Source organism: Micromonospora sp. NPDC047467 (assembly GCF_040643095.1).
Classification (GTDB): domain Bacteria; phylum Actinomycetota; class Actinomycetes; order Mycobacteriales; family Micromonosporaceae; genus Micromonospora.
Genome location: NZ_JBEYTO010000011.1, coordinates 55673 through 167985 on the forward strand (window position 1 = coordinate 55673; position 112313 = coordinate 167985).

Annotated in this window: 112 protein-coding genes and 1 pseudogene (2 of these 113 running past the window's edge); 68 read left to right on the forward strand and 45 right to left on the reverse strand. The window is 71.6% G+C overall.

The window, feature by feature from the left end:
• Nucleotides 1-528, forward strand: the 3' portion of a protein-coding gene (locus ABZ780_RS26635; RefSeq protein ID WP_357002933.1) for an NAD(P)H-quinone oxidoreductase. The gene continues 447 nt to the left of window position 1, outside the view; 528 of the gene's 975 nt are visible here — the last part of the coding sequence; the start codon falls outside the window, past its left edge; it ends in the stop codon at nucleotides 526-528.
• 21 nt (nucleotides 529-549) lie between these two features.
• Here ABZ780_RS26635 and soxR read toward each other — a convergent pair whose 3' ends face one another.
• On the reverse strand, nucleotides 550-1005 hold the full coding sequence (gene soxR, locus ABZ780_RS26640; RefSeq protein ID WP_357487853.1) for a redox-sensitive transcriptional activator SoxR: 456 nt from the start codon (nucleotides 1003-1005) through the stop codon (nucleotides 550-552).
• Nucleotides 1006-1053: 48 nt separating this feature from the next.
• Between soxR and ABZ780_RS26645 the strand changes: the two genes are divergently transcribed.
• Together ABZ780_RS26645 and ABZ780_RS26650 are read left to right on the forward strand one after the other, a co-directional pair.
• Nucleotides 1054-1749, forward strand: a complete 696-nt coding sequence (locus ABZ780_RS26645; RefSeq protein WP_357487854.1) for a transketolase — start codon at nucleotides 1054-1056, stop codon at nucleotides 1747-1749.
• A gap of 5 nt (nucleotides 1750-1754) precedes the next feature.
• Nucleotides 1755-2648 (forward strand): transketolase, encoded by an 894-nt coding sequence (locus ABZ780_RS26650; protein ID WP_357487855.1) that lies wholly within the window; start codon nucleotides 1755-1757, stop codon nucleotides 2646-2648.
• On the opposite strand, the gene ABZ780_RS26655 is transcribed toward ABZ780_RS26650, so the two are convergent.
• Nucleotides 2634-3341 (reverse strand): glycosyltransferase family 2 protein, encoded by a 708-nt coding sequence (locus ABZ780_RS26655; protein ID WP_357487856.1) that lies wholly within the window; start codon nucleotides 3339-3341, stop codon nucleotides 2634-2636. The genes ABZ780_RS26650 and ABZ780_RS26655 overlap by 15 nt on opposite strands.
• A 124-nt stretch (nucleotides 3342-3465) precedes the next feature.
• Between ABZ780_RS26655 and ABZ780_RS26660 the strand changes: the two genes are divergently transcribed.
• Both ABZ780_RS26660 and ABZ780_RS26665 read left to right on the forward strand, forming a co-directional pair.
• Complete coding sequence (locus tag ABZ780_RS26660; RefSeq protein ID WP_357487857.1) at nucleotides 3466-5790, forward strand: glycosyltransferase family 39 protein; 2325 nt, start codon at nucleotides 3466-3468, stop codon at nucleotides 5788-5790.
• A gap of 425 nt (nucleotides 5791-6215) precedes the next feature.
• On the forward strand, nucleotides 6216-7826 hold the full coding sequence (locus ABZ780_RS26665; protein WP_357487858.1) for a ricin-type beta-trefoil lectin domain protein: 1611 nt from the start codon (nucleotides 6216-6218) through the stop codon (nucleotides 7824-7826).
• Nucleotides 7827-7865: 39 nt separating this feature from the next.
• On the opposite strand, the gene ABZ780_RS26670 is transcribed toward ABZ780_RS26665, so the two are convergent.
• The 6 genes from ABZ780_RS26670 to ABZ780_RS26695 form a co-directional block, all read right to left on the reverse strand.
• Nucleotides 7866-8453 (reverse strand): hypothetical protein, encoded by a 588-nt coding sequence (locus ABZ780_RS26670; RefSeq protein WP_357487859.1) that lies wholly within the window; start codon nucleotides 8451-8453, stop codon nucleotides 7866-7868.
• A 55-nt stretch (nucleotides 8454-8508) separates the two neighbouring features.
• Entirely contained in the window at nucleotides 8509-9990 is a 1482-nt protein-coding gene (locus ABZ780_RS26675; RefSeq protein WP_357487860.1) for an ATP-binding protein, read from the reverse strand.
• Nucleotides 9983-10675 carry a response regulator transcription factor gene (locus ABZ780_RS26680; protein WP_357487861.1) on the reverse strand — a complete coding sequence of 231 codons (693 nt, stop codon included), beginning with the start codon at nucleotides 10673-10675 and terminating at the stop codon, nucleotides 9983-9985. The genes ABZ780_RS26675 and ABZ780_RS26680 overlap by 8 nt, the downstream gene beginning before the upstream one ends.
• 85 nt (nucleotides 10676-10760) lie before the next feature.
• Nucleotides 10761-11273 (reverse strand): hypothetical protein, encoded by a 513-nt coding sequence (locus ABZ780_RS26685; protein ID WP_357004767.1) that lies wholly within the window; start codon nucleotides 11271-11273, stop codon nucleotides 10761-10763.
• 111 nt (nucleotides 11274-11384) lie between these two features.
• The gene (locus tag ABZ780_RS26690; RefSeq protein WP_357487862.1) at nucleotides 11385-12398 is read right to left on the reverse strand and encodes an aminoglycoside phosphotransferase family protein; all 1014 of its coding nucleotides are present in this window, start codon (nucleotides 12396-12398) and stop codon (nucleotides 11385-11387) included.
• A gap of 99 nt (nucleotides 12399-12497) precedes the next feature.
• Nucleotides 12498-13670, reverse strand: coding sequence for an acetyl-CoA C-acyltransferase (locus ABZ780_RS26695; protein WP_357487863.1), 1173 nt, complete (start codon nucleotides 13668-13670; stop codon nucleotides 12498-12500).
• 79 nt (nucleotides 13671-13749) lie between these two features.
• On the opposite strand from ABZ780_RS26695, the gene ABZ780_RS26700 reads away from it, so the two are divergent.
• Complete coding sequence (locus ABZ780_RS26700) at nucleotides 13750-14184, forward strand: PH domain-containing protein (RefSeq protein WP_357487864.1); 435 nt, start codon at nucleotides 13750-13752, stop codon at nucleotides 14182-14184.
• A 7-nt stretch (nucleotides 14185-14191) separates the two neighbouring features.
• Here ABZ780_RS26700 and ABZ780_RS26705 read toward each other — a convergent pair whose 3' ends face one another.
• Both ABZ780_RS26705 and ABZ780_RS26710 read right to left on the reverse strand, forming a co-directional pair.
• The gene (locus ABZ780_RS26705; protein WP_357002959.1) at nucleotides 14192-15103 is read right to left on the reverse strand and encodes a rhomboid family intramembrane serine protease; all 912 of its coding nucleotides are present in this window, start codon (nucleotides 15101-15103) and stop codon (nucleotides 14192-14194) included.
• A gap of 100 nt (nucleotides 15104-15203) precedes the next feature.
• Nucleotides 15204-15734 carry a peptidylprolyl isomerase gene (locus tag ABZ780_RS26710; RefSeq protein ID WP_357002961.1) on the reverse strand — a complete coding sequence of 177 codons (531 nt, stop codon included), beginning with the start codon at nucleotides 15732-15734 and terminating at the stop codon, nucleotides 15204-15206.
• 84 nt (nucleotides 15735-15818) lie between these two features.
• On the opposite strand from ABZ780_RS26710, the gene ABZ780_RS26715 reads away from it, so the two are divergent.
• Entirely contained in the window at nucleotides 15819-16586 is a 768-nt protein-coding gene (locus tag ABZ780_RS26715; protein WP_357002963.1) for a hypothetical protein, read from the forward strand.
• Nucleotides 16587-16667: 81 nt separating this feature from the next.
• On the opposite strand, the gene corA is transcribed toward ABZ780_RS26715, so the two are convergent.
• From corA to ABZ780_RS26735, 4 genes are all read right to left on the reverse strand, one after another.
• Complete coding sequence (gene corA / locus ABZ780_RS26720) at nucleotides 16668-17816, reverse strand: magnesium/cobalt transporter CorA (RefSeq protein ID WP_357487865.1); 1149 nt, start codon at nucleotides 17814-17816, stop codon at nucleotides 16668-16670.
• A 315-nt stretch (nucleotides 17817-18131) separates the two neighbouring features.
• The gene (locus ABZ780_RS26725) at nucleotides 18132-19226 is read right to left on the reverse strand and encodes a PLP-dependent aminotransferase family protein (RefSeq protein ID WP_357002968.1); all 1095 of its coding nucleotides are present in this window, start codon (nucleotides 19224-19226) and stop codon (nucleotides 18132-18134) included.
• A 106-nt stretch (nucleotides 19227-19332) separates the two neighbouring features.
• Nucleotides 19333-19791 (reverse strand): ester cyclase, encoded by a 459-nt coding sequence (locus ABZ780_RS26730; protein ID WP_357487866.1) that lies wholly within the window; start codon nucleotides 19789-19791, stop codon nucleotides 19333-19335.
• Between the two features lie 91 nt (nucleotides 19792-19882).
• Nucleotides 19883-20275, reverse strand: coding sequence for a CBS domain-containing protein (locus tag ABZ780_RS26735; RefSeq protein ID WP_357002972.1), 393 nt, complete (start codon nucleotides 20273-20275; stop codon nucleotides 19883-19885).
• A 116-nt stretch (nucleotides 20276-20391) separates the two neighbouring features.
• On the opposite strand from ABZ780_RS26735, the gene ABZ780_RS26740 reads away from it, so the two are divergent.
• The 5 genes from ABZ780_RS26740 (at nucleotide 20392) to ABZ780_RS26760 (ending at nucleotide 24168) form a co-directional block, all read left to right on the forward strand.
• Entirely contained in the window at nucleotides 20392-20841 is a 450-nt protein-coding gene (locus ABZ780_RS26740) for an NUDIX domain-containing protein (protein WP_357487867.1), read from the forward strand.
• The gene (locus tag ABZ780_RS26745) at nucleotides 20838-21605 is read left to right on the forward strand and encodes a hypothetical protein (protein WP_357002976.1); all 768 of its coding nucleotides are present in this window, start codon (nucleotides 20838-20840) and stop codon (nucleotides 21603-21605) included. Before ABZ780_RS26740 ends, ABZ780_RS26745 begins: the two co-directional genes overlap by 4 nt.
• Before the next feature lie 79 nt (nucleotides 21606-21684).
• Nucleotides 21685-22416, forward strand: coding sequence for a phosphocholine cytidylyltransferase family protein (locus tag ABZ780_RS26750; protein WP_357487868.1), 732 nt, complete (start codon nucleotides 21685-21687; stop codon nucleotides 22414-22416).
• Nucleotides 22404-23471, forward strand: a complete 1068-nt coding sequence (locus tag ABZ780_RS26755) for an iron-containing alcohol dehydrogenase family protein (protein WP_357002980.1) — start codon at nucleotides 22404-22406, stop codon at nucleotides 23469-23471. Before ABZ780_RS26750 ends, ABZ780_RS26755 begins: the two co-directional genes overlap by 13 nt.
• Entirely contained in the window at nucleotides 23446-24168 is a 723-nt protein-coding gene (locus ABZ780_RS26760; protein ID WP_357487869.1) for a CDP-alcohol phosphatidyltransferase family protein, read from the forward strand. The genes ABZ780_RS26755 and ABZ780_RS26760 overlap by 26 nt, the downstream gene beginning before the upstream one ends.
• A gap of 101 nt (nucleotides 24169-24269) precedes the next feature.
• Here the strand turns inward: ABZ780_RS26760 and ABZ780_RS26765 are convergent, their stop codons facing one another.
• On the reverse strand, nucleotides 24270-25538 hold the full coding sequence (locus ABZ780_RS26765; RefSeq protein ID WP_357487870.1) for a glycosyltransferase family 4 protein: 1269 nt from the start codon (nucleotides 25536-25538) through the stop codon (nucleotides 24270-24272).
• Between the two features lie 24 nt (nucleotides 25539-25562).
• Here ABZ780_RS26765 and ABZ780_RS26770 point away from each other — a divergent pair, with 24 nt between their 5' ends.
• The 5 genes from ABZ780_RS26770 to ABZ780_RS26790 all read left to right on the forward strand — a co-directional run bounded on the left by ABZ780_RS26770 (nucleotide 25563) and on the right by ABZ780_RS26790 (nucleotide 31009).
• On the forward strand, nucleotides 25563-26423 hold the full coding sequence (locus tag ABZ780_RS26770) for a DNA-formamidopyrimidine glycosylase family protein (protein ID WP_357487871.1): 861 nt from the start codon (nucleotides 25563-25565) through the stop codon (nucleotides 26421-26423).
• 264 nt (nucleotides 26424-26687) lie between these two features.
• Complete coding sequence (locus tag ABZ780_RS26775) at nucleotides 26688-28259, forward strand: sugar transferase (protein WP_357487872.1); 1572 nt, start codon at nucleotides 26688-26690, stop codon at nucleotides 28257-28259.
• A 39-nt stretch (nucleotides 28260-28298) separates the two neighbouring features.
• Nucleotides 28299-29525: a histidine kinase gene (locus ABZ780_RS26780; protein ID WP_357002990.1), complete on the forward strand. Its 1227-nt coding sequence runs from the start codon at nucleotides 28299-28301 to the stop codon at nucleotides 29523-29525.
• Nucleotides 29522-30280, forward strand: a complete 759-nt coding sequence (locus tag ABZ780_RS26785; protein ID WP_357002992.1) for a LytTR family DNA-binding domain-containing protein — start codon at nucleotides 29522-29524, stop codon at nucleotides 30278-30280. The genes ABZ780_RS26780 and ABZ780_RS26785 overlap by 4 nt, the downstream gene beginning before the upstream one ends.
• Nucleotides 30281-30346: 66 nt before the next feature.
• The gene (locus tag ABZ780_RS26790) at nucleotides 30347-31009 is read left to right on the forward strand and encodes a DUF5701 family protein (RefSeq protein ID WP_357487873.1); all 663 of its coding nucleotides are present in this window, start codon (nucleotides 30347-30349) and stop codon (nucleotides 31007-31009) included.
• Between the two features lie 17 nt (nucleotides 31010-31026).
• On the opposite strand, the gene ABZ780_RS26795 is transcribed toward ABZ780_RS26790, so the two are convergent.
• Nucleotides 31027-31578 carry a Uma2 family endonuclease gene (locus ABZ780_RS26795; protein WP_357487874.1) on the reverse strand — a complete coding sequence of 184 codons (552 nt, stop codon included), beginning with the start codon at nucleotides 31576-31578 and terminating at the stop codon, nucleotides 31027-31029.
• Nucleotides 31579-31761: 183 nt separating this feature from the next.
• Here ABZ780_RS26795 and ABZ780_RS26800 point away from each other — a divergent pair, with 183 nt between their 5' ends.
• From ABZ780_RS26800 to ABZ780_RS26830, 7 genes are all read left to right on the forward strand, one after another.
• On the forward strand, nucleotides 31762-32439 hold the full coding sequence (locus tag ABZ780_RS26800; protein ID WP_357002998.1) for a response regulator transcription factor: 678 nt from the start codon (nucleotides 31762-31764) through the stop codon (nucleotides 32437-32439).
• A complete protein-coding gene (locus ABZ780_RS26805) occupies nucleotides 32439-33509 on the forward strand; it encodes a HAMP domain-containing sensor histidine kinase (protein ID WP_357487875.1) in 1071 nt (356 codons plus the stop codon). Before ABZ780_RS26800 ends, ABZ780_RS26805 begins: the two co-directional genes overlap by 1 nt.
• The gene (locus tag ABZ780_RS26810) at nucleotides 33506-35434 is read left to right on the forward strand and encodes a DUF4153 domain-containing protein (protein WP_357487876.1); all 1929 of its coding nucleotides are present in this window, start codon (nucleotides 33506-33508) and stop codon (nucleotides 35432-35434) included. Before ABZ780_RS26805 ends, ABZ780_RS26810 begins: the two co-directional genes overlap by 4 nt.
• 44 nt (nucleotides 35435-35478) lie before the next feature.
• Nucleotides 35479-35892, forward strand: coding sequence for a hypothetical protein (locus ABZ780_RS26815; protein WP_357487877.1), 414 nt, complete (start codon nucleotides 35479-35481; stop codon nucleotides 35890-35892).
• Complete coding sequence (locus ABZ780_RS26820) at nucleotides 35893-37533, forward strand: cation acetate symporter (protein WP_357003006.1); 1641 nt, start codon at nucleotides 35893-35895, stop codon at nucleotides 37531-37533.
• A 168-nt stretch (nucleotides 37534-37701) separates the two neighbouring features.
• Nucleotides 37702-38466: an ABC transporter ATP-binding protein gene (locus tag ABZ780_RS26825; protein WP_357003008.1), complete on the forward strand. Its 765-nt coding sequence runs from the start codon at nucleotides 37702-37704 to the stop codon at nucleotides 38464-38466.
• Nucleotides 38451-40154 carry an ABC transporter permease gene (locus ABZ780_RS26830; protein WP_357487878.1) on the forward strand — a complete coding sequence of 568 codons (1704 nt, stop codon included), beginning with the start codon at nucleotides 38451-38453 and terminating at the stop codon, nucleotides 40152-40154. The genes ABZ780_RS26825 and ABZ780_RS26830 overlap by 16 nt, the downstream gene beginning before the upstream one ends.
• Here ABZ780_RS26830 and ABZ780_RS26835 read toward each other — a convergent pair.
• From ABZ780_RS26835 to ABZ780_RS26845, 3 genes are all read right to left on the reverse strand, one after another.
• Nucleotides 40151-40357 carry a DUF397 domain-containing protein gene (locus ABZ780_RS26835; RefSeq protein WP_357487879.1) on the reverse strand — a complete coding sequence of 69 codons (207 nt, stop codon included), beginning with the start codon at nucleotides 40355-40357 and terminating at the stop codon, nucleotides 40151-40153. The genes ABZ780_RS26830 and ABZ780_RS26835 overlap by 4 nt on opposite strands.
• A 176-nt stretch (nucleotides 40358-40533) precedes the next feature.
• On the reverse strand, nucleotides 40534-40734 hold the full coding sequence (locus tag ABZ780_RS26840; RefSeq protein ID WP_357003014.1) for a DUF397 domain-containing protein: 201 nt from the start codon (nucleotides 40732-40734) through the stop codon (nucleotides 40534-40536).
• Nucleotides 40731-41516 carry a helix-turn-helix transcriptional regulator gene (locus ABZ780_RS26845; protein ID WP_357487880.1) on the reverse strand — a complete coding sequence of 262 codons (786 nt, stop codon included), beginning with the start codon at nucleotides 41514-41516 and terminating at the stop codon, nucleotides 40731-40733. The genes ABZ780_RS26840 and ABZ780_RS26845 overlap by 4 nt, the downstream gene beginning before the upstream one ends.
• 474 nt (nucleotides 41517-41990) lie before the next feature.
• On the opposite strand from ABZ780_RS26845, the gene ABZ780_RS26850 reads away from it, so the two are divergent.
• From ABZ780_RS26850 to ABZ780_RS26905, 12 genes are all read left to right on the forward strand, one after another.
• On the forward strand, nucleotides 41991-42743 hold the full coding sequence (locus ABZ780_RS26850) for a flavin reductase family protein (RefSeq protein ID WP_357487914.1): 753 nt from the start codon (nucleotides 41991-41993) through the stop codon (nucleotides 42741-42743).
• A 174-nt stretch (nucleotides 42744-42917) separates the two neighbouring features.
• Nucleotides 42918-43283, forward strand: coding sequence for a DUF485 domain-containing protein (locus ABZ780_RS26855; protein WP_357487881.1), 366 nt, complete (start codon nucleotides 42918-42920; stop codon nucleotides 43281-43283).
• Complete coding sequence (locus ABZ780_RS26860) at nucleotides 43261-44952, forward strand: cation acetate symporter (RefSeq protein ID WP_355587280.1); 1692 nt, start codon at nucleotides 43261-43263, stop codon at nucleotides 44950-44952. The genes ABZ780_RS26855 and ABZ780_RS26860 overlap by 23 nt, the downstream gene beginning before the upstream one ends.
• Nucleotides 44953-45032: 80 nt before the next feature.
• Nucleotides 45033-46010 (forward strand): NAD-dependent epimerase/dehydratase family protein, encoded by a 978-nt coding sequence (locus ABZ780_RS26865; RefSeq protein WP_357487882.1) that lies wholly within the window; start codon nucleotides 45033-45035, stop codon nucleotides 46008-46010.
• A gap of 76 nt (nucleotides 46011-46086) precedes the next feature.
• On the forward strand, nucleotides 46087-47310 hold the full coding sequence (locus tag ABZ780_RS26870) for an LCP family protein (protein WP_357487883.1): 1224 nt from the start codon (nucleotides 46087-46089) through the stop codon (nucleotides 47308-47310).
• A gap of 342 nt (nucleotides 47311-47652) precedes the next feature.
• A complete protein-coding gene (locus tag ABZ780_RS26875) occupies nucleotides 47653-48684 on the forward strand; it encodes an LCP family protein (RefSeq protein WP_357004774.1) in 1032 nt (343 codons plus the stop codon).
• A gap of 179 nt (nucleotides 48685-48863) precedes the next feature.
• Entirely contained in the window at nucleotides 48864-49826 is a 963-nt protein-coding gene (locus ABZ780_RS26880; protein WP_357487884.1) for an LCP family protein, read from the forward strand.
• Between the two features lie 58 nt (nucleotides 49827-49884).
• Nucleotides 49885-50220 carry a rhodanese-like domain-containing protein gene (locus tag ABZ780_RS26885; RefSeq protein WP_053652311.1) on the forward strand — a complete coding sequence of 112 codons (336 nt, stop codon included), beginning with the start codon at nucleotides 49885-49887 and terminating at the stop codon, nucleotides 50218-50220.
• A gap of 10 nt (nucleotides 50221-50230) precedes the next feature.
• Nucleotides 50231-51019, forward strand: coding sequence for a glycerophosphodiester phosphodiesterase family protein (locus ABZ780_RS26890; RefSeq protein ID WP_357003022.1), 789 nt, complete (start codon nucleotides 50231-50233; stop codon nucleotides 51017-51019).
• A gap of 52 nt (nucleotides 51020-51071) precedes the next feature.
• Entirely contained in the window at nucleotides 51072-52526 is a 1455-nt protein-coding gene (locus tag ABZ780_RS26895) for an ATP-binding protein (RefSeq protein ID WP_357487885.1), read from the forward strand.
• A gap of 55 nt (nucleotides 52527-52581) precedes the next feature.
• Complete coding sequence (locus tag ABZ780_RS26900; RefSeq protein WP_357487915.1) at nucleotides 52582-52998, forward strand: ATP-binding protein; 417 nt, start codon at nucleotides 52582-52584, stop codon at nucleotides 52996-52998.
• 60 nt (nucleotides 52999-53058) lie between these two features.
• Nucleotides 53059-53946 (forward strand): DUF5926 family protein, encoded by an 888-nt coding sequence (locus ABZ780_RS26905; RefSeq protein WP_357487886.1) that lies wholly within the window; start codon nucleotides 53059-53061, stop codon nucleotides 53944-53946.
• Between the two features lie 15 nt (nucleotides 53947-53961).
• Here the strand turns inward: ABZ780_RS26905 and ABZ780_RS26910 are convergent, their stop codons facing one another.
• On the reverse strand, nucleotides 53962-55191 hold the full coding sequence (locus tag ABZ780_RS26910) for an arginine deiminase (protein ID WP_357003028.1): 1230 nt from the start codon (nucleotides 55189-55191) through the stop codon (nucleotides 53962-53964).
• 163 nt (nucleotides 55192-55354) lie between these two features.
• Here ABZ780_RS26910 and ABZ780_RS26915 point away from each other — a divergent pair, with 163 nt between their 5' ends.
• From ABZ780_RS26915 to pheA, 5 genes are all read left to right on the forward strand, one after another.
• Nucleotides 55355-56095, forward strand: a complete 741-nt coding sequence (locus tag ABZ780_RS26915) for a hypothetical protein (RefSeq protein WP_357003030.1) — start codon at nucleotides 55355-55357, stop codon at nucleotides 56093-56095.
• A 166-nt stretch (nucleotides 56096-56261) separates the two neighbouring features.
• A complete protein-coding gene (locus tag ABZ780_RS26920; RefSeq protein ID WP_357003032.1) occupies nucleotides 56262-56720 on the forward strand; it encodes a hypothetical protein in 459 nt (152 codons plus the stop codon).
• 75 nt (nucleotides 56721-56795) lie between these two features.
• Nucleotides 56796-57185 carry an ACT domain-containing protein gene (locus tag ABZ780_RS26925; protein WP_357003034.1) on the forward strand — a complete coding sequence of 130 codons (390 nt, stop codon included), beginning with the start codon at nucleotides 56796-56798 and terminating at the stop codon, nucleotides 57183-57185.
• 131 nt (nucleotides 57186-57316) lie between these two features.
• Nucleotides 57317-57868, forward strand: coding sequence for a hypothetical protein (locus ABZ780_RS26930; RefSeq protein ID WP_357487916.1), 552 nt, complete (start codon nucleotides 57317-57319; stop codon nucleotides 57866-57868).
• Between the two features lie 10 nt (nucleotides 57869-57878).
• A complete protein-coding gene (pheA, locus tag ABZ780_RS26935; protein ID WP_357487887.1) occupies nucleotides 57879-58835 on the forward strand; it encodes a prephenate dehydratase in 957 nt (318 codons plus the stop codon).
• Nucleotides 58836-58881: 46 nt separating this feature from the next.
• On the opposite strand, the gene ABZ780_RS26940 is transcribed toward pheA, so the two are convergent.
• From ABZ780_RS26940 to ABZ780_RS26950, 3 genes are all read right to left on the reverse strand, one after another.
• A complete protein-coding gene (locus tag ABZ780_RS26940) occupies nucleotides 58882-59601 on the reverse strand; it encodes an AIM24 family protein (protein ID WP_357003038.1) in 720 nt (239 codons plus the stop codon).
• A gap of 108 nt (nucleotides 59602-59709) precedes the next feature.
• On the reverse strand, nucleotides 59710-60057 hold the full coding sequence (locus ABZ780_RS26945) for a metallopeptidase family protein (RefSeq protein WP_357003040.1): 348 nt from the start codon (nucleotides 60055-60057) through the stop codon (nucleotides 59710-59712).
• A gap of 150 nt (nucleotides 60058-60207) precedes the next feature.
• On the reverse strand, nucleotides 60208-60639 hold the full coding sequence (locus tag ABZ780_RS26950) for an OsmC family protein (protein ID WP_357487888.1): 432 nt from the start codon (nucleotides 60637-60639) through the stop codon (nucleotides 60208-60210).
• 173 nt (nucleotides 60640-60812) lie between these two features.
• Here ABZ780_RS26950 and ABZ780_RS26955 point away from each other — a divergent pair, with 173 nt between their 5' ends.
• The 3 genes from ABZ780_RS26955 to ABZ780_RS26965 all read left to right on the forward strand — a co-directional run bounded on the left by ABZ780_RS26955 (nucleotide 60813) and on the right by ABZ780_RS26965 (nucleotide 63472).
• Nucleotides 60813-61559 (forward strand): hypothetical protein, encoded by a 747-nt coding sequence (locus tag ABZ780_RS26955; RefSeq protein ID WP_357003044.1) that lies wholly within the window; start codon nucleotides 60813-60815, stop codon nucleotides 61557-61559.
• Nucleotides 61560-61838: 279 nt separating this feature from the next.
• Nucleotides 61839-62660 (forward strand): HAD family hydrolase, encoded by an 822-nt coding sequence (locus tag ABZ780_RS26960; protein WP_357003046.1) that lies wholly within the window; start codon nucleotides 61839-61841, stop codon nucleotides 62658-62660.
• The gene (locus ABZ780_RS26965) at nucleotides 62660-63472 is read left to right on the forward strand and encodes an HAD family hydrolase (protein ID WP_357003048.1); all 813 of its coding nucleotides are present in this window, start codon (nucleotides 62660-62662) and stop codon (nucleotides 63470-63472) included. Before ABZ780_RS26960 ends, ABZ780_RS26965 begins: the two co-directional genes overlap by 1 nt.
• Before the next feature lie 7 nt (nucleotides 63473-63479).
• Here ABZ780_RS26965 and ABZ780_RS26970 read toward each other — a convergent pair whose 3' ends face one another.
• Nucleotides 63480-64073, reverse strand: coding sequence for a bacterial proteasome activator family protein (locus ABZ780_RS26970; protein ID WP_357487889.1), 594 nt, complete (start codon nucleotides 64071-64073; stop codon nucleotides 63480-63482).
• Between the two features lie 92 nt (nucleotides 64074-64165).
• Between ABZ780_RS26970 and ABZ780_RS26975 the strand changes: the two genes are divergently transcribed.
• Both ABZ780_RS26975 and ABZ780_RS26980 read left to right on the forward strand, forming a co-directional pair.
• Entirely contained in the window at nucleotides 64166-64963 is a 798-nt protein-coding gene (locus ABZ780_RS26975) for an alpha/beta hydrolase (protein ID WP_357487890.1), read from the forward strand.
• Between the two features lie 81 nt (nucleotides 64964-65044).
• The gene (locus ABZ780_RS26980; RefSeq protein WP_357003054.1) at nucleotides 65045-66232 is read left to right on the forward strand and encodes an ABC transporter substrate-binding protein; all 1188 of its coding nucleotides are present in this window, start codon (nucleotides 65045-65047) and stop codon (nucleotides 66230-66232) included.
• Between the two features lie 76 nt (nucleotides 66233-66308).
• Here ABZ780_RS26980 and ddaH read toward each other — a convergent pair whose 3' ends face one another.
• Entirely contained in the window at nucleotides 66309-67142 is an 834-nt protein-coding gene (ddaH, locus tag ABZ780_RS26985) for a dimethylargininase (protein WP_357003056.1), read from the reverse strand.
• Between the two features lie 59 nt (nucleotides 67143-67201).
• Between ddaH and ABZ780_RS26990 the strand changes: the two genes are divergently transcribed.
• Together ABZ780_RS26990 and ABZ780_RS26995 are read left to right on the forward strand one after the other, a co-directional pair.
• The gene (locus ABZ780_RS26990) at nucleotides 67202-67660 is read left to right on the forward strand and encodes an Lrp/AsnC family transcriptional regulator (RefSeq protein ID WP_074315467.1); all 459 of its coding nucleotides are present in this window, start codon (nucleotides 67202-67204) and stop codon (nucleotides 67658-67660) included.
• 76 nt (nucleotides 67661-67736) lie between these two features.
• Nucleotides 67737-68693, forward strand: a complete 957-nt coding sequence (locus ABZ780_RS26995; RefSeq protein ID WP_357003058.1) for a zinc-binding dehydrogenase — start codon at nucleotides 67737-67739, stop codon at nucleotides 68691-68693.
• 6 nt (nucleotides 68694-68699) lie between these two features.
• On the opposite strand, the gene ABZ780_RS27000 is transcribed toward ABZ780_RS26995, so the two are convergent.
• The 3 genes from ABZ780_RS27000 to ABZ780_RS27010 all read right to left on the reverse strand — a co-directional run bounded on the left by ABZ780_RS27000 (nucleotide 68700) and on the right by ABZ780_RS27010 (nucleotide 70815).
• The gene (locus ABZ780_RS27000; RefSeq protein WP_357003060.1) at nucleotides 68700-69761 is read right to left on the reverse strand and encodes a hypothetical protein; all 1062 of its coding nucleotides are present in this window, start codon (nucleotides 69759-69761) and stop codon (nucleotides 68700-68702) included.
• 140 nt (nucleotides 69762-69901) lie between these two features.
• Nucleotides 69902-70186 (reverse strand): DUF6457 domain-containing protein, encoded by a 285-nt coding sequence (locus tag ABZ780_RS27005; protein WP_357003062.1) that lies wholly within the window; start codon nucleotides 70184-70186, stop codon nucleotides 69902-69904.
• The gene (locus ABZ780_RS27010) at nucleotides 70183-70815 is read right to left on the reverse strand and encodes an NTP transferase domain-containing protein (RefSeq protein ID WP_357003064.1); all 633 of its coding nucleotides are present in this window, start codon (nucleotides 70813-70815) and stop codon (nucleotides 70183-70185) included. Before ABZ780_RS27010 ends, ABZ780_RS27005 begins: the two co-directional genes overlap by 4 nt.
• Nucleotides 70816-70917: 102 nt before the next feature.
• On the opposite strand from ABZ780_RS27010, the gene fdhD reads away from it, so the two are divergent.
• Entirely contained in the window at nucleotides 70918-71772 is an 855-nt protein-coding gene (gene fdhD / locus ABZ780_RS27015) for a formate dehydrogenase accessory sulfurtransferase FdhD (protein WP_357003066.1), read from the forward strand.
• Here fdhD and ABZ780_RS27020 read toward each other — a convergent pair.
• Both ABZ780_RS27020 and ABZ780_RS27025 read right to left on the reverse strand, forming a co-directional pair.
• A complete protein-coding gene (locus ABZ780_RS27020; protein ID WP_357003068.1) occupies nucleotides 71762-72475 on the reverse strand; it encodes a GAP family protein in 714 nt (237 codons plus the stop codon). The two genes, fdhD and ABZ780_RS27020, sit on opposite strands and share 11 nt — an antisense overlap.
• A gap of 194 nt (nucleotides 72476-72669) precedes the next feature.
• Nucleotides 72670-72846, reverse strand: a complete 177-nt coding sequence (locus tag ABZ780_RS27025; RefSeq protein WP_357003070.1) for a hypothetical protein — start codon at nucleotides 72844-72846, stop codon at nucleotides 72670-72672.
• 71 nt (nucleotides 72847-72917) lie between these two features.
• Between ABZ780_RS27025 and ABZ780_RS27030 the strand changes: the two genes are divergently transcribed.
• A complete protein-coding gene (locus tag ABZ780_RS27030; RefSeq protein ID WP_357003072.1) occupies nucleotides 72918-73121 on the forward strand; it encodes a DUF397 domain-containing protein in 204 nt (67 codons plus the stop codon).
• A gap of 35 nt (nucleotides 73122-73156) precedes the next feature.
• Here the strand turns inward: ABZ780_RS27030 and ABZ780_RS27035 are convergent, their stop codons facing one another.
• Entirely contained in the window at nucleotides 73157-74203 is a 1047-nt protein-coding gene (locus tag ABZ780_RS27035) for a DUF4192 domain-containing protein (RefSeq protein WP_357003074.1), read from the reverse strand.
• 163 nt (nucleotides 74204-74366) lie between these two features.
• On the opposite strand from ABZ780_RS27035, the gene ABZ780_RS27040 reads away from it, so the two are divergent.
• The 5 genes from ABZ780_RS27040 to ABZ780_RS27060 all read left to right on the forward strand — a co-directional run bounded on the left by ABZ780_RS27040 (nucleotide 74367) and on the right by ABZ780_RS27060 (nucleotide 81062).
• Nucleotides 74367-75281 carry a fructosamine kinase family protein gene (locus ABZ780_RS27040; RefSeq protein WP_357004781.1) on the forward strand — a complete coding sequence of 305 codons (915 nt, stop codon included), beginning with the start codon at nucleotides 74367-74369 and terminating at the stop codon, nucleotides 75279-75281.
• Nucleotides 75278-76291, forward strand: a complete 1014-nt coding sequence (gene moaA / locus ABZ780_RS27045) for a GTP 3',8-cyclase MoaA (protein ID WP_357003076.1) — start codon at nucleotides 75278-75280, stop codon at nucleotides 76289-76291. The genes ABZ780_RS27040 and moaA overlap by 4 nt, the downstream gene beginning before the upstream one ends.
• Before the next feature lie 3 nt (nucleotides 76292-76294).
• A complete protein-coding gene (locus ABZ780_RS27050) occupies nucleotides 76295-76549 on the forward strand; it encodes a MoaD/ThiS family protein (protein WP_357003078.1) in 255 nt (84 codons plus the stop codon).
• Nucleotides 76550-76561: 12 nt separating this feature from the next.
• Nucleotides 76562-77806 (forward strand): metallophosphoesterase, encoded by a 1245-nt coding sequence (locus ABZ780_RS27055; RefSeq protein ID WP_357003080.1) that lies wholly within the window; start codon nucleotides 76562-76564, stop codon nucleotides 77804-77806.
• Between the two features lie 61 nt (nucleotides 77807-77867).
• Nucleotides 77868-81062, forward strand: a complete 3195-nt coding sequence (locus ABZ780_RS27060; RefSeq protein ID WP_357003082.1) for a UvrD-helicase domain-containing protein — start codon at nucleotides 77868-77870, stop codon at nucleotides 81060-81062.
• A gap of 8 nt (nucleotides 81063-81070) precedes the next feature.
• Here the strand turns inward: ABZ780_RS27060 and ABZ780_RS27065 are convergent, their stop codons facing one another.
• Nucleotides 81071-81709, reverse strand: a complete 639-nt coding sequence (locus ABZ780_RS27065; RefSeq protein ID WP_357003084.1) for a prepilin peptidase — start codon at nucleotides 81707-81709, stop codon at nucleotides 81071-81073.
• A gap of 10 nt (nucleotides 81710-81719) precedes the next feature.
• Nucleotides 81720-82661: an EamA family transporter gene (locus tag ABZ780_RS27070; protein ID WP_357003086.1), complete on the reverse strand. Its 942-nt coding sequence runs from the start codon at nucleotides 82659-82661 to the stop codon at nucleotides 81720-81722.
• Between the two features lie 533 nt (nucleotides 82662-83194).
• Here ABZ780_RS27070 and ABZ780_RS27075 point away from each other — a divergent pair.
• The 3 genes and pseudogenes from ABZ780_RS27075 to ABZ780_RS27085 all read left to right on the forward strand — a co-directional run.
• A pseudogene (locus tag ABZ780_RS27075) lies at nucleotides 83195-83650 on the forward strand (flagellar basal body protein FliL); the annotation flags it as partial.
• A 206-nt stretch (nucleotides 83651-83856) separates the two neighbouring features.
• Nucleotides 83857-84279: a hypothetical protein gene (locus ABZ780_RS27080; RefSeq protein WP_357487917.1), complete on the forward strand. Its 423-nt coding sequence runs from the start codon at nucleotides 83857-83859 to the stop codon at nucleotides 84277-84279.
• A gap of 135 nt (nucleotides 84280-84414) precedes the next feature.
• Nucleotides 84415-85656 (forward strand): ATP-binding protein, encoded by a 1242-nt coding sequence (locus ABZ780_RS27085; protein WP_357003088.1) that lies wholly within the window; start codon nucleotides 84415-84417, stop codon nucleotides 85654-85656.
• A gap of 49 nt (nucleotides 85657-85705) precedes the next feature.
• On the opposite strand, the gene ABZ780_RS27090 is transcribed toward ABZ780_RS27085, so the two are convergent.
• Nucleotides 85706-86254, reverse strand: coding sequence for an N-acetyltransferase (locus ABZ780_RS27090; RefSeq protein WP_357487891.1), 549 nt, complete (start codon nucleotides 86252-86254; stop codon nucleotides 85706-85708).
• A 135-nt stretch (nucleotides 86255-86389) separates the two neighbouring features.
• Here ABZ780_RS27090 and ABZ780_RS27095 point away from each other — a divergent pair, with 135 nt between their 5' ends.
• Entirely contained in the window at nucleotides 86390-86938 is a 549-nt protein-coding gene (locus ABZ780_RS27095; protein ID WP_357003092.1) for a DoxX family protein, read from the forward strand.
• 215 nt (nucleotides 86939-87153) lie between these two features.
• Nucleotides 87154-88599 carry a glycosyltransferase 87 family protein gene (locus ABZ780_RS27100; RefSeq protein WP_357487892.1) on the forward strand — a complete coding sequence of 482 codons (1446 nt, stop codon included), beginning with the start codon at nucleotides 87154-87156 and terminating at the stop codon, nucleotides 88597-88599.
• Between the two features lie 4 nt (nucleotides 88600-88603).
• Here the strand turns inward: ABZ780_RS27100 and ABZ780_RS27105 are convergent, their stop codons facing one another.
• The 5 genes from ABZ780_RS27105 to ABZ780_RS27125 form a co-directional block, all read right to left on the reverse strand.
• Nucleotides 88604-89032 (reverse strand): molybdenum cofactor biosynthesis protein MoaE, encoded by a 429-nt coding sequence (locus ABZ780_RS27105; protein WP_357003096.1) that lies wholly within the window; start codon nucleotides 89030-89032, stop codon nucleotides 88604-88606.
• Nucleotides 89029-90285, reverse strand: coding sequence for a molybdopterin molybdotransferase MoeA (locus ABZ780_RS27110; RefSeq protein ID WP_357487893.1), 1257 nt, complete (start codon nucleotides 90283-90285; stop codon nucleotides 89029-89031). Before ABZ780_RS27110 ends, ABZ780_RS27105 begins: the two co-directional genes overlap by 4 nt.
• A gap of 33 nt (nucleotides 90286-90318) precedes the next feature.
• Nucleotides 90319-90789, reverse strand: a complete 471-nt coding sequence (locus ABZ780_RS27115; protein ID WP_357487894.1) for a MogA/MoaB family molybdenum cofactor biosynthesis protein — start codon at nucleotides 90787-90789, stop codon at nucleotides 90319-90321.
• Nucleotides 90786-91277 (reverse strand): cyclic pyranopterin monophosphate synthase MoaC, encoded by a 492-nt coding sequence (moaC, locus tag ABZ780_RS27120; protein ID WP_357003102.1) that lies wholly within the window; start codon nucleotides 91275-91277, stop codon nucleotides 90786-90788. Before moaC ends, ABZ780_RS27115 begins: the two co-directional genes overlap by 4 nt.
• Before the next feature lie 263 nt (nucleotides 91278-91540).
• Complete coding sequence (locus ABZ780_RS27125; RefSeq protein ID WP_357003104.1) at nucleotides 91541-94540, reverse strand: BTAD domain-containing putative transcriptional regulator; 3000 nt, start codon at nucleotides 94538-94540, stop codon at nucleotides 91541-91543.
• A gap of 619 nt (nucleotides 94541-95159) precedes the next feature.
• Here ABZ780_RS27125 and ABZ780_RS27130 point away from each other — a divergent pair.
• The 5 genes from ABZ780_RS27130 (at nucleotide 95160) to ABZ780_RS27150 (ending at nucleotide 100645) form a co-directional block, all read left to right on the forward strand.
• Nucleotides 95160-97688: a bifunctional diguanylate cyclase/phosphodiesterase gene (locus ABZ780_RS27130; protein ID WP_357003106.1), complete on the forward strand. Its 2529-nt coding sequence runs from the start codon at nucleotides 95160-95162 to the stop codon at nucleotides 97686-97688.
• A 92-nt stretch (nucleotides 97689-97780) separates the two neighbouring features.
• On the forward strand, nucleotides 97781-99115 hold the full coding sequence (locus ABZ780_RS27135) for a glycosyltransferase family 87 protein (protein WP_357003108.1): 1335 nt from the start codon (nucleotides 97781-97783) through the stop codon (nucleotides 99113-99115).
• A 41-nt stretch (nucleotides 99116-99156) separates the two neighbouring features.
• Nucleotides 99157-99789: a phosphoribosyltransferase family protein gene (locus ABZ780_RS27140; RefSeq protein ID WP_357003109.1), complete on the forward strand. Its 633-nt coding sequence runs from the start codon at nucleotides 99157-99159 to the stop codon at nucleotides 99787-99789.
• A 19-nt stretch (nucleotides 99790-99808) separates the two neighbouring features.
• A complete protein-coding gene (locus ABZ780_RS27145) occupies nucleotides 99809-100216 on the forward strand; it encodes a zf-TFIIB domain-containing protein (RefSeq protein ID WP_357487895.1) in 408 nt (135 codons plus the stop codon).
• A gap of 282 nt (nucleotides 100217-100498) precedes the next feature.
• Nucleotides 100499-100645 carry a hypothetical protein gene (locus ABZ780_RS27150; RefSeq protein WP_357003113.1) on the forward strand — a complete coding sequence of 49 codons (147 nt, stop codon included), beginning with the start codon at nucleotides 100499-100501 and terminating at the stop codon, nucleotides 100643-100645.
• Nucleotides 100646-100669: 24 nt separating this feature from the next.
• Here ABZ780_RS27150 and dnaB read toward each other — a convergent pair whose 3' ends face one another.
• A complete protein-coding gene (dnaB, locus tag ABZ780_RS27155) occupies nucleotides 100670-103507 on the reverse strand; it encodes a replicative DNA helicase (RefSeq protein WP_357003114.1) in 2838 nt (945 codons plus the stop codon).
• Between the two features lie 383 nt (nucleotides 103508-103890).
• Here dnaB and ABZ780_RS27160 point away from each other — a divergent pair, with 383 nt between their 5' ends.
• Entirely contained in the window at nucleotides 103891-105420 is a 1530-nt protein-coding gene (locus ABZ780_RS27160) for a hypothetical protein (protein ID WP_357003116.1), read from the forward strand.
• Nucleotides 105421-105502: 82 nt separating this feature from the next.
• Here the strand turns inward: ABZ780_RS27160 and rplI are convergent, their stop codons facing one another.
• The 4 genes from rplI to rpsF all read right to left on the reverse strand — a co-directional run bounded on the left by rplI (nucleotide 105503) and on the right by rpsF (nucleotide 107163).
• The gene (gene rplI, locus ABZ780_RS27165; protein WP_357003118.1) at nucleotides 105503-105949 is read right to left on the reverse strand and encodes a 50S ribosomal protein L9; all 447 of its coding nucleotides are present in this window, start codon (nucleotides 105947-105949) and stop codon (nucleotides 105503-105505) included.
• Nucleotides 105950-105963: 14 nt separating this feature from the next.
• Nucleotides 105964-106245 (reverse strand): 30S ribosomal protein S18, encoded by a 282-nt coding sequence (rpsR, locus tag ABZ780_RS27170; protein WP_051723758.1) that lies wholly within the window; start codon nucleotides 106243-106245, stop codon nucleotides 105964-105966.
• Nucleotides 106245-106790 carry a single-stranded DNA-binding protein gene (locus tag ABZ780_RS27175; RefSeq protein ID WP_357003120.1) on the reverse strand — a complete coding sequence of 182 codons (546 nt, stop codon included), beginning with the start codon at nucleotides 106788-106790 and terminating at the stop codon, nucleotides 106245-106247. Before ABZ780_RS27175 ends, rpsR begins: the two co-directional genes overlap by 1 nt.
• Nucleotides 106791-106872: 82 nt before the next feature.
• Nucleotides 106873-107163 carry a 30S ribosomal protein S6 gene (rpsF, locus tag ABZ780_RS27180; protein ID WP_036391391.1) on the reverse strand — a complete coding sequence of 97 codons (291 nt, stop codon included), beginning with the start codon at nucleotides 107161-107163 and terminating at the stop codon, nucleotides 106873-106875.
• 638 nt (nucleotides 107164-107801) lie between these two features.
• On the opposite strand from rpsF, the gene ABZ780_RS27185 reads away from it, so the two are divergent.
• Both ABZ780_RS27185 and ABZ780_RS27190 read left to right on the forward strand, forming a co-directional pair.
• A complete protein-coding gene (locus ABZ780_RS27185) occupies nucleotides 107802-108593 on the forward strand; it encodes a deoxyribonuclease IV (RefSeq protein WP_357003122.1) in 792 nt (263 codons plus the stop codon).
• A complete protein-coding gene (locus ABZ780_RS27190; RefSeq protein WP_357487896.1) occupies nucleotides 108590-110785 on the forward strand; it encodes a hypothetical protein in 2196 nt (731 codons plus the stop codon). Before ABZ780_RS27185 ends, ABZ780_RS27190 begins: the two co-directional genes overlap by 4 nt.
• Nucleotides 110786-110807: 22 nt before the next feature.
• Here the strand turns inward: ABZ780_RS27190 and ABZ780_RS27195 are convergent, their stop codons facing one another.
• Nucleotides 110808-112313: the 3' portion of a glycosyltransferase 87 family protein gene (locus tag ABZ780_RS27195; RefSeq protein WP_357003127.1), read on the reverse strand. It continues 15 nt past the right edge of the window; only the last 1506 of its 1521 coding nucleotides appear in the window; its start codon lies off the right edge, out of view; it ends in the stop codon at nucleotides 110808-110810.

Sequence of the window (112313 nt, forward strand, 5' to 3'; positions counted from 1 at the left end):
GGGATCGGCACGTTCGCGATCCAGTTCGGGGCGGCTCTCGGTGCCACCGTCGTGACCACGGCGCGGGCGGCCAAGCATCCTCGGCTGCGTGAGCTGGGCGCGGCACACACGATCGACTATCGGGAGCAGGACTTCGCCGAGGAGGTCCGGCGGGTCACTGACGGCCGAGGCGCCGACGTCATCCTCGACATCATGGGCGCGTCCTACCTGGGGCGGAACGTCTCCGCGTTGGCCACCGGCGGCCGTCTGGTGGTGATCGGGATGCAGGGTGGGCGGAAGGCCGAGTTGGATCTCGGCGCGCTGCTGACGAAACGGGCGAGTGTCGCCGCGACGTCGCTGCGCTCCCGCCCGCTCGCGGAGAAGGCGGAGATCGTCCAGGGCGTACGCGACGAGGTGTGGCCGTTGATCGAGGCGGGCCGGATCCGGCCGGTGGTGGACCGACGGCTGCCGATGGCCCAGGCGGCGCAGGCGCACCAGCTCGTCGAGTCGAACGAGCACTTCGGCAAGGTGGTGCTCACGCTCGGGTGATACGGGCGAGGTGCCGACCGGTCAGGCGGGCGATTCCGCCGGTCGGGCCAGCATCAGACGGGCACCCGGTCCTTCGCCGGCCAGTGCGTCGCCGGGGTTGCTGAGCGTGCAGTGTTGCAGGGACAGGCAGCCGCAGCCGATGCAGCCGTCCAGGTCGTCGCGGAGCTTGGTGAGCAGCCGGATCCTCTCGTCCAACCGACCCCGCCAACTCGCGGACAGCCGCGCCCAGTCCTGCGGGCTGGGCGTACGGGCTTCGGGGAGGGAGTCGAGCGCCGCGCGGATCTCGTCCAGCGACACGCCGACCTGCTGGGAGATCCGGATGAAGGCCACCCGCCGCAGCTCGGAGCGGGCGTACCGGCGCTGGTTGCCGCCGGTACGGTCAGCACGGATCAGCCCGAGTCGCTCGTAGTAGCGCAGCGCCGACGGCGCCACGCCGGAGCGGACGGACAGGTCGCCGATCGTCAGAAGATCCTGCATCACCAAGGCCCTTGAGTTGAAGTGCACTTCAACTCACAGAGTAGTGACATGGCCACCACATTGACCACCGACACCGGCCCCCGGCTCCCTGGGCTGATCCGACGACTGACCGGCGACGAGAAGCACGCGCCAAGCGCGCACTCCACCATCGACGTGCTCCAGGTGCTCTACGACCGGGTGTTGCGGGTCACCCCCGACACCGTCGACGACCCAGAGCGGGACCGGTTCCTGCTCTCCAAGGGGCACGGACCGGCCGCCTACTACGCGGTCCTCGCCGCGCACGGCTTCATTCCGGGCACCTGGCTCGACGACCTGGCCGGGCCGGACAGCCGGCTCGGCCACCACCCGGACCGGCTGCTGGTGCCCGGGGTCGAGATCGGCTCCGGCTCGCTCGGCCACGGGCTCGGGCTGGCCGTCGGCACCGCCCTCGGCCTGCGGGCGCAGGGGCTGATCAAACCCCGGGTGTACGTGCTGCTCGGCGACGCCGAACTCGACGAGGGCTCCAACCACGAGGCCATCGCGTACGCGGGAGCAACCGGCCTGGAGAGCCTCACCGCGGTCGTGGTCGACAACTCGTCGACCACGCACGGCTGGGCGGGTGGCATCGCCAGTCGGTTCACCGTCAACGGCTGGACGGCCGACACCGTCGACGGCCGGGACCACACCGCCCTGCACACGGCACTGACCGGGCACCGGCCACAACGGCCGCACCTGGTGGTCGCCCGCATCGAGAGCAAGGGCTGATCGCCATGCGTACCGCCTTCATCGACACCACCGCCGCGCTGCTCGACGAGGATCCGCGTACCGCGCTCGTGCTGGCCGACATCTCTGCCAGCCAGTTCGCGCCGGCCGGTCACCGGCACCCGGATCGGGTGCTCAACGTCGGCATCCGCGAACAACTGATGATCGGTGTGGCCGGTGGGCTCGCCCTGACCGGGCTCCGTCCGATCGTGCACTCGTACGCGACGTTCCTGGTGGACCGGACGTACGAGCAGATCAAGTTGGACCTGGACCACCAGGGCGTGGGCGCGGTCCTGGTGAGCATCGGCGCCTCGTACGACGGGTCACGGGAGGGCCGGACCCACCAGTCGCCGGCCGACGTGGCGCTCTTCGACACGCTGGGCGACGGTTGGACGGTTCGGGTGCCCGGGCACCCCGACGAGGTCACGCCGCTGCTGCGTGCCGCCGCTGCCACCGACGACCCGGTCTACCTGCGGCTCAGCGAACAGCGCAACACGCACGGGTACCCGGACGCCGACCGCCTCCGGGTGCTGCGGCAGGGCGGGGCGAACGCGCCGCTCGTGGTTGCCGTCGGGCCGATGCTCGATCCCACGGTGGCGGCGACCGAGGGGATGGACGTGACTGTCGCGTACACCCACACACCTCGACCGTTCGACACGGCCGGGCTGCGGGCGTTCGCCGGGACCGACGTGGTGCTTGTCGAGCCGTACCTGGCGGGAACGTCGAGCGCGGTCGTCAGCCACGCCCTGGCGGACGTGCCGCATCGGCTGCTGGCGCTCGGGGTGGGTCAGACCGATCTGCGACGGTACGGCGACCCGGCCGACCACGCTCGGTGGCACGGCCTGGACGCCGACGGTCTGCGGCGCTCGATCAGCGCGTTCCTGGGGTCAGCGCGCGGCTGAGGGGATGGGACGGCGGCGTGCGCGCTCGCGACCGAGGATCCAGATCGCCTCGACGCCGTCCTTCCAGGTGATCTTCTTGCCCTCTTCACGACCGCGCGCCCGGTAGCTGATCGGCACCTCGTACGGCCGAATGCGTCGGCGCAGCAGCTTGCCGGTCACCTCGGCCTCCATGCCGAAGCCACGCGAGCGCACCTCGAGCGACCGGTAGAGCGCCACCGGCATCAGCTTGAAGCAGGTCTCCAGGTCGCCGATGTACGAGTTGAACAGGACGTTCGCCGCCATCGTGACGCCCTTGTTGCCCATCACGTACCAGAAGCTGTAGGCGCTGTGGCTGCCAAAGGTGCGATTGCCGTAGACCACCGTGGCCCGCCCGTCGAGCACCGGGTCGAGCAGCTTGGGGATGTCCTGCGGGTCGTACTCCAGGTCGGCATCGAGGATGACCATGTAGTCGCCCTCGGCGGTGTCCACCGCGGTCTTGATGGCCGCGCCCTTACCGGCGTTGCGCTGGTGGGTGATGACCCGCAGGCGTGCGTCGTCGGCGCGACCGAGGACCTCACCGGTGCCGTCCCGGCTGCCGTCGTCGACCACGACCAGCTCGATCTCGCAGGGGTAATCCACCGCCAATGCCTGCTTGAGGGCATCCGCGATGCGTTCTTCCTCGTTGTAGACCGGCATGAGGATCGACAGCTTCACGGGAATCTCCACGGTGGCGACAACACGTCGGGCATAGCCTAGCGTGGCTGGTCAGTCGAACGCTGGCCGCTACCGTCGGGCAGCCGGCGTGGCGGGCTCAGACAGATGGTGTTTACTTCCCGCCATGTCGGCTGCCGGCCCCCTGCTCGCGGCGTTACCCGCCGCCTCGGTGCTCCTGCTCACCGTCGCGACGAGGCCGCGCGGGACTGACGCGCTGGCACCGCTGCGACTCGCCGTGGTGCGAGCCGCGCTGCTCACCGGGGCGTACGCGGTGCTCGTCGTCGAGCTGCTCGGAGCACTGCACGCGCTGACCCGACCGGCGTTCGTCGCCGCCTGGCTGCTCTTCCTGCTGGCCTCCGCGACGGCCGCAACGCTGCGGTGGCGCCGCGCTTCCGTGCAGCCGGCCGCCGTCACACCCCGGCCGGTGCCGGTCGGCGCGGCGCTGACCGGCGGAACCGGCACCGCGGGGCCCGTCGCGGTCACCGACCGCGACGTCGCGCCGGTCCAGATCGATCGAGTACGCGTCAGCCCGCTCGCCAGGGCTGCCGAAGCCTGGCGTACGGCAGGTCGGGGAGAGCGGCTGCTCGCCGGCACCGTCGGTGGCCTGGTGCTGCTGGAGTTGCTTGTCGCGCTGCTCGCCGAGCCGAACAACTTCGACTCGCAGACGTACCACCTGCCCAAGGTGGAACGGTGGGTGGCCCAGGGCGACCTCGACTTCTGGCCGACCGCCATCCACCGGCAGGTGACCATCCCGCCGGGCGCGGAGTACCTGCTGCTGCACCTGCGCCTGCTGACCGGCGGGGACGCGCTACACAACCTGGTGCAGTGGGCCGCCGGGATCGTCTGCCTGGTGGCGGTCGCCCGGATCACCGCACAGCTCGGCGGCAGCCGGCGGGCTCAACTGATCACCGCATTCGTGCTGGCCAGCACCCCCATGGTCGTACTCCAGGCGACGAGCACGCAGACCGACCTGGTCTGCGCCGCGTGGGTGGCGTGCGCGGCGACCCTGGTGCTGGACGGGCTGCGCCGACGGACCGGCTGGGGCACCCTGCTGGGGCTGGGGGCGGCCACCGGGCTGACGGCGGTGACGAAGACCAGCGGCCTGATCGCGGTGGGGCCACTGCTGGTGCTCTGGGGCCTGGCCCAGCTCCGGCTGGCCCTGACCCGTGGGGCACCGGCTGGTGAAGCGCCGGCCGGTGGGGCGCCGGTCAGCGCGGTGCCGGCCGACGTGACGCCGGCTGGTGGGTCGACCGGCCGCTCGATGCCGGGCGGGGTGGGGCTGGCGAGCGGGGTGGGGCCGCGCCGGCCGGTGGGGTCGGTGGCCCGCACCGTCGGCGGTTCGGTGCTGATCCTGCTGGTCGCGGCCGTGGTGGTCGGCCCGTTCATGGCCCGGGTGACGGCCGAGTTCGGGCATCCGCTGGGCCCACCACGGCTGCGCGAGTCGATCCCGATGGAACGGCACGATCCGCCGTCGATCCTGGTCAACGCGCTACGGATCGGGCACACCGCGCTCGACACGCCACTGGCACCGCTGCGGCGTGCCGCAGCGGAGGCGATCATCAACGGCGCGGAGGCGATCGGGGTCGACCCGCAGGACCGGGCGATCACCTTCGGCCGGGAGATCTTTCCGGAGCCCGCCTGGTATCCGGACGAGGACCGGGTGGCCTTCCCGATCGCCGGAGTGCTGGCGCTGATCGGCGCGGTGGTCGCGCTCACCAGGCCGCGTCGGATCGATTCGGGGCAGACGGGGCCGCTGCGCGCGTACGCCGTGGTGGTGCTGATCGCCGTGCTGCTGCACACCTCGATGATCAAGTGGCAGCCGTGGGGCAACCGACTGATCCTCTACGCGCTGGTCCTCGCCGTACCGCTGGCCGGGCTCTGGCTGGACGCGCTCTTCCGTCGCCACGCCCACACGGCCGGCACGCCAGCCGAGACGGCGGCCGGTGCGCCCGCGGCGGCCCGGGCCGGGATGACCGGCGCTGGGCAGCGATCGGTGGCCACGATGGCGGCGGTCACCGTGCTGGCCACCTCGGCGCTGGCCGGGGTGCTCGCGCTGTCGTACGGCTTCCCGCGCCGGCTCGTCGGCGCCGGTTCGGTCTTCACCACCTCGGACTGGGAAACCCGGTTCCTGCGCCGCCCACAGTGGGCCGACGAGTTCCGCTGGGCGGCGGACGCGGTCCGCGACAGCGGTGCCCGCCGGATCGGGCTGGTGGAGCAGAACGACAACTGGGAGTACCCGTGGTGGCTGCTGCTGCGGCACTCCGACGGGCGTTCGCCGGAGTTGGTGTCGCTTCAGTCGGTCCTGCCGGAACGGCCGCCGGCCGACCCCGCCTCGGTGGACGCGATCGTCTGCACCGGCAGCCAGCCGGCCTGCGCCAAGCTGGTTCCGGCTGGCTGGCGGCTGGAGTTCCGCGGTTACGTCGGCTACGCGCTGCCACCCGGCCGCTGACCGCAGCGGACAACCTGCCGGGCGCGCCGTGACAGGCCGGGCGCGGCCCGACGTGACGGGCGCGCCGTGACGTGCCCGGCGCGACCTGACGTGACGGGCGCGCCCTGACGTGGCCCGGCGCGGCGTGCGACCTGACGTGCCGGGCGCGGCCTGACGGGCGCCCTTGGCCCGGGGCTGCCGGCTGATCAACACGACATCGGCGATGTTGGGGTGTCCCGCAGCCGGGATACCCCGATATCGGCGATCTGAAGTCGATCACCGCCAAGCCGCACATCCCACCCCACGCCGTGCGCCCGGATCGTCCGATCCGGGCGGTTCGGCAACCCGCGCGCAAGAACCCGAGGCGCATTCACATCCATTGGTCATCGCGTTACCGTCTGGTAACTCAATCGACGTCCCGCGATTGAGCCGAAAGGAGTGCGTCGATGCCTGACACCCCCGCCAGGCCCGAACGCGCGACTCGACGACGAGCCCTCACCGTCGCCGTTGCCGTCGCCGCTCTCGTCCTGCCGATGCTCGCCGGACCGGCCTCCCCAGCCACCGCCGCCCCGACCGCCACCGCCGACCGACCCGCCGTCCAACCTCTTCCCGCCAACCTGGAGGCCATCCGGGCCGCCGAAGCCACCGCCCTCTACGGCACCCCGGCGATCCGCCCGATCGAGCAACGCCGCACCGCGCTGATCACCATGGGTGACAGTCAGATCTCCGGTGAGGGGGTCGGCAACTACGTCCCCGGCACCCACCAGAACGGCAACTGGTGCGACCGCTCGTACGACCAGGCGGTTTTCCGCACCGGCATCCAGTCGGACACGCGATACAACCTGGCGTGCTCCGGCGCGACCCCGTGGAACCTGATCGCGGGCGGGCCGACCCAGCACAACGAGCTGAACCAGGGCGACTACCTGGGCATCAAGGCGCGCAACACGCACGTCAAGCTGATCTGGGTGGTGGTCGGCGCGAACGGCGACGGCACCATCCAGTTCGGGCCGGTCGCCACCGACTGCGCCGTACGCCGGGTCTTCTTCCAGGGCAACTGCTACCCCACCTACACCGACCAGTGGACGATCCGGACCGACGGCAGCCGGCGCGCGGTGGAGGCGGCGCTCATCGACATCCGGGCGACGATGACCGGAGCCGGCTACCTGCGCTCGGACTACGAGTTGGTGCTGATGTCGTACCCCGGCCCGGCCAGCCCGGACGTGGAGGACAACCCGAACTTCCCCGGCTGGTACTCCGGCGGCTGTCTGCTCTACCTCGCCGACGCGGCGTTCGCCCGGAATAAGGCGGTGCCGCTGTTCGAGTCGGCACTGCGGTCGGCCGCCGCCAACACCGGCACCCGGTACCTCGACGCGAGCCGGCTGTTCCACGGCCACGAGGTGTGCACCGACAACACCTCGGTCCGTGGCCTCTTCATCGAGGTGGGGATCTGGAACGAGAACGCCGCCCGGCAGTCGTTCCACCCCAACGCTCGTGGGCACGGCATGTTCGCCCAGTGCATCACGCAGTTCTGGAACTCCGGGAAGAACCAGGCCACCTGTGTCGACCCGGCCAGCACCGGCAGCGGCGTGCTCTACCCCGGCCTGTTCCAGTTCAAGCAGTTGCGCAACCTGGCCACCAACACCTGCGTCGACGGTAAGGGCTACGACTCCCGCAACGGCACCGCCCAGCAGTCGTACGGCTGCCACGGCGGGCGCAACCAGGGCTTCTGGTACGACGCGACCCGGCGTTCGCTGCACTCGGAGCTGTCCCACGACCGTTGCCTCGACGTCGCGGGTGGATCGATGACGTCCGGCACCGCTGTCAACATCTACGACTGCAACGGCACCCCGGCCCAGCAGTTCGCCTTCGTCGGCAACCAGCTCAAGCCGGCCAGCGCCAGCAACCTCTGCGTGGCGTTCGACAACGCGGGCACTCCCCGACTGCGGTTGGCTGCCTGCTCCACCAGCACCCGGCAGCAGTGGTCGTCCGAGGCCCGGACCGCCGCCAACCCGGTCGGCTACGGTCACGGCGACTTCATCGGCTCCCGCGTCTACTGACGAACGAGGGGGCCCTGGCGTCGACCAGGGCCCCCTCGCTCACTTGGCGCGGGGGATGAGGATGAGTCGGGCGACGCCCTTGTCGCCGTCCTTCACTCCTGCGACGCCGAGCTTCGCGCCGACCTTGACCTCGCTGGGTTGCACGGTGGCGCGCCGCTCGACGATCCGCAGGTCGTCGCCGAAGCTCCAGGTCATCGTGAAGCCGTCGGTGGACTTGACGGTCATCGAGTCGCCGTCGATCGCGGTGACCTCGCCGCGCTGCACGGCCACGGTCCGCGTACCGCCGTCCTTGGTCTGCACGGCCACCTCGCCGTGCAGGGTGTTCTTCCGCAGCAGCACCCGGGCCTGGCGACGCTTGCGCCACTCCTCGCCGCGCTTCTCCCGCGCCTTCTCCGAAGCGGTGGGAGACGGGGTGGCCGGCGCGGCGACGGTCTGCACGTCCAGGTCGTTGGCGTCGAAGCCCATCGCAGCCAGCGCCTGCCCGTCCACGCCCATCGTGGCAGAGACTTCGACGGCGGCCTCCCGGGCGGGTTGACCGGCCACCTCCGCCGCACCGCAGCCGCTGACACCGAGCGCGACCGCCGCGAGCAGTGCCGTGGCGCCAGTGGCGATTCCCCAACGTGACATGGCTTCCCTCTCGTCCGTGGAGCCCTCAGCATTTCCCCGGACGACGAGCGGAGCGTCAGGCCGATGTTCGGGCCAGGTAAGGATCTGCGGGCAACCGGACCGTGAAGGCCGCTCCGCCCTCCGGTGCATGCCCCGCAGCGATGTCCCCACCGAGCCGACGGACCAGCCCGGCCGCCAGCGCCAGCCCCAGACCACTGCCCACCTTGCGCACCCCCCGGTAGCGCTCGTGCAACGCCCCCCGCTCGAACGCCACCGTCAGGTCGTCGTCGGTCAGGCCCGGCCCGCCGTCGCGGACCTCCAGCACGCCGCCGGCGGCCGGGTCCGCGCCAGCCGGCCGGACCGCGAGCACCACCGACGCCCCCGGGGGTACGACCCGCAGCGCGTTCTCCAACAGCCCGTCCACCACCTGCCGGATCCGGCCCGGATCGGTGTACGCCGGTACCGGCCGGCCGGGGCTCTCCACCCGGAACGACACTCCCACCGCCGTGCACCGGCCCGACCAGGTCGGCTCGGCGTCGGCGGCGAGCCGGGTCAGGTCCACCGGCGCCGGTTCGAGGGGAAAGTCGGCGGCTTCCAGCCGGGCCAGTGCCAGCAGGTCGCCGATCAGCCGGTCGAGGTGCTGCGATTCGGCCAGCATCGTGCGGCCTGCTGCGGCGGTGCCGTCCGCCTCGATCACCCCGTCGGCCAGCGCCTCGGCGTACCCCCGGATCGCGGTCAGCGGGGTCCGCAGCTCGTGCGAGACGGAGAGCAGGAACTCCCGCTGCCGCCCCTCGCTGGTGGTCAGCGCGGCGGCCAGCCCGTTCAACGCCTCCGCCAGGTCGGCGACCTCGTCCGGCGGCTCGACCGGCACCCGGACGGCGCGGTCCCCGGCGCGCAGCCGGGCCGCTGCGGTCGCGGCGACGCGGATCGGCCGGGCCAGGCGGCGTGCCAGCAGCAGCCCGGCCACCACGCCGGCGGCCAGCCCGGCCAGCAGCGGCAGCCAGAGGCTGAGCAGCACCTGCCGCCACAGCCCCTTCGACGAGGCGCGGGAGAGCACCACCCCGTTGCCGCCGGGCAGGGCCCGGCCCTCGACGAGGGCACGGTGGCCGTCGACCGGGCGGCGGGCCGACACGTTGCGGCCCTGCCCGATCCGCTGCACCACGCGGGGCGGCAGGCCCGGTCGGTCGACGGTCCCGCGCCGGACCAGGTACGCGTCGATGCCCTGGTTGCGCAGTTGCTGGATGAGTCGCTCCTCGTCGGCGGTGCGGCCCCGGTCCAGCCGCGTCCGCAGCACCTCGGCGGCGAGTCGGGCCTGCGCGGCGAGCGCCTCCTGGTCGCGTCGCTCCGCGCCCCGGATCGCCAGCGGCACCGCGACGATGGCGGTGACCAGCACCGACACCAGTGCCACCGCGCAGGTGACGAGCACCGCCCGGGCGGTAAGCGTTTCGCCGAACCGGCTGCGCCGGGGTGCGGCCGGCGGGGGGACGGCGACCAGCGGCAGTGCCACGGCCGGCGCTTCGGAGCGCGCGGGCTGGCGCGGGACGGGACGGTCAGGCATCGACGGCGTACCCCACGCCCCGGTGGGTGCGGATGACGCTGGCCGGGCCGAGCTTCGCACGCACCTGGGCGACGTGCACGTCGACGGTGCGGGTGCCGGCGTGCGCGGCGTAGCCCCAGACCCCGGCCAGCAGTTCCTCCCGGCTGAAAACCCGCCCGGGTCGGGCCATGAGGTGAGCCAGCAGGTCGAACTCGGTGGAGGTGAGCTGCACCGGGGCGCCTGCGGCGATGACCGTCCGGCGGGCCGGGTCGAGCGTCACCGGGCCGACGACGCGTGGGCGCTCCGCGCCGTCGGGACCACCGGCGGCGCGGCGCAGCACGGCGCGCACCCGGGCGACCAACTCACGCGGGCTGAACGGCTTGGTGACGTAGTCGTCGGCGCCCAACTCCAGGCCGACGATCCGGTCCACCTCGTCGTCGCGGGCGGTGAGGAAGATGACCGGCGTCCAGTCGCCGGCCTCGCGCAGCCGGCGGCAGATCTCGGTGCCGGGCAGGCCGGGCAGTGCGATGTCCAGGACGCAGGCCACCGGTCGCAGCCGGCGCGCGGCGCTCAGGCCGGCCTCGCCGTCGCGTTCCAGCTGCACGCCGAACCCGTCGCGGGTGAGGTAGAGCCGCACCAGGTCGGCGATGGCCGGCTCGTCCTCGACCACGAGGACGAGCCCGCGGTGCGGCGGGTCGACGGTCACCGGCCCATGATTGCCGACCTGGCGGCCTCCGCGCGATCGACGCGTGTTCGGGTTCGGTAAAGGCGACGGGCCGGCCGGTCTGGCGTCAGCGCGCCACGGCGGGGCGGAACACGCTGGGCCGTACGGCCGCTGGCGCGTCGCCGATGGTGGCGACGATCCGCTCGCGGGGCGTCCGCAGTCGGGTCCGGAACGCGTGGTTGAGCAGGGCGTCCAGCTGCCACACCTGCTTCGGGTGGTTGGTGCGGATCAGGAACCGCTCGCGGATCCCGTCGATCGCGGTGGCGGCCAGCTCGACCGAGTGCAGCCGCGGGTCCGGGCTCCAGGTGACGTTGCTCAGCTCGCGCAACTCGGTGTTGAGGTGCAGGCGCAGCCGGTGCAGCAGCCGGGTCTGCTGGGTCACCACCAGCCGGCGGTGGGTGAGCAGCAGCAGGTAGTCGCCGGTGACCGGACGGTCGGGTCGGCTGCAACGGGTGACCAGGATGGTGGCGTCACCGGAGCCGACGCAGCGCCGGAAGACCGGCATGTGCCGGCTCACGGTCTGCACGGCCAGGCCAGCCTCGGCGGCGGCCGGAAGGAACGTTCGGGAGAAGACGTCCATGACCTGCCCAACGACGTCCCCAGCGGGGTGACGTGGGTCACGCCGAATTTTTGGAAGTTCCACGCAGCCTGTCGCACTGCCTGTCCGACATCGGACTGGGACGGATCCCGGTCAGGATTCGGGCTGCAACGGGGTGGCGGCGAACAGCTCCTCCAGCCAGCCGGGAACCGCGTCGACGTACTCGGCGCGGGTCGGATCGGTGGTGTCCAGGGCCCTCCGCCAGGAGAGCGATCGGCTCACCGCGCCCAGGTTCATCGCCAGGTCGGCGGCCTCGACGAGCGTCCGGCGGTCGTACCGGTCGGTCCACGCCTCCAGGTAACCGTCGCGCAGCCGGACCAGCCGGGCGTCGTCGGCCGCCAGCTTGGTGGCGTGCCGGATCGAGCGCAGCGTCACCAGCAGCGTGCCGAACGGGTGCGCCACCGAGGCGTCGCCCCAGTCGAAGTACCGGTAGCCGGCCGGGCCGGCGAAGACGTTGCCGTCGTGCAGGTCGTCGTGCTGGACGGTGGCCGGAATCCCGAGGTCGGCGAGCCGGCGACAACGCTCGGCGTACGCCGGCAGTTCCGCCCGCAGCCGCTCGTACATCTCGGGGGCGAGACCATCCTCGGTGCCGATCCGCAGCGACTCGCGGTCGTCGAGCAGGTCGGCGAGCAGCCCGGCCAGCACCTCGGGGCGGTGATCCGGCACACCGAGGCTGACCAGCTCGTCGACGCGCGGCGCGGTGGCGAGTTGGAGTGCGGCGTAACCGGGCAGCGCCCGCTCCCAGTGCGCCAGGTCCGGGTCGCGGCCCAGCACGTCACGCAGCGACTCCCCGCCGTCGGGCAGCAGCGACCAGCCCAGCGCGGGGTCCACGGCGATTGGTGTCAGCACCCGGTCGGGGGTCAGCTTCGCCAGCGTCGCGATCAGGACGGCCTCGTGCACCGTGCCCGGGTTGTTGGCCTTGAACCAGACCGGCCCGCCGTCGGTGGGCACCCGCCAGACCAGCGACCATGGGCGTACCCGGGGCTCCACCGCACCGGTCACCCGCCGGCCGACGTCGGCGAGCTGCGTGTCGACCCAGGTGCGGGCCCGCGTCTGCCACTGCTCGCTGGACCAGTCCGGAGCACGCTCATCGGCGATCGTCGTCACGGTGAGCACCTTAGGCGGCGTGCCCCACGCGGGCGAGGCTATTTCCCGGCGGCGGCGGGTCGGCCGCGAGCAGCCGTCAACCGCTGCGAGGGGCCGGAGTCAGACCAGCTCGACGATGGTGGCGTTGGCCATGCCGCCACCCTCGCACATGGTCTGGAGGCCGTAGCGGATCCCGTTGTCCCGCATGTGCTGGAGCATCGTGGTCATGATCCGGGCACCGGAGCCGCCGAGCGGGTGACCGAGGGCGATGGCGCCGCCGCGCGGGTTGAGCCGCTCCGGGTCGGCCTCGGTCTCCGCCAGCCACGCCAGCGGCACCGGGGCGAACGCCTCGTTCACCTCGTACACCCCGATCTCCTCGATGCCCAGCCCCGCGCGGCGCAGCGCCTTCGCGGTGGCCGGGATGGGCGCCGTGAGCATGGTGACCGGGTCGTCGGCGGCGACCACGGCGGTGTGGATGCGGGCCAGTGGGCGCAGGCCGTGGCGGCTGGCCCACTCGGAGGTGGTCACGGCGAGCGCGGCGGCACCGTCGGAGATCTGGGACGCGGAGCCGGCGGTCACCACGCCGTCGGCGCGGAACGGGGTGGCCAGCTCGCCGAGCTTCTCCAGCGAGGTCTCCCGGCGGATGCCCTCGTCGGCGGCGAACTTGCCGCCGTCGGCCAGCGACACCGGCGTCAGCTCCGGGTCGAACGCCCCGGCGTCCTGCGCGGCGGCGGCCTTCTCGTGGCTGGCCAGCGCGAACTCGTCGAGCTGGGTACGCGAGAGGCGCCACCGCCGGGCGATCAGCTCGGCCCCGACGCCCTGGTTGAACGGCAGCGGCTCGTCGTCGGCGAAGCCCTCCACGCCCCGGTAGCGGGCACGGAGCTGCTCGCTGAACGGCAGGGCGCCCCCCACACTGGAACCCATCGGCACGCGGGTCATCGACTCCACCCCGCCGGCGACCACCAGGTCGGCCTGGCCGGAGAGGACGGTCGCGGCGGCGAAGTGCAACGCCTGCTGGCTGGAGCCGCACTGCCGGTCCAGCGTGGTGCCGGGCACCGACTCGGGCCAGCCGGCGGCGAGCACGGCGTTGCGGGCGATGTTCCACGACTGCTCGCCGACCTGGGACACGCAACCCCAGAAGACGTCGTCGACCTGCGCCGGGTCGAGCCCGGTGCGCTGGGCGAGGGCGCGCAGCACGTGCGCCGAGAGATCGACCGGGTGGACGCCGGCGAGGCTGCCCTTGCGCCGCCCGACCGGGGTGCGTACCGCGCCGACGATGACCGCGTCACTCATGTTTACTCCCCGGTAACCTGACTGTCCCGATCCTACGTCGTCGGTGGACCGGCCGTCCGCCCCCGGGCATGCTGGGCGGATGGATGAGATCTCCCCGGCCCGGCAGTGGCGGGTGCCCGCGAAGCTGCCGGCGGCCAAGATCGTCGGCGCGGTGGCGCTTGTCGTGCTCGGGCTACTCTTCGCCGACGGTGACCCGGTGAGGCTGGTCCTGGCCTGCCTGGCCGCGGCCGGCGTGGCCGGCTGGGCGGCCCGCGACCTGATCGCGCCGGTCCGGTTGGCGGTGGACCCGGCAGGGCTCACCGTCATCCACGGGTTCGCCGGCCGCCGACTGCTGCCCTGGTCTGCGATCGAGGCGATCACCGTGGACCGTCGACCACGGTTGGGGCTGACCACCGAGATCCTGGAAATCGACGCGGGCAGTTCGCTGCACCTGTTTGGCCGCTACGACCTGGACACCACCCCGGAGGAGGTCGCCGACGTGCTGCGCGCCGCCCGCCCGGGCGTGACCGGGTAGCGCCCGGTCAGCCCAACAGTTGCGCGGTACGGAACAGGGCCAGGGCAAGCAGGATCAGCAGGATGATCGCGCCGCCGCCGACCTGCACCAGGGTGCGCCGGCCACGGGGCGCGTACGCGAGCACCAACGCCATCGCCGCACCGACCGCCAGGCCGCCCAGGTGCCCGGGGATCGAGATGCCCGGCACGGTCAATGTGAACACCAGGTTGATCACCAGGATGGGGATCACCTGGGAGATGTCCCGGCCCATCTTGCGCTCGATGATGATCAGCGCGGCGAAGAGGCCGAAGACGGCGGTGGACGCGCCGGCCGTGGCCGAGTTCTGTGCGCTGAACAGGTAGGCGGCCACGTTGCCGCCGAGGCCCGCGATCAGGTAGAGCGCGGCGAAACGCGCCCGCCCGAGGTTGGCCTCCAGCGAACGGCCGAGCACCCACAGCGCCCACATGTTGAGCAGCAGATGGATCACGCCGTAGTGCAGGAACATCGCGGTGACCAGGCGGTACCACTGACCGTCGGCGATGCCGCCGAGCGTGCCGTCGGGGAAGACCGCCAACCCGAGCACCGAACCCCAGTTGGTCAGCGGCGTGCTGCCGCCCATCAGACCGCCGAAGCCCGAACCGCCCACCGCCGCGTCGCCACCCCGGTCGGAGGCGATGGAGAGCAGCATGAACAGCACGTTCAGCGCGATGATCGCCTTGGTGACGTAGCCGTGCCGGCCGGCCGTACCACCACCGAAGGCGGTACGCGCCGGCCGGACACTGCGGCGTCCCTCGTTGACGCACTCCGGGCACTGGTGCCCGACGGACGCCTCCCGCATGCAGTCCGGGCAGATCGGCCGGTCGCAGCGGGTGCACCGGACATAGGTCTCCCGACCGGGGTGCCGATAGCAGACCGGGGTGGTCGGCGGGGACTCGCTCACCGGGCCGACCCTCCGTCCGTCACCGCGTGGTCCACCGGCACCGGCCGGTGCGGTGCTCCGGAGCGCTCAATCATGCGAGCAAAGGTACCTCGCGGGATCGTCAGGCAGCGGACCGCTCGATCTCGACCCGCTCGATGACGACGTCCTGCAACGGACGGTCGCTCGGGCCGGTCGGGGTGCTCGCGATCGAGTCGACGACCTTCACCGACGCCTCGTCGGCGACCTGCCCGAAGATGGTGTGCCGGTTGTTGAGGTGCGGCGTCGGGGACACCGTGATGAAGAACTGCGAACCGTTGGTGCCCGGTCCGGCGTTCGCCATCGCCAGCAGGTACGGCCGGTCGAAGCGCAGCTCCGGGTGGAACTCGTCGGCGAACTTGTAGCCCGGCCCGCCCCGGCCGGTGCCGGTCGGGTCGCCCATCTGAACCATGAATCCGCTGATCACCCGGTGCGAGATGGTGCCGTCGTAGTACGGACCACTGCCCGGCTGGCCGGTGCGCGGGTCGGTGTACTCCCGGTTGCCCTCGGCCAGGTCGATGAAGTTGCGGACCGTCTTCGGCGCGTGGTTCGGGAAGAGCTCCAGCCGGATCGGGCCAGCGTTGGTGTGCAAGGTGGCGTAGACAGCCTCGGCCACGGGTACTCCTCACTTGTTGGTCAGTTCCATGCGGATCCTCCCATGTGCCCGATCTGGCATCGCGGAGGCATCCGAAGGTGGAGGATGACGAAGGAACAACTCCCAGGAGGTGGGACCGTGTTTGGAATCGGGCGGCGTAAGTCCCAGGGTCAGCTGGCCAAGGCAGAGCTGAACCAGAGCATCAGCCACCTGATGCAAGCAGCCAACCACGCCGCTAAGGGCGCCGGCTCGACCGTCGGCCCGCGGGTGCAGGTTGCCCGCGGCTACGTCGGGCCGACCGCGGCGAAGGTGCGCGACCGCGCGTCGACCGGCTGGGGGACGACACTCACCACGCTGGCACCGCTGGCCGCGGCGGCCCGTGACGGCGCCGCGCAGGCAGGGCCGCTGACCAGGAAGGCCAGGTCGAAGAGCATGCGGATCACTGGCAGGAAGAAGCAGCCGCGTCGTCGCGGCTCGATGATGACCGGCCTTCTGGCAGCGGGTGCCATCGCGGGCCTAGCCGGCGCGATCGCCCTGCGTCGTCGCCGGGAGCAGCAGGAATGGGCCGAGTACGACCCGACCCGCACCCTGGAGCCGATGCGCGACGAGGTCGACTCGTTCGAGGTGCGTACCCCGTCGGCGACGAAGGGGAACGACGGGTCCGCCATGGCCGGGATGACCGGCGCGGGCAGCTCGGCGGTGGCCGGTGGTGACAGCGCCAGCACCACCACCCCGGCCAAGCCGACCAGCGTCCGCCCGACCGACAAGGTTCCGGCGGTCGCCGAGGGCGCCGAGGACGTCTCCGGACGCCCGGCCGACGACCTCACCAAGGCGCTGAGCAAGAACACGGCCCGCACCAACGGCCGCCGCTGACCCCAGCGGAAGCGCACCGAGCGCCGGCGACGCGGGTTCCCCCGCGCGCCGGCGCGCAGCTCTTCGGCGCCGGCGACGTGGTCAGAGCCAGCCGTTGCGGCGGAACCAGCGGTACAGGGCCAGGGAGACTCCGAGCATGAGGGCCAGGACGACGGGATAGCCGTACGTCATCTTCAACTCGGGCATGTTCTCGAAGTTCATGCCGTAGATGCCGGCGACGCCGGTCCAGAACGCGGCGATGGCGGCCCACGCGGCGATCTTGCGCATGTCGTTGTTCTGGTCGACGGTGACCTGGGCCAGCCGCGCCTGGAGGATGGAGTTCAGCAGGTCGTCGTAGGAGTTCACCTGCTCGACGGTGCGGCTCAGGTGGTCCTGCACGTCCCGGAAGTACCGCCGGATCTCCTTGGGCACGTCCCGGTTGACCTGGGAGGTCAGCGTCATCAGTGGCCGCTGCAACGGAATCACCGCCCGCTTGAACTCCACCAACTCCCGCTTCATCTGGTAGATCCGCTGGATCCGCCCGTGGCTGTTGCGATCGAAGACCTCGGCCTCCAACATGTCGAGGTCGTCCTCGAGCTGCTCGGCCACCTCCAGATAGAGGTCGACGACCCGGTCGGTCACGCCGTACGCCACCGCCCACGGGCCCTGCAGCAGCAACTCCTGCTTGGTTTCCAGGTCGGCGCGGACCGGGGAGAGCCGGCAGGCGTCACCGTGCCGGACGCTGATCAGGAAGTTCGGGCCGATGAAGAGCATCACCTGGCCGGTCTCGACGACCTCGGAGTTCTCGGTCAGCTCGGCGTGCTCGCAGTACCGGGCCGTACGCAGCACCAGGAAGGTGACGTCGTTGAAGCGCTCCAGCTTGGGCCGCTGCGCTGCCTTCACCGCGTCCTCGACGGCAAGCTCGTGCAGACCGTAGGTCTCCGCGATGGCGGTCATCTCGGTCAACTCCGGCTGGTGCAGCCCGAGCCAGACGAAACCGTGCACCTCACGGCGGGCCGCCTCCAGCGCGTCCGCGTACGTCCAGTCGCCGGGCTGCCGCTTGCCGTCGATGTAGAGAGCGCAGTCGACGACACCACTGCGCCCGGTGCCGGTGGGGGCCGGCGTCGGCGGCGAACCGTCGGCGTTGAGCATCCGGGTCACCGCCCGGACCGGGGACGGCCACGCCCGGGGTCGCAGCACCCGGCCGGTGCTCGACGGCACCGTCCGGCCCCGCTCTGCCCGATCCGTCATCGCGACACCTCCCCGCGCTCGGCTGCGGCTTGCAGGCTACGCCGATGGTCGCCACCGGCAGGTGTGACGGCGGTCGCGGAGGCGGCGCCGGGCGGGCCGGGTCGAGTCGGGGGTGAGAGGACGACACGGCCCACCCGGCGCCCTTGGGGGCGGGGGTTGTGCTGCGCGCGTGACCCGGACGGCACGGGGTGGCCACGATCGCCGTGACCCCCGCGACACCGCACGGGTGACGCTCGCAGCATTGTGAGCCGCCGGCCGCCCGGGCGGGAGCCCGGGACAGCCAGCATCATCGTTTTGTCGGGAACCCGACAGATATCAGCTCCGGATGGCCTCGACGGCGGCCGCGAGCCGACGGACACCCTCGTCGATCCGGTCGGCGGTCACCGCCGAGAAGGCCAGCCGCAGGGCGTGCTGCCCACCGTCCAGCACGAAGTCGCTGCCCTTGACCACGGCGACCCCGCGCTCGGCGGCCGCCGGAGCGAGCTGGTCCACCAGCACGTCCTCCGGGAACTCCACCCAGAGGAAGTAGCCACCGTCGGGCTCCACGAACCGGGCCTGCGGCAGGTGCCGGCGCAGCGACTCGGCCAGCACCTGGGCCCGCTCACCCAACGCCGCGCGGACGGTGTCGATCGAGCGGTCGATGTCACCGGAGACGCAGAACTGGTGCACGATCGCCTGGGACACCATGCCGGGCGAGATGTAGAGGCTCGTCGCGTTCTTGGCGATGTCGGCGATCAGGTCCGCCGAGCCGACCAGGTAACCGACCCGGACACCCGGGCAGACCGTCTTCGTGAAGCTCGACGCGTGCACCACCACGTTGCGGGTGTCCAGCGACAGCATCGACGGCAGCGCCTCGCCACGGAACCGGATGTCCGCGTACGGGTCGTCCTCGAAGATGATGAACTCGTACTCGGCGGCCAGGTCGAGCAGCTCGCGGCGCTTCTCCAGGGACAGCGTCACACCGGCCGGGTTCTGGTAGTTCGGGATGATGTGCGCGAGCCGGGGACGCACCCCGGACTCCAGCAGCTTGCGCAGCTCGGCGGTGTCCACGCCGTCCGGCTGGACCGGGACGCCGTACACCTCACTGCCCATCCGCTGGAGGTTGAGCAACGTGCGGTCGTACGTCGGGCGCTCCACCACCACTGCGTCGCCGGGACTGACCAGGTGGTCGAAGAGGAACGCGTCGGCCTGCAGCGACCCATTGGTGACCAGCACCTGGTTGGCTTCGACCCCGTGCTTGTCGGCGATCCACTTCCGCAGCGGAAGGTAGCCGACGGAGGTGCCGTACGCCGTGATCCCCGCAGGGTCGGCGTCGAAGGCGCGTACGGCGGCGGCCTTGAGCCCCTCGACATCGACGATGTCCAGCGAGGGCGCCCCACGGGCAAAGGAGATCAGCTGCTCGGCGGTCATGGACATTGAGCGTACGGGCGGCGGCGGGGAGCGCGCGGACGGCACGGCGATGTCCGCATCCTGAGCCACCGGGACGGGTGACCCGACTCCACCGGTCGCCGTCAGATCAGACCGGAAGTGCGAGCGAGTCGTGCTGCGCCGACCGGGAAAGCCCCTCAAGCTGCACGCCGAGGGCGTCGAGCAGGTGGCTCCAGTCGAAGTAGGAGCGCCACGCGACGATCCGACCCCGGCGGACCCGAACCACGTCGGCCACCTCCCAGCTCACCGACCGACCGGTGGGCGCGACGGTGCCGTACGGCGAGTGCAGCGTGCCGGTGTGGGTGCCGGTCAGGCGCAACTCCACGGCCGCGCCCCCGCCGGTGCGTACCGAGCCCTGCGGGTCGACCCGCAGGTCCGGAAAGGCACCCGTCCAGGTACGCAGCAACGCGGGCAGTTCGATCGGGCGGACCGTGACACCCGGCATGGCGTAGAACGCCTCCGGGGCGTAGAGATCCGGCAGCCGGGCCACGTCCCGACTCAGGAGCATGGCGTACTGCTGCTCGACCAGCCGCTCCGCGTCGCGCATCGGGCCCTCCCCCACGGGCGACGGCATCTCCGCGCCCGCACGGAATCCTTACCCGTCGATTCCGCCGGGCACACCCGCATCCGAGGACCGGTCAGGTCGTGGCGACCGCCGAACTCTCCGCCCAGACCCGCATGATGTCCCGCACGGAGATCACGCCGGCCACCTCCCGGCCGTCGAGCACCACGAGGTGCCGGAACCCGCCCCGGGCCATCGCGGCGGCCGCCTCGGCCACCGTCCACTCCGGCCCGGCATAGACGACGTCCCAGGTCAGGTGGGCGCCAGTGCGTTCCACGTCGGGGTCGAGGCCGGCGCCGATGGCCTTCAACACGTCGCGTTCGGTCATGATCCCGACCCCCTCGGACTCCGGGTCGATCACGACGGCCGACCCGACACCGCGGGCCGACATCATCCGGGCCGCCTGGCGGAGCGTGTGCTCCGGACCGACGACGAGGACCTGGCTGGACATCGCTTCCCGTACCTGCATCACGCATCACCCCTTTGGGACGGTGGCATCCGGTAGGGACATGGTGGTCGGTAGATGTTTCCTGGACAAGACCTACGGCATCGCCGACACACAGGGCCGCTCGCTACTGTCGAACGGTGTCCACCGAGCCCCTGCGCTGCGCCGGCGCGCTGATCGTCGACCACGACGGCCGCATCTTCTTTCAGCGCCGGTCGCCGCACCGACGCCTCTTTCCCAATTGTTGGGACATCGTCGGCGGGCACCTGGAGCCCGGCGAGGAAATCGACGAGGCGCTCGGTCGGGAGATCACCGAGGAGACCGGCTGGGTCCTGTCGCACGTCCTCGGTCAGGTAGGTGAGTATCAGTACGTCGGCGACGACGGCCTGGCCCGGATCGAACACGACTTCCTGGTCCGGGTCGACGGCGACCTCGCCCGTCCGACGCTGGAGGCCGGCAAGCACACCGAGTACCGCTGGCTGGCCGAGCACGACGTGACCGTGCTGGACGAGAACCGCGACGTCAACGACGGGCTGATCCGGCGGATCGCGGAGGAGGGCTTCGCCGTCCTGCGGTCGATCGGTCTGTGAACACCGTCGAACTGGCGCCGCACCGGACCGCCGGGCTGGTCGCACCGGCCGTGGACCGCGCGTACCGCGCCGGCATGCTGGCCGGTCACGACGGCGGCGGCGCGGAGCTGAGCCAGCGGTACGGCGGGCCGGCCGCCACCGGCTTCCTGATCGAGCTGCGCACCCGGCTGGCCGCACCCGGCGGCACCGTCGACGAGGCAGGGCTCGCGGCGATCACCCGGTACCTCGATCCGGTGGTCAGCCGTCGGGCGGTGGACAAACAGGTCGCCTACGGCATGATCCACCGCCGCCCCGACGGTGGGCTCTGCGCCACCGAGCGCGGAGCCGCCTTCCTGGCCGAGCTGTACCAGGTGCACGCGGAGGTCACCGAGGAGTTGTGGGCCGGGCACGACGAGCGGGTGGCGCGGCTGGTGGCGTCGCTCGGCCGGGTGTTGGCGTGCGCCCTGGTGCTGGCCGACGAGGCGGTCGCCCCGGACGGCTCGGCGTTCACCGCGATGGCACCGCCGTACGAACCGGACGGCACCCCGTCGGGCGTGCTGCTGCTCAACCGGCTCGGCACGCTGCGCTACCACCGGGCCGACGCGCACGCCGCCGCCTGGACCGCCGCCGGGCACACCGCGACGAGCGTCGCCGCCCTGGCACCCGGCCCGGAACGGCTCGCCATCGAGCTGGAGACCGACCGACGGGCGGCCGACCCGTACGCCGTGCTCACCGCCGAGGAGCGGCTGACCATGCTCGCCGACCTGGCCGCGTTGCCCGGCTGAGCCGGTTGGCCGGAGTCACCAGGCCGCCCAGGGCTATCCTCCACCGGTGACGGGGAGCAGCACGAGGGAGGATCTCGCGATGATCGGTTTGGTGCTCGCGGCCGGAGCAGGACGCCGGCTGCGCCCGTACACCGACACTCTGCCCAAGGCGTTGGTGCCGGTGGACGGCGAGACCACAATCCTGGACATCGCGCTGGGCAACCTCGCCGAGGTCGGGCTCACCGACATCGTGATCGTGGTCGGCTACGCGGCGGACGCGGTCGTCTCCCGCCAGGCCGAGCTGGAGAAGAAGTACGGGGTCACGCTCACCCTGGTGCACAACGACAAGGCCGAGGAGTGGAACAACGCCTACTCGCTCTGGCTGGCCCGGGAGTACTTCGCCCGCGGGGTGCTGCTGGTCAACGGCGACACCGTGCACCCGGTGAGCATCGAGAAGACCCTGCTCGCCGAGCGCGGCCCGGGCATCCTGCTCGCGGTGGACACCCTCAAGGCGCTGGCCGAGGAGGAGATGAAGACCACCTTCGACGCCGCCGGCCAGCTCACCCGCATCACCAAGATCATGGATCCGGGCGAGGCGTACGGGGAGTACATCGGCGCGACGCTGATCGAGCCGCAGGTCGCCGACGCGCTCGCCGACGCCCTGGAGGCGACCTGGCGGCGCGACCCGAACCTCTACTACGAGGACGGCTACCAGGAGTTCGCCGACCGGGGCGGCGAGGTGCGGGCGGCCCCCATCGGTGACGTCCCCTGGGTGGAGGTCGACAACCACGCCGACCTGGCCCGCGCGCGGGAGATCGCGTGCCGCTACTAGCGCGGAGCGTCCTCACCCCGCTGCACATCGACGTGCGGCGCGGCGCGGTGGCGGACCTGGCCGCGATCCTGGCCGACGGGCGGATCTCCGCCGGCGGGGACGTGGCCGTGGTGGTCGGGCCGGGCCAGGGCGCCCAGATCGCGGAGCTGATCCGTCCGTCACTACGGACGGCCGACGTGTTCACCGTCGCCGGTGCGACTCTCGACGCCGCAGACGATCTCGGCGGCAAGCTCCGCGCCCGGTCGTACGACGCGGTGGTCGGGATCGGCGGGGGCAAGACCATAGACGTGGCCAAGTACGCCGCCACCCGCCGAGGGCTCCCGATGGTCTCGGTGGCGACCAGCCTCGCCAACGACGGGATCGCCTCCCCGGTGGCCAGCCTCATCACCGACGGGATCAAGGGCTCCTACGGGGTGCACATCCCGATCGCGGTGATCGTCGACCTGGACTTCGTGGAGAGCGGCCCGGACCGGGTCAACCGGGCCGGCATCGGCGACGTCATCAGCAACATCAGCGCGTTGGCCGACTGGGAGCTGTCCCGGCAGGTACGCGGTGAGCCGGTCGACGGGCTGGCCGCGTCGCTGGCCCGGGCGGGTGCCGAAGCGGTGCTCAACCACCCGGGCGACATGACCGACGACGCGTTCGTCACCGTGCTGGCCGAGGCGTTGATCTCCAGCGGCCTGGCCATGGCGGTCTGCGGCACCAGTCGCCCGTCCAGCGGCGGTTGCCACGAGATCATGCACGCCATCGACGCGCTCTTCCCCGGCACCGCCTCACACGGCGAACTGGCCGGCCTCGGCGCGCTGTTCTGCACCTGGCTGCGCGGCGACCTGCCGCGTTTCGCCCAGATGACGGCCTGCCTGACCCGCCACAACCTGCCGGTGACGCCCGACCAGGTGGCACTGACCACCGACCAGTTCGTGGAGGCGGTGCAGTTCGCGCCGCGCACCCGACCCGACCGGTACACCATCCTCGAACACCTGGCGCTGTCGCCTACCGAGACGCGGGAGCGGCTGGCAGACTACGCCGGTGCAATCCGCGACCAGCTTGGCTGACCCCCGTCCCACCGTCGCCGACTTCCACCGGGTGAACCGGGGCGGCGGCCTGTTCAGCGAGTCGATCAGCCAGTGGCTGGGGGCCGTCTTCGCGCTGGTCGCCCAGCGGCTCGGGCTGCGCCCGACGGCGCTGACCCTCGCCAACCTGGTGCTCGGACTGGCCACCTCGATCACCGTGGTGGCGCTCGCCGGCCCGGTCGCCGCCGGTGACGTACCGGCCTGGGTGGTCGGCCTGCTCGCCCTGATCGGCTGGCAGGTGGCGTACTCCCTGGACTGCGCGGACGGCCAACTGGCCCGGGTGACGGGCCAGGGCAGCGCGGCCGGCGCCCGCATCGACATCCTCTGCGACGTAGCCGCGCAGATCGCCCTGGTGGCCGCGCTCGCCGCAGTGGCGGTGGCGCAGGAGCCATCCACTCCGACCTGGCTGGTGGCGACCTTCGCGGGCACCTGGATGGTCAACCTGGTGACGTCGGTGATGCAGTCCGGCCCGAACGCGGCCAGCATGGTCACCTCGACCTCGCTGCCGGTCCGGCTGGTGAAGCTGGTGCGCGACTACGGCGCGGTGATCTTCGTGGCCGCCCTGGTGCTGGCCGTGGCCCCCGCGCTGGTCCTCTGGGTGATGGTGGCGTTCACGGTGGTCAACGGCGGTTTCCTGCTCGCCAGCATCGCCTTCTCCGCCCGCGCCTCCCTGCGCTGACCCCCACCCCACCTCGCCGATCTTGCAGTTTCGGTCGTTGATATGGGCCTGATGCACTCTTTGTCGGGTCAGGAAGTGCAAGATCGCGGGTGCAAGGGTGGTCAGGTGCGGTGCGCGGTGCGGGCCATGCCCACGTAGATGTCGATGAGCTGCTTGGTGACCACGTCGGGGTGGAAGGTCCGCTCGTAGCGGGCGCGGGCGGCCGGGGCCAGCCCGGCAGCGCCGGCCCGGGCCACCGGGAGCGCGGCGGCCAGCGCGGCCGGCTCCGGGGCCACCACCCAGCCGGCCTCGCCGACGCCGATTCCGGCCGGCATCGGCGACCCGCCGCCTCCGGCGACGGCGGAGGCGACCTCGGCCGGCCCGGTGCCGGCGGGCTCGTGCGGGGCGTCCGCTCCGACGAGGTACGGGATGCCGCCCAACGCGGTGCCGAGCACCGGCCGGCCACTGGCCAGCGCCTCGATGATCACGGTCGGCAGCACGTCGTGCCACATCGACGCGGCGATCACCACCGCGCTCGCCTCGACCGCGGCCCGTACCCCGGCCCGGTCGAGCTGGCCGAGGTAGACCACGTCGGGTCGCTCCGCGGCGGCGGCCTCCACCAGCGGGCGCAGCTCGCCGTCGCCGGCCACCCGCAGCGTGCCCAGCGCGCCCACCGGGTGCCGCCGCCAGGCGTCCAGCAGCAGGTCCACGCCCTTCTCAGGCGAGAGCCGGGCCATGTAGAGGAATCCGTCACCCAGCGGCGCGGGCCGGCCCGGGTCGGGCACGGCGTTCGGCTTCACCACGATCCGATCGTCCGGAATGCCGTACTCGCGTAGGTGGTCGGCGATCGCGGTGGTGAGCGCGACGTACCGGTCCACCGACCGCCAGGTGCCCCGGTGCACGGCCAGGGTCGTCGCCATCAGGGCGCTCTGCGCCGCCGAGTCGCGATAGCAGCGGTGCTTGATCGCCGGTACGCCCAGCGCCCGGCCCTTGCAGTCCTGGCAGATCACCCCATCGCGGAAGTAGATCCCCGAGGAGCAGACCTGGCGGTAGTTGTGCACCGTCTGCACCACCGGCACGCCGTGCCGGTGCGCGGTCCGCACCACCCACGGCGAGATCAGGGGGTACGGGTTGTGCAGGTGCAGCGCGTCCGGCCGGTGTTCGGTGAGCAGCCGGCTCAGGTCCTGCTGGGCGCGCGGTGCCCAGATCGGCGAGATCGGCAGCAGCGCCTTGGCCGCCTTCGACATCGACGGGATCTCGTCCGAACTGCGGATGAACGGCAGCACCTCGACGCCTGCGGCGCTGAGCTGAGCGATCTCCGAGTCCACGATCGTGTTCTCGCCGGAGGGCTGAGCTTCCCGGTACCGGTTGTGCGCCACCACGATTCTCACGAGAAAGAAGGCTACCGTTGGGTCGTGCCCGAACTACCGGAGGTTGAGGCGCTCGCGGGTTACCTGCGACAGCGCGCGGTGGGGCGGCGTGTCGACCGGCTGGAGATCGCCGCGATCAGCGCCCTCAAGACGTACGACCCGGCACCGTCCGCGGTCGCCGGCCGGGCGGTCGTCGACGCCCGCCGGCACGGCAAGTTCCTCGACGTGTTCATCGAGGGTGACCTGCATCTCGTGGTCCACCTGGCCCGGGCCGGCTGGCTGCACTACCGGGAGGCGTTCCCGTCCACGACCCCGCTGCGCCCTGGCAAGGGTCCGATCGCGGTGCGGGTCCGCCTCGACGACGGCTCCGGCTTCGACCTGACCGAGGCCGGCACCCAGAAGAAGCTGGCCGCGTACCTGGTCACCGACCCGACGGCGGTGCCCGGCGTGGCCAAGCTCGGCCCGGACGCGCTCGCCGCCGACCTGCCCACCTTCACCGAGCGGCTGCGCAGCCGGCGCGGGCAGGTCAAGGGGGTGCTGACCGACCAGTCGGTGCTCTCCGGGGTGGGCAACGCGTACTCCGACGAGATCCTGCACGCCGCGAAGCTGTCCCCGTTCGCGATCACCGACCGGCTCACCGACGACCAGCTCGCCGGCCTGCACGCGGCGACCCGGCAGGTGCTCGGCGACGCCGTCGAGCGGTCCCTCGGTCAGCGCGCCGCGGAATTGAAGGGTGAGAAGCGCGCGGGGTTGAAGGTGCACGCCCGCGTCGGGCTGCCCTGCCCGGTGTGCGGGGACACCGTGCGGGAGGTGTCGTTCGCCGACTCAAGCCTCCAGTACTGCCCGACCTGCCAGACGGGCGGCAAGCCGCTCGCTGACCGACGGTTGTCCCGCCTCGTACGGTGAGTAATTCAACTCGGCGACTACAGAGCGGAATCGGCCCGACTGAGCCGAAGCTCCGGTCCACCGTTCTCGCCACACGCGTATCCATCGGTATAGTGGCCCGGTCCCCGGCTTCTGAAATGGTGCGGAGCCGGCCAGATCCCACCGACACCATCGGTCGCCAATCTCTTTCGGGGCGGCGACCGGTCGGAGCCCGCGTGGGAGACTGGGACGGTGGGCGACCCGGGCCCTCACGGCGAGTGAGCGGCACGTGTCATGCGGGAGGACATGGGTGAGGTGACGACTAGCCTCCAGCGCCCGGTAACCAACGAAGGCCGGAGCAGACTCGTGCGGCACGTCGACAGCTTCGAGATCCAGCCGCCGACGCCGCCGTCACACAACGGCGTCCCTCGGTCGGCGTGGACCAGGGCGCGACGTCGCGTCTCCCGTTGGCACCGCCCCTACATCGCGATCCTGCTGGTGCTCGACTTCGGCGCGGCGGCGTTCGCCAGCTGGATCGCTATCCAGCTCTTCGACCAGGCCGCCTCCGGCTTCTCCGGCACCCACCAGGACCCCACCTGGTTCCACACCATCTCCTATCTGCTGCTCCCGCTCGGCTGGGTGGTCATCCTCTGGAGCAACCGGGCCTACGACCGGCGCTATCTGGGGCTCGGGCCGGACGAGTTCAAGCGGGTGATCCGGGCCGCCGTCACGGTCGCGGCAAGCGTCTCCTTCCTCGCCTTCGCCACCAAGACCGCGCTGTCCCGGTGGACGGTGGGCACGGCCCTGCTCGGGGCGCTGCTGCTGATCCTGTGGGGCCGCTTCGTGGCCCGCTGGGCGCTGCACTACATCCGGCGGCGGGCCGGTCAGGCCGCGCACCGGATGGTGCTGGTCGGCACCCTGCCGGAGTGCCTGGAGGTGTATGCGGCGGTCACCCGCAGCCCGGCCGCCGGGCTGGTGCCGGTCGCCATCCACATCACCGACGGGTACGCGGCGGCGCGGGGGATGCCGACCCCGGTGCCGGTGCACGCCGGACGCGACGTCCTGGCCCTGGTCCGGGAGGTCGGTGGGGACACCATCGCGGTCTGCGGGTCGGCCAGCGCCGAGCCGGGCGAACTGCGCCGGCTGGCCTGGCAGTTGGAGGGCTCCGGCGTCGACCTGGTGGTCGCCCCGCAGCTCACTGACATCGCCGGCCCCCGGGTGCACATCCGGCCGATCGAGGGCCTGCCGCTGCTGCACGTCGAGGAGCCGACCCTGTCCGGGCCGGCGCTGCTGGCCAAGAACCTGATGGACCGGGTCGCCGCCGGCCTCGGCCTGCTGCTGCTGATCCCGCTCTTCGTCACCATCGCCGTGGCGATCCGGATCTCCGACCCCGGGCCGGTCTTCTTCCGCCAGCCCCGGGTGGGGCACGAGGGGCGCACGTTCCGGGTGTGGAAGTTCCGGACCATGTACGTCGACGCCGAGGACCGGCTGGCCAGCCTGACCGACCAGAACGAGACCGACGGCATGCTGTTCAAGATGAAGGAGGATCCCCGGGTCTTCCCGGTGGGTCGCTTCCTGCGGGCCTCCTCGCTGGACGAGCTGCCGCAGTTGATCAACGTGCTCTGGGGTGAGATGTCGCTGGTCGGGCCGCGCCCGCTGCCCGCCGACGACGGCGACTTCCTGGGCGACGTGCGGCGCCGGCTGCTGGTCCGTCCGGGCATGACCGGCCTGTGGCAGGTCTCCGGCCGCTCCGACCTGTCCTGGGACGAGGCCGTCCGACTGGACCTCTACTACGTCGACAACTGGTCGCTGGCGTACGACCTGAGCATCCTCTGGCGCACCGTCGGGGTGGTGCTCGCCCGAAAGGGCGCGTACTAGGGGCTTGGCGCGCCGGGCCGCAGGGGCAAGGATCGCTGCGTGGGTGGCAACTTCTCCGCCGTCGTCGGCGTCGTCTCACTGGTCACCGCGCTGACCGCAGCCCTGCTGGCAGTGTTGCGGCTGCGCGCCCGGCGCGGCATCGCCACGGCCACCCAGCGGGCCACCTACGAGGTGCTGCACACCGCCGGGCTGGCCGCCGAGCCGCTGCGGGCGGGGCTGAGCGCGGCGGGTGCGGCGAAGGCCGTACGCCATCTGCGTGCCCTGGTGGGCGCGGCCGGTCTGGCCCTCACCGACGCCGAGCAGGTGCTCGCCCTCGACGGGCGCGGCACGCACCACGGCGAGCAACTGCTCGCGGCGGCCCAGCGGTCGGTGGCCAGCGGGCGCTCAACGGTGCTCGGGCAGTCCGACCTACGCTGCGACCGGGTCGACTGCCCGATCCGGGGGGCGGTGGTGGCGCCGCTGCACGGGCCGGACGGGCGGGTGGTCGGTGCGTTGCTGGCGATCGCCGACAGCCCACCGGCGCCCGGGCTGGTGCAGGCCACCCTGGAGACCGCACACTGGGCCGGCAACCAACTCGCCCTGGCCGAGCTGGACTCGTCGCGGGAGCGGCTGGCACGGGCCGAGATCCGCGCCCTGCGGGCACAGATCAGCCCACACTTCATCTACAACGCGCTGACCGCGATCGGCTCGTTCGTCCGCACCGACCCGGAGCGGGCGCGGGAGCTGATCCTGGAGTTCGCGGAGTTCACCCGGTACTCGTTCCGGGCACACGGGGAGTTCACCACGCTGGCCGAGGAGCTGCGGTCGATCGACCGGTACCTGACCATCGAGCGGGCCCGGTTCGGCGACCGGTTGCAGGTGCGGCTGCAGATCGCCCCGGAGGTGCTGCCGGTGACGCTGCCGTTCCTCTGCCTGCAGCCGTTGGTGGAGAACGCGGTGCGCCACGGGTTGTCCCGAAAGCCGGGCACGGGCATGGTGAGCATCGAGGCCCGGGACGCGGGCGCCGAGTGCCACATCACCGTGGAGGACGACGGGGTGGGAATGGATCCGACCGCGCTGACCGACGGCATCGCCGAGCTGGCCCGTGCCACCGGCGACCCCGGGGACGACCCGGGCCAGCACGTCGGCCTCTCCAACGTCGACGAGCGGCTGCGATCGGTCTTCGGGGACCGCTTCGGTCTGGTCGTCGAGACCGGGCTGGGCTCGGGCACGAAGGTGAGCATGCGGGTGCCGAAGTTCCACCCGGGCGTACGGGCCGGCTCGTGAGCACTGGGTTCCTGCGGGTCCTGGCGGTGGATGACGAGCCGCCCGCCCTCGACGAGTTGGCGTACCACCTGCGGGCCGACCCCCGAGTGGCACGGCTGCACACCGCCGGGGACGCCACCGAGGCGCTGCGGCTGCTCCGCGACGGCGACGTGGACGTGGTCTTCCTGGACATCCGGATGCCCGGTCTGGACGGCATGGAGCTGGCCCGGGTGCTGCGCCGGTTCGCCCGACCACCGGCGATCGTCTTCGTCACCGCGTACGACGACGGCGCGGTGGACGCGTTCGACCTGGGTGCCACCGACTACGTCCGCAAGCCGGTGCGCGCCGAGCGGCTGGCCGAGTCGCTGCGTCGGGTGATCGGCTCGCGGGTGGTGCCGTCGCATCCGGCGGCGCTGGCCCGGGCCGAGGAGGACCCGACGATCCCCATCGAGTTGGCCGGCACCACCCGCATGCTGCCCCGGTCGGCGGTGCGCTGGGTGGAGGCGCAGGGGGACTACGCCCGGCTGCACACCGCGGAGGGGTCGCACTTGGTGCGCGTCTCACTGGCCACGCTCGCCGAGCGGTGGGCCGATGCCGGCTTCGTACGCGTCCACCGGTCGTACCTGGTGCAGTTGAAGTTGATCGCCGAGCTGCGCCTGGTCAACTCCGGTTACGTGGTGGTGGTCGACTCCACCGAGTTGCCGGTGAGCCGGCGGCACACCCGGGAGCTGAAGGACAAGCTGGTCAGGGCGGCCAAGCAGGATTGGAGCCGCTGAGGCGGGAATGACACCGACCATCCCGTACGTTGTACGCTAAGCCGTACGACTTCCGGGAGGACCGCCGTGACCGAAACTCCGTTCGATGCCGAAGCCGATTTCGACCGCCAGCTCGACCGGCTCGTGCAACTGGGCTATCCCAGCCTGGCCGGGCTGACCGAGACCGCCTTCCGTGACATGGTCGCGCCGCTGCGAGCGCAGGCCGTCGAGGGTGCCCACGGCCTGCCCGCGCCCACCGACGCCCGGGTGCCGTTCCTGCTGGTCGTCACCCGGGACCTGGTCCCGGTGGAGGCCCGCCTCGGGCTCACCACCCTGGCCGGCAAGCGCAAGCCCGGCTTCCTCGACCGGCACTACGCCGAGGACGACCTGCCGCGCTTCGACCCGATCAAGGAGCTTGAGGTGCCGGCCGGGCCGGCGTACCTGCTCTTCGACATCGACCGGGGCGAGGAGTTCCGCAACCTCGCGCCGGCTGCGGCGATGGAGGGGATCACCGCACAGGGCCGACTGCCCCTCACCATCGACGAGGGCCTCGCGTTCATCACCCTGCACCCGGTCGCGCTGGCCAGCAACAGGTGCTTCTCGCTGGTCGGCTCCCGATGCGGCGACAAGCGGGTGCCGGCGCTCTGGATCAGCCAGGGCGCACCGAAGCTGGGCTGGTGCTGGTACGGCAACCCGCACACCTGGCTCGGCTCCGCCTCGGCCCGCCCCGAGCGCATCGGCTTGGGCTGACCGGTGGTTGAGGCTGGTCAGAAGATGTCGGCCAGCGGCAGCGCGAGGGGAAACGGCTGCTCGGTGCGGTAGACCTCGCCGGCCGGGACGAGTGCCTCTTCACGGTAGCCGCCCGCGCCGTTCACCAGCACGGTCAGCGTCTGCTTGCGCGGCTCCACCAGCCAGTAGCGGGGAATGCCGGCGGCAGCGTACTCATGGCGTTTGAGCACCAGGTCACGGCCGGCATTGTTCGGCGAGATCACCTCGACGACGAGGAGCACGTCGGCCGGGTCGAGCGCGGCACCGCCGCTGGCCATCGCGCTCTCCGTGGCGACGAAGAGATCCGGCACGAAGTACGAGGATCGCCGGGCGCTGACTCCGATGTCCTGACCGACGAGCACGCCGGCGGGAGCCTGCCGATCGAGGACCCGGCGGAGGCGGTTGGCAACCGCGCCGTGGAAGACGTCCGCATGGGGGGACACGAGCAGGCTCCCGTCGAAGATCTCGTAGACCTGGTCGTCCTCGGGAAGATCCTGGAGGTCATTCAACGTCCAGGCACCGCCCCGGCCGGGCCGCGCAGGGTTGGTCACCGTCACACCTCCCTTCTATCGCCCCACCCTGACAGCTCTATCGGCCGTCCACAACGAAGCTCGGTTGTTCACCGAGGCTGGTCGGCATGCCCGTGAAGTTATCCACAGGCATGGCCAGTTCTCCACAGGTTGTTCACAACGCCACCCACCGATCTCCACGGCGGCTCCCTACAGTCAGAGCCCATGAAGGAACGCCGCGTCCTGGTGGTCGAGGACGAACGCACCATCGCCGAATCGGTCGCCGCCCGACTCCGCGCCGAGGGTTTCCTGGTGGAGATCGCCACGGACGGCCCCAGCGCCGTCGAGCGGTTCCGCGCCGGGCAGCCCGACCTCGTCGTCCTCGACGTGATGCTGCCCGGCTTCGACGGCCTGGAGGTGTGCCGGCGGATCCAGGCCGACCGGCCGGTGCCGGTGCTGATGCTCACCGCCCGCGACGACGAGACGGACCTGCTGGTGGGGCTCGCGGTCGGCGCGGACGACTACCTCACCAAGCCGTTCTCGATGCGCGAACTGGCCGCCCGGGTGCACGTGCTGCTGCGTCGGGTGGAGCGGGCCGCCGTCCCCGCGCCGCCCGCTATCCGCCTCGGCGACATCGAGATCAACGAGGCCGAGCGGCGGGTTCGCCGGTCGGGCGCGGACGTACACCTCACGCCGACCGAGTTCGACCTGCTGGTGCATCTCGCCGGTCGACCGCGCACGGTCCTTCCCCGGGAACGGCTGCTCGCCGACGTGTGGGGATGGGGCGACGGCAGCGGCACCCGCACGGTGGACAGCCACGTCAAGGCGCTACGCCGGAAGCTGGGCGCCGACCTGATCCGGACCGTCCACGGCGTCGGGTACGCCCTGGAGGTGCCCGCGTGATGGGGCGGCTGGCGGACTGGCTGAATCGCGTGCTGCCCCGCCCGCTCGACCCGATCCGCTCGATCAAGATGAAGCTCGGCGTCCTGCTGGTCGCCTCGTGGGCCGTGGCCATCGGCTACTTCTGGTACGGCATCGGTTGGCTCCCACCGGGCACGTCGATCACGGTCATCTGCATCGCGCTTGTCACCTCGCAGGTGCTCGCCCACGGGATGACCTCGCCACTGCGGGAGATGACGGCCGCCGCCGGGGCGATGGCCCGGGGCGACTACACCCGGCGGGTACGCGCCACTTCTCGGGACGAGGTCGGTGAGCTGGCCCAGGCGTTCAACAAGATGGCCGAGGACCTGGACGCCGCGGACCAGCGCCGCCGCGAGCTGATCGCGAACGTCTCCCACGAGCTGCGTACGCCGATCACCGCGTTGCAGGGCGTCCTGGAGAACATGGTGGACGGGGTGGCCGAGCCCGAACCGGCGGCGCTGCGCTCGGCGCTGTCCCAGACCCAGCGGCTCGGGCACCTCGTCGCCGACCTGCTCGACCTGTCCCGCCTCGACGCCGGGGTGGTGCCACTGCGCCGGGTCCGCATCGACGTGGGGGACTTCCTCGACGAGGCGGTGGAGCACGCCACGGCGAGCGCGGCCGGCGCGGGGCTGGACGTGCACTTCCGGCTCCACGAGCCGGCGGTGCCACTGACCGTGCACGCCGACCCGTGGCGACTGCACCAGGTGTTCGCGAACCTGCTGGACAACGCGGCGCGGCACAGCCCACCCGGCGGCACCGTCCGGGTCAGCGCCGACGAGCACGCCGGCCAACTCCGCTTCGAGGTGAGCGACGAGGGGCAGGGCATCCCGCCGTCGGAGCGTTCCCGGGTGTTCGAGCGGTTCACCCGTGGCGACCGGGCGGCAGGCGGTGGGACCGGGCTGGGCCTGGCCATCGCCCGGTGGGTCGTCGAACTCCACGGCGGCCAGATCCGCGTCCTCGACCCGGTCGGAGCCGCCAAGGGTTCCCAGCCCGGCTGCCATATCCAGGTCACCATCCCGATCAACGGGCCGCAGCGAGAAGAGGCCGCATGACCAGCCCCGGCAGCACGTCCGTTCCGACCAGCGGCCCGGCCCGGCCGCAGCCCTCGCCACCCGGCGGTGCCGCCCAACCCGGGTTCGGTCCCGGCCCGGCGAGCCCGCCGGCGGCCGGCCAGCCCCGGGGATGGCCCGCCCCGCCCGTCACGCCACGGCAGCCTTCGCTGATCGAACAGCGCTGGCCGGGGCCGTCCCGGGCACCCCACCCACTGCTGCTGACCGTGCTGGCTGCGGCGGCCATTCTCGGCGCCTCGGCGCTGACGGTGGTCCGTCCCGGCCTCGGGTGGCTGGTGGCCGCATTGGCGGCCACCGCCGCGCTCGTCGTCGCCGGGGCCATCCGGCCACACACGTCATCTCCGGCGGCGGGCCACACCGAGCAGACCCCGCCCGCCGACACACCCGGCACCCAGCCGGTGCCGCCCGCTGTCGCACCCGCTGCGGTCCGCCCAGCGTCGGCCGCCGCTCGACCCGAACCGGACCCCGCCACACCGACCCCGCCGGCAGCCAAACCGACCCCGACCACGCCGACCCCGACCACGACCACGCCGACCCCGGCCACGCCGACGACGGCCACGACCAAACCGACCCCGGCCACGCCGACCCCGACCACGCCGGCGGCAGCGACCGCCCGTCCCGATGCCACGGGGGCACCGGGGCGGGCGGCGCAGGCCGCCTGGGCCGCCGCGACGGTCGCGCTGGTCGCCGTGGGCACGGTCCGGGCCGCCGGCTGGCTCTTCGTGCTCTGCCTGCTCGCCGCCGCGGTGACCGCGACGCTCGCGGTGACCGGCGGACGGAGCCCGTTGGGGATGCTGATGGCCGCGACGCTGCCGCCGGCCGCGACGGTCCGGGCGCTCCCCTGGGCGGTACGCGGGCTGAGCCGCACCGGCCCGGTCGGCCCGGGGATCGGGCGGATCGTGACCAGCCTCGCGATCTCGGCCGGTCTCCTGACCCTGTTCGGCGTGCTCTTCGCCTCCGCCGACGCGGTCTTCGCCGACCTGGTGACGGGCCTGCTGCCCGACATCTCGCCCGGTGGTGTGCTCGGCTGGCTGGTGCGGCTGGGGCTGATCGGCATGGGCCTGCTCGGCGGCGCGTACCTGGTCAGCCGCCCGCCCGACCTGGACGGTCTGCGAGCAACTCCGGGCCGGCCGGCGCACCGGCTGGAATGGATCCTGCCGCTGGTGCTGCTCGACGCCCTGTTCGCCGCGTTCGTGCTGGTGCAGATGACGGTGTTCTTCGGCGGCGCGGGGCACGTGCTGCGCACGGCGGGGCTCACCTACGCCGAGTACGCCCGTGGCGGGTTCTGGCAACTGCTCGCCGTCACCGCGCTCACCCTGCTGGTGATCGCGGTCGCCGCCCGCCGGGCACCGAAGGCGACCCGAGCCGACCGGCTGCTGGTCCGCGCGCTCCTCGGCGCGCTCACCGCGCTCAGCCTGGTCGTCGTCGCCTCGGCGCTCTACCGGATGCAGGTCTACTCCGACGCGTACGGTGCCACCCGGCTGAGGCTCTTCGTGGCCTCCGTCGAGCTGTGGCTCGGGCTGCTCTTCGTGCTGGTCGGCGTGGCCGTGGCTCGGCTGCGGGCGGACTGGCTGCCCCGGCTGGTGATCGGCACGGCGGTGCTGGCGCTGCTCGGGTTGGCCCTGATCAACCCGGATCGGCTGATCGCCGAACGGAACGTCGACCGTTACCTGGAGACCGGCCGCCTGGACGTCAGTTACCTCTCCGGGCTCTCCGCCGACGCCGTACCGGCTCTGGACCGGCTGCCTGAGCCGATGCGGACGTGTGCGCTGGGGGAGATCGCCGCCGAACTGCCCCGGGACGGCATCTGGGCGACGAACCTCGGCCGGGAGGAGGCCCGGCGGATACTCGGCCCGATGCCGGTCGCCGGCAGCCTGACGGACTGTCCCGGTCTGCGGCGCTGGTGATCGGGAACGCTTGACAATCGCGCCGGGCGGGCAAGACTGCCGGGGTGGCCAAGCAACTCCCCGACGTGGGGTCGGGCGGTGCGGTACCGCCGCCCCAGCGTGCCCGGATCGTGCTCGCCGAGATCACCCGGCGGGACAGCCACGCCGAGCGGACCCGCGCCGAGTTGGCCCAGCAGACCCGGGTCGGTGAGGCGCTGGTCCGCGGCCTGGTCCGGGCCCAGCTCGCACTGGCGCTGCGGCTCTCGCTGGTGGTCGCCATCGGGTTGGGTGGGCTGCCGTGGCTGTTCGCCATCGCGCCGTCGCTCGGCCGGACCACCGTCGGGGGCGTCAACCTGCCCTGGCTGCTGCTCGGCGTGGCCTCCTTCCCGTTCCTGATCGCGGTGGGCTGGGCGTACGTGCGGCTGGCCGAGCGCAACGAGCAGGACTTCACCGACCTGGTGCAGCGGCCGGAGCGCTGAGTGGGCAACGACTACGTGGTTCCGGCCATCGTCGCGGTCACCCTGGTCACCCTCGGGATCGGTTTCTACGGGCTGCGGCTGGGCCGCACCACCTCCGACTTCCTGGTCGCGTCCCGGGTGATCAGCCCGACCTGGAACGCCGCGGCGATCGGCGGGGAGTACCTGTCGGCGGCGAGCTTCCTCGGCGTCGCCGGTCTGGTCCTCAAATACGGCGTCGACGTCCTCTGGTACCCGGTCGGGTTCGCCGCCGGTTACCTGGCCCTGCTGCTCTTCGTGGCCGCGCCGCTGCGCCGCTCGGGCGCGTTCACCCTGCCGGACTTCTGCGAGCTGCGGCTCGGGTCGCGCCGGTTGCGCATCCTGGCCACGGCATTCGTGATCTTCATCGGCTGGCTCTACCTGGTGCCGCAGCTTCAGGGCGCCGGCCTCACCCTGTCCACGTTGGCCGGCGCCCCGTACCCGGTCGGCGCCCTGCTGGTGGCCGCCGTGGTCACCGCCAACGTGGCGCTCGGCGGGATGCGTGCCATCACCTTCGTGCAGGCGTTCCAGTACTGGCTCAAGTTGACCGCTCTCGCCGTACCCGTGATCTTTCTGGCGTTGCAGTGGCAGGCCGATGGCCGCCCGGCGGTGACGCCGCCCGACGGGCCGACGTTCCGGACCGCGACCACCGTCGTGGTCGAGCACCGCGCGACCCTCACCCTGCCCGATGGCGACATCCGGGAGGTACGCCCCGGCGATGAGCTGTCCTTCGCCGCCGGTGACCCAGTGCCGCAGGTGTCCGGGGTGGCCATCGACGCCGGGGACTGGCTGCTGCCCAGCGCCGCGGGCGACGACGACCGGGGCCTGTTCGCCACGTACTCGCTGATCCTGGCCACGTTCCTGGGCACCATGGGCCTTCCGCACGTGCTGGTGCGCTTCTACACCAACCCCGACGGCGCTGCGGCCCGCCGGACGACGCTGGTGGTGCTGGCCCTGGTCGGTGTCTTCTACCTGCTGCCCACCCTGTACGGGGTGCTGGGGCGGATCTACACCCCACAGCTGCTCATCAGCGGGCAGACCGACGCGGTGGTGGTGCTGCTGCCCGGCGCGGTCCTCGGCGACGGGCTGGCCGGACGGCTGCTCGCCGCGCTGGTCGCGGCGGGCGCGTTCGCGGCCTTCCTCTCCACCTCGTCCGGGCTGCTGACCAGCGTCGCCGGGGTGATCTCGACGGACGTGCTCGGTCGGGGTTCGGTGCGTAACTTCCGACTCGCCACCGTGATCGCCGGTGTCGTGCCGGCGGTGCTGGCACTGAACCTGTCCGGCCTGGACGTGTCCCAGGTGGTCGGGTTGGCCTTCGCGGTCGCCGCGTCGAGCTTCTGTCCGCTGCTGGTGCTGGGCATCTGGTGGCGAGGGCTGACCGATCTGGGGGCCGCCGCCGGGGTGCTGGTCGGCGGCGGCGCGGCGATCGGCGCGGTGCTGGTCACCGTGCTCGGCCCCCCGTTGGATGGCTGGCCAGCCACGCTCATCGCACAGCCGGCCGCCTGGACGGTGCCGCTGGCCTTCACCGTGATGATCGCGGTGTCGATGGCGACCCGTCGGCGGGCACCGCTCGACGTCGCCGCCACGATGCTCCGCCTGCACACCCCCGAAGCCCTCCGCCTGTGAGGTGGACGGCCACCATGTCGGCGATATGGGGGTAACCGGGCGTCGGGATGGCACCACATCGCCGACCTGGAGTGGATCAAGCATCGGAGGAACTCCGTCTCGGGGATGACGACCGGTCCGCCCGCCGCCGGACGACGGAACTGGCGGTCGGCGGATAACGTCGGGCCCATGACTGGTGAGCACCCCGCGCTCGCGCTGCGTGGCCTGGCCAAGCGGTTCGACGGCACCATCGCGGTGGCCGGCGTCGACCTGGACGTCCCCGCCGGCTCCTTCTACGGCCTGCTCGGGCCGAACGGCGCCGGCAAGACGACCACCCTGTCGATGGCGGTCGGTCTGCTGCGACCGGACGCCGGCTCGGCGTGGGTGCTCGGTCACGACGTGTGGCGGGATCCGGTGACCGCCAAGGCGCTGCTCGGCGTGATGCCCGACGGGGTACGCCTGTTCGACCGGCTGACCGGTGCGGAACTGCTGGCGTACAACGGGTTGTTGCGGGGGATGGACCCGGCGGTGATCGATCAGCGTGCGGCGGAGTTGCTGGACGTGCTGGCGCTCGGCGACGCCGGGCGGACGCTGGTGGTGGACTACTCGGCGGGCATGAAGAAGAAGATCGGCCTGGCCTGCGCGCTGCTGCACGGCCCTCGGGTGCTGGTGCTGGACGAGCCGTTCGAGGCGGTCGACCCGGTCTCGGCCGCGCTGATCCGCGACATCCTCACCCGGTACGCGGCCGGCGGCGGCACGGTGGTCTTCTCCAGTCACGTGATGGAGGTCGTCGAGCGGTTGTGCTCGCACGTGGCGATCCTCGCCCAGGGCGTGATCAAGCGGGTCGGCACGCTCGCGGAGGTACGCGGCGAGCGCTCGCTGGAGCAGGTCTTCGTCGAGGTGGTCGGCGGGCGCACCGCTACCGGTGACGAGTTGTCATGGCTGTCCCGGTGAGCATCGACACCGCGCCCGCCGGTCCGGTGCGGTCCGTCGGCGCACGGCACTTCGTGCGACTCAAGCTGCGGGTGATGGGCAACAGCTTCCGGGGCCAGGGCTGGCGGGTCGCGCTGTTCATCGGCGGTGCGCTGTTCGGGCTCTGGTTCGCCGCCAGCGGCTTCTTCCTGTTCGCCGCGCCGGGCCTGACGGACAACGGCCGGTACGCGGTGTTGGTCGCGGCAGCCGGCGGCGGGCTGTTGGTGCTGGGTTGGCTGCTGCTGCCGCTGGTCTTCTTCGGGGTGGACGAGACGCTGGACCCGGCCCGGTTCGCGTTGCTGCCGTTGACCCGCCGCACGCTGGTCACCGGCCTCTTCGCCGCCGCGCTGGTCAGCGTGCCGATGCTGGCGGTGTTGATCGCGTCGTCGGGGCTGGTGCTGACCTCCTGGGTGTTGGGGGGATGGTCCGCCGGCCTGGTGGCCGGGATCGGCGTACTCGGTGGGCTGTTGCTCTGTGTGGCCGCCAGCCGGGCGGTGACCAGTGCCTTCGCGACGATGTTGCGGTCCCGCCGGGTGCGGGACCTGGCGGCCGTCCTGTTGGCGGTGACGGCGGCGCTGCTCGGCCCGTTGCAGGTCTTCGGCCTCGCGGCGCTGCAGGAGACGGACTGGACCCGGCTGACCGGCGTCGCGACCGTGATCGGCTGGACGCCGCTCGGCGCGCCGTGGACCGCCGGCATCGACCTGGCGCAGGGGCGGGTGTGGGCCGCCCCGGTCAAGTTGCTGATCACGGCGGTGGCGATCGGCGCCCTGCTGGCCTGGTGGTCGCGGTCGTTGGAGTCGGCGATGGTGGGTGCGGCGAGCACCGGCAAGGCCCCGGCGCAGCGCGGAGTCACCGGCGGTGCGGTCGCCCAACTGTTTCCCCGGGTCGCCGGCTGGCTCCGCCGGGACCGCTTCGGTGCGCTTGTCGCCCGGGAGGCACGCTACTGGTGGAGGGACGCCCGCCGCCGGGCAAACCTGATCACGATCGCCGTGGTCGGCATCTTCATCCCCGTGATGATCAACCTTGGTGGCTTGAGCCTCGCGGTCGAGGAGAGGCAGGGCTTCACGACGGGCGCCGGCGGCAGTTCGCCGGTGCTGGTCACCCTATCGATGATCTTCATCGGCGTGCTCGCGGCGGTCACCCTGGCCAACCAGTTCGGCTTCGACGGCAGCGCGTACGCCGTGAACGTGGTGACCGGAGTGCCCGGCCGGATGGAGTTGCGCGCACGAATGACGGCCTTCTCGCTGTACGTCCTGCCGATGCTGGCGTTCGTCGCGGTGGTGCTGTCGTTGCTGCTCGGCCGGCCGGGCTGGATCGGGCTTGCCGCCGGCAGCCTGGCCGCCACCTACGGTGTCGGGCTGGCGGTGAACAGTTTCGTCTCGGTGCTCGGGGCGTACTCGCTGCCGGAGACGAGCAACCCGTTCGCGATGAACAGCGGCGCGGGTATGGCGAAGGGGCTGCTCACCCTGCTGGTCATGATCGTCTCGGCGGTCGCCGCGGTGCCGATGCTGGTTGCTGCGGCGCTGCTCGGGGACGCCTGGCTCTGGCTGGCCTTCCCGCTCGGCGCGGCGTACGGGTTGGGCGCGGCGCTGCTCGGCGCCTACCTGGCCGGCGACGTGCTGGACCGGCGCCAGCCGGAGTTGCTGGTCACGGTCACCCCGAGGCGCTAACCGGCGCGGCGGCTGGTGGCCTGGACAGTCTCGGCGATGAAGCCACGCCAAGCGGCCGGAGCGAAGGAGAGGGTCGGGCCGGAGCGATCCTTGCTGTCCCGGACCAGGACGACACCGGGCAGGTTGTCTGCCACCTCGACGCAGTTGCCGCCGGAGTCGGTCGACCGGGTGGACGTGCGCCAACGCGGCTCGTTCATCGTCATGGCGTCACCTTCAGCTTCCGGATCAGATCCAGCGAAGCACCCGTGGACAGTGCCTCGCCGAGCAGGCTATGCCATTTCCGACCAACCAGACGGACGACTTCCGCATCGTCGATGACGTGTCCGCAGGCGTGGCGAGGGGCATGCCCACCCTGCTGGCCACGGTCACACCCCCGCCGTCAATCAGCGTGGCGGCTGGGTGCCTGGGCGGCGACGAAGCCACGCCAGGCGGCCGGAGCGAAGGTGAGGGTCGGGCCGGAGCGGTCCTTGCTGTCCCGGACCAGGACGACGCCAGGCAGGTTGTCCGCCACCTCGACGCAGGCGCCCCCCGTGTCGCCGGACCTGGTCGATGTACGCCAACGCGGTTGAGCAACGGTCATGGTGTCACCTTCAGCTTCCGGATCAGATCCAGCGAAGCACCCGTGGACAGTGCCTCGCCGAGCAGGCTATCCCATTTCCGACCAACCAGACGGACGACTTCCGGGTCGTCGATGACGTGTCCGCGAGCAACATCCTCGACGTAGGTGACCCGCTCACCGTCTGGCAGTTCAGCGAGCAGGAAGCCGCCGGCCAAACCGACGTGGGCTCCAATGTCGAGCGGCACGACGTGCAGTCTGACGCTCGGCATGGCGGCGAGTTCCAACAGCCGACCGAGCTGAGCGTCCAGTACCGCCGGCCCACCTACCGGGCGTCGTAGAGCGATCTCGTCCAGGACGAAGACGCACTGCGGCGGCTCTGCGCGCTGCCACAACTGCTGACGATCCATCCGGATCGTCACCAACTCGTCCACCACGTCGACCGAGTTGAGGCCGCCAGCGGAGATCACCGCCCGTGCGTAGTCATCGGTCTGAAGGAGGCCAGGAATCAGGCACGGCTCGAATTCACACAGTCGGGTCGCTTGCTCCTCGTGGTGACGCCACGGGACGAACCAGGTCGGCAGCCGCTGTCGATCGGCAGCGATCAACAATTCGGCGAGGAGGCCGCCGGTGGTGAGGGCCTCGTCTGCGGCGACCGCGAACTCCATGGTCGGCCGGCGGCGGCCGGTCTCGATGGCGGCCACCGTGGACGGACTCCACTTGGTCAGGGTCGCCAGTGCCTCCTGGGACACCTCGGCACCTGCTCGGGCGGCCTTCAACGCTCGCACCCACATTTCGACGTTCATCCTTACCTCTCCGGTAAGTACGTGACCCCGCTGCGTAGTAAGCCCTGGCATCCTCCCCTGTCCGCGCCTCTCCGTCCAGGGTGGAGGACACGCGGCCCGGTCGGTGGAGGCGACGTCCCGGCGTCCGGTCCTGCGTTCGGGCCGCCCCGGTCATCCCCCGATCGGGGCGGCCCCCTTGACCGGGAGGAGATCAGTCATGTTCGGGTTCATCCGTGGCAGGAACGGGGCGCGGTGGCCGTACCGGAAAAGGAAGATCGCGGCACCGGCGGCCGTGCCGGGCGCGGCCGGATCGGAGCGGTCGGCAGGCCCGCCGAATCGACCACCTGCGTGGGCGAACGGGCCGACGGTGGCCCTGCCGCGACCAGGCCGGGCCGGTTGGCTGACCCCGGCGCAAACCTGGCGTGCGAACGGCGGACGGCCGACTCCGCCGACGCGGTCAACCGGAGAGCGGTGATGAGCCGCCCACACCTGCCGATGCGCCCGCTCTGGCGGTGTCGAAGCTGCGGCGCGCCCTGGCCATGCCAGCCGGCGCGGCTGGCGCTGCTCGCCGAGTACCGACACGACCGCGTGGCGCTGCTGGTCTACCTGGGCTCGGCGATGGCGGAGGCGGGCGATCAACTCGCCCGCCTCAACGGGCGCCCCGCCGACCTGCACGAGCGCTTCCTTGGCTGGGCGAGGGTGCGGGGCGGCACAATGTTTCACGTGAATCATGAGCCGGGCGCCGAGATCCATTCCACCGATCCGTTCGCGGTGCCGAGCGGGCAGCGATCGCCGGTACGTCGACTGCGCGGCCGGCTCGCCGCGCCGGTGACCCTCTGGACGGCCCCCGGCCCGGCCGGGCTGACGGTGTCGTCCACCCTGGTCGCCGAGGGGGAGCCGGACCGGCTGGTCGGGCTGATCGACGCGGAGTCCGATTTTTGGGCGGCAGCCGAGGAGGCGGGCCGGTTCGCGGTCACGCCGCTCGGGCCGCCGCACCGGCAGCTCGCCGATCGGTTCGCCGGCCTGTTCCCCTCTCCGGGCGGGCTCTTCGCCGCGGACACGTGGATCGAGACGCCCTACGGGCCGGTGCCGGCGGACGCGGGCGGTTGGGCCGCGTGCCGACTGGACACCGCCCGGGAGTACGGCTGGGGCCTGCTGGTGGAGGCCACCATCGAGGCTGTCGACCTGGCCGAGGAGGCCGCTCCGCTGCTGCACTATCGCGGTCGGTACCACGAGCTGCCGAGCTGAACGGGCGGCCCCCCGGGCCGACCGGTCACCGGAGTGACCTGGGTCACTCGGCGCAGCCAGGCGACCGCTCGGCGCACTCGACGACCGGTGTCGATCTCACCCTTCCGCGTCGGGGAGCGCGCTCTTTACGGTGCGCGAAACTCCTCTGACGCCTGTGAAGGTGGTGATCCACAGATGTCCACGGACACACCCGCTCCGGCTGCTTCCCAGTCGGACAAGTACCTGGCCGTACAACGGTCGGACGAGTTCGCCGGGCTGCGGCGTGCGCTGCGCGGCTTCGTCTTCCCGATGACCGTCGCGTTCTTCCTGTGGTATGCGCTCTACGTCATTCTCTCCGCGTACGCCCGGGACTTCATGGGCACGAAGCTGTTCGGCAGCAACATCAACGTCGCGCTGGTCTTCGGCCTGCTCCAGTTCGTCTCCACGTTCCTGATCGCCTGGCTCTACTCCCGGTACGCGGACCGGAAGATCGACCCCATCGCTGACCGGATTCGCGCCGAGATCGGGGAGGTGACCCGTGAAGACGGTCCACGCGGTTGAGACGTTCCTCGCGGCGGAAGCGACAAACCACACCGCCCGCAACCTGACCATCACGCTCTTCCTGGTCTTCGTGGCGGTGACCCTGGCCATCACCATCTGGGCCAGCCGGCAGACCAAGACGGCTACCGACTTCTACGCGGGTGGCCGGTCCTTCTCCGGTTTCCAGAACGGCATGGCGATCGGCGGCGACTACATGTCTGCCGCCTCGTTCCTCGGCATCGCCGGCATCATCGCGCTCTACGGCTACGACGGCTTCCTCTACTCGATCGGCTTCCTGGTCGCCTGGCTGGTGGCCCTGCTGCTCGTCGCCGAACTGCTGCGCAACTCCGGCCGGTACACGATGGCGGACGTGCTGGCCTTCCGGATGCGGCAGCGTCCGGTGCGTACGGCGGCGGCGGTCTCCACCATCACGGTGTCGATCTTCTACCTGCTGGCGCAGATGGTGGGCGCGGGCGCGCTGGTCGCGCTCCTGCTGGGCATCCGGCCGGGGACGACCTTCCTCGGCATGGACGCGGCCACCGCCAAGGTGGCCACCATCATCATGGTCGGCGCCCTGATGATCATCTACGTCACCGTGGGCGGCATGAAGGGCACCACCTACGTGCAGATCGTCAAGGCGTTCCTGCTGATGGGCGGCGCGCTGCTGATGACCCTGCTGGTGCTGGCGAAGTACAAGTTCAACCTGTCGTCGCTGCTCGGTGACGCCGCCGCCTCCTCGGGCAAGGGCAGCGCGTTCCTCGAACCAGGGTTGCGGTACGGCGTCGAGGTGGCCGGCAATGCGACACAGACCTTCTACAACAAGGTCGACCTGCTCTCGCTCGGCATCGCCCTGGTGCTCGGCACCGCCGGTCTGCCGCACATCCTGATCCGCTTCTACACCGTGCCGACCGCGAAGGCGGCCCGCAAGAGCGTGCTCTGGGCGATCGGCATCATCGGCACCTTCTACCTGCTCACCCTGGCCCTCGGCTTCGGTGCGGCGGCGCTGGTGGGCAGTGAGGCGATCACCGCGCAGGACAAGGCCGGCAACACCGCCGCGCCGCAGTTGGCCGAGGCACTCGGCATCGACTTCTTCGGCGGCGACCTAGGAGGGGCGGCCCTGCTGGCAATCATCGCAGCGGTCGCCTTCGCCACCATCCTGGCGGTGGTCGCCGGGTTGACCCTGGCCTCATCCTCCAGCCTGGCGCACGACTTCTACGCGAACGTCATGAAGAAGGGCGAGGCGTCGGAGCGCCAGGAGGTACGGGTCGCCCGGATCTCCGCCCTGGTGATCGGCGCGGTCTCCATCCTGTTGTCGATCTACGCCCAGAACCTCAACGTGGCGTTCCTGGTGGCGCTGGCCTTCGCGGTCGCCGCGTCGGGCAACCTGCCGGCGATCCTCTACAGCCTCTTCTGGCGGCGGTTCAACACCTCCGGAGCGGTGTGGGCGATCTACGGCGGTCTGCTCTCGGCCGTACTGCTGGTGTTCTTCTCGCCGGTGGTCTCCGGAGCGGCGACCTCGATGTTCCCGGATCACGACTGGCAGTGGTTCCCGCTGTCCAACCCGGGCATCCTCTCGATCCCGTTCGGGTTCCTGTGCGGGTGGATCGGCACCGTCATCTCCAAGGAGCACGACGAGGACAAGTACGCGGAGCTGGAGGTCCGCGCCCTCACCGGCGCCGGCGCCCACTGACGCGCGGCACGTTCGTCGGGAAGGGCCCCCGCCCGCCGGGGGCCCTTCCCGCGTGAATGGGGATCGGTAGGCTGACCGGCATGAAGGTTGCCCAGCGATTCGGTTCCGGTCATCGCGTTCTCGTCACCGGCGGCGCCGGTTTCGTTCCCTCACACCTGGTGGATTCGCTGATTGCCCGGGGCTGCACGGTGGTGGCGCTGGACAACTTCGTGACCGGCTCCAAGGAGAACGTCGCCCACCTGCTGGACCGGCCAACCTTCACCCTGGTCGAGGCGGACATCTCCGACGGCCTGCCGACCCACCACCCGGCGCTGGCGCAGCGGTTCGACGCGATCCTGCACATGGCCTCGCCGGCCAGCCCCACCGACTTCGCCCAGCTGCCGGTGGAGATCCTCCGGGTCGGCTCGGTGGGCACCCTGCACCTGCTGGAGCGCGCTGTCGCCGACGGCGCCCGGTTCCTGATGGCCTCCACCTCCGAGGCGTACGGGGACCCGAAGGAGCACCCGCAGCGCGAGACCTACTGGGGCAACGTCAACCCGATCGGGGTCCGCAGCGTCTACGACGAGGCGAAGCGCTTCTCCGAGGCGGCCACCATGGCGTACCACCGCTACCGGGGGCTCGACGCGGCGATCGTCCGGATCTTCAACACGTACGGCCCGCGGATGCGCCCGGACGACGGGCGGGCCATCCCGACCTTCATCTCCCAGGCGCTGCGCGGCGAGCCGATCACCGTGCACGGCACCGGCAACCAGACCCGGTCGATCTGCTTCGTCGAGGACCTGGTGCGGGGCATCCTGCTGCTGCTCGACTCGACCGAGACGGGCCCGGTCAACTGCGGCACCGAGCACGAGCTCTCCATGCGACAACTCGCTGAGTTGATCGTGTCGCTCTCCGACAGCAACTCGGAGGTGACCTACATCACTCGCAGCGCCGACGACCCGGAGATGCGGCGCCCGGATCTGACCCTCGCCCGGGAGCTGCTCGGATACGAGCCGACCGTGGCGCCCGAAGACGGCCTGCGACGCACGATCGAGTATTTCCGGGCGCGGCTAGGGTAACCGGCGCGCGACAGACCGCCGATCGCTGAGCGTTGCCTGGGGGCGAGAGTGGCTCCCGCTACGTACCCTCAATTACATGTCAGCGACCTCTGCCGGCGTTCCGCAGCCGTACCTGAACCGCAGCGCTGGGCGCGCCTCGGTGCCCGGCCCCGACCGGGGCGCCTCCGGGCGCGCCCGCCCGTCGGAGGCACGCTGGTACCCGTCACACGACGATGAACAGCTCCGGTCGGGCGGCCCGGCCGGGCCGCGAGGGCCCGGTGGCCCGGGTGGCGTCGGCGGTTCGGGGCGGCGTGGTCCACGGCCGCGCTGGGGGCGGATCGGCCTGGTGGCCGGGATCGCGGTGCTGGTCCTGGCGCTGCTCGGCGGCCTCGGTGCCTGGATGTACGCGCGCAACCTCAACAACGACCTGGCCCGGACCGACCCCTTCGCGGAGATCACCGGCGGTCGACCGGCCAAGCCCGTCGACGGCGCGTTCAACATCCTCCTGGTCGGCAGCGACTCCCGGGACCCGGACGCGCCGGTCGACACCAAGAGCCAGTGGCGAGCCGACACGATCATCGTGATGCACATTCCGGCCGACCACCAGGAGGCGTACCTGGTCTCCATCCCGCGTGACCTCTACGTGCCGATCCCGAAGAGCGCCGGCGCGGACTGCGGTTCCGGCCAGCGCGCGAAGATCAATGCGGCGTTCGCGTTCGGCGGGCTGCCGCTGGCGGTCCGCACCGTGGAGTGCTTCACCGACGTCCGGATCGACCACGTGATGGCGATCGACTTCGGTGGCTTCAAGGAGGTCACGGACGCCCTCGGCGGTGTCGACCTGAAGGTGGAGCGGACGATCACCTCGATCCACAAGCCGTACCGGACGTTCACCAAGGGCACCAACCACATGGACGGCGCGGAGGCGCTGGACTGGATCCGGCAGCGCAAGCAGTTCCCGGACGGCGACTTCGCCCGGATGCGGCACCAGCAGGAATTCCTGCGGGCACTGATGGACAAGGCGGCGAGCACCGGCACGCTGGCGAACCCGAAGAAGCTCAACGACTTCCTCAAGTCGGTGACCGCGGCCGTCACGGTCGACCAGGACTTCTCGTTGACCGACATGGCAGTGCAGTTCCGCAACCTGCGGGGGCAGAACCTCACGTTCCTGACCAGCCCCAACGCGGGCAGCGACACGATCAACGGCGAGTCGGTGGTGGTCTCCGACCGGGAGAAGGCGCTGGCGATGTACCAGGCCATGTCGGCGGACACCATGGCGGACTGGGTCAAGGCCAACCCGCCGAAGAGCACCGACGGCGGCTGATCGAACGGCGGCGATCGACCGAGTCTGAGAAATTCGACGTCCGGATTGACACGAGAAGAACTCGCCAAGTCGATTTGATGTACGTAGAGTGGTGCCGCCCCATCCTGATCACGAGCTGGAGCACGAATGCCGGTTCAGGCCAGCCGACGCCCTTCCTCCGCCGCTCCGAGCGGTCGAATCGCCGCGTCCATACCGGCGCAGCCGGGCTCGTCGGGCGGTGGGCCGGGCGATCGCCCCCCGGGCCGCGGCGGGCGGTCGGGCGGGAAGGGGCCGGCGAAGAAGCGGCCCAAGCGCAAGGATCCGCTCTGGGCCCGACTGACCGTCATCTTCGGCGCGGTGCTGATGCTCACCAGTGGGGCGGGCATCGTCGGCGGCAAGGTGCTGATCAGCCAGGCGACCGGTGACATCGCGCAGCGCAACCTGTTGGGTGGCGCCAGCAAGTCCGACGCCGAGGGTGGGGCGAGCCTGGACGGGCCGATCGACATGCTTCTGCTCGGCGTGGACGCGCGGGAGCGCTGGGCGGCCGACAACGTCCGCTCGGACAGCATCATCATCCTGCACATTCCGGCCTCGCACGACCAGGCGTACCTGATCTCCATCCCCCGCGACACCGAGGCGTACATCCCGGCCCACCCGAAGGGCGGTTGGTCCGGTGGCAGCGGGAAGATCAATGCGGCCTTCGAGGTTGGCGCCCGCAACGGCGGCGGCTGGGAGGGTGGCGCCCAGCTGATGGCGCAGACGATCAAGCGCCTCACCGGGGTCAGCTTCGACGGTGCCGCGATCATCAACTTCGGCGGCTTCAAGAACGTCATCGACACGCTCGGCACCGTGCGGATCTGCGTCAGTCAAGAGGTCGAGTCGCTGCACATGTCGTACGTCGACGGCAAGCCGATGTGGAACGCGGACGCCAAGAAGACCGGCAAGCCGAGGACCCCGGTGGTGCACAAGAAGGGTTGCCAGGAGATGGAGGGCTGGGCGGCGCTCGACTACTCCCGGCAGCGCAAGTCCCTCCGCAACGGTGACTACGACCGCCAGCAGAACCAGCAGCAGCTGATCAAGGCGATGGCCAAGAAGGCCACCGACAGTGACATGCTGACCAGCCCGGGCAAGCTCCAACAGTTGATCAAGGCGGCCGGCAAGGCGTTCGTGCTGGACACCGGCGGCGCCTCGATCGAGAGCTTCATCTACACCATGCGCGGGGTGACCGCGAACGAGCTGACCATGCTCAAGACCAACAACGGCACCTTCCACAGCACCGGTAGCGGCACCGAGACCCTGAGCGAACAGACGATGGGCATGTTCCGCGCGCTCAAGCAGGACAAGCTTGCCGAGTTCGTCTTCGCCAACCCCGAGGTGATCTCCACCCGCAAGTGAGCGGGCCGATGTAGGGGAAAAGCCCGCGGTCGTCCCCGTCACGGACCGTAGCCTGACGTGAGCAGGTTTCACGTGACGGCTGCGGGGAGGCGGACACGTCCAGGTCCGGACGGAACGTGGTGGGCCGGGCCGGCGACGCCCGATCCGCCCGGTCGGGCCGTGGCCGTGGTCCGCGGATCATGCTCGGCGTCGGGCTGGCCCTCGTCCTGCTGGCCGGGCTCGCGGTGGTCGGCCTCAAGACGCTCACCCACCGGTACGACCGCACGGTGACCAAGGAGCAACTGCTCCACACCGACGCCCGCAGCGACCGCACCGACCTGGACGGGCCGCTCAACTACCTGCTCATCGGCACCGACCGGCGCGCTGGCAGCAGCGAACCCGACCAGCGCTCGGACACCATCCTCATCGTGCACGTGCCCGCCGGCCGGCGCGAGGCGTACCTGGTCTCCATCCCGCGTGACCTGCTGGTCGCCATCCCGCCCGCGAACGGCTTCGGCGGCGGTCCAGACAAGATCAATGCGGCGTACGAGCATGGTGGCGGCGGACAGGCCGGCACCCAACTCCTCTCCGCCACCCTCAACCGGCTCACCGGCATCCGCTTCGACGGCGCGGCGCTGATCGACTTCTCCGGCTTCCGCAAGGTCATCGACCTGCTCGGCGGCGTCCAAATGTGCGTGGACACCGAGGTCCGCTCGATCCACACCAAACGGGTCTTCCCCACCGGCTGCCAGCGGATGGACGGGGCGCAGGCGCTGGACTACGTGCGGCAGCGCTATGACCTGCCCGGCGGCGACTACGACCGGCAGCGCCACCAGCAGCAGTTGCTCCGGGCGATGCTGGACAGCGCCGGCCAGGCGGACCTGCGCACCAACCCGGTGAAACTGGACCAGGTGCTCCGCGCGGTCGGCGGGTCGCTGACGGTCGACACCAACGGCGTACCCCTGGAGGACCTGCTCCTCGCGCTACGCGCGCTGCCGCCCGACGGAATGCGCGGCGTCCAGGTGCCCTCGTCCCCGCAGACCATCGACGGGGTCTCGTACGTGGTGCTCGACAACGGCGGCAACGGGCTTTTCGAGGCCGTCCGCGGCACCCGCCTGCCGGCCTGGGCGCAGGCCAACCCGCGCTGGGTGACCCGGTTGTGATGGTATCGACGGCCCGGTCGGCACCGAACCGGCCGGCGAGGATCTAGTGTTGCTTCCTGTGTTCGGACCCCAGGTTCCCACCGTGCCCGTGACCGAGATCGCCGATGACACCTACCTGCTCGACGTGCGGGAGGATGACGAATGGGCGGCGGGCCACGCCCCCAACGCCCACCACCTGCCGATGATGGAACTGCCGGCCCGCCTCGCCGAGGTGCCCACCGACCGGGATGTGGCGGTCGTCTGCCGCTCCGGCGGTCGCTCCGCCCAGGTCGTCGCCTACCTGGTCAACAACGGCTGGGACCGGGTGCGCAACGCCGACGGCGGAATGCGCCAGTGGGCCGCCGTCGGCCGCCCGGTGGTCGACGGAAACGGACAGCCCGGCCAGGTCATCTGAGGCCGTCGACATGGGCGGGCCTCTGGTCTTCGCGCACCGCGGCGCGTCGTACGACCTTCCGGAGCACACCCTCGCCGCCTATCTGCGCGCCCTCGACGAGGGCGCCGACGGGCTGGAGTGCGACGTCCGGCTGACCCGGGACGGGCACCTGGTCTGCGTCCACGACCGGCGTCTGGACCGCACCAGCAACGGCCGGGGTCTGGTCAGCGCGCGTACGCTCGCCGAACTGGAGGCGCTCGACTTCGGCTCCTGGCATCCGGGCAGCGCGCCGAGCGGTGACCTGCCGCCGGACGAGTCGCACACCCGGCTGCTGACCCTGACTCGGCTGCTCGACGCGGTGCTGGCCGCCGGGCGGCCGGTCCGGCTGCTCGTGGAGACCAAACACCCGTCCCGCTACGGCTCGAACGTGGAACGACGGCTGGTCGCCCTGCTGCGGGCGTACGGGCTGGCCGACCCGACGCCGGACGACCCGGTGCAGGTCACCGTGATGTCGTTCTCCCCGCTGGCGGTCCGACGGGTCCGGGAGTTGGCCCCGACGCTGCCCACGGTGCTGCTGCTGGAGGTGCTGCCGCGCTGGTGGCCGGCGGGTCGGCTGCCGTTCGGCGCCCGCATCGCCGGGCCGGGCATCGGCCTGGTCCGTGCCCGCCCGCAGTTGCTGCCCGCGCTGCGCGCCGCCGGCAACCAGGTGTACGTCTGGACGGTCAACGACCCGGCCGACCTGGAGCTGGTGCTGGCCGCCGAGGTGGACGGGATCATCACCGACCGACCGGCGCACGCTCTCGCCCGACGGGACCGTTGATCGGCATCGACAGGGGGTGCCGGAAGTCGGGTCGCCGGTGCAGACTCGGCACATGCCGGAGCGTATCGATTTCCCCGCTCTCATCGCCGGCCATACTGTCGTCATCGAGATGATCAATTCTGGGGACGCGGGGCTGCCGGTCCTCACCCAACTGCTCCGGGCAGCCCAGCCGGCGCTCGGCGCGACAGGTATGGCGTTCGTCGAGTTCGGCCCGACCGGTGGCCGGGTGATCGCGGCGACCGGCGCGGCGGAGTGGGCCCTCGGGCGCCCGCTGGCGGCGGACGACCCGGACACCGTCTGCCTGCTCTCCGGGCCGCGCGTGCGCCAGGTCCACGTGAACGACCTCAACGGCAAGCTCGCCGGCGAGTTGGCCGGCAGCGGGCTACGCCGGATGGTGGTGTCCCGGGCCGAGATCGGCGGGCACACCGTCGGCAGCCTGCACGCCTTCTACCCGGGCGAGGACGAGCCGGGCGACGAGCAGCAGGGGGTGGTCACCTACCTCGCCTCGTGCGTCGGGCACATGTACGGCGACCAGAGCGGCCTGCCGGTGCACGGCGACGGGCCGGTGGTGGCGGCGCTCGCCGACGGGCTGGCCGTGGTGGACCGTGAGGGGCACGTCCGGCTCTGGAACCCGGCCGCCGTCCAGGTCACCGGTCAGACAGCCGAACAGGCGCTGAACCGCCCGCTGCCGATGCCGATGCCGCCCTCCGGCCAGGTCCGCGATCACCGGCTGCCGGACGGCCGCTGGCTGCGGATCACCTCCGGCGAGTTGCCCGGCCCTGGCTCGCTGCGGGTGGTCACCTTCCGCGACATCACCGACCAGCAGCGCCGCGATCACGACCGGGACCTGTTCGTCGCGGTGACCAGCCACGAGCTGCGCACCCCGGTCACGGTGATCAAGGGGTACGCGGACACTCTCACCGACCACTGGGATTCGCTGAACGACGCCGAACGCCGGCAGGCCGCCCGGGTGATCGGGCAGCGCGCCAACGAGTTGGCCCGGCTGGTCGACCGGCTGCTGTCCTCGGCCGCCGAGACCGGCCCGGGCGACGACCCGCCCAGCCCGTTCGATCTCGGTGAGGCACTGCGGACCGCCGTCGTCGACCTGCCGGCGGAGCTGCGCCGGCGACTGGAGCTGCGCCTCCCCGCCGACCTGCCCAAGGCGCTCGGCCACCGGCCCAGCCTGACCACCGTGCTGACCGAGCTGGTGACCAACGCGGGCAAGTACTCGCCTCCGGGCTCCCCCATCGAGATCACCGCCGGGGTCGACGGTCAGCTCGTCGGGTTCCGGGTCAGCGACCGGGGCATCGGCATCCGCCCCGAGCACGTGGAGCGGGCCTTCGACCGGTTCTGGCAGGGAGAGTCCGGCGACCGGCGCGGCTACCCGGGCGCGGGGCTCGGCCTCTATCTCGTCCGCCGAATCGTTGAACAGCAGAATGGATGGGTATCCCTACGTCCGAGGACCGACGGCGGTACGGTCGCAGAGGTGCGGCTGCCGCGCGGTTGACCGGCGGCGGCGCGACGTGGAGGCGACGGTGGCAGTGAGGGATCGGGCGTGGTGCGTGGTGGTTCCCCACCACCCCGCTGGCGCACGGCTGGCCCGGCACCGGCTGGCCGGCGATCTCGCGGACGTCGTACCCCCGACGCTTCTCGCGGACCTGATCGCGGTGCTCGCCGAGCTGGTGGGCAACTCGGTGCGACACGCCCAGCCGCTGCCCGGCGGCGTGGTCCGGGTGGCCTGGCGGTTGCGGCCCTCGGCTGAGGGCCCACGGATCCAGCTGCGGGTGACCGACGGTGGCGCGAGCACCGGGCCACGGATCCGGACGGCCAATCCGGACGCCGCCGACGGGCGCGGGCTGCACATCGTGGCCGGGCTGGCCACCCGCTGGGGCGTCGAGCGCGACGGCATGGGTCAACGCGTGTGGGCGGAGTTCGACCCGACCGCGACGACCCGCTCCGACCTGGTGACGGCGGGCTGAACGACCGCGCGGGTGGGTCCGGCCCACGACGGGGCCGCCGGGCCTCTAGGCTGTGACGCCGTGAGCAAGCGTCGAAAGAGCCAGCGCGCCGCCGTCGACACCGCCCCCCGAAAGGACAAGGTGCGGGACATCTTCGTGCCGCGACCGTTCGAAGGGCTGGTTGACGAGCCCGAGTGGATCGCGCTGCGTGAGCTGGTGCCCGCCGCGTCCGCGCCGCTGCGGCTGGCGCCCGCCGTCGTCGAGGAGTTCGGGGACCGGCCGGTCACGTTGGCCACGGTGCTGCCGATGGCCGCACCGGCGGTGAGCAAACCGGACGGCCGCGTGCTCATCGGTCTGCAGCGTCACCAGCAGTCCGGCGACGTCTCCCGCGATCTGGCCGACGCGCTGCTCTGCGCGCTGCGGGCCGAGCCGGGCGGCCAGGTGGCCGTACCGCCGCTGCCCGGCCCGGGCCCCCGACTCCAGGACATCCTGGTGGACGGTCCACTGGAGATCAGCATGCACGACGGGTTCGAGTTCTGGCTCGACCCCGGTGCGGCGGACGACCCGACGGTCCAGGCGTCGCTGGAGCGGGCGAACGCCGCCATCTACCCGACGGTGCGGCTGGCCGCGGCGAAGGCCGCGTACTGGTGCCAGGTCCCGGAGAAGGCACACGTGCGCTGGGTGCTGCCGGAGGACGAGGACGCCGCCCTGGACGCGCTGGCCCGGCTCGGCGCGGCCGGCACGTTGACGCTCGGCGAGCAGACCAAGTTCGCCGGCATGTTCCGCGCGCACGGTCGGCTGGTGCCGGTCTGGGACCTGCCGGAGCAGACTCCGGCGGCCGACTGGGAAGACCCGGTCGCGCAGTTCGCCAAGCGGTACGCGGAGGCGCTCACCGCCACCGACCCGCTCGACGCCGCCGGCCGGCGGGCCCGCCAGGGGCTGCTCGGTCGCCAGCTCACCCTCCGCTGACGTCAGGGCCGCCCACTAGCCGTCCACCAGGTGCCCTTCCCTCAGCGGGTCGCGGACCATCGGGCAGGACATGCAGCGTGGGCCGCCCCGACCGGAGCCCAACTCTGAGCCCGCGATCGGGATGACCTCGATGCCGGCCCGCTCCAACTGCGCGTTGGTCGCGGTGTTGCGTTCGTAGCCGACGCAGAGCCGGGGCGCCAGGGCGAGGGTGTTGTTGCCGTCGTCCCACTGCTCGCGTTCGGCGGTGACCGGGTCCAGCCCGGTGTCGATGACCCGGAGCTGGTCGAGGTCCATCGCGTCGGCGGCGGCCCGCAGGAAGGGCGCGGGGCCGTCCACCCGCGGGTCCTCGCCGTCGGCGCCGGCGATCACCGTGTACGCCGACAGCGTGCTGGCGATGTTGGGATACATCAGCACGGCGTCCACGTCGACCATCGTGCAGACGGTGTCCAGGTGCATGGTGGCGCGCTCCTGGGCGATCGGCACCACCAGGATGGTGTGGGCCAGCCCGGCGGCGAAGACCTGCCGGCCGAGGCGTTCCGCGCCGGCCGGTGTGGTCCGCTCGCCCACCCCGACCGCGAGCACGCCCGGGGCGAGCAGCAAAACGTCCCCGCCCTCCAGGTGTTCGAGGTGGGGACGGTACACGAACTCGGTGCCGGCGAAGCGTGGATGGTAGCGGTAGATGGCGTCGGTCAGGGTGGTTTCCCGCCGGCGGGCCGGCATGGCCAGGCTTGTGACACCGACCCGGTCGCCGATCCACAGCGACGAGTCCCGGGTGAACAGCAGGTTCGGCAGCGGGTCGATGACGAAGTCGTGCCGGTCCATCAGGGTGTAGACCAACCCGCCCGGCCGCTCCGAACTGATCCGCAGCTCCTCGTGGGCGAGCCCGGCGATGAGCACGTCGGCCAGCGCGGCCGGGTCCAGGTAGGCGAGGTGGTCGGCGACCCGGGCGCGCAGGGTGTCGCCGAGTCGGCGGGAACGCAGCACCTGCTCGGTGAGTTCGGCCCGGGCGTCGGCGACGGCCAGCGTCTCGGCCAGCAGTGCGGCCAGGTAGAGCACCTCGACGCCGCGCTCGCGCAGCGCGGCGGCGAACGCGTCGTGCTCCTCCTGGGCGCGGCCCACCCAGGGGATCGCGTCGAACAGGAGCGAGTCGTTGTTGCGCGGGGTGAGCCGGGCCAGTTCCGGGCCGGGTCGGTGCAGGAGCACGGTGCCGAGCCGGCCGACTTCACTGTCGACGTAGTGGGTCACCCCCGCAGCGTAGGGCAGGGTTTAGCGGCATCCGAGAAAAGAACTGTGGATGAATATGGCATTCATCCGTAGTCACTCCGGCGTTCCTGCTTGCCGAACACCGGGAGTGGCAACGTAGGGTAGTGAGGACATAACTTCGAGGGACCTTTTGCCGGAGGTCGCGATGACTGTCTTTCCCGCACGACGAGCCGTACCGACCGCCCGGGCACTGCCGCCCGTCGCGGTGCCCCACCCCCGCGTCGAGTCGCCGGGGGTTCTCGAACCGATCCGTCCGACACCGCTCGCCTGGGCTCGGCGCCGCCGTGCCGAGCGGGGAGCCCGTCGGCTGGAGGCGGCCGGAGCGCGGGCACTCGGCCAGCTCGACCACCTCGGGCCGGCCTGGCACGTCATCGAGTGGCCCCGCACCGACATGGCGGACGCTGTGCTCGACCGCCCTCAGGACGAACGCGCCGGGTTCCTCGCCATCGGGCCGAGCGGCCTGTTCGCGGTGACCATCGCCGACCACGGCCGCGCCCGGGTGCTCGTCGCCGGTGACGTGGTGCAGATCAACGGCAAGCGGCCGCCGTACGTGGCCGAGGCCCGTCGGGACGCCAAGCGGGCCAGCAAGGCCCTCAGCGACGCGGTGGGGCTGACCATTCCGGTGTCGCCGGTGCTGACCTTCGTGGGCTCCGGCGTGATCAGCGTCTACGGCCTTCCGAAGGACTGTCTGATGGCCACCCACCGGGAGCTGGACCGGCTCCTCGTGGCCGGTGGCAGTCGGATCAGCCCCGCCACGGCCGAGAAGCTGTCCCGGGTCGCCCAGCACCCCGGCACCTGGCTGAAGGGCACGTACCGTCCAGCAGCCGACTACCGGTGGTACGACGAGGGCCGAACGGCCGCTGACAAGCCGGCCCACCACCGGTAACGTCACCGGCGACGCCACGCGGCCCCGGTTCCCCGCCCCCCACCGGCTCCCGCGCCGTCACCGACCGCCCCGGCTCAGGCCGCACGGCCCGGTGACCCGGTGCGCTCGGTGGTCCCGTCGGTGACCGGCTAGCGTGGACAGTCCGTCGGTGTACATAGGAGGCTCGGTGGCCCACGTCGAACTCTCACTCTCGGAAGTGTTCGTGCCAACGGCGCGGGCCTCGACAGAGCTGGGGTCCGACAACTTCGGTCAGTGGTCCTCGACGGTCTGCCGGGCCGACGAGCCGTGTCTGCTGATCGACGCTGACACCCTTGTGGTGGCCATCTCCACGGCCGGCTGCGAGCTGCTCTGCCTGGGCGAGCCGGCCGGCCTGATCGGGCGGCCACTGCTCGACGGCGGTCTGCGCCTGCTCGACTTCACCGCCAACCGGGGTGAGCTGACCGAGGCCGAAATCGACAAGATCCCTCCCCTGCTGGCGCTCTCCTCCGGCCGACTCGCCCGTGGGCTGCTCCGGGTGCAGGCGGCCTCGGCGAACAGCTCCGACGCGACGGTCGACGCGATCTCCACCCCGGTGCACGCCAACGGTGCCGTGGCGGGGTCACTCACCTTCTTCTCCGAGGTCTGACCTGCGGCGGAGTGTGGCGTTCGCCGCACGTGGCAATGTCGGCGTGAGCCCACACCGACGCCGTAAGGTGCCCTCATGCTCGATATCGCTCTGCTGCCGGGGGAGTACGCCGTGTGCCGGTTGGCCGCCGGCACCGCCCTGCCGTACGCGCTGTCGAGCGAGTTGGGCCGCGCCGACGTGGTCTCCGTGAGCTGGACCGCCGACGGGATGTCGGTGATCTGCCCGAGCGACCGCGCTCCGGCGAAGGCCGTGGTGGAGACCTCCTGGCGCTGCCTGAAGGTCGCCGGCCCGGTGGGGGTGGCCACCACGGGAACGCTTGCGGCACTTGTCGGGCCGCTCGCCGAGGCTCGGGTCAGCGTGGTCACGTTCTCCACCTTCGACACCGACTACCTGCTGGTGCCGACCGTCCGGCTGACCGAGGGCGCGGCCGCTCTGGAGCGCGCCGGGCACCGAGTCCTCGGCTGAGCTTCACCCGGCCGGCCGCTCGCCCTACGATGGGCTCGGCCACCCCCGGCCGCGACGAGCTTCCCCGATGTCCCGAGGATCGGCCCGTGCCGTTCACCCCGTTCCGCCGCCCGTCTCCCCCACCACGGGCGATGGCCGCCGCGCCCGTCCTGGCGGCGGTCCGTACGCCGGTCCTGCTGACCCTTCTCGCGATCGTGGCGCTTACCGGCTGCGGCGCCCCACCCGAACTGCGGCAACCTGCCGGGGTGCCGCAACCCACCGGCACGCCGACGGCACCCGGGCCTACCGGTGCTCCGACGGGATCGCCCACCGCCGTGCCGAGCGCCCCGCCGGTCGGCGCCCCGTCGGCCACCCCCGACGCCGACCTGGTCGCCACGGCCTGCCGAAACGGCCCGACCGGGCAGCAGGTGGTGCGGCTGCTGCGCGGCCGGGCCGCCGTCCTCCCGGACAACGTTCAGGTCAAGGTCCGCACCGGGCCGCTCTGTGCCACCGACTGGCAGTACACCGTGGTGGAGGTGACCGGGCACGAGGAACTCCAGGTCGTCACCCGGGGTCGACCCACCGCCCTCGAACTGGTCACCGCCGGCACCGACGTGTGCACCATCGAGGTCCGAGCCGCCGGGCCAGCCGGGATCCGTGCCCTCGCCTGCGATGCTGGTCCGCCACTCAGACCGGGTGCGTAGGCTGGTCGACATGCCCGGAACACCGCCCACGCGCTTCGTCTACCTCGGCCCGGAGGGCACCTTCGCCGAACAGGCCCTGCGCATGATCCCCGCCGCCGAACGCGGCAGCCGTACGCCCGCCCGCAGTGTCGGGGAGGCGCTGGACGGCGTCCGGGCCGGGGACGCCGATGCCGCGCTGGTGCCGTTGGAGAACTCGATCGGCGGGGCGGTCGGCGTCACGCTCGACGAGATCGTCGAGGGTGACCCGCTGGTGATCACCCGCGAGGTGATCCTGCCGGTGGAGTTCGTTCTCGGCGCACGGCCGGGCAGTTCGCTGACGTCGATCCGCACGGTCGCGGCGCATCCGCAGGCGTCCACCCAGTGCCGAGGCTGGCTACGCGACCACCTGCCCGACGCGGTGGTGGTCGACGTGCTCTCCAACGGCGCGGCGGCCGCCGGCGCCGGTTCGGGGGAGTTCGACGCGGCGATCTGCGCCCCGATCGGGGCGGCCCGGCACCGCCTCGCGGTGCTCGCCGACAAGATCGCCGACCACCCCGACGCGGTGACCCGGTTCGTGCTGGTCTCCCGGCCCGGCCCACCCCCGCCGTCGACCGGCGACGACCTCACCTCGCTGGCCGTCTACATCGCCCACGACCGGGTCGGTGCGCTGCTGACGGTGCTGATGGAGTTGGCCGTCCGCGGGGTCAACCTGACCCGCATCGAGTCCCGGCCGACCGGCGAGGCGCTGGGCCGGTACGTCTTCTTCCTGGACTGCACCGGGCACGTGGCCGACGTGCGGCTGGGTGAGGCGTTGCAGGGGCTGCGCCGGGTCTGCGCCGAGGTCCGCTTCCTGGGCTCCTATCCCCGACACCGGTGGGCCGAGTCGGCGGGCGAGTTGCCCGTTCCGGCGCCGGCGGGCCTCTCCGACGTCGACTACGCCGACGCGGCGGCCTGGCTGGCCCGACTGCGCACCGGCGAGTTGGCCTGAGCCGGGCGGGGCGCCCCCGGGGATCAGGGGCGCCCGGGGCTCCGCGTCAGCTCAGCAGACCACCGAGCAGACCGCCCTCCTGCTGCTGTTGACCGCTGCCCATGACCGGCGGCTCCTCGGACGGCTGCACCACCACGAAGCCGTGACCAGCGAAGCTCATCGTGTACGCCTCGCCGGTGCGCCGGCCCAGCAGCGTGCCGAGACCGAGTTGCTCGGCGCGGTGGTAGCCGGTCTGGAGGCTGGCCGACCAGCAGACCGCCGCCTGCGGGTCGACGTACGTCGGGGCGTCCACGTTGAGCACCACCGGGGTGCCCCTGGTGGTGATGGCGATCCGGCCGTACCCGCTGAACACGCAGTTGAACAGGCCGGACGCGGCCATCCCGGCGCCGCCGACCATCCTGATGTCGTACTGGAGGGTCGAGTCGAAGGCGAGCACGCTGGAGCCGTTGATGGAGAGGGCATCGCCCGGCTCCAGGTCGATGATGTGCACGTCCTTGGCCAACTCGGCGAGGAAGACGTCACCCTGGCCGGTGACCCTCATCAGCGGGACGCCCTCGCCGGTGAGCTTCTGCTTGAGGAACTTGCCGAGCCCGCCCGAGCCCAGCGCCTGGAACTGCACGTTCCCCTGGTAGGCGACCATCGACCCGACCCGGGCCATCGCCTCACCGTTGAGCTCGATCTTCAACATCTTGGAGTTCTGCAGGCGCATGCCGGCCTGGGGGGATTCCTTCTCCAGGTTCTCGGCGGAGAACAGCTCGCTGCGCATGGAAGGTGCCTCCTGAATGGGTCGCGTTCGCTGCGTCGACGGTAAGCGACCGCGACAAGCACGAGCCATCGGTCGAGCGGCGTGCCGCCGTCGGGCAGCAGCGCAGGCTCAGCCCCAGCCCAACGCGTGCAACCGCGCGTCGTCGATGCCGAAGTGGTGGGCGATCTCGTGGACCACCGTGATCGCCACCTCGTCGACGACGTCATCGTCGTTGTCGCAGATCCGCAGGATCGGGCGGCGGTAGATGAAGATCCGGTCCGGCAGCACGCCGGAGTAGTCCCAACCCCGGTTGGTGAGCGCGTGCCCCTCGTAGAGGCCGAGCAGGTCGGGCTCACTGGGAGGCGGATCGTCCTCGACCAGGATCACCACGTTGCTCATCAGACCGAGCAGTTCCCCGGGGACCTCGTCGAGGGCGTCACCGACCAGCTCCTCGAAACGCTCTCGGGTCATCTCCACCGGCACGCCACCATTGTGCCCGATGCCCGACCGATCGGCCCGGTCACGCCGCAGGGCCGTGATCGAGGTCCGCGCGTGCGCGGAGGGAGCGGCCGCCCGGGACCGGGCGGTGGCTCCCTCCGTGCACGTACGGCGTGCGGGTCCGCTGGCTCAGGAGGCCAGGCGAGCGGTGAGGGTGATCTCGGCGCCCGGCGAGAGCAGGCGGGAGATCGGGCAGTTGGCCTTGGCGGCCTCGGCGAGCTTCTGGAACTCCGCCTCGTCGACCCCGGGCACCTGGCCGACGGTCTCCAGGTCGATCCGGGTCACGGTCATCCCGGCGTCGGTCTTGTCCAGGTGGACCTTCGCGGTGGTCTCGACCGAGGTCGGCGTCGAGCCGGCGTCGGCGAGCGCCTTCGAGAACGCCATCGAGAAGCAGCCGGCGTGCGCGGCGGCGATCAGCTCCTCGGGGTTGGTGCCCTCGCCCTCCTCGAAGCGTGACTTGAAGGAGTAGTTGCCGGAGAGGCCGCCCTTACCGGTGCGGACCGTGCCGGCGCCCTCGGTGAGATTGCCCTGCCATTGTGCTGAAGCGGTACGGATAGGCATGAGGAGAACGCTAGCGGATAGGTGACCGCCGAGCGACCGACCGGCACCGACGCCCACCCTGCGATCCCCGTCACCCCATCGACGACCCGGCGTGGGCGGCGTCGGAGGGGGCAACAATCACGCGCTCTGTGCCATGATTCGACGCAGGCCCGTGACCGGCGGAGGGATGGCCGATGTCCGAGGAGCTGCCGATCCCCCGGCAGGGCGACCCGCCCGACGGGCCGACCGTGATCGAGTGGGGCGGCGACGACGAGCCCACCGAGCGCCGGCGCTTCGGTCTGTCCCTGGCCGGCTTCACCCAGGACCCTCGGCTGCCCGTGCTGCTCGCCGGGCTCGGAGCGGTTGCCGGGGTCGCCTCGCTGGTCGGCGAGTGGCTGGTGATGACCCTGCCGAACAGCGGGCCGGTCGGCACCAGCACGATCGACGTTCCGGCCGGGGTGTCCGACATCGGCGGTTTCGGGATCGGCTACCTGGTCGGCCTGCTCGGCCTGGTCTGCGCCGTGGTGCTGGCGCTGCGGGGCACCGCGGCCGTCCGGCCGAACGCCCGGCTGCTGGGGCTCACCCTCGCCGCAGCCCTGCTGGCGCTGCTGATCGCCGCGACGGCGACGCTCAACGACAGTGGTCAGCGGACCTACTTCTACGCACCCCAGGACGGTTTCCGGGTCGAGTACGGCCGTGGCCTGGTGATGGCGTTCGTCGCCTGCGTGCTGCTCGGCGCGGCCCTGCGGCTGGCGTCGACCGCCGCCGCCGGCACCCAGCCGGGGTCGGCGGGGGACGACCACCCCGACGACGGGGCACCGGGGCGCGGCTGGCGTCGCCGCCGGGACCGGGCCTCGGCCCAGGAGGACGGCCTGCCCGCGCCGGCCGACCTGACCGTCACCTCGGCGGCCCCGTTCACGCACCCCCAACCCCCGGCCTGAGCGCCGCCGCGCCGGTCGCCCCGGCGTTGCACCCGCAGCGGCCGGTAGGCGAAGAAAAAGCGCGGCGCCGGCCCTGAGGGGCCCGGATCGGCGGTCGCGCCCACACCGCCTGACCTGCGTTGTCGGCGACCCCGGCGGTACGCGGCCCGTTGGCGCCCGATTCGCCTGGAAGCCATGGTTGCGCCCCGTTGGGCGAGGTACGGTTGCTGCCCGCCGTCACGCCGGGTCTCGACCAGGGCCGCACGGCAGGCTGCGACGGCGGCGGGCGAAGGAGGAGCGATGACCCGCCCGGGACTGCCCAAGCTGATCGCGACCGACCTCGACGGCACGCTGGTTCGCAGCGATGAGACCGTCTCCGCGTACACCCATGGGGTGCTGGACCGGGTGCGGGCCGCCGGAATTCCGGTGGTCGGCGCGACCGGACGCGGCCCCCGGTTGACCGAGTTGACCCGCAACGACATCCGGGCCGCCGACTTCCTGGTGATGGCCGGCGGCGGCCGGGTCGTCGACCAGAGCGACCCGGCCGGCCCGGTGGTGCTCCGCGACGAGCGACTGGCCGGCGAGGTGCTGGCCCAACTGCTCGCCGACCTGGAGGCCGAGGTCGGTCCGCTGACCGTCATGGTCGAGGCGTCCGACGAGCACGACGCCCCGCTCTGGGGCGACTACCACGCGAGCTGGCCCTACCAGGACCGGTTCGAGGAGCGCACCCGCGCCGAATGCCTCTCCTGCGACGTGCTCAAGGCGTTCGCGCGAACCGCCGACCACCACGTGGACGAACTGCTCGCGGTGGCCCGCCAGATCATCCCGCCGCAGGTCGCCACGCTCACCCAGGCCGGGCTCGGCTTCATCGAGATCTGCCCGCCCGGCGTGGACAAGGCGACCGGGCTGACCGCGGTGGCGCAGACCCTCGGGGTCGACCCGGGTGACGTGCTGGTCTTCGGGGACATGCCCAACGACCTGCCGATGTTCGAGTGGGCCGGCTGGTCCCGGGTGGCGGTGGCCAACGCGCACCCCGCCGTGCGCGCCATCGCTGACGAGGTGACCCTGCGCAACGACGACGACGGGGTGGCGGTTTATCTGGACCGACTACTGTCCCGGTGATGGGAGAGACCCCTCGGTTGATCGCCACCGACATAGACGGCACGTTGATCCGCGACGACCACACGGTCAGCCCCCGCACCGCCGGGGTGCTGGCCCGGATCGTCGAGCAGGGCACGCCGGTCGTGCTGGTCACCGGCCGTCCGGTCCGCTGGCTCAAGATGGTGTACGAGCAACTGGCCGCGCCGCTGCCGGCGGTCTGCGCCAACGGTGCCGTGGTCTACGACCCGGTACGCGACGAGGTGCTGCGGGCCGACCCGCTCGCCCCGCAGCACCTGGCCGAGGTGGCCGAGCGGCTGCGCGCCGAGGTGCCCGGGATCGCCTTCGCGGTGGAGGTCGAGGACAGCCGTGAGATGCGCCACGAGGAGCTGTACCCGCTGCGCTGGGACGCCGACGACAACAAGATCCGCCCGATCGAGACGCCGGAAGAGTTGCTCTCCGTGCCGGCGGTGAAGCTGCTCGCCCGGGCTGGCGAGCAGGACCCGGACGCGTTCGCCGAGCTGATCGCCACAGCGGTGGCGGGGCTCGCCGAGGCGACGCACTCGTCATCGTCCGGGCTGGTGGAGATCTCCGCGGCCGGGGTGACCAAGGCGGCCGGGCTCGACTGGTACTGCGACCGGCTCGGCGTGGCCGCGGCGGACGTCGTGGCCTTCGGTGACATGCCCAACGACGTGCCCATGTTGACCTGGGCCGGGCGCGGCGTGGCGGTGGCCAACGCGCACCGCGCCGTCCTGGCGGTCGCCGACGAGGTGACGGCGGCGAACTCCGAGGACGGCGTGGCCGCGTACCTGGAGAAGGTTTTCGGGGTGGGCTGAGCGGCCGTCAGAGGTACTGGCCGGTGTTGTGCCCCTCGCCGCCGCCCGGCTGGCCCATGCCCGGCATCCCGGGCACCATCCCGCCGGGGCCGCTGGGCAGCGCCTGCCGGCCGCCGCGCATCTGCTCCAGCTGCACCCGGGCGGCCATCTGCTGGGCGACCAGGGCGGCCTGGATGCCGTGGAACAGCCCCTCCAGCCAGCCGACGAGTTGGGCGTGCGCGATGCGCAGCTCACCCTCGCTCGGGGCCTTGTCCTCCGTGAAGGGCAGCGAGATCCGCTCCAACTCGTCGCGCAACTCGGGGGCGAGGCCGTCCTTGAGCTCGACGATGGAGCGCTCGTGGATCTCCCGCATCCGGTGTCGGCTGGCGTCGTCCAGGGGAGCCGCCCGGACCTCCTCCAGCAACTGCTTGATCATGCTGCCGATCCGCATCACCTTGGCCGGCTGTTCGACCAGGCGGGTCGGGTCTTCGCCCTGCCCCTCCTCGTTCTGCACCGTGCCGATCGGCCGACCGTCCGCGCCGACCACCACCACCGTGCCGGAGTGGCCGGAGTCGTCCGGGCCGGGATCGTCGTTCTGTCCAGCGGAGCGCGCGTCGGTCATGGGTCCATTTTTACCCAGTGGGCGCGACCCATGCCGCTCGGGACCGACTCCCGGGGCCGAACCACCCGGCCGGGACGCGCTAACGTGCCGCCATGCCTGCCGACCCACGTGACGTGCTGACCCGGCCCGCTCCCGAGCCGGACCGGACCGTGGCCTACGGCGATCACCCGGACCAGGTGGCCGACCTTCGGCGGCCGGCCGGGACCGGCCCGGCCAGGCCGCTGGTCGTCGTGGTGCACGGCGGCTTCTGGCGGGCCGAGTACGACCGGGGGCACACCGGGCCGCTCGCAGCCGCGCTCGCCGCCGAGGGGTATCCGGTCGCGCAACTGGAGTACCGGCGCACCGGGCAGCCGGGCGGCGGTTGGCCGGGCACGTTGACCGACGCGCTGACCGGGATCGCGGCGCTGCCGGAGCTGGCCGCCGAGGCACTGCCGGGCCGGGTGAGCGATGCCGCCCCGATCCTGATCGGTCACTCCGCCGGTGGCCACCTCGCGCTGTACGTGGCGGCGACCGCGCCGTCGACGGTGGGTGCGGTGCTGGCCCTGGCCCCGGTGGCCGACCTGGTCGAGGCGTACCGGTGGGACCTGGATTCGGGCGCGGTGACCGCGCTGCTGGGCGGCGGCCCGGCGGAGGTTCCGGACCGGTACGCGGCGAGCGATCCTCGATTGTTGGTACCCACGCGAACACGGACAGTAGTTATGCACGGGTCGGTGGATCTGCAGGTTCCGGTGGCGATGAGCCGGGACTTTGTCGTGGCGGCCCATGCCGCAGGGTCCGATATCTCCCTTGTCGAGCTGCCCGGATGCGAGCATTTCGGGCTGATCGACCCGGAATCAGCAGCGTGGCCAAGGGTCCTCGATGCATTGCGGTCCCTGCACGATGATCAATAGCCATTGACGCAGCGTCGCGGAGCAGGTAGAACGCCCGGAGGGGCGTGTTCTGCCCTGCAACGCTCTCGGGGAAGGAACTCGGTGTCGCAGATGAATCGCAGGCGGGCGCTCCAACTGTTGGCCGCGCTCGGTACGACCGGATTCGCCGCCGCGTGCGGCTCCGACACCGACGACCAGTCGACCACCAATCGGCGCCCGATCAAGATCGGTCTGATCGTACCGAAGGGTGGCGGCGTCAAATCTATCGGCGACGACATCACCAACGGCTTCCAACTCTTCCTCGACCTGCACAGCAACCGACTGGGCGGGCATCCGGTGGAGCTCCTGACCGCCGACGAGGGCGAGACCGCCAAGAGCGGCAAGGCCGCCGTCGACCAACTGCTCCAGCAGAACGTACTGGCGCTCACCGGAGTGGTCAGCTCGTCGGTGATGGTCGGCATCCGCGACACCGTGGAGGAGGCCCGGGTCCCGCTCATCGGCTCGAACGCCTCGCCGAGCAGTCTGCAGAGCGTCGTCTACATCTGGCGCACGTCGTACGTGCTGGACGAGGCCGGCCGGGCGCTGGGCCGCTACCTGCGCGACCAACTGCCGACGAACGGCCGAGTGGCGATCATCGTGCCGGAGAACGTGGGCAGCCCCGACGTGGTGCGCGGCTTCCGGCAGGAGTTCGGCGCCTCCGACCCACGAATCGCCGACCCGGTGACCACCACCAACCCGACCTCCAGCCCCAACAAGACCACCTACGTGGCGGACATCGAGAAGGCGCTGGCCAAGAAGCCGACCGCGGTCTTCTGCTTCTTCGCGGGCGCGGCCGCCGTGGAGTTCATCAAGCAGCTGCGCGACCAGTTCTCCGGGCCGGTCTACGCGCCAGGCTTCCTCACCGAGGGCACCGTGCTGGAGAGCCTGGGCCAGGACGCCCTGGGCATCCAGACCGCGCTCAACTACTCGGCCGACCTGAACAGCACGTCGAACCGGGTCTTCGCCTCGGCCTATCGCAAGAAGCACCAGATCACGCCTACCACCTACGCCATGGCGTCGTACGACGCGGCGCAGGTGCTCGACCAGGCCATCCAGCTCACCAACGGGTCGCCCACGCCCCAGCAGGTCAACCTGGCACTGGGCAGGATCGGCCAGATCGACAGCCCGCGCGGGATCTGGCAGTTCAACCAGCCGCGTACCCCGCAGCAGAAGTGGTACCTGCGGGAGGTGCAGCGCGACGGTCAGGCCACGTCGAACGTGCTGATCAACGAGCTGGCCACGCTCGGCTGAGCGCCCACCGGAGCACGATCAGGGGCCGGTCTCCCGTGTGGGAGGCCGGCCCCTGTCGTACGCGGCAGTGTTCGGGTCAGTGCCGCAGTTCGGCGATGCAGCACTTCACGCTGCCGCCGCCCTTCTTCAACTCGGCCAGATCGACCGGGACCGGGTGGTAGCCGGCGGCCTTGAGCTTGCCGGCCAGCCGGGTGGCCTCACTGTTGAGCACCACGTTTGCGCCGTCGCTCACCAGGTTGAGCCCGAACGCCATCGCGTCCTCGTCGTCAGCGATCACCGCCTCCGGGAAGAGTTGGGTGAGCACCCGCTGGCTGGCAGCGGAGAACGCGCCCGGGAAGTAGACGATGTTCGAGTCGTCGATCGCGGCGAGCGCCACGTCCAGGTGGTAGAAGCGGGGGTCGATCAACCGCAGCGACACCACCGGCCGACCCAGCGCCTCCTGCGCCTCAGCGTGCGCCGGGATCTCGGTCCGGAAGCCGTGCCCGGCCAGGACGAGCCCGCCGTGCGCCTCCGGCACGTACGCGAAGTCACCCTCGCCCTCGTTGGTCTCGCTCGGCGCGATGAACCGCCAGCCCTGCGACTCGTAGAAGGCGTGGTGGACGGCAGCCTCGGCGGCCCGCTGCTCATGCTTGAACCGTGCGCCGTACACGCTGCCGTCCACCATGAAGGCGCCGTTGGCGGCGTAGACCATGTCGGGCAGGCCCGGCTCGGCCGTGAGCACGTGCACGTCGTGACCGAGGCCGACCAGCGTCTCGCGCAGGCGGTCCCACTGCTTGACGGCCAGGTCCCGGTCGACCGGGGTGGTCACGTCCATCCACGGATTGATCGCGTACTCGACCGCGAAGTGCTCGGGCGAGCACATGAGATATGTCCGCTTTCGCGAGACTCGCTGCTGGTTCACGGTCACCAAGAGTAGGTACGGTTGAACTTTGGTAACAGCCACAAATATTGCTTCCCAGAGGCGGAACGTTGCAGATAGACGCGGTAGACCAGCGGATCATTGCGTTGCTCGTCGCCGACGCCCGTGCGTCGTACGCCGACATCGGCACCCGGGTGTCACTCTCCGCCCCGGCGGTCAAGCGCCGGGTGGACCGATTGCGCGCCACCGGCGTGATCAGGGGATTCACCGCCGTCGTGGACCCGGCAGCCGTCGGCTGGACCACCGAGGCGTTCGTCGAGCTGTTCTGCGCCGGCCGGACCACCCCGGCGCAGATCGGCGTGGCCGCCCGCCGACACCCGGAGGTGGTCGGCGCGTACACCGTCTCCGGTGAGGCGGACGCGCTGGTGCACCTGCGCGCCGCCGACATCGCCCACCTGGAGGCGGCGTTGGAGCGGCTGCGCGCCGAGTCCTTCGTGACGTCCACCCGCAGCACCATCGTGCTGTCCCGACTGGTCGAATCCCCCGGCGTCGGCCCGTCCACCCGCTGACCTTGACCTCAACCCTGGTTGAGGTGCTGGACTGCCTTCGAGCGGGCGGCGACGCCCGGAACGATCGGGGGATTTCATGCGGGCGATCTGGCTACGGGAGTTCGGCGGCCCCGAGGTGCTGGTGCCCGGCCCGGCGCCCGACCCGACGCCCGGCCCCGGTCAGGTGCTGATCGACGTCGCGCACGCGAACATCACCTTCGTCGAGACGCAGCTACGCTCCGGTCGACCCGGGCCGTTCCAGGTCACCCCGCCGCTGATCCCCGGCAACGGCGTCGGCGGGGTGATCGCCGCCGTCGGCCCGGACGTCGACCCGGCGCTGACCGGGCGCCGGGTCGTCAGCGCCACCGGCGGCTCCGGCGGGTACGCAGAACGGGCGGTGGTGGACGCGGCCGCGCCCTTCGAGGTGCCGGCCGCGCTGGCGCTGGACGACGCGGTGGCCCTGCTGGCCGACGGACGGACCGCCACCCTGCTGGTCGAGGCGGTCCGCGTCCGCCCCGGCGACCGGGTGCTGGTGGAGGCCGCAGCGGGCGGTGTGGGCAGCCTGCTCGTGCAGCTCGCGGCGAGCGCCGGCGCACGGGTGATCGGTGTGGCCGGTGGCGCACGCAAGACAGACCTGCTGCCCGGCCTCGGTGCCGACCTGGCGGTCGACTACCGCCTGCCGGGCTGGGCCGACCAGATCCGGCAGGCGGTGGGCGGGGTCGACGTGGTGTTCGATGGCGTCGGCGGGCCGATCGCCCGGACGGCGTTCGAGCTGCTGGACCCGGGTGGCCGGATGGTCAGCTTCGGGTTGGCCAGCGGCGAGTGGTCCCCGGTGTCGGCGGAGGACGCCGCAGCCCGGCAGATCACGCTGGTCCGATCCGACGTGCCGCCCGCGCGGATGCGGGCGTACACCGATCAGGCGCTGGCGGGCGCGGCGGCCGGCCAGCTACGGCCGCTCATCGGCCAGCGCTTCCCGCTGGAACGCGCCGCGGACGCGCACGCCGCCATCGAGGGGCGCGCGACGGTCGGCAAGACCCTGCTGGACGTGGCCTGAACCCGCTCAGAGGTACATGCCGGTGCGGTGCTCGGAGTCCTCGCGTCGCACCGGCTTGTCGCCCTCGCTGAAGAACCGCTTTCCGCCGAACTCGCCGTGCAACCGGTCGTCCAACTCGTCGGCGAGACCGGTCATCACCTGCACCGCCAGCATCAGGTGGGTCGCCTGGAAGTTGCGGCCGAAGACCGGGATGGACGCCCAGACCGTGTCGTCGGCGCAGTAGAGGCGACCGATCGGCATCCGGTTGGTCAGCTCGGACAGCTTGACGTAGAGCCGCTCGGTGGGCTCGACCTCGGTGAGCACCGGGGAGAAGACATCCACCAGGGGCGGATTGTCGCGCACCCGCACGAAGACCATCGCCGAACCGGCACGGATGTTGATGTCGCCGTCCGAGTCGATCTGCAACCGGTCGGGCTCGGACTTCAGCATGGTGGAGACCACGGTCCGCACACGCTCCGCCAGGTCGAGCATGTCGTCCCGCCCCACCTGCGCGGCGGCCGCCTCGGCCAGCGCCTCCTCCAGGTCACCCTCGACGTCGGCGTCCGGGCCGAACTCGCTGCGCGCGGTGCCCAGCGGCTCCACCGTCAACGGCTCGCCCTCCGCGTCGTGCACGAGGTAGACGAGGAAGGCCGGGTGCGGGGCGCCGTAGACGTCGCGCAGCGTCCGGGACAGCAGCGGGGCGATCCGGGCCGCCTCCGCCGTCGTACCGTCCAGTCCGAACGAGCCGCCGGACCCGGGCACCACCCCGGGTGGGGACCAGCCCAGGGCCACCATGTCCGCCACCGCGGCCCGATCCAACCGGAAGCCCTGCGGCAGGGCGGCGTTGCCGACCGCCCGGGCGGAGAGCCCACCGTCGCCTGTCACGTCGACGCTGATCGAGTAGACGGCGTCCCCCGTACCGGAGGCGGTGGGGTCCAGGGTCAGCTCAAGGTGCGCGCCGGCGGGCAGTTCCCGCAGTCGCACGGCGAGCATTCGGGCGAACTCCCGCCACGCCTCGGTCACCTTGGCCCGCAGGTCGGTGGTGCTGGGTTCGTCGAGCAGGATCGACTCCGGGTGGTCAGCCGTCATGATCGCCTCCGTCCGTCACGATCACCCTACCCACGCCGCCCGAGCGACGACTCAGCCCGGACCGGGATCGGACACCGGTGCGGCCGACCACCGCCGCACGGTCCCGGAGGCAGCCGGCTCCGCGGTCCTGCGCCCGCCGGTCAGGACCCGGCCGGCCCGGCGGGGTCCGCCGCATCGGCGGGATCGGTGCCCAACGCGACAGGCCAGTTGGCGGCGAGGGCACTGAGCCGGGCCGCGGCGTCCGCCGGGTCGGCGCCCTGCCCCACCGCCAGCCCCAGCAGGTACGTGGTGACCGGCGCGCCCGGACGCAGCACCTGGTGGGCGACGTCCCGGGCCAGGTCCAGCACGGCCGGCACCGGCACCTGAGCCGGGTCGAGACCCACCTCGGCACAGGCCGCCGTGACCCAGTCGTCCAGCACCGTCATCGCACCCACTCCTTCGCCCGGCGTACGTCCTCGTCAGTGTCGCAGTCGAACCAGGGTGGTGGGCCGCTGCGCACCCAGGGCACCTCGCGGATCACCAGACCGGCCAGCAGCGCCCGGACCGGAGCGCCGGCCAGGCTGCCATCCCGCTCGGCCGACAGACGGGCCAGCCCGGACCGGAGCGCGGCGACCCGCCACACCCCACAGAGCGACTGCCGCCGCCCGCCGGTGTCGACGAAGCACACCCCGTCGATCTGCTCCGGGCCGCTCTCGACCTCCGACGCGACCAGCCCGGCGGTGAGGTGGGTCAGCAGCTCACCGATCGCGGCACGGGTGAGCAGCGGCAGGTCGGCGGCGAGCAACGCGACCAGAGCCGTGTCCGGGTCGAGCAACGCCAGCCCGGCAGCCGTCGCGGCGACCGGTCCACCGCCGGGCGGATCCTCCCGGGTGACCCGCACCCCGACCGGGACGACATCGGCCGGACCGACCAGGACCCGCGGCGCGGCGTCGGTGACGGCCGCCAGCACCCGGTCCCGCATCGACCGGCCACCGACCGCGAGCGCGGTCTTGTCCACCCCGCCCATCCGCCGGGCGGCCCCACCGGCGAGCACCACGGCGGCGTACGTTCCCATCCGGTCACGGTAGCCGGGTCGGTGCCCGACCGGCAGTAGCTGCCGTGCGGCCGATCGCGGGCAGCCGTGCGGGCGTACCGGCGCGGGGTGCAGGATGACGGGATGGGACGGGCGACTGACCGACGGGGCGTACTCCGGATCGACCTCGACGCGGCGGCCGACGGGCGCGGATCCGTTCGCCGGCCGGACAACCTGGCGGTGGAGGAGCCGTTGGAGATCCGGGTGGGCGCGGCCGGTCCCGGGCGGCGCAAGCCTCTCGCCGTCACGATGCGGACTCCCGGCGACGACCTGGACCTGGCCATCGGGTTCCTGCTGACCGAGGGGCTGATCCGTTCGACCGACGACGTGTTGACCGCCCAGCTCTGTGCCGGCGCGGAGACGCCGAACACGTACAACGTGGTGGACGTGGTGCTCGCCCCCGGCGTGCCGGAACCGACCACCGACCCGTCCCGGAACTTCTACACGACCAGTTCCTGCGGGGTCTGCGGCAAGGCCAGCATCGACGCGATCCGGACCCGGTCGTTGTTCGACGTCGCGGCGGACCCGCTCACCGTGCCGGCCGCCCTCCTGACCGAACTGCCCGACCGGCTGCGCGCCGCCCAGCGGGGCTTCGACCGGACCGGCGGGCTGCACGCGGCGGGACTGTTCACCCCGGCCGGAGACCTGGTGGTGCTCCGGGAGGACGTGGGCCGGCACAACGCGGTGGACAAGGTGATCGGCTGGGCGGTGCGGGAACGCCGGCTGCCACTGACCGGGCACCTGCTGCTGGTGTCCGGCCGGGCCAGCTTCGAGCTGACCCAGAAGGCGTGGATGGCCGGCCTGCCGCTGCTGGCGGCGGTGTCCGCGCCGAGCACCCTCGCCGCCGAGCTGGCCGAGGAGGCGGGCATGACGCTTGTCGGCTTCCTGCGCGGCAACACGATGAACGTCTACGCCCGCCCCGAGCGGGTCACAGTCTGATCACCAGCTCGTCGAGCAGCCCCAGCCGGATCACGGCATCGCGGGCCAGCAGGAAGCCGGCGATGCCGAGGATCCAGCCGAGCATGCCGCCGGAGTGCCGCGCGATCCAGGCGTTGAGCCGGACCAGGACCGGCTCGACCAGCCTCGGCCACGCTGTCCGCGCCCCCAGCAGCAGCACCGCCGGCACCACCATGACCAGGCAGTAGCCGGCGAGCAGCCCGACGATCTGCGCCGCGCCGAGCCCGGAGGTGGTCAGCAGGCCGACCGCGCCGAGGTACGGCAGCATCGTCGCCACCTCCGCGAGCGCGGCGAGCAGCGCCAACCCCACCAGCCAGCGTGTCGAGGAGTCGCCAGCGGTCACCCGATCCCGCCAGCGCAGCACGCCGCCGCCGCGCGGACGTCGTTTGCCGTCGTAGCGGAAGCTCAATGCGAACAGCCCGACCCCGAGAACGAGCTGCGCCCAGAGCACCGGCCGGTTGTCCAGTGCCCCGCCGAGCACGTCGGCCAGCCGGCTGCCGCCCACGGCCAGCAGCAGCCCGACCCCGAAGTAGAAGACGACGATCGTGCCGAGGTAGACGAGGATCCGCCGGGCGTTGACCGTCCCGGGCGCGAGCAGCAACCAGACCGGGATGAAGAGGGTGCCGATGCTGGTGCTGTCGACAAGTGCCAGGCCGGCGAGCGACAGCAGCAGTCCGACACTCATGTGCGGCATTCATGCGGTGGGGGCATCTGCTGATTCTGCGGCGACGCCACGCCATATGACTCGCCCCGTGGAACGAACGTCCACTACATCCTTCGACGGAGGGCATCGCCGGAGGAACCCGCCCCGGGCGATCGACCTCGGGGGACGAGGGATCAGCGCCGGGGCGGGAGTCAGCGGGTGTTCCGCGGTGGCGGTCATCGGCCGGCCGGCACCGTTACGCGCCGGGGCGACTGGCTGGTCGGGCCGGACGCCAACAGGTCGACCCCTTCGCGGAGCACGAACAGTTCCCGCCTGGCCCGTGCGCTGCCGTCCGGTCCCAGCTCGTACGCCTCGATCCAGGTCCAGCCGTGGTAGGTGTGCCGGTCGGTCAAGCAGTCTGGGATAGCGTGAGGTCGTTAGCGCTTCCGCGAGACCTGACCATCGACCTGATGAGAGCGCGAGCATGGATGACCTGACCGGCGCCCATTGGCGCAAGAGCACCCGCAGCAGCTCGAACGGTGGCAACTGCGTCGAGGTGGCCGACAACCTGCCTGGCGTCGTGCTCGTGCGCGACACGAAGGACCGCGACGGCGGCACGCTGACGTTCGAGCCGGCCGCCTGGGCGGGCTTCGTCGGGCTGGCGAAGAAGATCGGCCCCGTCGGCTAGGGCTCGTGGTAGCACCCACGGTATTACCGCGCGGGTCAGCCGCGGCCACGTCGGCGCCTCTTACGAGGGCGGACCACTCCGGGCATGCCGACCGACGGCCAGCCATCCAACTCGGACGGGGGCACGCCGCGCCGCAGCAGGTCGTCCAGGAGCAGGGCGAGCGAGTAGTCCGGGTTCAGGCTCAGCGTGCGCTCCAGCGCCACCGCTGCCAGCGCACCCTGCCCAGCTCGCCACGCGGCGAACGCCAACAACGCACCTGGCGCGGCGGTCACCTCCGGCTCCGCCCGGCGCAGCACGTCGGTCCAGAGGGCGATGTCCCGATCACGACCGTCGGTGCGTTCCCAGGCGTGGTCGCGGACCGGCAGGTGGGTCAGCAGCAGACACAGCCAGGCCAACTCGTCGTCGTCGAGTCGCTCACCGCGCCGCTGCCGGCGCTGCGCCTCGCGGACCGCCGCCACCCCGGCGGAGCGCACCGCCCGGCCGCCGAGGAGGTCGCTGGCGGGCGCGTGCTCGATCAGGTCGACCAGTCGCTGCTCGGCCCGGGCGGTGGCCGCGCGCAGCGCGTCCCGGGCGGGGCCGTCCACCGGTGACACCTGCGCCACGAGGGCGGCCCGGTCGGGGAGAGCCACCTGACCGGCGAAGACGGCCGACGCGGTGACCGGGTTGGCCGCCGGGTCGTAGCGCCGACCCTCGGGTGGGCAGCAGTCGGCCTCGGTGCAGAGGTAGGACCACCAGCGGCCGTCGGTCACCCGCAGCGCGTCGAGCACCTCCAGGCCGGCACCGGTCAGCGCGGCGCGTACGGCATCCACGCTCGGGGTGACCCGGTCGGGCGGCCCGTAACCCACGACGGTGGCGGCCTCCGCGCCCTGCCGGCGGATCACCCCGGCCAGGTGACGGGCTTGATCGGCCGGATCAGTGGCGGGCTCGGGCAGGTCGGCGCGGGCGGCGAAGATGATCTGTCGCCCGCAGAGCGCCACCGCGACCACGCTGTCGGCGGGGTGGAAACCCAGCAGGTACGGAACGGCGGCGAGCAGGTCGGCGGGCGAGCGGACGGCGAGCTGCGGGCGTTCGGTCGAGGTCATGGGGGCAGCCTGCGGGGCGCTCATCCGGCTGCGCCGCCCCTGTGGATGACACGCGGCTTATCCACAGTTACTCAGCGTATTTCACCTGGTCATCGCGGAGTGCCCATGGCTCGATGTGTTCGGGTAGCACCACCGTGTCATGGGCAACGGCTACCGTGCGCTGATGGACCTGGCGTACCTGCGCGCGCACCCGGCACACCTGCCGACGTTCCTGACCCACCAGCGGATCCGGGAGACGCCGGTCGCTGGTGGGAACATCTGTGCCGCCGCCCGGCTCACCCTGGACGACGGCCACTCCGTCTTCACCAAGTCCTGGCCCGAACGGGCCGGCCGGCCGGTGCCGGAGGGCTTCTTCGCCGCCGAGGCCGCCGGGTTGCACTGGCTGCGGGAGGCCGGCGCGGTCGGCGTACCCGAGGTGATCGTGGCCCTGCCCGACCTGTTGGCGCTCGACTGGGTGGAGCCCGGCGAGCCGACGCCTTCGGCGGCCGAGCGATTCGGTCGGGAGCTGGCCGGCCTGCACCGGGCCGGCGCGTCGGCCTTCGGTGCGACCTGGCCCGGCTTCATCGGGGCCCTCCCACAGGACAACACCCTCGACGACCGGCCCTGGTCGACGTGGTTCGCCGAGCGTCGGCTCGCCCCCTACCTGCGACGATCGGTCGACGGCGGCACGTTGACGGGCGCCGACGCCGCGTTGGTCGAGCAGGTGATCAGCCGGCTCGGCGAGTTCGGCGGGGACGAGCCGCCGGCCCGCATCCACGGTGACCTGTGGCCGGGCAACGCGCTGTGGGGGGCCGACGAGCGGGTCTGGTTGATCGACCCGGCGGCGCACGGCGGGCACCGCGAGACGGATCTCGCCCAGTTGGCGCTCTTCGGTGGCGTCCCGCATCTGGAGCGGGTGCTGGCCGCCTACCGGGAGGCCTGGCCGCTGCCCGACGGCTGGCGTGAACGGGTGCCGCTGCATCAACTGCATCTGCTGCTCGTGCACACCGCGCTGTTCGGCACCGATTACCGCGACGCGGTCGTCCAGCTCGCCCGCGCCGCCCTGGGCGGGGTCGAGCGCGCTACGGTCGACAGGTGAGCGTCGCCCCGCCGACCGACGGCGTCCTCGTCGACCGGTACGCCCGCGTCGCGCGGGACCTCCGCGTGTCCCTCACTGACAAGTGCAACCTGCGGTGCACCTACTGCATGCCGGCCGAAGGGCTGCCCTGGTTGGCGGGTCCGGAGCTGCTCACCGACGACGAGATCGTCCGGCTGGTCCGGGTGGCCGTCGAGCGGCTCGGCGTGACCGAGGTGCGGTTCACCGGCGGTGAGCCGCTGATCCGGTCCGGGCTGCTCGACATCGTGGCCGCGATCGCCGCACTCGAACCTCGCCCACGCATCTCGCTCACCACCAACGGCATCGGCCTGGACCGGTTGGCCCCGGCGTTGGGCAGGGCCGGCCTGGACCGGGTGAACGTCTCACTGGACACCCTCGACGCAGACCGGTTCACGCAGCTGACCCGTCGTCCCCGCCTGGACGCGGTGCTGGCCGGGCTCGCCGGGGCAGCCGCCGCCGGGCTCAACCCGGTGAAGGTCAATTCGGTGTTGATGCGCGGTGTCAACGAGGACGAGGCGCCGGCCCTGCTCCGCTTCGCCGTCGACCACGGCTACCAACTGCGGATCATCGAGCAGATGCCGCTGGACGCGCAGCACGGCTGGGACCGGGCCACGATGGTGACCGCCGAGGAGATCCTCGCCTCTCTGCGTACCGCGTTCGATCTCAGCCCCGACCCGACCGAACGCGGCGCGGCCCCGGCGGAGACGTGGTTGGTCGACGGCGGCCCGGCCCGGGTGGGCGTGATCGCCAGCGTCACCCGCCCCTTCTGCGGCGACTGTGACCGCACCCGGCTGACCGCCGACGGCCAGGTCCGCGCCTGCCTGTTCGCCACCGAGGAGTCCGACCTCCGGGGGGCCCTGCGCTCCGGCGCGACCGACGACGACCTGGCCCAGCGGTGGCGCACGGCGATGTGGGGCAAGCGCGCCGGGCACGGCATCGACGACCCCACCTTCCTCCAGCCGACCCGGCCGATGTCCGCGATCGGGGGTTGAGGCGTGGCCCCGAAGCCGCTGACCGTCCGCTACTTCGCGGGCGCGCGTGCCGCCGCCGGGCGCTCCGAGGAGACGACGCCCGCCGGCCGGTCGCTCGACGACCTCACCGCCGATCTGGCCCAGCGGCACGGCGATCAACTGGCCGCCGTTCTGCGGGTCGCCAGTTTCCTCGTGGACGGCGTCACCTGTCATGATCGAAAGGCACCCCTGCCAGGCGGGGCCACGATCGATGTCCTGCCCCCGTTCGCGGGCGGCTGAGGAGGCGCACAGATGTTGGCGGTACTCGGGTTCGTGACCGTCCTGGCTCTGGTCACCGGTCTCATCCACCTCTACCTGTGGAAACGGCTCGTTCGGGACGCCACCACCCCGGGCCGTTGGCGGCGGGCCGGCGGAATCGCCGCAGTGGTGTTGGCGCTGCTCGTGCCGGTCACCATGGCCGGGACGCAGGCCGGCCTCTACTGGCTCGCCTGGCCGGGCTATCTCTGGCTCGCGCTGATGTTCTACCTGCTGGTCGTCCTCGTCGTGCTGGAAGTGCCGATGCTCGTCACCCGGCTGGTGCTGCGCCGCCAGGTGACCGCCGCCGAGCCGACCACCGCGGCGCCCGAGCCGGTGCTCGTCGGTGCCGCCGGGCCGACCGATCCGCCGGCCGCCGCCGCCGTGCGGGCACCGGACCACGACCCGGCCCGCCGGCTGCTGCTGGCCCGCGGGGCGGCGATCTTCGCCGGGCTCACCGCCACCGGCATCACGGGGTACGGCATCCGCACGGCCCTCGGCCCGCCACAGCTCGACCGGGTGCAGATCCCGCTCGCCAAGCTCCCGCGCAGCATGGACGGCCTGCGCATCGCCACCGTCTCCGACATCCACATCGGCCCGCTGCGCGGCCGGGCGCACACCGAGCGGATCGTCGCCGCGATCAACCGACTCGACGCCGATCTGGTCGCGGTGGTCGGCGACCTGGTCGACGGTTCGGTCGCCGAGTTGGGCTCGGCCGCCGCGCCGCTGCGTGACCTCCGATCGAGGTACGGCAACTTCTTCGTCACCGGCAACCACGAGTACTACTCGGGGGTGGAGGAGTGGGTCCAGGAGGTGGACCGGCTCGGCCTGCGGGTGCTGCAGAACAAGCGACAGGAGATCCAGGCCCGGGGCGGCGTGCTCGATCTGGCCGGGGTGAACGACCTGACCGGCACGGGCACCGGCCTCGCCGCCGGGCCGGACTTCGCCGCCGCCCTCGGTGACCGTGACACGAACCGGCCGGTGATCCTGCTCGCACACCAGCCGTTGGCGGCGGTGGAGGCGGCCACGTACGGCGTCGACCTGCAACTCTCCGGGCACACCCACGGCGGGCAGATGGTGCCGTTCAACCTGGCCGTCCGACTCGAACAGCCGGTGGTCAGCGGCCTCGGCGAGGTCGACGGCACCAAGGTCTACGTGACCAACGGCGCGGGTTTCTGGGGTCCGCCGGTGCGGGTCGGCGCCGAGCCGCAGATCACCCTGGTGGAGTTGCGCTCGGCATAGCGGATGTCACGTCCGCGCGTGGCGGCAGGCGGCCGGCGCGGCGGGCGTGACAGGATGCGGCGTGCCCCCGTTCAGCGCCGTACCCCCCGGTGGCCTCCCGCCATTCGTCGCGGACCTGCACATCCACTCGAAGTACTCGCGCGCGTGCAGCCGTGACCTCACGACTCCGAACCTCGCCTGGTGGGCTCGGCGTAAGGGCATCGGCCTGCTCGGCACCGGCGACTTCACCCACCCCGCCTGGTACGACCACCTGCGGGAGACGCTGCGTCCGGCCGAGCCGGGGCTCTACCGGCTCGACCCGGAAGCGGAGCGGGACGTGGCCCGCCGGCTGCCGCCCCGACTGGCGAGCGCTGCCGAGGCGGACCCGGTCCGGTTCATGCTGAGCGTGGAGATCTCCACGATCTACAAGCGGGACGACCGGACCCGCAAGGTGCACCATCTGATCTACCTGCCGGACCTGGAGGCGGTGGCCCGGTTCAACACCGCGCTGGGGCGGATCGGCAACCTCGGCTCCGACGGCCGGCCGATCCTCGGTCTGGACTCCCGGGACCTGCTGGAGATCACCCTGGAGGCGAGCCCGGACGGCTTCCTGGTGCCGGCGCACATCTGGACGCCGTGGTTCTCGGCGCTGGGCTCGAAGTCCGGCTTCGACGCGATCGCGGACTGCTACGCCGACCTGGCCGAGCACATCTTCGCCGTGGAGACCGGCCTCTCCTCCGACCCGGCGATGAACTGGCGGGTCGGCAGCCTGGACGGCTACCAGTTGGTTTCCAACTCCGACGCGCACTCCCCACCGGCGCTGGGCCGCGAGGCCACGGTGCTGACGGCCGAGCGGAACTACTTCGCCGTCCGGGAGGCGCTGCGCACCGGTGACGGCCTGGCCGGCACCATCGAGTTCTTCCCCGAAGAGGGCAAGTACCACGCGGACGGGCACCGGTTGTGTGGGGTCAACTGGACCCCGGAGCGCACCCGTGCCGCCGACGGTCGCTGCCCCGAGTGCGGGAAGCCCCTCACCGTGGGCGTCCTCAGCCGGATCGAGGAGTTGGCGGACCGCCCGGAGGGGCACCGACCGGCGAACGCCCGGGAGGTCACCCACCTGGTGCCGCTGGCCGAGATCCTCGGCGAGATCAACAAGGTGGGCGCCCGGTCGAAGAAGGTCGAGGGGCGGCTCAACGAACTGCTCGCCACGCTCGGCCCCGAGTTGGAGATCCTCACCACGACACCGTTGCCCGACATCGCGCAGGCCGGCGGCGAGTTGCTCGCGGAGGGCATCGGTCGACTGCGGCGCGGCGACGTACGCCGGGTGCCCGGCTACGACGGCGAGTACGGCGTGATCACCCTCTTCGATCCCGCGGAGCTGGGAGCGGGCGCCGGCGCGGCGCAGGAGACGCTGTTCGACGTACCCGTGCCAGCGCAGCGGCGGCCCGCGGAGCCGGCGGCCCGCTCGACGGCCAAGCGCCCGGCGGCGAAGGCGGAGCCGAAGCGGAAGGCTCCGGCACCGCCGCCCGCCCCTCCGATCGCGTCGCCCCCGTCGCCGCACGAGCCGTTCGAACCGATGCTCGCCGGAATGGAGGAGGTCGGCACCGGCCTGCTGGACCGGCTCGACGCGATGCAGCGGGTGGCCGCGTCGGCACCCGGCGGCCCACTGCTCATCGTGGCCGGTCCGGGCACCGGCAAGACCCGGACCCTCACCCACCGGATCGCGTACCTCTGCGCGGAGCTGAACGTCTTTCCCGAGCACTGCCTGGCCATCACCTTCACCCGACGGGCGGCCGAGGAGCTGCGGCACCGCCTCGACAGCCTGCTCGGCCCGGTCGCCGAGGACGTCACCGTCGGCACGTTCCACGCGCTGGGGCTGACCATCCTGCGGGAGAACGCCGACGCGGCGGGCCTGCCGGCCGACTTCCGGATCGCCGACGACGGCGAGCGTGCGGCGGCCCGGGCGGAGGCCGGCGACGACCTCGCCAGCTACGTCGCGCTGCTGCGCAAGCAGGACCTGGTCGACCTGGACGAGCTGGTGAGCCTTCCGGTGGAGCTGCTGCGGGCCGACCGAAAGCTGGTCGAGCGGTACCGGGACCGCTGGCGGTGGATCTTCGTCGACGAGTACCAGGACGTCGACGCCGTGCAGTACGAGCTGCTGCGGCTGCTCAGCCCCGCCGACGGCAACCTGTGCGCGATCGGTGACCCGGACCAGGCGATCTACTCGTTCCGCGGTGCCGATGTCGGCTACTTCCTACGCTTCTCGCAGGACTTCACGGACGCCCGACTGGTCCGGCTCAACCGCAACTACCGCTCGTCGGCGCCCATCCTGGCCGCCGCCGTGCAGGCCATCGCACCCTCCTCGCTGGTGCGTGGCCGACGCCTGGACCCGGCCCGGCTCGACCCGGAGGCGCCGCTCGTCGGCCGTTACCCGGCGGCGTCAGTCGCCGAGGAGGCCGACTTCGTGGTCCGTACGGTCGACGACCTGGTTGGTGGGCTGTCCCACCGGTCGCTGGACTCGGGCCGGATCGACGGCCGCTCCACCACGCTGTCGTTCTCCGACATCGCCGTGCTGTACCGCACCGACGCGCAGGCCGCCCCGATCGTGGACGCCCTGGCCCGAGCCAACATCCCGGTGCAGAAGCGCTCACACGACCGGCTGCGGGACCGGCCCGGGGTGGCGGCCATCGCCCGCGAACTGCGGCACGCCGACGGGTTGGCCGGCTCGCTGGCCGCCCGGGTGCGCCTGGCGGGTCAGGTCGTCGCGGAACGGTTCGCGGTGCCCACCCTGGACGGCACCGGCAGCGCGGTACGCCCCGAGGACGTCCGCTCGGCGGTGGACCTGCTGACCCCGCTGGCCCGACGCTGCGGCGACGACCTGGAGGCGTTCCTGTCGCAGCTGGCCACGGGTGCGGAGGTGGACGCGCTCGACCCGCGCGCCGAGGCGGTCACGCTGCTCACCCTGCACGCCGCGAAGGGGCTGGAGTTCCCGGTGGTCTTCCTGGTCGGCGCCGAGGACGGGCTGCTGCCGCTGCGTTGGCCGGGCTCGACACCCGACGAGGACGCGGTCGCCGAGGAGCGCCGGCTCTTCTTCGTCGGGCTGACCCGGGCCCAGGACCGGCTGTACGTCAGCCACGCCGCCCGCCGTACCCGACACGGTGTGGAGCGCGACTGCGCCCCGTCACCGTTCCTCGGGGCCATCGACCCGGGCCTGTTCGAGCGGTTCGGCGAGACCGAGCCACGCCGCCCCAAGGACCGTCAGCTCCGCCTCATCTAGCGGGCTGATCAGGCCAGGAGCACGCCGAGCCAGGCACCCGCGAGCAGGGCCGGCCCGAGTGGCAGCAGGGTGTCCCGGCGGACCCGCCGCGCGGCGAGCAGGCCGAGCACCAGGGCACCGTGCAGCACGTGTGGCAGGAGCAGCCCGGCCAGCAGGGCGTCCCGGCCGAGCCAGCCGAGTGGCAGGCCGAGGACGCCGGCGAGCTTCACGTCCCCGAAGCCCAACCGGGACCCGGGCAGCAGGGCCAGCAGCACGTGCGCCGCGCCGGCGACCGCCGCGCCGCCCAGCGCACCGATCAGCCGTCCGGGAGTGCTTGCCAGCAGCGCCGCGCCGGTCAGACCACCGAGGGCCAGCACACCGGCGGCGAGGACCAGCGGGTCGGGCAGCCGCAGGCAGGCCAGGTCGACCCCGGCCAGCACCAGCCCCACCGCCGCCACCGCGAGGAACACCGGCAGCGCCGGGTCGGCACCCAGCGCGGCGGCGAGCCCGACGAACACACCCGCCGCTAGCAGCGGACTGAGCCAGGTCGAGGCGCGCCACGGTCGCGGCCGGGTCGGCGCGGTGGCGAAACGCCGGGCAACCCGGGGTACGACGACACCGACCAGCGCACCAAGCAGCGCGACCTGCACCAGCGCGGCGGCCGACATGGGCCGGAGGCTACCGCCGGTCGCCCGCTGGCACGGCCCCCGATCGTGCTTTCGCGCCCTTGCGGCGGGGCCGTTCGGTGCTCACCACCAGGGCCACGCCGGCGACGATGACCGCGCCGCCGAGCAGCACCTGCCCGGTGATCGGCTCGGCCACCAGCAGCGCGCCGAGCGCCACCGCGACCGCCGGGTTCACATAGGCGTACGTCGAGACCAGCGAGATGGGCGCGTTGTGCAGCAGCCACACGTACGCCGTGAAGGCCACCAGTGAGCCGGCGACCATGAGATAGGCCAGCGCCAGCCAGGACCGGGTGCTGACCGACGCGGGGTGGAAGTCGCTCAACTCGCCCCGGGCGGCAGCGATGACGGCCAGCGCCAGCGCGCCGGCCATCATCTCGTACACCGTCGCGACGAACGGGTCGGCGGGCATCCGGATCCGCCCCGACAGGAACGACCCGACCGACCAGGCGGTGGCAGCGGCCACCACCGTCAACGCCCCGACCACCGGCACCGCGTCCGCGCCGCCGCTGGGCAGCACCAGCAGGACCAGACCGGCGAAGCCCAGCGTCACCCCAGCGAACGTCCAGAGCGGGGGCCGGTCACCGGTCGCGGTGCGCAGCAACACGACGAGCAGCGGCACGGTCGCCACCAGCAACGCGGCGATCCCGGACGGCACCGCCACCCCGGGCGGCCCGGACTCGGCGAGCACCACCAGGCCGTTGCCGCCGGTGAGCAGGAGCACCCCGATCAGCGCGACGGAGCCGAGCTGCCGCCGGTCCACCCGGAGGGCACCCGGCCCTCGGCGCAGCCGCAGCACCACCGCCAGCACGAGACCGGCGACGGCGAACCGCATGGCGGCCGAGAGCAGCGGCGGAAGCGTCTCCACGGTGACCCGGATGGCCAGATAGGTGGAACCCCACAGGACGTAGACCACGATCAGAGCGGTCCAGATCATGGTCGATGCGGCGCCGGCGCGGCGGCCTGGGGCGGCTGCGGCACTCGGTGGAGATGAGCTCATCGGAGGACCACGCTACGGTGACCTCGGAGTCGGCGTCGCGCATTGGTGGCCGGCCTCTCACCAGCCTGGAGGGCGGCATGACGAACTACGGACCGCCGGGTAGCGGCGCCGGAGGACCGTGGCGTGGGCAGCGACCCGACGACACGCCCGAACGGCAGGCTCAGCAGCCCTATCCGCCCGCACCCCAGGGGCGGCCGGGGTCCTACGGCGACGGTTCGTACGGCGGTGTGCCCGCTGCCCCGTACGGCGGCGGGCCGGGGGCACCCTACGGTGGCGAGCGCGGTACGCCCTACGGAGGTGAACGCCCTGGGACGCCGTACGGGGCCGGCACTCCGACGCCCTACGGTGGCCGCGCTCCGACGCCCTACGGTGGCGCGTACCGGCCGGTCGAGGCGAACCCGGCGTACGGGGAGCCGTACCGGCCCGACGGTGGCCCGTACGGCGCGGACCCCTCGCCCGCCCCGGACAAGCGTGGCCGGGGGCCGCTGATCGCGGTGCTGGCCGTCGTGCTGCTGCTGATGGTGGCGGGCGGCGGCACGTACTGGTTCCTGCGCGGGTCGGACGACCCGGCCCCGGTGGTGGCCACGCCGACCGGTTCGGCCGCTGCCGGGGAGCCCAACGCGGACGTGATCGAGCCGACCGAGCCGGTGCCGAGCGCTGCGGCACCGGAGTCGTCGGCGGATCCACGGTTCGCCACGGTCGGCCAGTGTGTGCGCAACGACGGCGCGGCGGGCGGCAAACCCAAGCTGCTGATCAGTGACTGCGCGCCGAAGTCGTACGAGGTGCTGCGCCGGATCGATGGCGCGACCAGCGGTGAGCGCGATGCCGAAGCCAAGTGCGCCAAGGTCGAGGGCTATACCAACTGGTACTTCTTCGACAGCGAGTTGGACACCCTCGACTTCGTCCTCTGCCTCAAGCAGCGCTGAGGCCACCCACCCCTGGGGATGACATGACGACCTATGGTCCACCCGGTGAGGATCCGGCCCGGCAGCAGTGGGGTCCGCCGCCGGGGCCGTTCCCGCCCGCCGGGCCGACCCCGGGCCAGCCGGGGGCACCCTGGGGTCCGCCGGCACCGGGCGGGTACCCGATGCCGCCGTCCCCGCCGGCGAACAGGTCCAGCCTGAAGGTCGCCCTGATCGTCGGGCTGGTGATCCTGCTCCTGCTCTGCCCCTGCCTGGGTCTTGCCGGCTGGGCGGTCTTCAAGGTCGCCGACGACAGCAACGATGCCGCGCCGGTGCCGTCGGCGAGCGCGCCGGTCGTTCCGCCGGCTCTGCCCAGCGACGCCCCGAGCCCGGCCGCCCCGACCCCGGCCGCGCCGACGCCGGAGAGGGATGAGTTCGCCCGGGGTGACTGCGTGGTCAACGACGGCACCGAGGCCGACGCCGACCTGCGCAAGGTGCGGTGTGGTCCGAACACCTACCAGGTGCTGCTGCGGATTCCGGCGACGACCGACGGGGACCGGTGCCAGACGTTGGCACCGCAGGCGACCGCGAACTACGTGCACGACAACTCGGTCGACCTGTTCGACTACGTGCTCTGCCTGAAGAAGCGCTAGGCGATTGACAAAACTAGGGCTGTCTAGCGTGGACGCTAGACAGCCCTAGTTTTGTGTCGACGGGCTTCAACACGCCGGTAGCCCCATCTATCCATATCTAGCCTGGCCGCTAGATGGGCCGATACTCTGCGATGCGTGGATCCGGTCCGCAACCCGTACGCCCCTGGCGCCGGCCAGCGCCCGCCCGAGCTCGCCGGGCGGGGGCGGGAGCTGGACGTCTTCGACATCGTGCTGGAGCGCATCGCCCGGGGCCGCCCCGAGCGCAGCCTGATGCTCACCGGGCTGCGCGGCGTCGGCAAGACCGTCCTGCTCAACACTCTGCGGTCCCAGGCGATCAACCGGCTCTGGGGCAGCGGCAAGATCGAGGCACGCCCGGACCAGTCACTGCGCCGCCCCGTCGCCGCCGCGCTGCACATGGCGGTCCGCGAACTCGCGCCCCGGCACCGCGCGCCGGACCGGATCGACGCCTTCCTCGGCGTTCTCAAGGCGTTCGCCCAGCGGTCCGCCCCGACCGGCCGGGCCGGGGCATCGCCGAAACTGCGCGACAGGTGGCAGCCCGGCATCGACGTGCCCGCCGCCAGTGGCCGCGCCGACTCCGGCGACATCGAGATCGATCTGGTCGAGCTGCTCAGCGACGCCGCAGCCGTGGCCAGCGACGTGGGCACCGGCATCGCCATCTTCATCGACGAGATGCAGGATCTCAGTCCGGAGGACGTGTCGGCCCTCTGCGCCGCGTGCCACGAACTGTCCCAGATCGGCGCGCCACTGATCGTCGTCGGCGCCGGCCTGCCCCATCTACCGGCCGTGCTCAGCGCCGCCAAGTCGTACTCGGAGCGGCTCTTCCGCTACCAGCGCATCGACCGGCTCGACCGGATCGCCGCCGACCAGGCGCTCTGCGCGCCGGCCGAGCGCGAGGCGGTGGAGTACGAGCAGAAGGCGCTCGACCTGCTCTACGAGAAGTCCGGCGGCTACCCCTACTTCGTCCAGGCGTACGGGAAGGCGACCTGGGATCACGCGCCGCGCTCGCCGATCACCGCCGCCGACGTTCGGGTAGCCGCTCCGGAGGCGGAGGCCGAGTTGGCGGTCGGCTTCTTCGGCTCGCGGTTCGAGCGGGCGACCCCGGCCGAACGCGAGTACATGCGGGCGATGGCCACGTTGTCCCTGGTGGAGGGCGAGTCCAGCGGTGTCACTCGTGACGACATGGACGCGGCGGTGCCCACCGCGGAGATCGCCCGCGCGCTCGGCCGCAAGCCGGCCAGCCTCTCCCCGGCCCGCGACGCGCTGATCAAGAAGGGGCTCATCTACTCGGGGGAACGGGGCACGGTGGCCTTCACAGTCCCGCACTTCGGCCGGTACCTGCGTACCCAGCCGGCCTGACCACCCCCGCACCCCTGGCCGCGCCTCAGACGGGGGACCAGGCGGGGTCTCAGACCCGGGACCAGGGCGCCGGGAAGAGCACCTCACCCTGTGGTGGCGGCGCCTCACCACTCGTCGATGGCGGCAGCACCAGCGCCTGCCACGGCTCTCCGAGCCCTGACCACGGGCTGGTCAGGCCCAGGTCTCCCGCCGGCCCGAAGCCGAAGCGGCGGTAGAAGGCCGGTGCGCCGAGAACCACGACCATCCGCTCACCCAGCTCGGTGGCCGCGTCCAACGCAGCCTGGACCACCGCCGTGCCGTGCCCGACCCGCTGTCGGTGCGGCGCGACCGCCACCGGCCCGAGGGCCAGGGCTGAACCGTCGCCACCTCGGTCGGGTCGCACCCGCACCCGGGTGAGCAGCGCGTAGCCGACGACCTCGCCGCCGTACTCGGCGACCATGGCGAGCTCCGGCAGCCACGCTTCGGTGTCGCGCAGTTCGTCGACCAGGGCCACCTCCGGTGGCGTCGACACGTCCGGCCGGGCGAACGCGGCGGCCAGCACCCGACGCACCGACCCGGTGTCGGCCGGATCCTCGGGTCGAAGCCGCAGCGTCGTCACCCGCGCGACGTTACCCGTCGCGGGCGGTCCATCAGCGACGGTCGCTCGAATCGGCGTGGCGCGACGTGCACGGGCCGCCGATCCGGATCGGCGGTTGGCGGGGTAGCGGACGCCGCGACGGGGTATGACTGATCCATGACGCCCGTACGCTCCCTCGCCCGAGCCATGTTGAGCGGCATCTTCGTGGTCAGCGGATACCGCAGTCTCCGTTCCCCGGAGCGGCTGGCCAAGAAGGCCGCGCCGGTGACCGTTCGGGCGGCGCCACTGCTGCGGAAGGTGCACCCGAACTTCCCCACCGAGACCGAGCAGCTGATCCGCATCAATTCGGCGGTGCAGCTCGGTGCCGGGCTGATGCTCGCCACCGGGCGGCTGACGCGGCCCGCCGCACTGGTCCTCGCCGGCACCCTCGTGCCGACGACCATCGCCGGGCATCCCTTCTGGAACCAGGACGACGACAAGGCCACGCGCGACACGAACAAGGTTCACTTCCTGAAGAACCTTGGCCTCCTCGGCGGTCTGCTGCTCGCCGCGGCCGACACCGAGGGCAAGCCGGGTCTGCGCTGGCGCACCGGCCACCGCATCGGTCACTCTCGACGTTCCGTGGAGCGCGCCGTCCGGACGGCCAAGCGGGAGGCCCGGATCGCCGTCCGGTCCGCCGCCACCGCCCGGCGCATCCCCGGCTGACCTGCGTCGATCCACCTCTCGGCTGCCCCCCACCCCCACCAAGGCCGCGAATTACCTGAACCACCCGGTAGGCGTTAACGCGGTGGAAATGTCAAAAACATGTGTGGGATCGGACACGGTCGCATAACGCGGGAGGCACTGACGTGAGGCGCCGTTCTAGGCTCCGTGCAGGACCTGGACGGATCGGACGACCTTGGTACGGGGGTGGCCACGCCATGCCGACGATTGTCGGTAGACGGGCGGACCGCCTCGCCCCAGTCCAACGCGTGATGCGTGGGATCGATCGCAGGAACGTCGTACGGGGTGCCATCGTGGCCGCCGTCGCCTATGCCGCATGGCTCGCGATCGGCGAGTTCGGGCGACCGTACAACTTCTTCGACATGAAGATCTACCACGGTGCGGTGGTGTGGTGGGCGAGCGGTCACGAGCTCTACGAGTTCATCGCGCCCGGCACCACGCTCGGCTTCACCTACCCGCCGTTCGCCGGGCTCGTCATGCTGCCGATGGCGCAACTTCCGATCGGCGGGGCCGGGGTGGTCAACGCCCTCGCCAGCATCGCCGCGTTGGCGCTGGTCCTGGCCGGGCTGCTCCGTCCCATCGTCGACCGCCTGGGCTGGCCACTGTGGTTCACCGTCGCCGTGGCGGTGCCGCTCGCCGTCGCCATCGAGCCCGGCCGGGAGACCCTCGGCTACGGCCAGGTCAACATCCTGCTGTTCGCCCTGATCATGGCCGACCTGATCGGGCTCCGCTGGCGCTCGCGCCGGGGCACCCACTACGCCGCGACGGACGGCCCCCTGCTGCGCTTCGTCTACAGCGGCGCCTGGGCGGGCGCCGGCATCGGCCTGGCCACCGCGGTCAAGCTCACCCCGGCGCTGTTCATCGCCTACCTGCTGATCACCCGCCAGTGGCGGGTGGCGGCCACCGCGATCGGCACCACGATCGGCGTGACGGTGGGGTCCTTCGCGATCGTCGGCGACGAGTCGCGGACGTACTTCGGCAGCGTGTTGTGGCAGACCGAACGGGTCGGCGCGGCCGACATGACGCCGAACCAGTCGCTCGCCGGCCTGCTGGCCCGGCTGTACGACTCGATCGACACTCCCGGTCTGCTCTGGTTCGCATTCTCGGTGCTGCTCCTGGCGCTGGGCCTGTCCCGGGCGGCCAGTTCCCGCGCCGACGGTGACGAGCTGACCGCGTTCACGCTGGTCGGGCTTACCGCCAACGTGATCAGCCCGATCTCCTGGACGCACCACCTGGTCTGGGTGATCCCGGCGATCATCGTGCTGGCAGACGCGGCGGTCCGTCGCCGGGAGGCGAGCCGGGGAGTGACGCAGCGCGGCGGGCAGGGCGCGGCGTTCGGCGGGCTGACCGGGCTCAACGGCCTCCGCCCACCGATCTGGTACCCCACGCTGACCGGGCTGCGGCACGGCGTCGCCGCAGTCGGGCTCTACCTGCTCTTCTTGATCTCCCCGATCTGGCCGTACGAGCACCAACTGCCAGAGGAGTCGCACTACCAGGACGGCCTGTTCGGTGCGCTTATGGAGAACTCACTGGCGCTCGCGCTGATCGTGCTGGTAGCCGCGCTGCCGTGGCGCCCCGGCGCCGAACCGGCGTTCTACGGGGAACGCCTCAGCCGCACCGCGATGGTCAACGGCCGACGCTGAGCGGTCAGGGGCAGTTGACCCATTCCTCGGTGCCGTCGGCGAACACCTGGCGCTTCCAGATCGGCAACCGCGCCTTGGCCTCGTCGACGAGCCGGGCACAGGCCGCGAAGGCGGCCGCGCGGTGCGCGGTGCTCACCGCGGCGACCAACGCCACGTCACCGATCGCCAGCGGACCGACCCGGTGCGAGACCGCCACCGCGTAGACGTCGGGCTCGGCGGCGATCTCGGCGGCCACCTCGCGCAGCACCTGCGCGGCGCTCGGGTGCCCCTCGTACTCCAGGCTCACCACCGGCCGCCCGTGGTCGTGGTCGCGGACCACGCCCTGAAAGGAGACGACCGCCCCGGCCCTCCGGTCGGCGACCGCCGCCTCGTGCGCGGCGAGGTCGAGCGGCTGGTCGGTGACCTCGCCGAAGGTGATCACTGGTGAGGTCACGACGCCCATTCCCCAGGCAGCGACGGCAGCGGCACGATCGGCACCCGGTCACCCTGCTCGCCGTTGGTGCCGGGCCGGATGACGGCGAACCCGTCGGCACCGGCGAGGCCGCGTAGCATCGCCGAACCGACGTGCCGCACCGGATGGGCGGTGCCGGCGGCCCGGTCCAGCCGGACCAGCGCCAGGTGGGTGTGATTGCCGCGACCGGGCACCGCCTCGGCCAACGTGGCCTGCGGTAACACCGGCATCGAGCGGCCCTGGAGCCCGGCGAGCAGCGGGGCGACCAGCGACACCAGCGCGACGATGGCCGACTGTGGGTTGCCGGGCAGACCGGCGACGAACCGGACCCGCCCGTCGTGGCCGGCCAGCCTGGCCAGCAGCATCGGGAAGCCCGGCCGGACCGCCACCGTGTTGACCACATAGTCGGCGCCCAGCGCCTCCAGGGTCGGGTGCAGGTGGTCGACCGGGCCGTGCATCGTGCCGCCGGTGGTGCAGACCAGGTCGGCGTTGGCCAACGCCGAACGCAGGGCCGCCACGTGCGCGGGCAACGTGTCGGCCACCGGCCCCACCACGTCCGACGGGCGGACCTGGCAGCCGTAGCGCCGGAGCCACGCGGGCACCGCCGGCCCCAGCGCGTCACGCACCCGGCCCGCCGCAGGCGGACCGGCGGTGAGCAGCTCGTCGCCGAAGACCAGCAGCGCCGCCCGCGGCGCCCGCCGGACCCGCAGCGTGTCGTGCCCGCAGGAGGCGGCCAGGCCGATCACCGCCGGGTCGACCGGCGTGCCGACGGGCAACAGCTCCTCATCGGCGTACGCCTCCTCGCCCGGCTGCCGCCACTCCGGCGCCTGCCGGGGGGTGCCGCTGACCAGGCCCTCGGTGACGGTGGACTCCTCGACCCGCAGCACGGCCGTGGCGCCCTCGGGCACCATGGCCCCGGTCGCGATCTCGACGGTCGTGCCCTCGTCGACGAGCGGTGCGGGAGTGTTGCCAGCCAGCACCCGGCCGACGACGCGCCACGGCCCGGCACCCCGCACGGCCCAGCCGTCCACGCTGGAGGTCGGGAAGGCGGGCAGGTCGGTGCGGGTGGTCAACGGCTCGGCCAGGGTCAGCCCGTCAGTGTCGGCCAGCGGCCGGGCGACGGCGGGGAGCGCGGCGGCTAAGCCGACCGCGTAGACCCGGGACCGCGCCTCCTCCCACCCGGCCGGCGGGGGCGCGGCGACCCGGTCCGCGGTTGGTGCGGTTTCCGTGCTCACCTGTCGAGCCTATCGGGGCGGACCGACACCCGGTCAGTGGTCGCCGCCGCGAAGTTGGTCGACGGTGTGCCCGAGGATCGGCCCGAGCACGGCCAGCCCGTCGCGGGCACCACCGGTCGAGCCGGGCAGGTTGACCACCAGCATCCGGCCGGCCACCCCCGCCAACCCACGGGACAACGCCGAGGTGGGCACCCGGTCGCGGCTGTGCGCGCGAATCGCCTCGGCGATGCCAGGGATCTCGTAATCGAGGACAGCCCGCGTCACGTCCGGTGTGCGGTCCGACGGGGTGACCCCGGTGCCACCGCTGGTCAGCACCACGTCGACGCCATCGGCGAGGGCATCCTCCAGGGCCCTGCCGACCGGCTCACCGTCGGGCACCACCACCGGCTCGTCGACCTCACAGCCCAGCTCGCGCAGGCCGGCGACGAGCAGCGGCCCACTGGTGTCGGCGTAGACGCCGGCCGCCGCCCGGTTGGACGCAACGATCACCCGTGCCCGGATCACGGCCGGTCCTCCGGTCGGACCCACTCGCCGGTCTTGCCGCCCTCCTTGCGCAGCACCCGGACCGCCTCAACCGAAGCAGCCGGATCGACCGCCTTGACCATGTCGACCAGGGCGAGACCGGCGACCGCGACTGCGGTGAGCGCCTCCATCTCGACCCCGGTCCGGTCGGCGGTGCGGGCGGTGGCGGTTATCTCCACGGTGTCGGCGGTCAGCCGCAGGTCGACGGTGACACTGTGCAGGGCGATCGGATGGCAGAGCGGGATCAGCTCCGGGGTGCGCTTGGCCCCCATGATGCCGGCGAGCCGCCCGACCGCCAGCGCGTCGCCCTTGGGCAGCCCGTCACGGTGCAGCAGGTCGACAACCTCGGGCGTGGTCCGCAGGCGGCCCGCCGCGACGGCCAACCGCCCGGTCACCGGCTTGGCGGAGACGTCGACCATGCGGGCCGCGCCGGCGTGGTCGACGTGGCTGAGCTGCGCGGGTTCGGTCACGGCCGTGAGCCTATCGGTGCGGTACGACGCGAAAGTGCTCGGAAGGAGCGGCGTCCCGTCCGTCGCCGGGTGCGTAAGCGCACTCGCGGGAGCACCGCTCCTTCCTCGCCGACCTGCCGCCGAAGTCGCTGGGGGGGACCTGGCAGCAGGCGTCGTGTCGACGACCCGGTTCTGCCCGTGGGCAGAACCTCCCCCGTTCGTCGATACGGCGCAGAAGCTATCGGGTCCGGCGATAAGAAATCGATAAGAGCAGTCTGCGCAGGTCAGCGCTCTGCTTGCGCCGCGTCCAGCTCGGCGAGGCGCCGCTCGGCGTCGAAGCGCTCCGGCACACCCATCCGCCGAAAGATCGCCAGCGCCCGTTCCCAGTACCGTCTGGCCTCGGCCCGGTCGACGCCAGCGAAGTGTTCGGCCAGCCCGGCCAGCGCCCGGCCCTGCTCGTACGGGTGCGAGATACGGGTCGCCAACCGCAGTGCCGCCTCGTGCATCCCGGCCGCCTCGCCGTCTCGCCCCTGAGCTCGCAGGGTTTGCCCGAGCTCGTTCAAGGCCGCCGCCTCCACGTGCCGTTCTCCCGAAACGATCGACAGTTTCCGGGCCACCTCGTGCTCCTGCTCGGCCTCCGCGAGCCGGCCGAGACTGCGGTATGCGATCCCGAGGTCGTTACGCACCTCCGCCTCGGCGTACCGGTGGCCGGTGCGCTCACGCAGGGCCAACGAGGCCAGGAGGATCCGGACCGCTTGGGGAAAGTCGCCCATACGGATTCGCACGGTCCCGATGTGGCTGAGGGCGTTGAGCACATGGAATTCGTTGGAGTTCGTCCGCGCCCACGCCAGGTGGCGACGGTGCAGTCGCAACGCTTCCTCGTAGCGTCCCAGCGCCATGAGTGCCAAGCCAAGGTTCGGCAGCAGAATTGGAACCCCGATATTGCCGTACACCTTGTAGTCGCGCAGGCACTCAAAGCCAAGCGTCACGGCCTCGGTGAACTGGCCGCTCCACCAGTAGACAGCGGCAAGGTTGGCCCGGTAACGCGCTGTGCTCAGCACGTCCCGGGAGTCACGCGAGAGGGCGACCGAGCGGGTCAGATGATCGAGCGCTTTGTGGTTGTCGCTGGTTCGAACGTAAGCCGATGCCAGGTAGTTGTTCACCAACGCCATCGCGTCGACGTCCCCCACCGCTTCAGCCGCCATCAGCGCGACGCGGTGGGTCAGGATGATGTCCTCGTAGTAACCACGCATGTAACAGAATCGCCAGAGGGCGCGGGCCAGTTGCCAAGAGTGCTGGTAGAAGCCGCCCTCGTGTGCTGAGAACACCATCGTCACCAATTCCGTCCGCTCCGCCTCCAACCAGCCGACGGTCGGTTCCCCCATGGCCTCGACCAACTCGGGCCGTTCGAAAGGGGGACGATTCACCTGGGCATTGATGACACCGGGCTCCAGCAGACCGGCAACCCTGAGGGCCACCTCCAGCGTAAAGTCGAACAAATGTGCCAGCGCGATCCTCCGGTCGCTCGCGGAGTCGGTGCGAATGCTCAGCTCGACGGAGTACTGGCGCATGAGGTCGTGCAATCGGTACCTCGTTGAGTCCAGGTCCTCCACCAGGTTCCGGTCGACGAGGTCGTCGAGCGCCGCGTGAGCTTGCGCCACCGTCAGACCGGTCAGTGCGGCGACCGCCGGCGGGCTGAATCGACTACCGGGATGCAGACCCAGGAACCGGAAGACTCGCCTGGTCGACTGTGGGAGAGGTTCGTAGGAAGCGGCGAAGGCACCGGTGACGGTGCTCTCTTCCCCCGCGAGATGGTGCAGGGTGAGCGTGGCGTCGGTCATCTGTTCTGCGAGGTCCGCCAACCGCCAGCCCTTGCGATGCGCCAGTCGGGCACCAGCCAGCCGGATCGCCAACGGAAGGTGGCCGCACCGCCGGACGACCTCGGCGGCAGCCTCCGGCTCGGCGTCAACACGAGCTCGACCAACACTCAGTGCGAGGAGGTCCAGGCTCTCTTCGGGGTTCATCACCGGCAACGTCTGCGAAGGCCCGAGGTCCGGATGGGAGAGTCGTCGCCGTGACGTGACCAGCACGACGGCGGTCGGCTCCGTCGGCAGGAGGGGCATGATCTGCTCGCTGCTCGCGGCATTGTCAAGAACGATGACGGACCGCCTACGGCCAAGCTCTCGTCGCCACAGGTCCACCCGGGCGTCGAACTCGGCCGGAACCTGATCGGCTGGCACCTCAAGCTGCCGAAGCAGGGTGAGCAGCGCGCTCGCTGGTTCGACCCTGTTCTTCTCGCCGTGGCCGCACAGGTCGATGAACAACATGGCGTCCGGGTACTGCTCGGAGAGTCGGCGGGCCAGGTGTACGGCGAGGGTCGTCTTGCCGCTACCGGCCATCCCGTCGAGGATGTGCACGGCCGGCACCCGATCCTCGACCCGCCGCGTCTCCGCCACCAACCGCGACAACACGTCTCCCCGACCGACGAAGTCGGTGACTCCCCGGGGTAGGTGGTCCACCGGGCTGACCTTGCGTGTTTGCTCGGTCGAGTCACCCGCCACGCTGGGGGCGATCGTCGCGGATCGCCCTCTCTGACTCCCCTCCTGAGCGGGGACGGCGGACAGCAAACTCGGAGCCTCGGTGACGATCCTGCGGCGCAGTTCTTCGATATTGACCCCGGGGGCCATTCGCAACTCCACGGCCAGCCGTGTTCGGATCTCGTCGTAGACGACGAGCGCCTCCGCGTTGTCCCCGCGCTGGTGCAGAGCCTGCATGAGAAGGACGTACGCCGGCTCGCGGAGCGGATGGCGGGCGACCACCTCCCGAAGCGATGGGATCGCCAGGTCACTCCGGCCTGATCGCAGCTGGACATCGGCGAGGAGTTCCGTCGCCAACAGCCGTTCCTCTTCGGCGGCCACGGTCCGGGCGGTCAGGACGGGTCCGAGCGGGACACCAGCGAGCATCGCGCCCTGCCACCGGGCTAGTGCGCGACCGAGCAACTCCGCAGCCTGGTCCACGTGGCCGGCTGTGAGCGCTTCGTGACCTGCTCTCCGCTCCAACTCGAAGCAAAAGACGTCAATCAGTTGAGGTGGCACGTCGAGCCGATAGCCGTTCCGCTGCCGCACGATAGCTCCGTGACCTGGCTGCAAAGACTCGAAGCCTCGGCGCAGATTGGCGGCGTAGGTCTGCACATTCGCTACTGCGGATCGCGGAGGGCAATCGGGCCATAACTCATCAACCAGATCGTCCAACGTCACCAACTGAGCAGGCTGAGCTGCGAGCATCGCGAAGATTGTCTGCTGTTTTGGTGTACCCAGGCGCAAAGTGCGTGTGGGGAGCTGCACCGAGAGGCCGCCAAGGACTCGAATCTCCACCTGTCCCCCCGCTCCAACCGTGACGATGTATCCAGTTGATCACACGCGAAGCCTATGGTCCCCGCCCTCACCTCGGACTACGTCGACCTGAGCGTCAGCTGGAATGATGCTCACATGCCCGCCCACAAACGACCCCGTTCGCTCGCCAATGGGCCCGAAGTGCGGATGATGCCGCAGGCGAGCGGCCGCAACACTGAATGCAGCCTCCAACTCCGGGATCTATGACCATGGCGCCTACGCGCCAACGACCCGCACTCCTGAGCGCTCCGCTCAGGAGTGCGGACAGAAAGTGACATATGCGCTGCAGCTTGGCTAATGTTGCGCATACCGACATTTATTGCTGCTAACCGCATCGAGTTCACCTTAGGCTCTCCTCACGAAAGACACCCGGGACACGGAACGAAGTCCCGGGCGGACGAGAGTGGAGGGAGCGTGCAATGCGCGGCAGCGACTGGATGTGACATGGGAGCGGCACCCAGCGGTATGCTCCCGTCGTCAGCGCGTGACTGTCGGCGACGACAGGAGCTTCATGGGTCGGGTGTCACCAAAGAGCCCCAGGACGGACCGGCACCTCCTGCTGCTCGTCGGCCTCATCGTCGTAGTGGCAATCGCCCCTACGGCCGTAGCTGGCGCCGACGTCCTAACCCACCCCCCTGTGTCGGTGGGCGACGCGGCGACCTTCGTCGCACTGACCTTCATGACGGCTCTCGGCACGATCGTCATGGCACCTATCCGCATCCGCTCCACCACCCACGCCATCACCTGGGTCGAAACCGCGATCGTGATCGGGCTGGCCGTCGCACCACTCTCCTGGGTGGTGCTGGCCACTGGGGCCGGCGTCGGTATCGCCTCAGCCATCATGAAGCTGCCACCGATCAAGGCAGCGTTCGGCGTCAGCAAGAACATTCTGGTGGCTGGCGGGGCGGGTGCCACCGCTCTGGCTGTCCACTGGCAGTGGCCACCGGCCGGCGTTGCGGAGCTGGCCACTCTGCTCGGGGCGATCTACCTGGTTGCCGCACTGTTGGACGACCTGCTGGCAATCCCGGTCATCGCGCTGGCGACCGGGACTCGGATCTCCCGTCAGTTCCTGAACAACCTCGACCTTCGGCTGGCCGGCTTCGGCGTGCGCTTCGTCGTGGCCCTTTGCACGCTATTCATCCTCTGGGCGGATCCTCGTCTGCTGCTTGCCGTCCCGCCCCTGGTCCTGAGCCTGCACCTGGCCTACTCCGCGCGGATCCGGGGCCGCACCGAACAGCAGGCGTGGCAGCGCCTCGCCCGCACCACCGACGCGCTCAACGTGGTCGACCTGGACAAGGTCCTCACCACCGCCGTCACCCAGGCGGCCGAGTTGTTCTCCGCCGACGAGGTCGAGATCGAGCTGCGCGACGGTGGTCGCACCGTGCGGGGTGGCACTGGCGGCATCACCGTCGACGGCCCGACCGGCACGCCCACCGACGTGGACGGCACCGTCGTGCCCGCGCCGTTGGAGGGCCATGACCGCTCCGTCGACGTCGGCACGCTGCGACTGCGCTTCCGCGGCCCGGTGCGGCTCTCCGAGCGGGAGCAGTACACGCTGCGCACCTTCGCCTCCGCGCTCTGCACGGCCGTCCGCAACGCCCAGGCGTACGCCGAGTTGGCCCGGGTCGCCGACGAGCACGCGTACGCGGCCTCGCACGACGCGCTCACCGGCCTGGCCAACCGCCGGCACCTCCTCGACGAGGGCACCGAGCAGTTGAGCACCCGGCACGCGGACGGGGTGACCGCGCTGGTGTTGATCGACCTCAACCACTTCAAGGAGGTCAACGACACGCTCGGCCACGCCGCTGGCGACCAGGTGCTGGTGCAGGTCGCCGACCGGTTGCGCAGCGCCGCACAGGGCAGTGACCTGGTGGCGCGGCTCGGCGGCGACGAGTTCGCCGTACTCCTGCGCGGGCTGCCGGCCCCCGCGATCGCCGCACACCGGGCCGAGACGTTGCTCGCGGCGTTGCACGAGCCGTTCGAGTTGGACGGCATGCGGATCAGCGTGGAGGCCAGCGGCGGGATCTCCGCCGCCCCGGCCAGCGGCGGCATGGCGGAGTTGCTGCGCCGCGCCGACGTGGCGATGTACCAGGCCAAGCGGACCGGGCAGCGGATCTCCTCGTACGCCCCGACCCGGGACACCGCCGACCTGGGCCGCCTCACCCTCGGCGGCGACCTGCCGCGGGCCGTCGCCGACCATGAGTTCATCGTCAACTTCCAACCGATCGTCGACCTGGGCACCGGCGAGGTGACCAGCGCGGAGGCGTTGGCCCGCTGGCATCACCCCACCCATGGCCTGATCGATCCGCTGCGTTTCCTGGAGGCGGTGGAGCGCTCCGGCCTGTTGCCGGCCTTCGCCGAGGCGATCCTCGACCAGGCGCTGATCGCGGCGGCCGACTGGCGGGACGCCGGCTTCGACATACCGGTCGCGGTGAACGTGTCCCCGCGCAGTCTGCTCGACGCGCGGTTCCCGGGCTCGGTGCTGGCCCGCCTGCGCGCCCACGACCTGCCACCGAACCGGCTGGTCCTGGAGTTGACCGAGACGTTGACGCTCAGCCAGCTCGACGTGGTCGACCGGGTGTTGAGCCGGCTGCGCGACGAAGGCGTCCGGCTGGCGCTGGACGACTTCGGCACCGGCTACTCCTCACTCTCGCTGCTCTCCCGCATCCCGGTGCACGAGTTGAAGATCGACCGGAGTTTCGTCACGACGATGGAGAGTTCGGCGGAGGCAGCAGCCGTCATCCGTTCCACCCTCGACCTGGGTCGCAGTCTCAACCTGGACGTGGTCGCCGAAGGCGTGGAGAGCGAGCCGCAGCGACGCGCCCTCTGGGAGTTGGGCTGCGTCGCCGGCCAGGGCCACCTGTTCGCCCGGCCGATGCCCGCCGGCACGCTGCTCGCCGCGTTGCAGCGGGGTTCGGGTGGCCGACCCGGCGCTCTGGCACCGCCGCTGCACGACACCGGCGCGGTGATCCGACTGACTCAGCCCCGCCGCCAGGGTGGCCGGTCCCGCCCCGACAACCTTCCCCACCTGCCCGCCTGACGGTCCGGCACCGGCCTACGGCAGTGTTCGCGGGGCGGCCCACGGCGACACGGACAACCGGGTGAGCAGCGAGGTCTGCCAGACTGACGCCCGTGATCGCCGACCCCCCGACCGCCCGCCACCGTCGCTGGCGAACGCTCGACAACGCCGCCGGCGGGCTCGCCCTCGACCTCGGCCTCTACGCCGCCTCGGCCCTCTTCGCGGCGATCACCGCGGTCACCTCGACCCTGCTGCCGCATCGGGCCTGGGGTGCGGTCGCCGCCGTCGGATACCTGGTCGCGGCCCTGGCGGTGGTCGTCCAACTCCTCCTGCGTAGGCGCACCCCCACATCGCAACTGGTCGGCCTGCCGGCACGCTGGGCGGTCACCGCGTTCGCGTGGGCGAGCACCGCGCTGCTGCCCGTGATCTGGCAGAGCATCCAGCGGGCCAGCGGACGAACCGACCGGGCGCAGGAGGAGGTGCTAGTCGTGGAGCAAGCCGGCATCCGCCTGCTGGAGCACGGCACCCCGTACCTCGGCCGCGACGCGATCGCCGCCCTCCCACCGGGCGAGCAACTCCTCGGTTACACCCCCTACCAGCCCGGCATGGCGATCTTCGGCCTGCCCCGGGCGCTTGTCGACGCTCCGTGGACCGACGCCCGGGTGTGGTTCGCGGTGGGCACCGCGCTGGCAATCGCCCTGGCCGTGAACGCCCTTCGCACGGCACCCGCCACCCGCCCCGGCGGGGATCACCGGCGAGGCGGCGCGCTGCTGCGGGGCGTACAGGCCGCCACCGTCCTGCCGGTCTGCGCGCTCACCCTCGCCACCGGCGGCGACGACCTGCCCGTACTCGCGCTCTGCCTTCTTGCCCTCGCGCTCGCCGCCGCCGACCGGCCGGGCCAGGCCGGCCTCGCGGTCGGGCTGGCCGGCGCGCTGAAGCTGTTCGCCTGGCCGGTCGCCCTCGTCCTGATCGTCTGGGGTCTGACCCGACGGGCCGGCACCCGGGTCGCCGCCGGCGCGATCGGACTGCCCGTCGCCGCGCTGCTCCCGGCCCTGCTGGTCGACCGCGACGCGCTCACCGAGAACGTGCTGCGCTTCCCACTCGGCCACGGCCTGGTCACCAGCCCGGCGCAGTCCCCGTTCCCCGGCTACCTGATCGCCACCGCGCTGCCCGCCGGCCGGCTGGTCGCCACCGCCCTGCTGCTCGCGGCCGGCGTGGCCATCGCCGTCCGGCTCGTCCGCCGACCGCCCCGCACCGCCGTCGCCACCACGCTCATCTGCGGGTACGGGCTGCTCGCCGCAATCGCTCTGATGCCCTCCACCCGATTCGGCTACCTGCTCTACCCGTTGGCCCTGCTCGCCTGGGCGCCCGCCCTGCACCACCCGGCACCCGCCGTGTCGATCACACCAGCACCCGATCAGCTGTCCGGTCGGGCCACATCGGCGTAACTGTCGGGCAGAACGACGCCGCAGGGCGTAGACCTGAAGGCATGACCACGTACCGCGACCGCGCCGAGGCGGGCCGGGTCCTCGCCGACCGGCTCACCGCACTCGTCGGCCAACCGGACGTCGTCGTCCTCGGCCTGGTCCGCGGCGGCATGCCGGTGGCCCGGGTGATCGCCGAACGGCTCGGTGCGCCCCTGGACGTGCTCGTCGTCCGCAAGCTCGGCATGCCTTGGGCGCGGGAGGTCGCCTTCGGCGCGGTCGGCCCAGGCGGCGTGCAGGTGCTCAACGACGTGGTGGCCAGCCGCCTCAGCAGCGACGACATCGCCGACGTCAACCACCGTGAACTGGCCGAGTTGGAACGCCGGGAACAGCTCTACCGGGGCGGCCGGGCACCGCTGGACCTCACCGGCCGGACCGCGGTGATCGTCGACGACGGGCTCGCCACCGGTGCGACCGCGCGGGCCGCCGTCGAGGTCGTCCGCCGGCTCGGCGCCCGCCGGGTGGTGGTCGCGGTGCCGGTCGGCGCGCAGGAGGCGTACGAACTGCTGGCCTCCGAGGCCGACCAGGTCGTCTGCGCCCAGCGCCCACCGGACTTCGGCGCGGTGAGCCTCTACTACGACGACTTCCACGAGGTGTCCGACGACGAGGTGATCGAGTCGCTCACAGCAACTGCATAGCCAGACCGGGTACCGTCTGGTGATGAGTCTTACCTGTCCCAAGTGTCATGGAGAAATGCGTCAGTACGAGCGCAGCGGTGTCGTCATCGACCAGTGCGGGGAGTGCCGGGGCATCTTCCTCGACCGCGGCGAGTTGGAGAAGCTGTTCGAGGCGGAGGCCAACTGGAGCCGCCAGCAGGCCGGCAATGCGCCGCCGCCCGCCCAGCAGCCCGGCGGTTACCCGCCACCGCCGCCCGCCCAGCAGCCCGGTGGCTACCCGCCGCCGCACGCCCCGGCGCAGCACCAGCCCGGTTACGGCGCCGTGCCGCCACCGCCACCGCCCGCGCACGGCTACCCTCCGGCACCGGCCTACGGCCAGCACCAGGGCTACCACGGGCACTACAAGCGCAAGAAGCGCAAGGGCTTCCTCGACGAGATGTTCGGCTGAGCCCAGACCGACATCCCGCCCGGGCCGATCCAACGTGACCGGCCCGGGCACATCGCCCACCCCGTCGACGGTTGGCGGGTGCAACGGTCCGTGCGGTCCGCGCCGCCGCGTCGACCGACCCCGAGGGGTACGTGAGCACGCAGGGCCACGTACTGCGCGTATCGGACTTCCTCGCGACCCTGACCACCGAGGCGGTCGTCCATCACCTGGACCTGACACCGGCCCTACCCGACGCGCCGCCGCCCGGCCCACCGGCCGTACGCGCCGCGGTGGCCACCATGGATGGCCTGCTCAGCGACGACGCGGTTCGCCCGACCGCCTGGGACGACCCACGAGTTCCTGCTGAAGGCGACCGGCCGGCTCCCGCTCACCGACCGGGACCGGTTGGAGCTGGGCGAGTCGGCGGGCTGGTTCCCGCTGCTCAGCTGATCGGCGCGGCGGCCGCCGGGCCTCTCAGCCGATGGCCATGTCGACGAAGCGGGACAGGTGCAGCTGCGCCGCGACGGTCACGGTGTCGGTCGGACCATTTCGATGCTTGGCAATGATGAAATCCGCCTCGCCCGCCCGCGGTGACTCCTTGTCATAATAGTCATCACGGTGCAAAAGTATCACTACGTCGGCATCTTGTTCAATTGAGCCAGACTCTCGCAAATCGGACAACTGGGGGCGCTTGTCGGTGCGCTGCTCGGGGCCACGGTTGAGCTGACTGACCGCGATCACCGGGCACTCGACCTCCTTGGCCAACAGCTTCAGGCCACGGGACAGATCCGCGACCTCCTGCTGACGGCTCTCGGTGCGCTTCGGTGAGGTCATCAGCTGGAGGTAGTCGACCACGATCATTTTGAGGTCGTGCCGCTGCTTGAGCCGCCGCGCCTTGGCCCGGATCTCCATGAGGTTCATGCTCGGCGTGTCGTCGACGAAGAGCGGCGCCTCGCTGATCTCGCCCATGCAGCGGGCCAACTTGGTCCAGTCGTCGTCGGAGAGTTGCCCGCTGCGCAGCACGTGCAGCGGCACCCGCGCCTCGGCCGAGAGCAGTCGCATGACAATCTCGACCTTGCTCATTTCGAGCGAGAAGATGGCGGCAGCCTGGTTGGCGCGAATGGCAGCATTTCGGGCAAAGTCCATGCTGGCCGTGCTGTTGTGGGTAGGAATCATCGCCCGGCTGGCCAGGTAGAGATGCTCGGGGTTGTCGACCGTGACGCACCGGACCGGCACGCTCGGGACCGGACGGACGTCGACGATGTACCGCGACGCCGTCCGGACGTCGGAGCTGCTTCGGCGGCGTTCGGCGTGCGCATCCTGCTTGCGCTTGAGCCGGAAGATGACATCCGGGGTGGAGAAGTTCAACGTGTACGCGATCGACGACTCGCGTGTGCGGCCGCGTACCGGCTTGGCGTTGACCGTGCAGCGGTAGCCGAGGCTGACAATGAGTTCACGTACGTCCTCTGCCAACCGCTTCGAGGTCGACGTGTACTGCAGGTTACCGGCGGGGGCGACGGTGCCGTCGGTGTCCATCAGTCCAGCCAGGAGCGCGCGACGCTGCGTCTCGGAGGCGCGCAGGTAGACGCCCGGGATGTGTTTGTCCTCCGCTACCCCGACCTGACGCAACAGCCCGACGAAGGAACCGTTCCGGTGACGGCCGCCAGCACACTTCCTGGTCGCCGGATTCTCCCGCAACGCCCTGGTGGAAACGCCACAGTCCACGCAGACGCCGTTCCCCTGAGCAGCCGACGTGGGCTGCAGCAGAATGGTGTAGACCATCGGTCCGCTGGGCCGCACGACAAAGCCGTCCGCCTCGACGTGCGTGAGCATCTCCGGATCTGCGGTGGTGAAGCGGCTGGCGCCGGTGTGCCCGTCCCCGAGCCACGTTCCCAAGGTGTAGGGCGGAACCAGCAGCTCGCGGTCCGGGAGTTGGATGGGAGCGCAATTCCGTACGGCATGGTTGAGCCGCCGCTCGGCGGTATCAGTACGCAGCGTGGCCGCGATCTCAGCAGTGGTGACGACACCGTCGTGGTCGGCCCGGCTGCCTGCGTTGACCTCCCGCTCGGCTCGTTCAAGAAGCGCGGTCAGCAGCGGACCGGTCGGGTAGCCGGGCGCCGTCCAGTTCCGTGTCCTGCCGTTGCGGACGATAGGACGGCTGATCCGGCCGATCGATCCGACCTCACGGGCGACCGTGTGCAGGACATGCCGGAACTCTGGCCCGACCTGCCCGATCGTGTCGAAGAGGGTGATCGGCTGGTTTCGCACGGCGCTGAGCGTCTTGTGGGCCGCACGTAGGTTGGCCAGCGACGATTCGGGCCAGTGCCGCTTCCGCCGTGCCGGGTCCTGCCGCCGACTCGCTCGGGTGGTCGTCTTCCACAGATGCTCCGCGTCCGCCACGATGACGGTGCCGTCGGAGAACTCCACCTCATAGCAGGGACGGTCGCGCATCACATCGAAGGCGTGTGTGACAGTGGTCGGGGAGCCGTCCGCCGCCAGTAGTTGATCGCCCGCCTTGACCTCGCCCATCGTGGTCCAGCCATCCGGCGTCGGCAGCGGGGTGTCGAGCGCGAGCGCCTTACCCAGACCGGGCCGGCCAGCCACGATGATCAACTGCCCAGCGTGGAGACCGTTGAGCAGCCGGTCCAGGTCGGTGAAGCCGGTCGGGACGCCGGTCATCATTCCGCCCTGCGCGCCCACCGCCTCGATCTCGTCGAGCGTCGGCTGCAACATGTCGGCCAAGATCGCGAAGTCTTCGCTGACCCGGCGCTCGGTGACGTCGTAGACGGCCTGCTGGGCAAGGTCCACGACGTCGTCGACGTCGCGGCTGCCACCGCTCGCCGTCCCGTACCCGAGTTGCACGATCTTGGTGCCGGCCTCGACCAGCCGGCGCAGCACCGCCCGCTCGCTGACGATCCGCGCGTAGTACGCGGCGTTCGCGGCCGTGGGCACGCTCGCGATGAGGGTGTGCAGATAGGGTGCGCCGCCGACGCGTACCAGGTCGCCGGAGTCGGCGAGCGCCGCCGCAACGGTGATCGAGTCAGCCGGCTCACCCCGGCCGTAGATGTCCAGGATGATGTCGAAGATGGTGGCGTGGACCGGCCGGTAGAAGTCGTTCGTCTTGAGGATCTCGACGACGTCGGCGATGGCGTCCTTGGAGAGCAGCATTCCACCGAGGACGCACTGCTCGGCGGCGACATCCTGGGGTGGGGTCTTGTCGAACTGGCCGTCCCGCTGCGCGGGTGGCTGGCCGCCGCCGGAGCGTGACTCCGCCCGCATGTCGTCGGTGACCGACACGGGTCCCCCCTCCACTGCGCCGGATCCGATCCCAGCTTTACCGCTGGGGTACGACACTTCTCCTCGACCGGGCCGGTCGATCGGGGGCCATCGTGCCGGCGGTCGAGGGCCAACCATACGGACCCCGAGGTCAGCCACTCAACAAGGCCGGTGGACGAGCCTCGGGACAACCTGTGGACGCAGGTGGACGAGCATGTGCGCAGCGTGTGCACAGGGTGTGGATAACCGTTGGGGAATTCTCGGCGAGAAGCCTCTGACCTGCTGATATGCGATCCCCAGCCTGTGGAGGAGAATTTTTTGGTCGGGCCTGCGCAACGATCGTCCCGTACTATCTCCAGCGAACGGCTACACCTGGACAGCGGATTACGCTTTGGGTTCAGAAGGGTCACACTCCGGCCGTGAGTTACCGGGACTGGGGACGCGGGGAGGGCAGCCCGCGCGAGCGCCAGCCGACCGCCTCGTGGGGTGAGCCCATGCCGCCCTCTCCGGTCGACCCGTACGACGAGGATGCGCGCTATCGCACCTCCAGTCGGCGTCGAGCGCTGGACCGGGGGCAGGACGAACCGGTCGACGCCTACCTGCCCCGGTGGGCGCTGGAGTCGGGGGTGCGGCACGCCGACGGCGGTGGCCGCCATGCCGCGCCCGACGAGGACGCCGAGCCTGAGCGGTCCGGTTCCGGCGCTGGCTGGCGCAGTCCCGAGCCGACGAGCACCCAGCGCTGGGCCAGCGAGACCAGTTGGCGGGAGCAGCCGGCGATCGGTGCGGGCCCCGATTCGGACCACACCCGGGAGTGGACGCTCGACCGTCCACAGGAGCAGGGGTACGCGGGCCGCCGGCGCGCCGACTCGGCAGAGGATGAGCCGGTCTCCGGAGCGGTCCCGGACCGCCGTCCCCGCCGTGCGCCCGCCGGTCGTCCCCAGGTGATCTGGTCCGGTGGGGACCTGGAGGCCGCCCCGGCCGATCCTGCGCCTAGTTCGGAGGTGCGCCGGCCGACCCGACGCAGCCGCCGCGCGGCGGAGGAGTCCTGGACGCGTCCGGCGGTCGACCCGTGGGACGGCGGCTCGGAGCGGGTGGCGGAGCCCGACCCGTCGTACGCCCCCGCAGTGGACCCGTGGGACGCCTCGGGCGTGCACGCGTGGCCACCGGCCGCTGCGGACGGCACGGACCTGAGCGAGCAGTGGTCGCAGGCGGAGAGCATCGGTGGCTGGGAGCGGTCGGACCACACCGGTCAGTGGGAGCGGTCGGCGGTCGAGGACGACCAGTGGGATCAAACGCTGCCACCTCGCTCCAAGCGGTCCTTGGGCGAGGGGTGGCCAAGTCGGGACAACGGGTTCTGGTCCGGGACCCGGTTGTCCGGGGACGATCCGCGCTGGATGGATCCGCCGACGTCGGCGCCCCGGTCACCGGTGGTGGGTTACACCGCTCCGCGACCGCGTAGCGCGCCCGTACCGTCTGGTGGTGTGCCGCGACGCCGGGCGGCCCAGTCGCCGGTCGGTACGGCGTCGGTGCGCCGACGGGTCGAGGCGGCGGCGTCAGCTGGCTGGGCGCGGCGCCTGGAGGACGACCTGCTCGACCCGGATCCGGGTGGGTCTTTCCGGCCCCTGCTCTACACCGCCGCCTGTTATCTCGTGCCGGCGGTGCTGATCTTCGTTTGGCTGTTGACGCTGGACGGCCAGGCGCCGGCGGGATGTGTCACCGACATCAGCGGGGGTGGGTGCGACTCGGCCCGGTCGCGGGCGTTGGAGTCGTTGCTCGCCGGATCGCCGCGCTTCGGGTTGGCGTTGGTGAGCAGTCTGGTGGTCGCGGCGTTGCTGCGGCGGGTCGGTACGACGTGGCGGTCGGCCACCATCGCGATCGCCGCCGCGGTGGTCGGCGGCGGCCTCTCCACCGTGATGATCAGCGCGGTGACCGGTCAGCCGATCGGCTGACGCGGCGCCGGCGAGGTAATCGAACGCACGAGGGCCCGCACCGATCTCTCGGTGCGGGCCCTCGTGGTGGTATTGCTGGCCGTCAGCCCTGAACGACGTTCAGGTTGAACGACGCGGTGACCTCGGGGTGCAGCTTGATCTTCACCGGGTAGGTGCCGGTCGACTTGATGTGACCGGGAACCTCCAGCCGGCGCCGGTCGAGGACCGGACCGCCAGCGCCCTTGACGGCGTCGACGATCTCGGCCGGGGTGACCGAGCCGAAGAGCCGCCCGCCGTCACCGGCACGGGCCTTCAGGTTGACCTTGAGGCCCTCGAGCTGACCCTTGACCTCGTTCGCGTGGTCGAGGTCGCGGATCTCGCGGGCCCCACGGGCCCGCTTGATGACCGTGACCTGCTTTTCCGCGCCCTTGGTCCAGGCGATCGCGAAGCCCTGCGGCAGCAGGTAGTTACGGCCGAAGCCGTCCTTGACCTCAACGATGTCGCCCGGGGCACCGAGGCCGGACACTTCCTGAGTCAGGATGATCTTCATATCGGTGCCTCCTCTCAGCGGGTGGTGGCCGTGTAGGGCAGGAGCGCCATTTCACGGGCGTTCTTGACCGCACGGGCGATCTGACGCTGCTGCTGCGAGGTCACGCCGGTCACCCGACGAGCGCGGATCTTGCCGCGATCGGAGATGAACTTGCGCAGCAGCGCGGTGTCCTTGTAATCGATGTAGGCGATCCCGTCCTTGTCGAGCGGGTTCACCTTCTTCTTCGGCTTGCGCAGTGCCGCAGCCTTGGCCGTTGCACGTGCTCCTGGTTTGCGATCGCGAGCGCTAGGCGCCATTAGAACGGTGGCTCCTCGTCAAAATTGGCGCCCGAACCGGCACGCGCGGGAGATGGTGCAGCCGAAGCCCAGGGGTCGTCGAAGTTGCCTCCGCCGCCACCCTGACCGCCACCGCCGCCTTGACCGCCACCGCCACCGAAGCCGCCGCCACCGCCGCCGGAGCGGGACATCTTCTGCACCTTCGCCGTGGCGTAGCGCAGGGACGGGCCGATCTCGTCGACCTCAAGCTCGATGACGGTGCGCTTCTCGCCCTCGCGGGTCTCGTACGACCGCTGACGCAGCCGGCCCGAGACGATCACGCGGGCGCCCCGCTGCAGCGACTCGGCGACGTGCTCCGCCGCCTGGCGCCACACGGTGCAGGCCAGGAAGAGCGGCTCGCCGTCCTTCCACTCATTGGTGGTCTTGTCCATGAATCGGGGCGTCGAAGCGACCCGGAACTTGGCGACCGCCGCACCGGAAGGGGTGAACCGCAACTCGGGGTCATCGGTCAGATTGCCGATGACCGTGATGGTGGTGTCTCCTGCCATGACCATCTCCTCGCGCACTCAGCGTCTCGTCATACAGGCTCGCAGAGCCCTCCGACAGAGTCGCGGAGGCTGATCCGGACGAACCGGGGGGTTTGAAGGCTTAGCGCATTTCCGGTCGGATGACCTTGGTGCGCAGCACGGACTCGTTGAGCCGGAGCTGACGGTCCAGCTCGGCCACCGCAGCAGGCGTGGCCTGCAGGTCGATGACGGCGTAGATGCCCTCGGCCTTTTTGTTGATCTCGTACGCGAGGCGCCTGCGGCCCCACACGTCGGTCTTCTCAACCGAGCCACCCGCGGTCCGAATCACGTTCAGGTACGTGTCGAGCGACGGTGCGACGGTGCGCTCCTCGAGGCTGGAGTCGAGGATGACCATTAGTTCGTAGTGACGCAAGACGTGCTCACCTCCTGTGGGCTAAGCGGCCACGGTCCTTCCGTGGCAGGAGGTCTTGTGTCGCCGCCCGCACGTGCCGGGGGATCCCGGCCGGACGCGGACAACCTGACCAGGATACCCGGTCCGGACGATCAAGTCAGGGGCGGTCGGGCCAGCACCCGGAACGCGCTGACGGGGGCCGCCGGCCGACCATCACTGGTCGGTGGCGAGCCCCCGTCAACGAGGCCGCGGAGCGTCCCGTCCGCATTCCTTGGGTGGGACCTGGGGAGGAACGACCACACCGATGAGGTTGGACCGAAGACGCCCCGCGGAGCTTTATCGTGTTGTTACCTGACGATACAACGGCTCTCGTCCCTTGTCGGGGGAAATAGCACATTTTTCCGAGAATCTTCATCGGCGTACGTCTGGTGTTTCGAAGGGGTCGCCCCCGCCCCGCCGGGCCGCGAGACGGGGGTGACCTCGCTGACGATCCGGCGACCGCCACTGGCCATGCGTGGCGCTCACGCCACCAGCGGCATCGACGCTGATCGCCGGTTTCACTCCATCAACGACCGCCGGTCCGAGCGGTAACGCGACGGGCGACGACACCGCACCGGCCGTCACCGCGCCCGTCGGGGGCGCGACGTAGGCTCGCTCCCATGCGTATCGGAGCCCACGTCGATTCGACCGACCCGCTGGCGGAGGCATCCGCGCGGTCCGCCGACACCGTGCAGTTCTTCCTCTCCGACCCGCAGGGGTGGAAGGCACCCACGCCGCGGGAGGACGCTGAGCGGCTACGCGCGGCCGAGGTCGACCTCTATGTGCACGCGCCGTACGTCATCAACGTGGCAACCCTCAACAACCGCATCCGGATCCCCAGTCGCAAGCTGCTGCTCGGGCACGCGACCGCGGCCGCCGCGATCGGCGCCAAGGGCCTGATCGTCCACGGCGGGCACGTCAACGCCGGGGACGACCTGGCGGTCGGCTTCGACAACTGGCGCAAGACATTCGCGTACGCGGCAGACTCCGGCGGCTTCGGTGTGCCGGTCCTGATCGAGAACACTGCCGGCGGTGACAACGCGTGCGCCCGCCGGCTGGACGCGCTCGCCCGACTCTGGGACGCCATCGGCGACCACGAGGTCGGCTTCTGCCTGGACACCTGCCACGCGTACGCCGGTGGCGAGGAGTTGCTCGGGCTGGTCGACCGGGTCAAGGCGATCACCGGACGGATCGATCTGGTGCACGCCAACAACTCCAAGGGCGCGTTCAACTCCGGCCAGGACAGGCACGACAACCTGAACGGCGGGACGATCGACCCGGAGTTGGTCGTGGCGGTGATCCGCGCCGCCGGGGCACCGGTGGTCGTCGAGACCCCGGGCGGAGTGGCCGGTCAGGCCGCCGATATCGACTTCCTCCGCCAGCAGGTCGGAGCGGAGCGCTCGCCAGCATGACGACCGGACAGCACGAGACCGAGAACGCCACGGACAGCGCCGCCACGGACGGTCCGGCGAAGAACGACGCCGCGAAGGACCGCACGCCCAAGGACGAAACGACCAAGAGCGGCACGCCCAAGAGCAACACGACCACGAACGGCACAGCCAAGAGCACCACGACCAAGAGCAGCCCGACCAAGAGCAGCACCGCCGAGAGCGGCACGACCAAGGACCACGCGGCGAAGAACGACGCCGCGAAGAACGACGCCGGGAAAGACGACACGCCCAAGAGCGGCGCGGCCTCCGGCGAGAGCACGGCCGAGAAGGACGTGAGCGACAAGGACGTCAGCGACAAGGACGCGGGCGAGAAGGCGGGCGACGCCGGCGGTCAGGACAAGGCCGACGGCGAGGCGAAGCCGGTGGAAGCCGAGCGGTGGGACGCCTTCGCCTCCGCGCCGGAGCCGGTGCCCAACCGGTTCAGCCGGGCGGCCCGCGCGGTCGGCCGGTCGGTCGGCCGGTTCCTGGTCCACGAGTGGACCCTGGCCAGCCTGGCCGTGCTGGGGCTGGCCGCGCTGATGACCTGGCCGACGCTGCGCTACCCGCGCTACACGCTTCCGCAGGACTACTGGGACCCGAGCCTGCAAGCCTGGCAGATGGCCTGGTCCGGGCACATCCTGCTGACCGATCCGGCGCGCCTGTGGCAGTCCAACACCTTCTTCGACGAGCTGTGGAGCTTCGCGTTCTCCGACACGCTGCTCGGTTACGCCCCGGCCGGGATGCTCGGCAGCGGCCCCGAGGACGCGGTGCTGCGCTACAACATCATGTTCGTGTTGGCGCACGCGCTCGCCACGTTCGGGGCGTACGCGCTGGCCCGGCAGTTGGGCTCGGGCCGGATCGGCGCGGCCGTCGCGGGGGTCGCCTACGCCTACGCGCCGTGGTTGCTGGCCCAGGCCGGGCACCTGCACGTGCTGTCCAACGGCGGTATCCCGCTGGCCCTGGCGATGCTGGCGCGCGGGCACGGCTGGTCGCTGCGGTACGGCTACCGGCCCGAGCGACGGCACGATGGCTGGGTCTACGCCGGCTGGCTGGTTGCGGCCTGGCAGATCAGCCTCGGCTTCGGTATCGGCCTGCCGTTCGCGTACTTCCTGGCCGGCGCGGTGGTGGTCACGGCCGTCCTGTTCGTCGTGCGGCGGTTCCGGGCCGGTCAGGCCCTGCCGTTCGGTCGCCGGCTGTTCGTCGCCGATCTGGTCGGCGGCGCGTTCTTCGCCGGCGTGGGTCTGCTGATGGCGTACCCGTACTTCATGGTGACCGAGCTGCACCCGTACGCCGAGCGTTCGATCGATGACATCCGCTCGTACTCGCCGCCGGCGTCGGGCTTCGTGACCGCGCCCGCCGAGTCGTGGGTCTGGGGTGGCCTGCACAAGGGTGCCCGCGCGGCTCTGCCGTGGCACGCGGAGATGACGCTGCTGCCGGGCTTCGTGCTGTACGCGCTGGCCGCTGGCGGCCTGTTCTTCTCGGTCTGGCGGCTGCGGCACCGGTTGCTGCTGCTCACCGGGGTGCTGGTGACGATGGTCTTCGCGATGGGCACCAGGTTTTTCGGCGGCAGTTTCACCTACGGGTTGCTGTTCGAACACGCGCCGGGTTGGAACGCCCTGCGTACCCCGGGCCGGTTGATGCTCTGGACCACGTTGCTGCTCGCGCTGCTCGCGGCGGGCGCGGTCACCGCCCTCACCGACCGGGTCCGCGAGTTGGCCGCGCAGCGGATCCCGTCGTGGCCGGGGCCGTGGCTACGGCTGGCCACCCTGTTGCCGCTGCTGCTGGTCACCGTCGAGGGTCTGAACAGCACTCCGCATCCGGTGGTGCCGACCCAGCCGGCGGCGCTGCGCACGGCCGAGGGGCCGCTGCTGGTGCTGCCGAGTAACCAGAGCCTGGACCAGCACGTGATGCTCTGGTCGACCAGCGGGTTCCCCGACGTGGTGAACGGTGGCAGCGGCTTCACGCCCCGCCAGCTCGACGACGTCCGCCGCGTGAGCCAGTCCTTCCCGAACCAGACCAGCGTCGACTACCTGCGCCTGCTGGGCGTCCGCACGGTGGTGCTGCTGCGTGGGCAGGTGACCGGTACGCCGTGGGAGATCACCATCGACGCACCGGTCGAGTCGCTCGACATCACCCGTCAGGAGATCGACGGCGCGGTGGTCTACCGGTTGTGACGGCGGTCGTGCCGTCCAGCCGCTAACGAGCTGCGGTACCGGCTGGGATCTCCGGATCGAGCGTCGACGGTCTTTCGGGGCGTATGCGGAAGCGGTCGATCCAACCGACGTCGGGCGCGCCGTCCAGCACGCCGCCGTCCGGGTCGTCGGCGTAGGTGGCCCGTACCGCGTCCTGCTCGGGATGCAGGATCTCCCGGATGACCAGCACGCAGAGCACCACCACGGTGGCCAGTCGCAGCGTCGAGGCCAGCACGAACACGCCTTCGGGGAAGACCGGACGGCTGGTCGCCGCGCCGAGCAGCTCACCGTAGAAGGCGACGAAGTAGCAGACCTCGGCGAGCTGCCAGGCCAGGAAGGCACCCCACTTCGGTCGGGCCAGCACCACCAGCGGCAGCATCCAGAGCACGAACTGCTGGGACCAGACCTTGCTGAAGATAAGGAACGCGGCGACCACCAGGAAGGCGAGCTGGGCGAGCCGTGGCCGGCGCGGTGCCCGCAGCGCCAGCACTGCCACGCCGAGGCAGGCCAGCCCGAACAGGGCGTACGAGACGATGTTGAGGGTGGGGATGTTGGCGTTCAGCCACTCGAACGGGCCCTGCCGGCCCGAGTTGGTGCCGATCTTGCCGTCGAGATAACGCCCGATGTACCAGAGTGTGCCCCAGTCGATCGGCCGGGTGGTGTTGAGTTCGAAGAACCGGCCCCAGTTCTCCGGGTACGCCCGCGCGGGCTGCAGGTTCACCAGCACCACGGCGACGACCGCCGTACCGATGGCGGTGAGGGCAGCACGGAGCCGGCCGGCCCGCAGCGCCAGAACGAGGATCGGCCCCAGCAGGAACAGCGGCCAGAGCTTCGCCGCACCGGCCAGGCCGAGCAGCACGCCGGCCACCGCCGGTTGTCGCCGAGCCCAGGCCAGCAGGCCGAACGCGGCCAGGCCGATGGCGAGCAGGTCCCAGTTGACGGTGGCGGTGAGCAGCAGCGCCGGGGCGAGCGCGAACATCGCGGCGTCCCAGGGTCGTCGGCGCCGCAACGCCAGGATCACCGCCACGGTGGCCACCGCGAGCGCGCCCAGCACGAGCGCGTTGAGGTTGTAGAACCACTGGGCCTGGTTGATGCTCGGGTCACCGTCGCCGATGGCGTGCACCGGCAGGCCGAGGGCCCCCATGAAGTAGCCGGTCAACACCGGGTACTCGACGGGGTGGTCACGGTAGGGCACCTTGCCCTCGTTGAGCCCTTCGGCGTAGTAGAGGGCGAGCACGTCGGTGTAGCAGAACCGGTTGTACTGGACGTTGTTCTGCCAGGCGCCGTCCTGGCACGGCGATTTCTGCACCCAGTGCAGGGCGAGCGCGAGACAGGTCAGCGCCAGGACGATCCGGGCGGCGGTCCAGAACCGGCGCTCGCTGCCGGCCGGCCGGTCCAGCGCCGTCGCGTGGTCGCCCAGCGGCCCGCCGATAGCGCCGGAGATGCCGCGGACGAACCCGTCGGAGCGGGACGGGTGGTCGGTGGTTCCGGCGTCGTCGATGCCGGGCGT

Bases quoted from the DNA above. Each gene is read 5' to 3' on its own strand.
- fdhD (WP_357003066.1), top strand. From the start codon at position 70,918: ATGGGACGGGCGACTGACCGACGGGGCGTACTCCGGATCGACCTCGAC.
- ABZ780_RS26950 (WP_357487888.1), bottom strand. From the start codon at position 60,639: ATGCCTATCCGTACCGCTTCAGCACAATGGCAGGGCAATCTCACCGAG.
- ABZ780_RS26865 (WP_357487882.1), top strand. From the start codon at position 45,033: ATGAAGGTTGCCCAGCGATTCGGTTCCGGTCATCGCGTTCTCGTCACC.
- ABZ780_RS26880 (WP_357487884.1), top strand. From the start codon at position 48,864: ATGCTCGGCGTCGGGCTGGCCCTCGTCCTGCTGGCCGGGCTCGCGGTG.
- ABZ780_RS27190 (WP_357487896.1), top strand. From the start codon at position 108,590: ATGACGACCGGACAGCACGAGACCGAGAACGCCACGGACAGCGCCGCC.
- ABZ780_RS26995 (WP_357003058.1), top strand. From the start codon at position 67,737: ATGCGGGCGATCTGGCTACGGGAGTTCGGCGGCCCCGAGGTGCTGGTG.
- ABZ780_RS26665 (WP_357487858.1), top strand. From the start codon at position 6,216: ATGCCTGACACCCCCGCCAGGCCCGAACGCGCGACTCGACGACGAGCC.
- ABZ780_RS27020 (WP_357003068.1), bottom strand. From the start codon at position 72,475: ATGAGTGTCGGACTGCTGCTGTCGCTCGCCGGCCTGGCACTTGTCGAC.
- ABZ780_RS27010 (WP_357003064.1), bottom strand. From the start codon at position 70,815: ATGGGAACGTACGCCGCCGTGGTGCTCGCCGGTGGGGCCGCCCGGCGG.
- ABZ780_RS26840 (WP_357003014.1), bottom strand. From the start codon at position 40,734: ATGACCGTTGCTCAACCGCGTTGGCGTACATCGACCAGGTCCGGCGAC.
- ABZ780_RS26650 (WP_357487855.1), top strand. From the start codon at position 1,755: ATGCGTACCGCCTTCATCGACACCACCGCCGCGCTGCTCGACGAGGAT.
- ABZ780_RS26895 (WP_357487885.1), top strand. From the start codon at position 51,072: ATGCCGGAGCGTATCGATTTCCCCGCTCTCATCGCCGGCCATACTGTC.
- ABZ780_RS26735 (WP_357002972.1), bottom strand. From the start codon at position 20,275: ATGCAGGTACGGGAAGCGATGTCCAGCCAGGTCCTCGTCGTCGGTCCG.
- ABZ780_RS26805 (WP_357487875.1), top strand. From the start codon at position 32,439: ATGGGGCGGCTGGCGGACTGGCTGAATCGCGTGCTGCCCCGCCCGCTC.
- ABZ780_RS27040 (WP_357004781.1), top strand. From the start codon at position 74,367: ATGGACCTGGCGTACCTGCGCGCGCACCCGGCACACCTGCCGACGTTC.
- ABZ780_RS27125 (WP_357003104.1), bottom strand. From the start codon at position 94,540: ATGCTCGCAGCTCAGCCTGCTCAGTTGGTGACGTTGGACGATCTGGTT.
- ABZ780_RS26695 (WP_357487863.1), bottom strand. From the start codon at position 13,670: ATGAGTGACGCGGTCATCGTCGGCGCGGTACGCACCCCGGTCGGGCGG.
- ABZ780_RS26955 (WP_357003044.1), top strand. From the start codon at position 60,813: ATGTCCGAGGAGCTGCCGATCCCCCGGCAGGGCGACCCGCCCGACGGG.
- ABZ780_RS27185 (WP_357003122.1), top strand. From the start codon at position 107,802: ATGCGTATCGGAGCCCACGTCGATTCGACCGACCCGCTGGCGGAGGCA.
- ABZ780_RS26965 (WP_357003048.1), top strand. From the start codon at position 62,660: ATGGGAGAGACCCCTCGGTTGATCGCCACCGACATAGACGGCACGTTG.
- ABZ780_RS26975 (WP_357487890.1), top strand. From the start codon at position 64,166: ATGCCTGCCGACCCACGTGACGTGCTGACCCGGCCCGCTCCCGAGCCG.
- ABZ780_RS27130 (WP_357003106.1), top strand. From the start codon at position 95,160: ATGGGTCGGGTGTCACCAAAGAGCCCCAGGACGGACCGGCACCTCCTG.
- ABZ780_RS27070 (WP_357003086.1), bottom strand. From the start codon at position 82,661: ATGATCTGGACCGCTCTGATCGTGGTCTACGTCCTGTGGGGTTCCACC.
- ABZ780_RS26825 (WP_357003008.1), top strand. From the start codon at position 37,702: ATGACTGGTGAGCACCCCGCGCTCGCGCTGCGTGGCCTGGCCAAGCGG.
- ABZ780_RS26940 (WP_357003038.1), bottom strand. From the start codon at position 59,601: ATGCGCAGCGAGCTGTTCTCCGCCGAGAACCTGGAGAAGGAATCCCCC.
- ABZ780_RS26970 (WP_357487889.1), bottom strand. From the start codon at position 64,073: ATGACCGACGCGCGCTCCGCTGGACAGAACGACGATCCCGGCCCGGAC.
- ABZ780_RS27030 (WP_357003072.1), top strand. From the start codon at position 72,918: ATGGATGACCTGACCGGCGCCCATTGGCGCAAGAGCACCCGCAGCAGC.
- ABZ780_RS26845 (WP_357487880.1), bottom strand. From the start codon at position 41,516: ATGAACGTCGAAATGTGGGTGCGAGCGTTGAAGGCCGCCCGAGCAGGT.
- ABZ780_RS27065 (WP_357003084.1), bottom strand. From the start codon at position 81,709: ATGTCGGCCGCCGCGCTGGTGCAGGTCGCGCTGCTTGGTGCGCTGGTC.
- ABZ780_RS26930 (WP_357487916.1), top strand. From the start codon at position 57,317: ATGGCCGCCGCGCCCGTCCTGGCGGCGGTCCGTACGCCGGTCCTGCTG.
- ABZ780_RS26830 (WP_357487878.1), top strand. From the start codon at position 38,451: ATGGCTGTCCCGGTGAGCATCGACACCGCGCCCGCCGGTCCGGTGCGG.
- ABZ780_RS27005 (WP_357003062.1), bottom strand. From the start codon at position 70,186: ATGACGGTGCTGGACGACTGGGTCACGGCGGCCTGTGCCGAGGTGGGT.
- ABZ780_RS26730 (WP_357487866.1), bottom strand. From the start codon at position 19,791: ATGCGCGACGCGGAGCGGCTGGTCGAGCAGCAGTACGCCATGCTCCTG.
- pheA (WP_357487887.1), top strand. From the start codon at position 57,879: ATGCCCGGAACACCGCCCACGCGCTTCGTCTACCTCGGCCCGGAGGGC.
- ABZ780_RS26750 (WP_357487868.1), top strand. From the start codon at position 21,685: ATGATCGGTTTGGTGCTCGCGGCCGGAGCAGGACGCCGGCTGCGCCCG.
- ABZ780_RS26675 (WP_357487860.1), bottom strand. From the start codon at position 9,990: ATGCCTGACCGTCCCGTCCCGCGCCAGCCCGCGCGCTCCGAAGCGCCG.
- ABZ780_RS26725 (WP_357002968.1), bottom strand. From the start codon at position 19,226: ATGACCGCCGAGCAGCTGATCTCCTTTGCCCGTGGGGCGCCCTCGCTG.
- ABZ780_RS26715 (WP_357002963.1), top strand. From the start codon at position 15,819: ATGACGAAGGAACAACTCCCAGGAGGTGGGACCGTGTTTGGAATCGGG.
- ABZ780_RS26915 (WP_357003030.1), top strand. From the start codon at position 55,355: ATGACTGTCTTTCCCGCACGACGAGCCGTACCGACCGCCCGGGCACTG.
- ABZ780_RS26890 (WP_357003022.1), top strand. From the start codon at position 50,231: ATGGGCGGGCCTCTGGTCTTCGCGCACCGCGGCGCGTCGTACGACCTT.
- ABZ780_RS26700 (WP_357487864.1), top strand. From the start codon at position 13,750: ATGGATGAGATCTCCCCGGCCCGGCAGTGGCGGGTGCCCGCGAAGCTG.
- ABZ780_RS26960 (WP_357003046.1), top strand. From the start codon at position 61,839: ATGACCCGCCCGGGACTGCCCAAGCTGATCGCGACCGACCTCGACGGC.
- ABZ780_RS26645 (WP_357487854.1), top strand. From the start codon at position 1,054: ATGGCCACCACATTGACCACCGACACCGGCCCCCGGCTCCCTGGGCTG.
- ABZ780_RS26835 (WP_357487879.1), bottom strand. From the start codon at position 40,357: ATGACGATGAACGAGCCGCGTTGGCGCACGTCCACCCGGTCGACCGAC.
- ABZ780_RS27140 (WP_357003109.1), top strand. From the start codon at position 99,157: ATGACCACGTACCGCGACCGCGCCGAGGCGGGCCGGGTCCTCGCCGAC.
- corA (WP_357487865.1), bottom strand. From the start codon at position 17,816: ATGACGGATCGGGCAGAGCGGGGCCGGACGGTGCCGTCGAGCACCGGC.
- ABZ780_RS26810 (WP_357487876.1), top strand. From the start codon at position 33,506: ATGACCAGCCCCGGCAGCACGTCCGTTCCGACCAGCGGCCCGGCCCGG.
- ABZ780_RS27100 (WP_357487892.1), top strand. From the start codon at position 87,154: ATGCCGACGATTGTCGGTAGACGGGCGGACCGCCTCGCCCCAGTCCAA.
- ABZ780_RS26850 (WP_357487914.1), top strand. From the start codon at position 41,991: ATGCGCCCGCTCTGGCGGTGTCGAAGCTGCGGCGCGCCCTGGCCATGC.
- rpsR (WP_051723758.1), bottom strand. From the start codon at position 106,245: ATGGCGCCTAGCGCTCGCGATCGCAAACCAGGAGCACGTGCAACGGCC.
- ABZ780_RS26925 (WP_357003034.1), top strand. From the start codon at position 56,796: ATGCTCGATATCGCTCTGCTGCCGGGGGAGTACGCCGTGTGCCGGTTG.
- ABZ780_RS27150 (WP_357003113.1), top strand. From the start codon at position 100,499: ATGGCCTGCTCAGCGACGACGCGGTTCGCCCGACCGCCTGGGACGACC.
- ABZ780_RS27035 (WP_357003074.1), bottom strand. From the start codon at position 74,203: ATGACCTCGACCGAACGCCCGCAGCTCGCCGTCCGCTCGCCCGCCGAC.
- rplI (WP_357003118.1), bottom strand. From the start codon at position 105,949: ATGAAGATCATCCTGACTCAGGAAGTGTCCGGCCTCGGTGCCCCGGGC.
- soxR (WP_357487853.1), bottom strand. From the start codon at position 1,005: ATGCAGGATCTTCTGACGATCGGCGACCTGTCCGTCCGCTCCGGCGTG.
- ABZ780_RS26670 (WP_357487859.1), bottom strand. From the start codon at position 8,453: ATGTCACGTTGGGGAATCGCCACTGGCGCCACGGCACTGCTCGCGGCG.
- ABZ780_RS27095 (WP_357003092.1), top strand. From the start codon at position 86,390: ATGACGCCCGTACGCTCCCTCGCCCGAGCCATGTTGAGCGGCATCTTC.
- ABZ780_RS26870 (WP_357487883.1), top strand. From the start codon at position 46,087: ATGTCAGCGACCTCTGCCGGCGTTCCGCAGCCGTACCTGAACCGCAGC.
- ABZ780_RS27000 (WP_357003060.1), bottom strand. From the start codon at position 69,761: ATGACGGCTGACCACCCGGAGTCGATCCTGCTCGACGAACCCAGCACC.
- ABZ780_RS26660 (WP_357487857.1), top strand. From the start codon at position 3,466: ATGTCGGCTGCCGGCCCCCTGCTCGCGGCGTTACCCGCCGCCTCGGTG.
- ABZ780_RS26855 (WP_357487881.1), top strand. From the start codon at position 42,918: ATGTCCACGGACACACCCGCTCCGGCTGCTTCCCAGTCGGACAAGTAC.
- ABZ780_RS26800 (WP_357002998.1), top strand. From the start codon at position 31,762: ATGAAGGAACGCCGCGTCCTGGTGGTCGAGGACGAACGCACCATCGCC.
- ABZ780_RS26775 (WP_357487872.1), top strand. From the start codon at position 26,688: ATGGGTGAGGTGACGACTAGCCTCCAGCGCCCGGTAACCAACGAAGGC.
- ABZ780_RS26685 (WP_357004767.1), bottom strand. From the start codon at position 11,273: ATGGACGTCTTCTCCCGAACGTTCCTTCCGGCCGCCGCCGAGGCTGGC.
- ABZ780_RS27055 (WP_357003080.1), top strand. From the start codon at position 76,562: ATGTTGGCGGTACTCGGGTTCGTGACCGTCCTGGCTCTGGTCACCGGT.
- ABZ780_RS26875 (WP_357004774.1), top strand. From the start codon at position 47,653: ATGCTCACCAGTGGGGCGGGCATCGTCGGCGGCAAGGTGCTGATCAGC.